At 71.4% G+C, this 113566-nt stretch carries 109 protein-coding genes, 1 tRNA gene and 1 pseudogene (2 of these 111 only partly in view); 55 read left to right on the top strand and 56 right to left on the bottom strand.

All coding sequences use genetic code 11. The features are described from left to right. A protein-coding gene (locus tag QCZ28_RS19425; protein WP_279517988.1) for an aminotransferase class I/II-fold pyridoxal phosphate-dependent enzyme crosses the window boundary here: on the top strand, nt 1-845 show its 3' portion. It extends 334 nt beyond the left edge of the window; 845 of the gene's 1179 nt are visible here — the last part of the coding sequence; its start codon lies off the left edge, out of view; the stop codon is at nt 843-845. A gap of 4 nt (nt 846-849) precedes the next feature. Here QCZ28_RS19425 and QCZ28_RS19430 read toward each other — a convergent pair whose 3' ends face one another. The 3 genes from QCZ28_RS19430 to QCZ28_RS19440 all read right to left on the bottom strand — a co-directional run bounded on the left by QCZ28_RS19430 (nt 850) and on the right by QCZ28_RS19440 (nt 1976). Beyond that, the gene (locus tag QCZ28_RS19430) at nt 850-1074 is read right to left on the bottom strand and encodes a hypothetical protein (protein ID WP_279517989.1); all 225 of its coding nucleotides are present in this window, start codon (nt 1072-1074) and stop codon (nt 850-852) included. Nucleotides 1075-1115: 41 nt separating this feature from the next. Continuing rightward, nucleotides 1116-1865, bottom strand: coding sequence for a transcriptional regulator (locus QCZ28_RS19435; protein ID WP_279517990.1), 750 nt, complete (start codon nt 1863-1865; stop codon nt 1116-1118). A 34-nt stretch (nt 1866-1899) separates the two neighbouring features. Further along, nucleotides 1900-1976, bottom strand: a tRNA-Leu gene (locus tag QCZ28_RS19440). Nucleotides 1977-2081: 105 nt separating this feature from the next. On the opposite strand from QCZ28_RS19440, the gene QCZ28_RS19445 reads away from it, so the two are divergent. The 8 genes from QCZ28_RS19445 (at nt 2082) to polA (ending at nt 12144) form a co-directional block, all read left to right on the top strand. After that, nucleotides 2082-2705 carry a response regulator gene (locus QCZ28_RS19445; protein WP_238680276.1) on the top strand — a complete coding sequence of 208 codons (624 nt, stop codon included), beginning with the start codon at nt 2082-2084 and terminating at the stop codon, nt 2703-2705. A gap of 66 nt (nt 2706-2771) precedes the next feature. Then, nucleotides 2772-3959 (top strand): hypothetical protein, encoded by a 1188-nt coding sequence (locus QCZ28_RS19450; RefSeq protein WP_279517991.1) that lies wholly within the window; start codon nt 2772-2774, stop codon nt 3957-3959. Nucleotides 3960-4325: 366 nt separating this feature from the next. After that, the gene (locus QCZ28_RS19455; protein WP_279517992.1) at nt 4326-5477 is read left to right on the top strand and encodes a branched-chain amino acid ABC transporter substrate-binding protein; all 1152 of its coding nucleotides are present in this window, start codon (nt 4326-4328) and stop codon (nt 5475-5477) included. A gap of 67 nt (nt 5478-5544) precedes the next feature. Continuing rightward, nucleotides 5545-6528, top strand: a complete 984-nt coding sequence (locus QCZ28_RS19460; RefSeq protein ID WP_279517993.1) for a branched-chain amino acid ABC transporter permease — start codon at nt 5545-5547, stop codon at nt 6526-6528. Beyond that, nucleotides 6525-7682 (top strand): branched-chain amino acid ABC transporter permease, encoded by a 1158-nt coding sequence (locus QCZ28_RS19465; RefSeq protein ID WP_279517994.1) that lies wholly within the window; start codon nt 6525-6527, stop codon nt 7680-7682. The genes QCZ28_RS19460 and QCZ28_RS19465 overlap by 4 nt, the downstream gene beginning before the upstream one ends. Next, nucleotides 7675-8616 carry an ABC transporter ATP-binding protein gene (locus tag QCZ28_RS19470; protein ID WP_279517995.1) on the top strand — a complete coding sequence of 314 codons (942 nt, stop codon included), beginning with the start codon at nt 7675-7677 and terminating at the stop codon, nt 8614-8616. Before QCZ28_RS19465 ends, QCZ28_RS19470 begins: the two co-directional genes overlap by 8 nt. Next, nucleotides 8603-9316, top strand: a complete 714-nt coding sequence (locus QCZ28_RS19475; RefSeq protein ID WP_030334337.1) for an ABC transporter ATP-binding protein — start codon at nt 8603-8605, stop codon at nt 9314-9316. The genes QCZ28_RS19470 and QCZ28_RS19475 overlap by 14 nt, the downstream gene beginning before the upstream one ends. Before the next feature lie 128 nt (nt 9317-9444). Further along, nucleotides 9445-12144, top strand: coding sequence for a DNA polymerase I (gene polA / locus QCZ28_RS19480; protein ID WP_279517996.1), 2700 nt, complete (start codon nt 9445-9447; stop codon nt 12142-12144). Nucleotides 12145-12395: 251 nt separating this feature from the next. Here the strand turns inward: polA and QCZ28_RS19485 are convergent. From QCZ28_RS19485 to QCZ28_RS19500, 4 genes and pseudogenes are all read right to left on the bottom strand, one after another. Continuing rightward, nucleotides 12396-12740: pseudogene (locus tag QCZ28_RS19485) on the bottom strand (DUF3140 domain-containing protein); the annotation flags it as partial. Next, entirely contained in the window at nt 12727-12945 is a 219-nt protein-coding gene (locus QCZ28_RS19490) for a DUF2945 domain-containing protein (protein WP_210857899.1), read from the bottom strand. The pseudogene QCZ28_RS19485 and the gene QCZ28_RS19490, both read right to left, overlap by 14 nt. Before the next feature lie 36 nt (nt 12946-12981). Continuing rightward, complete coding sequence (locus QCZ28_RS19495) at nt 12982-13584, bottom strand: Uma2 family endonuclease (RefSeq protein ID WP_279517997.1); 603 nt, start codon at nt 13582-13584, stop codon at nt 12982-12984. Between the two features lie 57 nt (nt 13585-13641). After that, on the bottom strand, nt 13642-14448 hold the full coding sequence (locus QCZ28_RS19500) for a class I SAM-dependent methyltransferase (protein ID WP_279517998.1): 807 nt from the start codon (nt 14446-14448) through the stop codon (nt 13642-13644). Nucleotides 14449-14887: 439 nt separating this feature from the next. Between QCZ28_RS19500 and rpsA the strand changes: the two genes are divergently transcribed. After that, entirely contained in the window at nt 14888-16399 is a 1512-nt protein-coding gene (rpsA, locus tag QCZ28_RS19505) for a 30S ribosomal protein S1 (RefSeq protein ID WP_279517999.1), read from the top strand. Nucleotides 16400-16554: 155 nt separating this feature from the next. Beyond that, entirely contained in the window at nt 16555-17736 is a 1182-nt protein-coding gene (gene coaE / locus QCZ28_RS19510) for a dephospho-CoA kinase (RefSeq protein ID WP_279518000.1), read from the top strand. A 9-nt stretch (nt 17737-17745) separates the two neighbouring features. Here coaE and QCZ28_RS19515 read toward each other — a convergent pair whose 3' ends face one another. Then, on the bottom strand, nt 17746-19515 hold the full coding sequence (locus tag QCZ28_RS19515) for a hypothetical protein (protein WP_279518001.1): 1770 nt from the start codon (nt 19513-19515) through the stop codon (nt 17746-17748). 299 nt (nt 19516-19814) lie between these two features. On the opposite strand from QCZ28_RS19515, the gene uvrB reads away from it, so the two are divergent. The 4 genes from uvrB to QCZ28_RS19535 all read left to right on the top strand — a co-directional run bounded on the left by uvrB (nt 19815) and on the right by QCZ28_RS19535 (nt 24324). After that, nucleotides 19815-21920: an excinuclease ABC subunit UvrB gene (gene uvrB / locus QCZ28_RS19520; RefSeq protein WP_279518002.1), complete on the top strand. Its 2106-nt coding sequence runs from the start codon at nt 19815-19817 to the stop codon at nt 21918-21920. Between the two features lie 84 nt (nt 21921-22004). Next, a complete protein-coding gene (locus QCZ28_RS19525; RefSeq protein ID WP_279518003.1) occupies nt 22005-22814 on the top strand; it encodes an AraC family transcriptional regulator in 810 nt (269 codons plus the stop codon). A gap of 92 nt (nt 22815-22906) precedes the next feature. After that, entirely contained in the window at nt 22907-23275 is a 369-nt protein-coding gene (locus QCZ28_RS19530; protein WP_279518004.1) for a VOC family protein, read from the top strand. 191 nt (nt 23276-23466) lie between these two features. Then, entirely contained in the window at nt 23467-24324 is an 858-nt protein-coding gene (locus QCZ28_RS19535; protein ID WP_279518005.1) for a helix-turn-helix transcriptional regulator, read from the top strand. Nucleotides 24325-24436: 112 nt separating this feature from the next. Here QCZ28_RS19535 and QCZ28_RS19540 read toward each other — a convergent pair whose 3' ends face one another. Then, a complete protein-coding gene (locus QCZ28_RS19540; protein WP_124770950.1) occupies nt 24437-24730 on the bottom strand; it encodes an antibiotic biosynthesis monooxygenase family protein in 294 nt (97 codons plus the stop codon). An 82-nt stretch (nt 24731-24812) separates the two neighbouring features. Between QCZ28_RS19540 and pnuC the strand changes: the two genes are divergently transcribed. The 3 genes from pnuC to QCZ28_RS19555 all read left to right on the top strand — a co-directional run bounded on the left by pnuC (nt 24813) and on the right by QCZ28_RS19555 (nt 27900). Beyond that, complete coding sequence (gene pnuC, locus QCZ28_RS19545) at nt 24813-25469, top strand: nicotinamide riboside transporter PnuC (RefSeq protein WP_279518006.1); 657 nt, start codon at nt 24813-24815, stop codon at nt 25467-25469. Continuing rightward, nucleotides 25466-26590: an AAA family ATPase gene (locus QCZ28_RS19550; protein ID WP_279518007.1), complete on the top strand. Its 1125-nt coding sequence runs from the start codon at nt 25466-25468 to the stop codon at nt 26588-26590. The genes pnuC and QCZ28_RS19550 overlap by 4 nt, the downstream gene beginning before the upstream one ends. A gap of 311 nt (nt 26591-26901) precedes the next feature. Then, a complete protein-coding gene (locus QCZ28_RS19555) occupies nt 26902-27900 on the top strand; it encodes a TerC family protein (RefSeq protein ID WP_279518008.1) in 999 nt (332 codons plus the stop codon). Between the two features lie 37 nt (nt 27901-27937). Here the strand turns inward: QCZ28_RS19555 and QCZ28_RS19560 are convergent, their stop codons facing one another. After that, nucleotides 27938-28861, bottom strand: a complete 924-nt coding sequence (locus QCZ28_RS19560; RefSeq protein ID WP_279518009.1) for an NlpC/P60 family protein — start codon at nt 28859-28861, stop codon at nt 27938-27940. Between the two features lie 59 nt (nt 28862-28920). Beyond that, a complete protein-coding gene (locus tag QCZ28_RS19565; RefSeq protein WP_279518010.1) occupies nt 28921-30018 on the bottom strand; it encodes a dipeptide epimerase in 1098 nt (365 codons plus the stop codon). 44 nt (nt 30019-30062) lie between these two features. Between QCZ28_RS19565 and QCZ28_RS19570 the strand changes: the two genes are divergently transcribed. Then, nucleotides 30063-30860 (top strand): tyrosine-protein phosphatase, encoded by a 798-nt coding sequence (locus QCZ28_RS19570; protein WP_279518011.1) that lies wholly within the window; start codon nt 30063-30065, stop codon nt 30858-30860. Here the strand turns inward: QCZ28_RS19570 and QCZ28_RS19575 are convergent. The 3 genes from QCZ28_RS19575 to typA all read right to left on the bottom strand — a co-directional run bounded on the left by QCZ28_RS19575 (nt 30829) and on the right by typA (nt 34440). Beyond that, on the bottom strand, nt 30829-31530 hold the full coding sequence (locus QCZ28_RS19575) for a lysoplasmalogenase (protein ID WP_279518012.1): 702 nt from the start codon (nt 31528-31530) through the stop codon (nt 30829-30831). The genes QCZ28_RS19570 and QCZ28_RS19575 overlap by 32 nt on opposite strands. A gap of 77 nt (nt 31531-31607) precedes the next feature. Continuing rightward, nucleotides 31608-32459, bottom strand: coding sequence for a class A beta-lactamase-related serine hydrolase (locus QCZ28_RS19580; RefSeq protein ID WP_279518013.1), 852 nt, complete (start codon nt 32457-32459; stop codon nt 31608-31610). A 112-nt stretch (nt 32460-32571) separates the two neighbouring features. Further along, nucleotides 32572-34440, bottom strand: coding sequence for a translational GTPase TypA (typA, locus tag QCZ28_RS19585; protein WP_279518014.1), 1869 nt, complete (start codon nt 34438-34440; stop codon nt 32572-32574). A gap of 133 nt (nt 34441-34573) precedes the next feature. Between typA and QCZ28_RS19590 the strand changes: the two genes are divergently transcribed. Together QCZ28_RS19590 and QCZ28_RS19595 are read left to right on the top strand one after the other, a co-directional pair. Continuing rightward, the gene (locus QCZ28_RS19590) at nt 34574-35992 is read left to right on the top strand and encodes a DedA family protein (RefSeq protein ID WP_279518015.1); all 1419 of its coding nucleotides are present in this window, start codon (nt 34574-34576) and stop codon (nt 35990-35992) included. 35 nt (nt 35993-36027) lie between these two features. After that, on the top strand, nt 36028-36900 hold the full coding sequence (locus QCZ28_RS19595) for a lytic transglycosylase domain-containing protein (RefSeq protein ID WP_279518016.1): 873 nt from the start codon (nt 36028-36030) through the stop codon (nt 36898-36900). A gap of 45 nt (nt 36901-36945) precedes the next feature. On the opposite strand, the gene QCZ28_RS19600 is transcribed toward QCZ28_RS19595, so the two are convergent. Continuing rightward, nucleotides 36946-39072 carry an efflux RND transporter permease subunit gene (locus tag QCZ28_RS19600; protein WP_279518017.1) on the bottom strand — a complete coding sequence of 709 codons (2127 nt, stop codon included), beginning with the start codon at nt 39070-39072 and terminating at the stop codon, nt 36946-36948. Nucleotides 39073-39195: 123 nt separating this feature from the next. Between QCZ28_RS19600 and QCZ28_RS19605 the strand changes: the two genes are divergently transcribed. From QCZ28_RS19605 to QCZ28_RS19625, 5 genes are all read left to right on the top strand, one after another. Beyond that, a complete protein-coding gene (locus tag QCZ28_RS19605) occupies nt 39196-39711 on the top strand; it encodes a MarR family transcriptional regulator (RefSeq protein ID WP_279518082.1) in 516 nt (171 codons plus the stop codon). 2 nt (nt 39712-39713) lie between these two features. Beyond that, nucleotides 39714-41393, top strand: coding sequence for a CocE/NonD family hydrolase (locus QCZ28_RS19610; protein WP_279518018.1), 1680 nt, complete (start codon nt 39714-39716; stop codon nt 41391-41393). Nucleotides 41394-41550: 157 nt separating this feature from the next. Beyond that, on the top strand, nt 41551-42423 hold the full coding sequence (locus tag QCZ28_RS19615; protein WP_279518019.1) for a hypothetical protein: 873 nt from the start codon (nt 41551-41553) through the stop codon (nt 42421-42423). A gap of 106 nt (nt 42424-42529) precedes the next feature. After that, nucleotides 42530-43105, top strand: coding sequence for a metalloregulator ArsR/SmtB family transcription factor (locus tag QCZ28_RS19620; RefSeq protein ID WP_279518020.1), 576 nt, complete (start codon nt 42530-42532; stop codon nt 43103-43105). Next, on the top strand, nt 43102-44382 hold the full coding sequence (locus QCZ28_RS19625) for an MFS transporter (RefSeq protein WP_279518021.1): 1281 nt from the start codon (nt 43102-43104) through the stop codon (nt 44380-44382). Before QCZ28_RS19620 ends, QCZ28_RS19625 begins: the two co-directional genes overlap by 4 nt. A 48-nt stretch (nt 44383-44430) precedes the next feature. On the opposite strand, the gene QCZ28_RS19630 is transcribed toward QCZ28_RS19625, so the two are convergent. After that, the gene (locus tag QCZ28_RS19630; RefSeq protein ID WP_007072071.1) at nt 44431-44634 is read right to left on the bottom strand and encodes a cold-shock protein; all 204 of its coding nucleotides are present in this window, start codon (nt 44632-44634) and stop codon (nt 44431-44433) included. A 181-nt stretch (nt 44635-44815) separates the two neighbouring features. Between QCZ28_RS19630 and QCZ28_RS19635 the strand changes: the two genes are divergently transcribed. Together QCZ28_RS19635 and QCZ28_RS19640 are read left to right on the top strand one after the other, a co-directional pair. Then, nucleotides 44816-45511: a 50S ribosomal protein L11 methyltransferase gene (locus QCZ28_RS19635; protein WP_279518083.1), complete on the top strand. Its 696-nt coding sequence runs from the start codon at nt 44816-44818 to the stop codon at nt 45509-45511. A gap of 102 nt (nt 45512-45613) precedes the next feature. Then, nucleotides 45614-46222 carry a VTT domain-containing protein gene (locus QCZ28_RS19640; protein WP_279518022.1) on the top strand — a complete coding sequence of 203 codons (609 nt, stop codon included), beginning with the start codon at nt 45614-45616 and terminating at the stop codon, nt 46220-46222. Nucleotides 46223-46357: 135 nt separating this feature from the next. Here QCZ28_RS19640 and QCZ28_RS19645 read toward each other — a convergent pair whose 3' ends face one another. Continuing rightward, nucleotides 46358-47011 carry an MBL fold metallo-hydrolase gene (locus QCZ28_RS19645; RefSeq protein WP_279518023.1) on the bottom strand — a complete coding sequence of 218 codons (654 nt, stop codon included), beginning with the start codon at nt 47009-47011 and terminating at the stop codon, nt 46358-46360. A gap of 7 nt (nt 47012-47018) precedes the next feature. Then, on the bottom strand, nt 47019-47735 hold the full coding sequence (locus QCZ28_RS19650) for a maleylpyruvate isomerase family mycothiol-dependent enzyme (RefSeq protein WP_279518024.1): 717 nt from the start codon (nt 47733-47735) through the stop codon (nt 47019-47021). A gap of 222 nt (nt 47736-47957) precedes the next feature. Here QCZ28_RS19650 and rsgA point away from each other — a divergent pair, with 222 nt between their 5' ends. From rsgA to QCZ28_RS19680, 6 genes are all read left to right on the top strand, one after another. Continuing rightward, the gene (gene rsgA / locus QCZ28_RS19655) at nt 47958-48944 is read left to right on the top strand and encodes a ribosome small subunit-dependent GTPase A (RefSeq protein ID WP_279518025.1); all 987 of its coding nucleotides are present in this window, start codon (nt 47958-47960) and stop codon (nt 48942-48944) included. Nucleotides 48945-49123: 179 nt separating this feature from the next. After that, the gene (gene uvrA, locus QCZ28_RS19660) at nt 49124-52069 is read left to right on the top strand and encodes an excinuclease ABC subunit UvrA (RefSeq protein ID WP_279518026.1); all 2946 of its coding nucleotides are present in this window, start codon (nt 49124-49126) and stop codon (nt 52067-52069) included. Nucleotides 52070-52230: 161 nt separating this feature from the next. Continuing rightward, nucleotides 52231-52716, top strand: coding sequence for a Rieske (2Fe-2S) protein (locus tag QCZ28_RS19665; RefSeq protein ID WP_279518027.1), 486 nt, complete (start codon nt 52231-52233; stop codon nt 52714-52716). Nucleotides 52717-52920: 204 nt separating this feature from the next. After that, nucleotides 52921-54909 carry an excinuclease ABC subunit UvrC gene (gene uvrC, locus QCZ28_RS19670; RefSeq protein WP_279518028.1) on the top strand — a complete coding sequence of 663 codons (1989 nt, stop codon included), beginning with the start codon at nt 52921-52923 and terminating at the stop codon, nt 54907-54909. Nucleotides 54910-55953: 1044 nt separating this feature from the next. Beyond that, complete coding sequence (locus tag QCZ28_RS19675; protein ID WP_279518029.1) at nt 55954-56616, top strand: C39 family peptidase; 663 nt, start codon at nt 55954-55956, stop codon at nt 56614-56616. Nucleotides 56617-56782: 166 nt separating this feature from the next. Continuing rightward, nucleotides 56783-57898 carry an FUSC family protein gene (locus tag QCZ28_RS19680; RefSeq protein ID WP_279518030.1) on the top strand — a complete coding sequence of 372 codons (1116 nt, stop codon included), beginning with the start codon at nt 56783-56785 and terminating at the stop codon, nt 57896-57898. A 65-nt stretch (nt 57899-57963) separates the two neighbouring features. On the opposite strand, the gene QCZ28_RS19685 is transcribed toward QCZ28_RS19680, so the two are convergent. From QCZ28_RS19685 to QCZ28_RS19700, 4 genes are all read right to left on the bottom strand, one after another. Then, nucleotides 57964-58908 carry a hypothetical protein gene (locus tag QCZ28_RS19685; RefSeq protein WP_279518031.1) on the bottom strand — a complete coding sequence of 315 codons (945 nt, stop codon included), beginning with the start codon at nt 58906-58908 and terminating at the stop codon, nt 57964-57966. Further along, nucleotides 58905-59396 (bottom strand): hypothetical protein, encoded by a 492-nt coding sequence (locus tag QCZ28_RS19690; protein WP_279518032.1) that lies wholly within the window; start codon nt 59394-59396, stop codon nt 58905-58907. Before QCZ28_RS19690 ends, QCZ28_RS19685 begins: the two co-directional genes overlap by 4 nt. 3 nt (nt 59397-59399) lie before the next feature. Beyond that, nucleotides 59400-60620 (bottom strand): macrolide family glycosyltransferase, encoded by a 1221-nt coding sequence (locus QCZ28_RS19695; RefSeq protein ID WP_279518033.1) that lies wholly within the window; start codon nt 60618-60620, stop codon nt 59400-59402. Between the two features lie 210 nt (nt 60621-60830). Further along, entirely contained in the window at nt 60831-61487 is a 657-nt protein-coding gene (locus QCZ28_RS19700) for a DedA family protein (protein ID WP_279518034.1), read from the bottom strand. Nucleotides 61488-61700: 213 nt separating this feature from the next. Between QCZ28_RS19700 and QCZ28_RS19705 the strand changes: the two genes are divergently transcribed. The 3 genes from QCZ28_RS19705 to QCZ28_RS19715 all read left to right on the top strand — a co-directional run bounded on the left by QCZ28_RS19705 (nt 61701) and on the right by QCZ28_RS19715 (nt 65288). Next, nucleotides 61701-64553 (top strand): aconitate hydratase, encoded by a 2853-nt coding sequence (locus tag QCZ28_RS19705; RefSeq protein WP_279518035.1) that lies wholly within the window; start codon nt 61701-61703, stop codon nt 64551-64553. Nucleotides 64554-64659: 106 nt separating this feature from the next. After that, nucleotides 64660-64917: a type II toxin-antitoxin system prevent-host-death family antitoxin gene (locus tag QCZ28_RS19710; RefSeq protein WP_279518036.1), complete on the top strand. Its 258-nt coding sequence runs from the start codon at nt 64660-64662 to the stop codon at nt 64915-64917. Then, nucleotides 64914-65288 carry a type II toxin-antitoxin system VapC family toxin gene (locus QCZ28_RS19715; protein WP_279518037.1) on the top strand — a complete coding sequence of 125 codons (375 nt, stop codon included), beginning with the start codon at nt 64914-64916 and terminating at the stop codon, nt 65286-65288. Before QCZ28_RS19710 ends, QCZ28_RS19715 begins: the two co-directional genes overlap by 4 nt. Nucleotides 65289-65314: 26 nt before the next feature. On the opposite strand, the gene QCZ28_RS19720 is transcribed toward QCZ28_RS19715, so the two are convergent. Continuing rightward, the gene (locus QCZ28_RS19720) at nt 65315-65683 is read right to left on the bottom strand and encodes a hypothetical protein (protein ID WP_279518038.1); all 369 of its coding nucleotides are present in this window, start codon (nt 65681-65683) and stop codon (nt 65315-65317) included. Between the two features lie 34 nt (nt 65684-65717). After that, complete coding sequence (locus QCZ28_RS19725; RefSeq protein WP_279518039.1) at nt 65718-65903, bottom strand: hypothetical protein; 186 nt, start codon at nt 65901-65903, stop codon at nt 65718-65720. A 187-nt stretch (nt 65904-66090) separates the two neighbouring features. On the opposite strand from QCZ28_RS19725, the gene QCZ28_RS19730 reads away from it, so the two are divergent. Both QCZ28_RS19730 and QCZ28_RS19735 read left to right on the top strand, forming a co-directional pair. Then, a complete protein-coding gene (locus QCZ28_RS19730) occupies nt 66091-66315 on the top strand; it encodes a winged helix-turn-helix domain-containing protein (protein ID WP_279518040.1) in 225 nt (74 codons plus the stop codon). 125 nt (nt 66316-66440) lie between these two features. After that, nucleotides 66441-66629, top strand: coding sequence for a DUF397 domain-containing protein (locus QCZ28_RS19735; RefSeq protein WP_279518041.1), 189 nt, complete (start codon nt 66441-66443; stop codon nt 66627-66629). A 176-nt stretch (nt 66630-66805) separates the two neighbouring features. Here QCZ28_RS19735 and QCZ28_RS19740 read toward each other — a convergent pair whose 3' ends face one another. The 10 genes from QCZ28_RS19740 to QCZ28_RS19785 all read right to left on the bottom strand — a co-directional run bounded on the left by QCZ28_RS19740 (nt 66806) and on the right by QCZ28_RS19785 (nt 76963). Beyond that, on the bottom strand, nt 66806-68038 hold the full coding sequence (locus QCZ28_RS19740; RefSeq protein ID WP_279518042.1) for a sigma-70 family RNA polymerase sigma factor: 1233 nt from the start codon (nt 68036-68038) through the stop codon (nt 66806-66808). A 29-nt stretch (nt 68039-68067) separates the two neighbouring features. Beyond that, nucleotides 68068-68394 carry a YciI family protein gene (locus tag QCZ28_RS19745; RefSeq protein WP_279518084.1) on the bottom strand — a complete coding sequence of 109 codons (327 nt, stop codon included), beginning with the start codon at nt 68392-68394 and terminating at the stop codon, nt 68068-68070. A gap of 95 nt (nt 68395-68489) precedes the next feature. Further along, nucleotides 68490-69101 (bottom strand): ATP/GTP-binding protein, encoded by a 612-nt coding sequence (locus QCZ28_RS19750; RefSeq protein WP_030337265.1) that lies wholly within the window; start codon nt 69099-69101, stop codon nt 68490-68492. Then, a complete protein-coding gene (locus QCZ28_RS19755) occupies nt 69082-69468 on the bottom strand; it encodes a DUF742 domain-containing protein (RefSeq protein ID WP_030337267.1) in 387 nt (128 codons plus the stop codon). The genes QCZ28_RS19750 and QCZ28_RS19755 overlap by 20 nt, the downstream gene beginning before the upstream one ends. 5 nt (nt 69469-69473) lie before the next feature. Next, nucleotides 69474-69896, bottom strand: coding sequence for a roadblock/LC7 domain-containing protein (locus QCZ28_RS19760; RefSeq protein WP_091403761.1), 423 nt, complete (start codon nt 69894-69896; stop codon nt 69474-69476). A 90-nt stretch (nt 69897-69986) separates the two neighbouring features. Next, a complete protein-coding gene (locus QCZ28_RS19765) occupies nt 69987-72545 on the bottom strand; it encodes a nitrate- and nitrite sensing domain-containing protein (RefSeq protein WP_279518043.1) in 2559 nt (852 codons plus the stop codon). 124 nt (nt 72546-72669) lie between these two features. Then, nucleotides 72670-74286 carry a prenyltransferase/squalene oxidase repeat-containing protein gene (locus tag QCZ28_RS19770; protein WP_279518044.1) on the bottom strand — a complete coding sequence of 539 codons (1617 nt, stop codon included), beginning with the start codon at nt 74284-74286 and terminating at the stop codon, nt 72670-72672. Beyond that, nucleotides 74279-75196, bottom strand: coding sequence for a terpene synthase family protein (locus QCZ28_RS19775; RefSeq protein WP_279518045.1), 918 nt, complete (start codon nt 75194-75196; stop codon nt 74279-74281). The genes QCZ28_RS19770 and QCZ28_RS19775 overlap by 8 nt, the downstream gene beginning before the upstream one ends. Further along, complete coding sequence (locus QCZ28_RS19780) at nt 75193-76530, bottom strand: cytochrome P450 (protein WP_279518085.1); 1338 nt, start codon at nt 76528-76530, stop codon at nt 75193-75195. The genes QCZ28_RS19775 and QCZ28_RS19780 overlap by 4 nt, the downstream gene beginning before the upstream one ends. A 253-nt stretch (nt 76531-76783) precedes the next feature. Beyond that, a complete protein-coding gene (locus tag QCZ28_RS19785; RefSeq protein WP_279518046.1) occupies nt 76784-76963 on the bottom strand; it encodes a hypothetical protein in 180 nt (59 codons plus the stop codon). On the opposite strand from QCZ28_RS19785, the gene QCZ28_RS19790 reads away from it, so the two are divergent. After that, nucleotides 76962-77210, top strand: coding sequence for a DUF2630 family protein (locus QCZ28_RS19790; RefSeq protein WP_030337278.1), 249 nt, complete (start codon nt 76962-76964; stop codon nt 77208-77210). The genes QCZ28_RS19785 and QCZ28_RS19790 overlap by 2 nt on opposite strands. Nucleotides 77211-77254: 44 nt before the next feature. Here the strand turns inward: QCZ28_RS19790 and QCZ28_RS19795 are convergent, their stop codons facing one another. From QCZ28_RS19795 to QCZ28_RS19805, 3 genes are all read right to left on the bottom strand, one after another. Next, nucleotides 77255-78187 (bottom strand): RIO1 family regulatory kinase/ATPase, encoded by a 933-nt coding sequence (locus QCZ28_RS19795; RefSeq protein WP_279518047.1) that lies wholly within the window; start codon nt 78185-78187, stop codon nt 77255-77257. A gap of 199 nt (nt 78188-78386) precedes the next feature. Beyond that, nucleotides 78387-79031 (bottom strand): HAD family hydrolase, encoded by a 645-nt coding sequence (locus QCZ28_RS19800; RefSeq protein ID WP_279518048.1) that lies wholly within the window; start codon nt 79029-79031, stop codon nt 78387-78389. Between the two features lie 65 nt (nt 79032-79096). Continuing rightward, nucleotides 79097-79957, bottom strand: coding sequence for a carbon-nitrogen hydrolase family protein (locus QCZ28_RS19805; protein ID WP_279518049.1), 861 nt, complete (start codon nt 79955-79957; stop codon nt 79097-79099). A gap of 77 nt (nt 79958-80034) precedes the next feature. On the opposite strand from QCZ28_RS19805, the gene QCZ28_RS19810 reads away from it, so the two are divergent. The 6 genes from QCZ28_RS19810 to mug all read left to right on the top strand — a co-directional run bounded on the left by QCZ28_RS19810 (nt 80035) and on the right by mug (nt 84318). Then, complete coding sequence (locus tag QCZ28_RS19810) at nt 80035-80607, top strand: TetR/AcrR family transcriptional regulator (RefSeq protein WP_030337284.1); 573 nt, start codon at nt 80035-80037, stop codon at nt 80605-80607. An 82-nt stretch (nt 80608-80689) separates the two neighbouring features. After that, a complete protein-coding gene (locus QCZ28_RS19815; RefSeq protein ID WP_279518050.1) occupies nt 80690-81616 on the top strand; it encodes a TIGR04222 domain-containing membrane protein in 927 nt (308 codons plus the stop codon). Then, on the top strand, nt 81613-82431 hold the full coding sequence (locus tag QCZ28_RS19820) for a DUF692 domain-containing protein (protein WP_279518051.1): 819 nt from the start codon (nt 81613-81615) through the stop codon (nt 82429-82431). The genes QCZ28_RS19815 and QCZ28_RS19820 overlap by 4 nt, the downstream gene beginning before the upstream one ends. Further along, nucleotides 82428-82973 carry a hypothetical protein gene (locus QCZ28_RS19825; protein WP_279518052.1) on the top strand — a complete coding sequence of 182 codons (546 nt, stop codon included), beginning with the start codon at nt 82428-82430 and terminating at the stop codon, nt 82971-82973. Before QCZ28_RS19820 ends, QCZ28_RS19825 begins: the two co-directional genes overlap by 4 nt. Continuing rightward, a complete protein-coding gene (locus tag QCZ28_RS19830; protein WP_279518053.1) occupies nt 82958-83719 on the top strand; it encodes an SDR family oxidoreductase in 762 nt (253 codons plus the stop codon). Before QCZ28_RS19825 ends, QCZ28_RS19830 begins: the two co-directional genes overlap by 16 nt. Then, nucleotides 83716-84318: a G/U mismatch-specific DNA glycosylase gene (mug, locus tag QCZ28_RS19835; protein WP_279518054.1), complete on the top strand. Its 603-nt coding sequence runs from the start codon at nt 83716-83718 to the stop codon at nt 84316-84318. The genes QCZ28_RS19830 and mug overlap by 4 nt, the downstream gene beginning before the upstream one ends. Before the next feature lie 87 nt (nt 84319-84405). Here mug and QCZ28_RS19840 read toward each other — a convergent pair whose 3' ends face one another. From QCZ28_RS19840 to QCZ28_RS19850, 3 genes are all read right to left on the bottom strand, one after another. Further along, entirely contained in the window at nt 84406-86382 is a 1977-nt protein-coding gene (locus QCZ28_RS19840) for an ABC transporter ATP-binding protein (RefSeq protein ID WP_279518086.1), read from the bottom strand. Between the two features lie 114 nt (nt 86383-86496). Then, nucleotides 86497-87264: an enoyl-CoA hydratase/isomerase family protein gene (locus QCZ28_RS19845; RefSeq protein WP_279518055.1), complete on the bottom strand. Its 768-nt coding sequence runs from the start codon at nt 87262-87264 to the stop codon at nt 86497-86499. Between the two features lie 46 nt (nt 87265-87310). Beyond that, entirely contained in the window at nt 87311-87538 is a 228-nt protein-coding gene (locus QCZ28_RS19850; RefSeq protein WP_007462679.1) for a helix-turn-helix domain-containing protein, read from the bottom strand. 216 nt (nt 87539-87754) lie between these two features. Between QCZ28_RS19850 and QCZ28_RS19855 the strand changes: the two genes are divergently transcribed. Next, a complete protein-coding gene (locus QCZ28_RS19855) occupies nt 87755-88354 on the top strand; it encodes a cadmium resistance transporter (protein ID WP_279518056.1) in 600 nt (199 codons plus the stop codon). 88 nt (nt 88355-88442) lie between these two features. Here the strand turns inward: QCZ28_RS19855 and QCZ28_RS19860 are convergent, their stop codons facing one another. After that, nucleotides 88443-90047, bottom strand: a complete 1605-nt coding sequence (locus QCZ28_RS19860) for an ABC-F family ATP-binding cassette domain-containing protein (RefSeq protein ID WP_279518057.1) — start codon at nt 90045-90047, stop codon at nt 88443-88445. A 263-nt stretch (nt 90048-90310) separates the two neighbouring features. Between QCZ28_RS19860 and QCZ28_RS19865 the strand changes: the two genes are divergently transcribed. Beyond that, nucleotides 90311-91231: a neutral zinc metallopeptidase gene (locus QCZ28_RS19865; RefSeq protein ID WP_279518058.1), complete on the top strand. Its 921-nt coding sequence runs from the start codon at nt 90311-90313 to the stop codon at nt 91229-91231. An 88-nt stretch (nt 91232-91319) separates the two neighbouring features. On the opposite strand, the gene QCZ28_RS19870 is transcribed toward QCZ28_RS19865, so the two are convergent. The 12 genes from QCZ28_RS19870 to QCZ28_RS19925 all read right to left on the bottom strand — a co-directional run bounded on the left by QCZ28_RS19870 (nt 91320) and on the right by QCZ28_RS19925 (nt 100732). Further along, nucleotides 91320-91679 (bottom strand): nuclear transport factor 2 family protein, encoded by a 360-nt coding sequence (locus tag QCZ28_RS19870; RefSeq protein WP_279518059.1) that lies wholly within the window; start codon nt 91677-91679, stop codon nt 91320-91322. Between the two features lie 77 nt (nt 91680-91756). Then, complete coding sequence (locus tag QCZ28_RS19875) at nt 91757-92056, bottom strand: muconolactone Delta-isomerase family protein (RefSeq protein WP_279518060.1); 300 nt, start codon at nt 92054-92056, stop codon at nt 91757-91759. Between the two features lie 95 nt (nt 92057-92151). After that, nucleotides 92152-92799 carry an acVLRF1 family peptidyl-tRNA hydrolase gene (locus QCZ28_RS19880; protein ID WP_279518061.1) on the bottom strand — a complete coding sequence of 216 codons (648 nt, stop codon included), beginning with the start codon at nt 92797-92799 and terminating at the stop codon, nt 92152-92154. 123 nt (nt 92800-92922) lie between these two features. After that, on the bottom strand, nt 92923-93555 hold the full coding sequence (locus QCZ28_RS19885; RefSeq protein WP_279518062.1) for a LysE family transporter: 633 nt from the start codon (nt 93553-93555) through the stop codon (nt 92923-92925). Nucleotides 93556-93869: 314 nt separating this feature from the next. Beyond that, a complete protein-coding gene (locus QCZ28_RS19890; protein ID WP_279518063.1) occupies nt 93870-94316 on the bottom strand; it encodes a metal-sulfur cluster assembly factor in 447 nt (148 codons plus the stop codon). Nucleotides 94317-94463: 147 nt separating this feature from the next. Continuing rightward, complete coding sequence (gene sufU, locus QCZ28_RS19895) at nt 94464-94937, bottom strand: Fe-S cluster assembly sulfur transfer protein SufU (RefSeq protein ID WP_279518087.1); 474 nt, start codon at nt 94935-94937, stop codon at nt 94464-94466. 2 nt (nt 94938-94939) lie between these two features. After that, nucleotides 94940-96244, bottom strand: coding sequence for a cysteine desulfurase (locus tag QCZ28_RS19900; RefSeq protein WP_279518064.1), 1305 nt, complete (start codon nt 96242-96244; stop codon nt 94940-94942). A 20-nt stretch (nt 96245-96264) separates the two neighbouring features. Continuing rightward, a complete protein-coding gene (sufC, locus tag QCZ28_RS19905; RefSeq protein WP_279518065.1) occupies nt 96265-97038 on the bottom strand; it encodes a Fe-S cluster assembly ATPase SufC in 774 nt (257 codons plus the stop codon). After that, entirely contained in the window at nt 97038-97364 is a 327-nt protein-coding gene (locus QCZ28_RS19910) for a non-heme iron oxygenase ferredoxin subunit (RefSeq protein ID WP_279518066.1), read from the bottom strand. The genes sufC and QCZ28_RS19910 overlap by 1 nt, the downstream gene beginning before the upstream one ends. Next, a complete protein-coding gene (sufD, locus tag QCZ28_RS19915; RefSeq protein ID WP_279518067.1) occupies nt 97364-98509 on the bottom strand; it encodes a Fe-S cluster assembly protein SufD in 1146 nt (381 codons plus the stop codon). The genes QCZ28_RS19910 and sufD overlap by 1 nt, the downstream gene beginning before the upstream one ends. Nucleotides 98510-98567: 58 nt before the next feature. Then, complete coding sequence (gene sufB / locus QCZ28_RS19920; RefSeq protein WP_279518068.1) at nt 98568-99998, bottom strand: Fe-S cluster assembly protein SufB; 1431 nt, start codon at nt 99996-99998, stop codon at nt 98568-98570. Next, complete coding sequence (locus tag QCZ28_RS19925; protein WP_279518088.1) at nt 99995-100732, bottom strand: ArsR family transcriptional regulator; 738 nt, start codon at nt 100730-100732, stop codon at nt 99995-99997. The genes sufB and QCZ28_RS19925 overlap by 4 nt, the downstream gene beginning before the upstream one ends. 161 nt (nt 100733-100893) lie before the next feature. Between QCZ28_RS19925 and QCZ28_RS19930 the strand changes: the two genes are divergently transcribed. After that, nucleotides 100894-101859, top strand: a complete 966-nt coding sequence (locus tag QCZ28_RS19930; RefSeq protein WP_279518069.1) for a COX15/CtaA family protein — start codon at nt 100894-100896, stop codon at nt 101857-101859. 390 nt (nt 101860-102249) lie between these two features. Here the strand turns inward: QCZ28_RS19930 and QCZ28_RS19935 are convergent, their stop codons facing one another. The 3 genes from QCZ28_RS19935 to QCZ28_RS19945 all read right to left on the bottom strand — a co-directional run bounded on the left by QCZ28_RS19935 (nt 102250) and on the right by QCZ28_RS19945 (nt 104762). Continuing rightward, entirely contained in the window at nt 102250-103170 is a 921-nt protein-coding gene (locus QCZ28_RS19935; RefSeq protein ID WP_279518070.1) for a hypothetical protein, read from the bottom strand. A 13-nt stretch (nt 103171-103183) separates the two neighbouring features. After that, nucleotides 103184-103519 carry a hypothetical protein gene (locus QCZ28_RS19940; protein WP_124816405.1) on the bottom strand — a complete coding sequence of 112 codons (336 nt, stop codon included), beginning with the start codon at nt 103517-103519 and terminating at the stop codon, nt 103184-103186. A 289-nt stretch (nt 103520-103808) separates the two neighbouring features. Next, nucleotides 103809-104762 (bottom strand): heme o synthase, encoded by a 954-nt coding sequence (locus tag QCZ28_RS19945; RefSeq protein WP_279518071.1) that lies wholly within the window; start codon nt 104760-104762, stop codon nt 103809-103811. Nucleotides 104763-105028: 266 nt separating this feature from the next. Here QCZ28_RS19945 and tkt point away from each other — a divergent pair, with 266 nt between their 5' ends. The 6 genes from tkt to pgl all read left to right on the top strand — a co-directional run. Next, a complete protein-coding gene (gene tkt, locus QCZ28_RS19950; protein ID WP_279518072.1) occupies nt 105029-107167 on the top strand; it encodes a transketolase in 2139 nt (712 codons plus the stop codon). Nucleotides 107168-107182: 15 nt separating this feature from the next. After that, nucleotides 107183-108358 carry a transaldolase gene (tal, locus tag QCZ28_RS19955; protein ID WP_279518073.1) on the top strand — a complete coding sequence of 392 codons (1176 nt, stop codon included), beginning with the start codon at nt 107183-107185 and terminating at the stop codon, nt 108356-108358. A 147-nt stretch (nt 108359-108505) separates the two neighbouring features. Continuing rightward, nucleotides 108506-110155, top strand: coding sequence for a glucose-6-phosphate isomerase (locus QCZ28_RS19960; RefSeq protein ID WP_279518074.1), 1650 nt, complete (start codon nt 108506-108508; stop codon nt 110153-110155). A 101-nt stretch (nt 110156-110256) separates the two neighbouring features. After that, nucleotides 110257-111771, top strand: a complete 1515-nt coding sequence (gene zwf, locus QCZ28_RS19965) for a glucose-6-phosphate dehydrogenase (protein ID WP_279518089.1) — start codon at nt 110257-110259, stop codon at nt 111769-111771. After that, on the top strand, nt 111768-112784 hold the full coding sequence (locus tag QCZ28_RS19970; RefSeq protein WP_279518075.1) for a glucose-6-phosphate dehydrogenase assembly protein OpcA: 1017 nt from the start codon (nt 111768-111770) through the stop codon (nt 112782-112784). Before zwf ends, QCZ28_RS19970 begins: the two co-directional genes overlap by 4 nt. A gap of 145 nt (nt 112785-112929) precedes the next feature. Continuing rightward, nucleotides 112930-113566 carry the 5' portion of a 6-phosphogluconolactonase gene (gene pgl, locus QCZ28_RS19975; RefSeq protein ID WP_030337340.1) on the top strand. The gene runs 134 nt beyond the window's last position, so only the first 637 of its 771 coding nucleotides appear in the window; the start codon lies at nt 112930-112932; its stop codon lies beyond the right edge, outside the window.

Raw genomic sequence — 113566 nt, forward strand, 5'->3', positions numbered from 1 at the left:
ATTGCCGGCACGTCGTCGCCGTCCGACCCCTCTACGGCGGCACCGACCACGTCCTCGCCACCGGCCTGCTCGGCACCACAGTCACCTGGGCCCACCCCGACGAGGTCGCCGCCGCCATCCGCCCCGACACCGCACTGATCATCGTCGAGACACCCGCCAACCCCACCCTCGACCTGGTCGACATCGCTGCCCTCGCCGCCGCGGCCGGCGACATCCCACTGCTGGTGGACAACACCGTCGCCACGCCCGTCCTGCAACAGCCCGCCCGCCACGGCGCCACCCTCGTCCTGCACAGCGCCACCAAGAGCATCGGCGGGCACGGCGACGTCCTCGCCGGCGTCGTCGCCTGCGACGACACCTGGGCCGTGCGCCTACGCCAGGTCCGCGCGGTCACCGGTGCGATCCTGCACCCCCTCGGCGGCTACCTGCTGCACCGTGGCCTGCAGACCCTGCCGTTGCGGGTCCGCGCCCAACAGGCCACCGCCGAGAAACTCGCCGGCTGGCTCGCCGACCACCCCGCCGTACACCGGGTGCACCACCCCTCGGTGCACGACCCGGCGGCGCTGGTCGGCCGGCAGATGGCCGGACCCGGCAGCCTGCTCGCCTTCGAGGTACGCGGCGGTGCGCCCGCCGCCGCGACCGTCGCCGGTGCCTGCCGGCTCATCACCCACGCGGTCTCGCTCGGCGGTGTCGACACCCTCATCCAGCACCCGGCCTCGCTCACCCACCGGCCGGTCGAGGGCGACGCCAAACCCGCCGCCGCCCTGCTGCGCCTCTCGGTCGGCCTGGAAGACCCCGAGGACCTGCGCGCCGACCTCGCCCACGCCCTCGACGTGATCGCCTGACCGGTCAGCGAAGCTCCCGGTTGCCCAACACGCGCGTCGGCGAACCCTCCCGAACCACCCGCAGCACCGGGAACAGCGGACGCGTCACCGCGTACCCGATCCGGTACGCCCGGGTCCGCGACAGCGCCCCGTAGGTCGGCTGGATGAAACCCGGACGCGCCGCGTAGCCGTTGGGCAGCAACTCCACGATCGCGTTCTCGGTGCGGCCCTTGACCCGTGTTCGGACCAACCGCGATGGCGGGAATCGGCCGCGCCGGCGCGCAGGCGGGATCAGGACTTCGGGCCCACGTGCCGGTCCAGCGCGGCGACAGCGTCTCGCCGCGCCACCGACAGCGAGTTGCGCCGGTTCATCCGCCAGGCGATGCCGAGCAGGTCGAGGCCCCACTGACAGAGCCCCATGATGTCGGCTGACTCGTTGACGAACATGTAACGCGGGTAGACGTACACCTTGCCGCGCACAGTCACCCGGTTGGCGAAGCGGCAGCCGTCGGAGTGGAACAGCCCGCGCAGGAAGCCGCCCGGGTGGGCGGCGACGAGAAGCCGCTGCCAGTCGGCCAGGATGATCGGACGTTCGTGCTTCTTGCCGGGGCCATGCTGGGGGAGCAGACACGGCCAGTGCATGCCGCTGCTCTCGACCGAGACGCACCCAAGTTTGGGGATCCGCTGCACGCGCGATGCGAGCACGGAGAGCATGGCCGTCTCGCACGCGTCGACGAGGTTTGGATAGATAGCCGTGCAGGCGACCCGAAGAACCGGCACTTTCGGTGAGACGGCCAGATGGCCGTCGCCCAGGTAGAGGCCGAGCAGGTAGACGTAGGCGGCGGGGTCTGTCGGACTGTCGACACCGTCGCGACAGCGGAAGCACCGAAGCTGCGTGCCCCGGAGGCGCACCTCCGGGTGATCGTTACACCAGTGCCAGACCGTCCGGTACGGCAATCCGGTCGCCCGGGCGGTGTCGGCAACCGTGCTGCCAGCCAGGAACATCTGCCGTGCTCGTGCGCGAATCTCAGGTGGATGCACGATGCAATTCTCGAACACCCGTACGACATTTTCGTGGTGCCCCCGGTGGGATTCGAACCCACACTGTCGGAGGTTTGAGCTCCGCTTCTCTGCCGGTTGGAATACGGGGACGCTTGGCCGAATGCTCTGGTGGCCTCCCATAGGTTACCTACTACGCTGAGGGCGGCGACACCCGGTCGGGTTGGTGTCGGCTTATGACTGGTGGGGGTAGGGCTGGTGGCTGAGACGCCGACGGATGCCGAGCGCAGGCGCGTACTGATCGCCGAGGACGAGGCGCTGATCCGGCTGGACCTCGCCGAGATGCTGGTCGAAGAGGGTTACGAGGTGGTGGGGGAGGCCGGCGACGGTGAGACAGCCGTTCGCCTCGCCGAGGAGTTGAAGCCCGATCTCGTCATCCTCGACATCAAGATGCCGATCATGGACGGGCTGGCCGCCGCCGAGCGCATCGCCGGCGCCCGGATCGCCCCGGTGATCATTCTGACCGCGTTCAGCCAGCGTGATCTGGTGGAGCGGGCGCGGGCGGCGGGCGCGATGGCGTACCTGGTGAAGCCCTTCCAGAAGAGCGACCTGGTCCCGGCGGTGGAGATCGCGCTGTCGCGCTACTCGGAGGTCGCGGCCCTGGAGGCGGAGGTCGCGAGCCTGACCGACCGCCTGGAGATCCGTAAGTCGGTGGAGCGGGCCAAGGGCGCGCTGATGACCACGTACGGGATGACCGAGCCGCAGGCGTTCAAGTGGATCCAGCGCACGGCCATGGACCACCGGATGACCATGAAAGAGGTCGCCGAGCGGATCCTCGCGGAGACCGCCGGTGGCGAGGTGTCGCAGCAGCCGACCGTCTGAGCGGTCCTAGCGACGCCGGGCCGCGCCGGGGCACCGGGTGCGGGCTCTGCTGGTTAGCATCGACGGGTGTCCGTCCGACGGGTGATCGCGGTGTTCGGCCTCTTCGTGCTGCTGCTCGCCGGGTGCGACGGGCCGGCCGCGCCGAGCGGCGCGGGGTCGACGACGGCCCCGGCGCCGCCGCTGCGGCCGGGTTGGCAGCCGCTGACGTTGCCGGCGCCGCCGGGTGGCGAGGGCCGTCCGCTGGTGCGGGACGCGGCGTCGTGCGCGGGCCGGTGGTTCGTGGCCGGTGGTGTCGTGGACGCCGAGGGTGGCACCCGCCCGGCGGCCTGGACCAGCGTGGACGGTACGACGTGGAGCGTGCTGCCGGTGCGTCCGGATTCCTTCTACGGCCGGCAGAACGTGTTCCTCTCGGTGGCCTGCCGGGACGGGCAGGTGGCGTTGATCGGCGCGAAGGTCGGCGGTGCGCACGGTTACCCGCGGGTGAGCACGTGGCGGCAGGTGGCCGGCGGCGCGCTGGTCGAGGTGCAGGCGCCCTTCGAGACGTACGGTGGGCCGACGGCGGTGAACGTGTCCCGGCTGACGGCCGGCCCGCCGGGTTGGTTGATCGTCGGTAACCGGTCGGCGGGGGCGGCGTCCTGGGTGGCGTCGCCGGCCGCTGCGGAGTTCGCGCTGGTCGAGGGCGCGCCGGAGCTGGCCAGTGACGCGGCGGGGGTGACCTGGGCGTTCGACGCGGTGGCGACGTCGTCGGGGTGGCTGGCGGTGGGTGGCCTGTTGCCGGCCGGCCGGATCGATCGTGACCCCGCGGTGTGGTCGTCGCCGGACGGGCGGTCGTGGCGGCGCACGGTGCTGCCGGGTGGGCCGGAGTACGAGGAGTTGCAGCGGGTGGTGCTGGTCGACGGCGTGCCGGTGGCGGTCGGGCTGCGCGGGGGGACGTTCGGCGCGTGGCGGCAGGAGGCGTCGGGCTGGGTGGCTGGCGGCGCGTTCGGGCGGCGGGGCGGGGCCGGGGTGCCGGCGGTGGGCTCGCTGGTGTCGTCCGGTGGCAGTCTGTTCGCCGCGGTGACGGATGGGGCACGGCACTCGGTGTGGGTGTCGACCGACCGGGGTGGGTCGTGGCGGGAGGCGACGATGCCCCTCGATGTGCCGGCGGGCGTTGACCGGGACGTGACGCTGATGGCGGTGGGTGACCGGTGGTGGTTGGCGGCGGACGACGGCACCCGGGCCGGGCTGTGGTCGGCGACCGGCGTGGGCGCGTGATCGCCGCCGGTGCGGTGACGGTTCGTCCCGGCAGCTGACCCGTGCGGGCGTTTGCGCAGGTCAGTCGGCTTTTCGTCGGGTTCGCGCGGGCCGGGCGGGTGCTGCTGGATGTCGACCGGGGGTGGTTTTAAGGACCGTCCGGCGGATTCACCTGTTACGGACATCGACATGATTGCCCACGTCTTCGTAACGGTTTCGCAGACCCCGCCTTCAGGCCTTCCGGGACGGTATGTCGTGTCGGTACGCTCCGCCATCACGAGCCGTAACGCAGGGGGCGTCCCTGCGGGGTGGGTGGAATTGCGGGTCTGCTGCTGTCGCCGTCGCTTCGGGTCAGCCGCGTCCGCATCTCGAGGAGGTCAGGAAGCCGTGAGGCGAAGCTATGTACGGGCGCTGGGCACCGTAGCGCTCGCCGCGACCCTGGTGGTCGCGGCTGGTTGCCAGGATTCCGGTGGCGGCGACGGTGGGACCGCGTCGGGCGACTGCGGTGGCAAGATCGCGATCTTCGGCGCGTTCACCGGCGACAACGCGGGTCTGGTGATCCCGTCGTTGAACGGCGCGAAGCTGGCCGTGAAGCAGTTCAACGCGGCGAACCCGGACTGCAAGGTCACCATGCAGGAGTTCGACACCCAGGGTGACCCCGCGGTGGCGACCCCGTTCGCGAACCAGATCGCTGGGGACAACTCGTTCCTCGGTGTCATCGGTGGTCACTTCTCCGGTGAGTCGGACGCCACGATGCCGATCTACCAGGCCGCCGGCCTGGCGATGGTCAGCCCGTCGGCGACCCGCACCGACCTGACCCAGAAGGGCAACACGTCCTTCTACCGCGTGGTCGGCAACGACGGCACGCAGGCCGGCGCCGTGGCCAGCTACCTGAAGACCCAGAACGCGCAGAAGGTCTTCATGGTCGATGACGCCAGCGCCTACGGTGCCGGTATCACCGACGAGCTGGGCAAGCAGCTCGGCCCGCTGGTCGTGAACAAGGACAAGATCCAGGAGCGGCAGGCGCAGTTCGACGCCACCATCTCCAAGATCAAGGCCGCTCAGGCCGACTTCGTCTTCTACGGCGGTTACACCCGTGAGGCCGCTCCGCTGGTGAAGCAGATGCGTGCCGCCGGTGTCCAGGCCAAGTTCGTCGGCCCGGACGGTCTCTACGACACCGCGTTCCCGAAGGGTGCCTCCGGCGGTGCCGAGGGCGCGATCATCACCTGCCCGTGCCTCCCGGCCGACAAGGCCGGCGGCACCTTCTCCGCCGACTACCAGAAGGAGTACGGCATCCCGCCGGGCTCCTACGGTGCTGAGGGCTTCGACGGCGCGCAGATCTACCTGGACGCCTTCAAGGCTGGCAAGAAGAGCCGGGCGGACATCCTGGCGTTCGTGAAGTCGTACGACAAGCAGGGTGTGTCGAAGTACATCAAGTTCGACTCGAAGGGTGACGTCGACCCGAGCAAGGTCGTCATCTGGGCCTACCAGATCAAGGGCGAGGCCATCGAAGCGCTGCAGGAGCTCAAGCTCAGCTGACGCCCCACGCAATGGAGTGCGGCCGGGGTGTCTCACCCCGGCCGCACTCGATTCAAGGAGACCCCCGGTGCATTTCGATGAACTGATCGGCCATCTCGGCCAGCACACGGTCGATGGCCTTTCCAAGGGCGCCATCTATGCCCTGATCGCCCTTGGCTACACCCTCGTCTACGGCGTCCTTCGCCTTATCAACTTTGCGCACTCCGAGGTGTTCATGGTCGGTACCTTCGCGGTGCTGATCCTGTGGAACCAGCTCGGTGTGGAAAATAACCCGCCGGTCGGCCAGGCGATTCTGTTCCTGGTGCTCGGTCTGATCGTCGCGGCGGTCGCCTCCGGCGGTACGGCCCTGGCGCTCGAACGGGTCGCGTACCGGCCGCTGCGGCGCAAGAACGCGCCCCCGCTGATCTTCCTGATCACCGCGATCGGTCTGTCACTGGTCTTCGTGGAGCTGTTCGGTCAGGTGCTGCCCGAGTTGCTCGGCGGCGCGTTGCCGGATGTGTTCGGCCGGCCCCGGCAGATCGTCGGTATGCCGACGATCATCCAGCAGGAGACCCTGTTCACCATCGGCAACACCGCGATCACGAACATCCAGCTGATCGTCTTCGTGGCGGCCGTGGCGATGATGGCGGTGCTCGACTGGTTCATCAACCGCACCCGGTACGGCCGGGGTGTGCGTGCGGTGGCCCAGAACCCGGAGACCGCCGCGCTGATGGGCGTCAACCAGGAGCGCGTGATCATGCTGATCTTCGTGCTCGGTGGCATCATGGCCGGCGCCGCCGCCCTGCTGTGGAGCATGCGGTTCGGCTTCACCCAGAACAGCATCGGCTTCGTGCTCGGTCTGAAGGCGTTCACGGCCGCAGTGCTCGGTGGTATCGGCAACCTGCGCGGCGCGCTGCTGGGTGGTCTCTTCCTGGGCATCGTCGAGGTTTACGGCGCGACGCTCTTCGCGTCCAACTGGGAGGACGTCATCGCCTTCGTGGTGCTGATCGTGGTGCTGATGTTCCGGCCCACCGGCCTGTTGGGTGAGTCGCTCGGGAGGGCCCGCGCATGATCGACAAGATTCGCTCCGCAGACCGCCGCCGGGTCGGCATGCTGACCTCCATCGGCGACCGCTGGCGGGCGCTGACGAAGTGGCAGCAGGCCCTCGGGCTCGCCGCCTTCGTGGCGATCCTCTACTACCTGCCCCTGCTCGGCATCCCGGGTCTGACCTGGTTGCGTACCGACTCGATCGAGGGCGGCAACAACTGGGCGGGCGTGCTCTTCGTCTGCGCCATCTACGTGCTGGTCGCGATCGGTCTGAACGTGGTGGTCGGCCTCGCCGGCCTGCTCGACCTGGGCTACATCGGCTTCTTCGCCATCGGGGCGTACAGCGTGGCGCTGTTCGGTTCGGTGAACTCGCCGGTGGTGAAGTGGATCCAGCAGGAGTTCGACCTGCCGCCGACCTGGGCGGTGACCTGGGCGATCTGCCTGTTCATCGCGATCGTGCTGACGATGATCTCCGGGGTGCTGCTGGGCTGGCCGACGCTGCGGCTGCGCGGTGACTACCTGGCCATCGTGACGCTGGGCTTCGGCGAGATCATCCGCATCGTGGCCCGTAACGCCACCGGTCTGACCAACGGCCCGGTCGGCATCTCGGCCATCCCCGGCCCTGAGGGTGCGCCGTCGCCGGACAACAAGGTCTTCGGTCTGATCGACGCGAAGCCCTGGTACTGGTTGGCGATCACGTTCGTGCTGATCATGGTGTTCCTGGTCCGGCGGCTGGAGCACAGCCGGGTCGGCCGGGCGTGGTTGGCGGTGCGGGAGGACGAGGACGCCGCCGCGGTGATGGGCGTCTACCCGTTCAAGTTCAAGCTCTGGGCGTTCGCCATCGGCGCTGCGCTCGGTGGCCTGTCCGGCTTCCTGTTCGGCAGCCGCAACGCGTTCATCGACCCGACCCAGTTCAACGCGAACCTGTCCATCCTGTTCGTGGCGATGGTGGTCGTCGGTGGCTCCGGCAACATGGTCGGCGTCTCGCTCGGCGCGGTGCTGCTGGCGTACCTGCCGGAGCGGTTCCGGGACTTCGCCGACTACCGGTGGCTGGTGTTCGGTCTGGCCATGGTGCTGGTGATGATCCTGCGTCCACAGGGTCTGATCCCGAGCCGGCGGCGTGCCCGCGAGTTGAAGGACCGCGCGGCAGAGGCAGAGGAGGCGCCCGCTCATGTCTGACCAGACCACCAGCACGTCCGCGCCGAAGATCCCGGCTCAGGCCGGACCTCGGTCGGTGCTGCTCGAAGTCGACGACGTCACGCTCCGCTTCGGCGGGGTGGTCGCCCTCGACAAGATCAATTTTCAGATCTACGAGGGCGAGATCCTCGGCCTCATCGGGCCGAACGGGGCTGGCAAGACCACCAGCTTCAACGTGATGACCGGGGTCTACAAGCCGACCTCCGGCGCGGTTCGGTTCCGTGGCCAGAAGGTCACCGGCCGTAAGCCGCACCAGATCAGCCAGCTGGGCATCTCCCGGACGTTCCAGAACATCCGGCTCTTCCCGGAGATGACGGCGCTCGAGAACGTCATGGTCGGGACCGACTCCCGGCACAAGACGAGCGTGCCCGGTGCGCTGTTCCGGCTCTACCGGGTGCGGCCCAAGCCGGAGGAGCTGCCGCAGGTCACCGCCGCGTCCGGGATCGTCCGGGCCTGGCAGCAGCTGCGGCTGTCGGCGGCCAAGGTCTTCGGCCTGTCCCGGCACATCCTGGAGGAGCGGGCGGCCGAGGCCAAGGCGCTGGAGTTGCTGCGCTTCGTCGGCATCGCCGACCGGGCCAACGACGAGGCGCGCAACCTGCCGTACGGCTACCAGCGTCGGTTGGAGATCGCCCGCGCGTTGGCCACCGAGCCGAAGCTGATCTGCCTGGACGAGCCGGCCGCCGGCTTCAACCCGGCGGAGAAGGAGGAGCTCCTCACCCTGATCCGCAACATCCGTGGCATGGGCCTGACCGTCCTGCTCATCGAGCACGACATGCGGCTGGTCATGGGTGTCACCGACCGGATCGTGGTGCTGGAGTTCGGCCGCAAGATCGCCGAGGGTGCGCCCGCGGAGGTCAGCCGCGATCCGAAGGTGATCGCCGCGTACCTGGGGGAGCCCGCCGATGACGCTGCTTGAGCTGGAGAACGTCGCCGTCGCGTACGGCCGGATCGAGGCGCTGCACGGGATCAGCCTCACCGTGAACGAGGGTGAGGTGGTGGCCCTGATCGGCGCGAACGGCGCCGGCAAGACCACCACCATGCGGGCCATCTCCGGGACCCGGTCGCTGGCCGCCGGGAAGATCACGTTCAACGGCGAGGACATCAGCAAGCTCCGGGCCGACCTGCGGGTGGTCCGGGGGCTGTGCCAGTCGCCGGAGGGACGGCAGATCTTCCCGGGTATGACGGTCATGGAGAACCTGGACATGGGGGCGTACACCCGGCGGGACTCCGCCGGCATCGCCGCCGACCTGGACCGGGTGCTGACCCTCTTCCCGCGGCTGGCCGAGCGCCGCAAGCAGGCCGGTGGCACCCTCTCCGGCGGTGAGCAGCAGATGCTCGCTGTCGGCCGGGCGCTGATGAGCCGACCGAAGCTGCTGCTGCTCGACGAGCCGTCGATGGGGCTGGCCCCGCTGGTGATCCGGCAGATCTTCGACATCATCACCGAGATCAACCAGCAGGGCACCACGATCCTGCTGGTGGAGCAGAACGCCCAGCAGGCGCTGTCGCGGGCACACCGCGGTTACGTGCTGGAGACCGGTCGGATCGTGAAGGAGGGGTCCGGTCAGGACCTGCTGCACGACCCGTCGGTCAAGGAGGCGTACCTCGGCGTGGCCTGAGCCACCCGAGCCGGCGGCCGGTCATCCCCTCGCGGGGGTGGCCGGCCGTCGGCGTTCGGGTCGGCAGTCGTCGCGGCACCCCGTGCCGAAGGTCGGGGATGTCGGTGCGACGGACTAGAGTCGCTGCCGTGACAGCTACGACACCGCGCCTGCTTCTCGTCGACGGACATTCCATGGCATACCGGGCCTTCTTCGCCCTGCCCGTGGAAAACTTCTCCACCACGACGGGTCAGCCGACCAACGCGGTGTACGGCTTCACCTCGATGCTGATCAACGTGTTGCGCGACGAGCAGCCCACCCACATCGTGGTGGCCTTCGACGTCTCCCGCCGGTCCTTCCGCACCGACAGGTACGCGGAGTACAAGGCCGGCCGCAGCGAGACCCCGACCGACTTCAAGGGCCAGGTCAGCCTGGTCAAGGAGGTCCTGGCCGCGCTGCAGATCCCGGTGGTCGAGAAGGAGGGCTTCGAGGCCGACGACGTCATCGCCACGCTTGCCTGCCAGGCCCGCGACCAGGGCATGTCGGTGCTCATCAGCAGCGGCGACCGCGACGCGTTCCAACTGGTCGACGATCAGATCACCGTCCTCTACCCGCGCAAGGGCGTCTCCGACCTGGCCCGGATGGACCCGGCCGCGATCGAGGCGAAGTACGGCGTCCCGCCTCAGCAGTACCGGGACCTCGCCGCGCTGGTCGGCGAGACCAGCGACAACCTGCCCGGCATCCCGGGCGTCGGCCCGAAGACCGCCGCCAAGTGGATCACCACGTACGGCGGGGTGGAGGGCGTGATCGCCCGGGCCGACGAGATCAAGGGCAAGGCCGGCGACAGCCTGCGGGAGCGGCTCGCCGACGTGATCCGCAACTACGAGATCAACCGACTCGTCTCCGACCTGGAGCTGCCGCTGCTCCCCGAGGACACCCGCTGGACGGGTTGGGACCGCGAGGCGGTGCACCAGGTCTTCGACACCCTGGAGTTCCGCATCCTGCGCGACCGCCTCTACCAGTACCTGGAGGCGGTCGAGCCGGAGGCCGAGTCCGGCTTCGACCTGGCCGGCGAGGTGCTCACCGAGCCCGGCGCGCTGGCCGGGTGGCTGAGCACGCACGTCCCGACCGGCACCCCGGTCGGGTTGGCGGTCAAACTCGACACCGGCCCCAACCGCCGGCACACCGCCTCGATCACCGGTCTCGCGCTGGCCACCGCCGGTGGCGCGGCGGCCTGGGTCGACCCGGCGCAGCTCGACCCGACCGACGAGGCCGCCCTGGCCGGCTGGTTGGCCGACGCGCAGCGCCCCAAGGTCCTGCACGACAGCAAGCCGGCCGTGCTGGCCTGCGCCGCGCACGGCTGGCAGCTCACCGGCATCGTCCGCGACACCCAGATCGCCGCCTACCTGGCCCGGCCCGACCAGCGCTCCTACGACCTGACCGACCTGGCGCTGCGCTACCTGCACCGGGAGCTGCGGGTGGACGTCCCGGAGTCCGGCCAGCTCACCCTCGACGGCCTCGGTGACGAAGGGGTGGTCGAGCAGAACCTGATGCTGCAGGCCCGGGCCACCCTCGACCTGGCCGACGCGATCGACGCCGAGCTGTCCCGCGACGGCGAGCAGTCCGCCCGGCTCATGGCGGGCGTGGAGCTGCCGTTGATGCGGGTGCTGGCCACCATGGAGAGCACCGGCATCGCCGCCGACACCGACTACCTCTCCGAGTTGGAGGCCCACTTCGCCGCCGAGGTGAAGGCCGCCGCGCAGGGCGCGTACGAGGCGGTGGGCCGGGAGTTCAACCTCGGCTCGCCCAAGCAGCTGCAGGAGATCCTCTTCACCGAGCTGGGCCTGCCCAAGACCAAGAAGATCAAGACGGGTTACACCACCGACGCCGACGCCCTGCAGTGGCTCTACGCGCAGCAGCCGCACCCGGTGCTGGCCCACCTGCTGCGCCACCGGGACGTGGCCAAGCTCAAGTCGACAGTCGACGGTCTGCTCAAGTCGGTCTCCGACGACGGCCGGATCCACACCACCTTCAACCAGACAGTGGCGGCCACCGGCCGGCTCTCCTCCACCGAGCCCAACCTGCAGAACATCCCGATCCGCACCGAGGAGGGCCGCCGCATCCGGCGGGCGTTCGTGGTGGGGGAGGGCTACGAGAGTCTGCTCACCGCCGACTACAGCCAGATCGAGATGCGCATCATGGCGCACCTCAGCTCGGACGACGCCCTGATCGACGCGTTCAACTCCGGCGCCGACTTCCACGCCGCCACCGCCTCGTCGGTCTTCGGGGTGCCGCTCGACGCTGTCACCCCCGACCAGCGCCGCAAGATCAAGGCCATGAACTACGGCCTGGCGTACGGGCTCAGCGCCTTCGGCCTGTCCCAACAGCTCAGCATCAGCACCGAAGAGGCGCGCGGGTTGATGGAGAACTACTTCGCCGGCTTCGGCGGGGTGCGCGACTACCTTCAGCAGGTGGTCGCCCGGGCCCGCCAGGACGGCTACACCTCCACCATCCTGGGCCGGCGCCGCTACCTGCCCGACCTGGTCAGCGACAACCGGCAGCGGCGTGACATCGCCGAGCGGATGGCGCTCAACGCCCCCATCCAGGGCTCCGCCGCCGACATCATCAAGGTGGCGATGCTGCACGTCGACACCGCGATCCGCGAGGCCGGGCTGCGCTCACGGATGCTCCTGCAGGTGCACGACGAGCTGGTCTTCGAAGTCGCGCCGGGTGAGCGGGAGGCGTTGGAGGCACTGGTCCGGCGGGAGATGGGCGAGGCGTACCCGCTGTCGGTGCCGCTGGAGGTGTCGGTCGGCCTGGGCCGGGACTGGAACAGCGCTGATCACTGATCGTCTGGTTGGTTCTTGCGGGCTGCCCCGGAACCCCTGACCAGGTCGCTGTGGTCGCGTCGCTGTCCCGTCGGCTGTCGGCCACCTGGCCGGGCCGTCCGCCGTCGCGTCTGGGTGCCCGCCGCGCAACTTCGGGGAAAGTGCTGGATCGTGCCGTTCTGAGGCAGCAACTTCGCCGATGTTGTGCGGATCTTGAGACGGGTGCCCTGAATCTCGTGATGGCTCGTCCCGTGGGAGGGCTCGGTCCGCTACTTCAGCGGGTCGTGGCCCCAGTTCATGAGAGACCAGCGCCACTTGGTGTCGCGGACGTCGCCGGAGGGGCGCTGCGCCATGTGGCGGCGTACGTAACCGACCACCTTGCGCATGTGCTTGTAGTCGCCGTCGGACAGGTCACCCCGTTTGCGCCGGAGCAGGTTGATGATCTTTCGGCCGGACTCGTGCCCGACGGACTCGCCGCCACCAGCGTGACCGCCCTTGTGCCAGCCGACCTGCTTCGACTCGTCAGTCTCCAGCCACGTGGACAGCTCGCCGGGCTTCATGTTCACCGCCTCGGTGAACTCCCGGTAGGTGTCCCGGCCGTCGTCACTTCTGCTCATGGCGCAGCGCCTCCGGTCGATGGGCCACGTCGCGGCCCGTGCCGTCACTGCGGACCCGGTACTGCGGGTCGTCGGGGGCCGCGTTCACCGCCCGCCCGCGGATCCGCGTCCGCTCGGTGATCGTGCCCTGCACCACGCCGTACGCGCGGCTGCCGTGGGCCGACCAGGAGACACGGTCGCCCTGGTGGAATCTCTGTTCGGCCATGGCCCTCGGCTACCCGACCCGGCCGGGGCGAAACGACTACGGGGTGATCTCGGCGACCGGCAGTTTGATGTCGAACGGCTCGGCCAGCTCGATCACGTCGGCGCCGTCGGCGACCAGCTCGTACTGCCGCTCACCGCCCGGACCCACCCGGTCGCCGATCCGGTACGCGTAGACGTGCAGCGGGTTCTGCTCGATCCGCCAGTAGAACGGGATGCCGGCGGCGGCGTACTCCCCGGGCTTCGCGAACCTGTCGATCCGTCGCGTGCCCGGCGAAACAATCTCCACGGCGAGCACGACGTCCGCCGGCCGCAGTGTGGACCGGTTGGACGGGATCTCCGCACGGCAGAGCAGCACGTCCGGCTGCCGGCTGGTGTTGGGGCTGAGCCCGACGCCGATGGCCTGGCTCACCCGCAGGTGAGCCGGCGCATGCCTGTGGAGCCACAGACGCAGCAGGAATGAGATGTCTTGATGGCCCAGGGTGGGGGAGGGTGTCACCTGGATAACTCCGTCGACGAGTTCGACGCGGGGGGCGTCGTCCGGCAGGGCGAGCAGGTCCTCCAGCGTGTAGTCGGCACGCTGCTGCCGCATCGGATCCGGACACCAGGGGCCAGGTGGTGTCGGGATGGGCTCGGCGCTCATGGAGTCGAGCCTACCGGCGATCGATGGATCCCAGGTCGGACCGCGGGTGCGACGCGCTCACCCGGCCGGCTTCTCGGCGACGAAGATGGCGGTGCCGGGGAAGAGCCGTCCGCGCAGCGGGCTCCACTGCCCCCAGATCTCCTCGTGTCCCTCCGGCCACTCCGGCTCCACCAGGTCGAGCAGCCGGAACCCGGCGCCGACCAGTTCCCGGATCCGGTCGCCGAGGGTGCGGTGCTGCTCGACGTAGGTGGCCACCCCGTTCTCGTCCTGCTCCACATAGGGGGAGCGGTCGAAGTACGAGTGCACCGCCGTCAGCCCGCCCTCGCCGGGGTCGTCGAGGAAGATCCACCGCATCGGGTGGGTCACCGAGAACACCCACCGGCCGCCCGGGCGCAGCACCCGGTGCACCTCGGCGAACAGCGTCGCCGAGTCGTCCACGAACGGGATCGCGCCGAACGCGGTGCAGGCGACGTCGAACGACCGGTCGGCGAACGGCAGGGCGAGCGCGTCGGCCTGCACCAGCGGTACGCGTACCCCGGTGCGGTCGGCGGCCGTGGCGGCGTGCCGCAACATGCCGGCGGACAGGTCGAAGGCGACCGGCCGGGCGCCCTGGGTGGCGAGCCAGCGGGCGGCGGCCGCGGCGCCGGCGCCCACCTCCAGCACCCGTCGCCCCGACACGTCGCCGAGCAGCCGCGCGTCGGCCTCGCGCAGGCCCTCGGGGCACCAGACGAAGTCCACGTCGCCGAGGAACGCGCCGTGTTCGGCCTGGTAGTCGTCGGCGTCGGTGTCCCACCAGCCGCGGTTGGCGCGCCGCGCCTCGGCGTCACCCACCCGGCGCCGGGTGACCCGGCTGTCGTCATCCACGCGCCCACGCTAGGCCCCACCCGCTCGATTGGGTACGACGGCGCGTCGGAGATCTCGGTGACCGGCTCGCCGTCGGCGGCGGGGCGCGTCGGCCCGGCAGTCCCGGGTCGATCAGGCGCGGCGGCGACGAGGCGTACGGGGCTGCTGTGACGCAGGAGACAGCAGGGGTGTTTTCCGGGCGATTGTTCGGCTTTCGCAGGTCATCGTGTGGAGAGAACCCGGGAGGGCTTGCACGCTGTGGTAATGCGCACGGTAGGCTAGACGATGCGCTCGCGGATCGCGTTGCCTCGGCAGGGAGCAGGTGCGCGGTCGACGGAGCCACATCATGATCTCACTAGGCGATCGTTCGGTGTGCCCGGCGACGGATCCGCTGGCGCGAACAGGTCACTGCGACACACCAGCCTGCTGTGACAACCCACCGACCGGAGCAACCGCCCACATGACGAGCAGCATCGAGGCCCCCTCGAGCGCCACCCGGGTCACCCACGACGATCTCGGTTCCGAGGAGGCTTTCCTCGCCGCGATCGACGAGACCATCAAGTACTTCAACGACGGCGACATTGTCGAAGGCACCGTCGTCAAGGTCGATCGGGACGAGGTCCTGCTCGACATCGGCTACAAGACCGAGGGTGTCATCCCCTCTCGGGAGTTGTCGATCAAGCACGACGTGGACCCGGCCGAGGTTGTGACGGTTGGCGACCACATCGAGGCCCTGGTCCTCCAGAAGGAGGACAAGGAGGGTCGTCTGATCCTCTCCAAGAAGCGGGCGCAGTACGAGCGGGCCTGGGGCACGATCGAGAAGATCAAGGACGAGGACGGCGTCGTCCGCGGTTCGGTCATCGAGGTGGTCAAGGGCGGCCTCATCCTCGACATCGGGCTGCGCGGCTTCCTGCCCGCGTCCCTGGTCGAGATGCGTCGCGTGCGCGACCTGCAGCCGTACGTCGGGCGGGAGCTCGAGGCCAAGATCATCGAGCTGGACAAGAACCGCAACAACGTGGTCCTGTCCCGCCGGGCCTGGCTGGAGCAGACGCAGTCCGAGGTGCGCACCGAGTTCCTCAACAAGCTGCAGAAGGGCCAGGTCCGCAAGGGCGTCGTGTCCTCGATCGTCAACTTCGGTGCCTTCGTGGACCTGGGCGGCGTCGACGGCCTGGTGCACGTCTCCGAGCTGTCCTGGAAGCACATCGACCACCCGTCCGAGGTCGTCGAGGTGGGCCAGGAGGTCGAGGTCGAGGTCCTGGACGTCGACCTGGACCGCGAGCGCGTCTCGCTGTCGCTGAAGGCGACCCAGGAGGACCCGTGGCGGCAGTTCGCCCGCACCCACGCGATCCAGCAGATCGTGCCGGGTAAGGTCACCAAGCTGGTTCCGTTCGGTGCGTTCGTCCGCGTGGACGACGGCATCGAGGGTCTGGTCCACATCTCCGAGCTGGCCGAGCGCCACGTGGAGATCCCGGAGCAGGTCGTCCAGGTCGGCTCCGAGGTCATGGTCAAGGTCATCGACATCGACCTGGAGCGTCGTCGGATCTCGCTGTCGCTCAAGCAGGCCAACGAGGGCTTCGTCGAGGGCGAGGAGCACTTCGACCCGACCCTCTACGGCATGGCCGCGACGTACGACACCGAGGGCAACTACATCTACCCGGAGGGCTTCGACCCGGAGACGGGCGAGTGGCTCGAGGGGTACGACAAGCAGCGCGAAACCTGGGAGAACCAGTACGCCGAGGCTCGTCAGCGCTGGGAGGCCCACACCAAGCAGGTGCAGACCTCTCGGGCCGCCGACGCCGAGGCTGCCGCCAACCCGACTCCGGTCGTCCCGGCCGCTGGCGGCGGCGGTGGCGGTGGCACCACCTCTTCGTCCAGCCCGGCCCCGAGCCGGCAGGCCGAGGAGCCGGCCGGCACCCTGGCCACCGACGAGGCGCTCGCCGCACTGCGGGAGAAGCTCGCCGGCGGTAAGTGACCCGCTGAACGACGACGGGCCCCGTCCCCGCGATCTCCGGATCGCTGGGGGCGGGGCCCTCGCCGTACCTGCCGTACGGGAGCTGCGCCGGTCGGCGGGTCGCCGGGTGGTGGGCGGGTTTGGCGGCGGGCTTGTGGATCCGGTTGACTGTTCGGGTGCTGAGGGTGGGGTTGACCGGCGGGATCGGGTCGGGCAAGAGCGCGGTGGCCGCGCGGCTCGTCGAGCGGGGCGCGGTGCTCATTGACGCCGACCAGGTGGCCCGGGAGGTGGTGGCGCCGGGTACGGACGGGCTGGCCGAGATCGTTGCGGCCTTCTCCGACGCGGTGCTGGACACCGACGGCGCGCTGGACCGGGCCGCCCTGGGAGCGGTGGTGTTCGCCGACGAGGCCGCCCGGCGTCGGCTGGAGGCGATCACCCACCCCCGGGTCCGGGCCCGCACCGCGGAGCTGACCGCCGCGGCGGCACCCGACGCGATCGTCGTCAACGACGTGCCGCTGCTGGTCGAGGTGGGTCTCGCGCCGACGTACCACCTGGTGGTCGTGGTGCAGACGGCCGTGCCGACCCGACTGGAGCGGCTGGCGCGCGACCGGGGGATGAGTCGCGCGGAGGCCGAGCGGCGGATCGCCGCCCAGGCCGACGACGCCCGCCGCCGGGCGGTGGCCGACGTGGTGCTGACCAATGACGGCAGTCTGGCGGCGCTGCACGACGCCGTCGACGGGCTCTGGCAGCAACGGCTGGTGCCCTACGACGACAACCTGCGCCAGCGGCGGGTGGTCCCGCCGGACCCGGCGGCGTCGGCCGGAGCCGACGCGAGCTGGTCGGAGCAGTACGAGCGGCTGGCCGCCCGGATCCGGCACGCGCTCGGCTCGGCCGCCCTGCGCATCGACCACATCGGCGCGACGGCGGTGCCCGGCCTCGCCGCGCAGAACGTCATCGACGTGCAGGTGGCGGTCGGGAGTCTCGCCGACGCCGACGGGCCGTTGGCCGAGCGGCTGGCGAGCGCCGGGTTCCCGCGCGTGCCGGGGCAGTGGTGGGACGACCCGCGCCCGGCCGGCAGGGGGCGTTGGGAGAAGCGGCTGCACGGCAGTGCGGACCCGGCCCGCCCGGTTCGTCTGCACGTGCGGGTGGCGGATTCACCGGGCTGGCGGTACGCGTTGCTGATGCGCGACCACCTGCGTGCCGACCCGGATCAGCGGGCCGCGTACCTGCTGCTCAAGCGGGACCTGGTCGCTTCGGCGCCGGAGGCCGGCGATTCCGGCACGGCCCGCAACCCGTGGTTCGACGAGGAGTACCTGCGGGCCGAGCAGTGGGCCACGCAGACCGGCTGGCGGGCCTGAGGTCGCTGGTCAGCGGGTGCCGGGCCGAGGGGCCGAGGGCCGGGGAGCCGCCGGTCGGGGTTTGGCGGGCCGGGGGTTGGCGGCCAGCCGGGGCACGACGGCGGGTTGGAGGTCCAGGTGTGCCCACGCGCCGACGTCGGTCCGCACCTCGAGTCGGCGCAGCGACCCGTCCCCGCGGTCGATCCAGTAGCGCAGCCGCGCGCCGGCCGGACCCGCCTCGATGACGTCCACGGTCCGTCCGGCGGCGACATCGTCGCGTATGCGTACGGCCGCGCCCCGGTGCCCGACCGACCCGGCGGTCACCGCGGCGTCGACAAGCACGCCCAGGTCGTCCCCGCCGGCTCGGGTGACCCGCCAGGTCCCGGCCGGGGGCGGCAGCGGCGGCCGGGCCGGCGCCTCGGCGGTGCCGCCGCCGGCGGCGACCGCCGGCAGGTCCGCCCGGGCCAGACCGGCGGCGTCGCGTCGCAGCAGGGTCCGGCGATCCGGTACGCCAAGGTCGGCGACGGCGAGGTACGCGGTCCGCGCGGTCCAGCTCACCCAACCGGCGCCCCGCAGGTTCGTGTCCGTGCCGACCGGCGCGGTCAGGGTGAGCGTGGCACCGCCCTGGGCGCGGAGCCGGGCGGGCAGCCGGTCGAGCCGGCGCTGTTCGGCGTCGGTCAGCGCGCGGGGCAGACCGGGCCGGCCGCCGAGGGCGTCCACCGGTCGTAGTGTCGGCCGGTCCTCCCGGTTGAACACCACGGTGACCGGGCCGGCGCCGGGCAGCCGGGTCACCAGCTTGTGCAGCCGGGCGTCCTGGTCGAGCCAGTACCGGGTCTGTCCGTCCGGGGCCGGCGTCGCGGCGCCGGGGGTGCCGGGCGCCGCGCTGGCGGCCGGCGTACCGGTGGCCAGTGGCGCCTGTATGACGTCCAGGGGGCCGGCCGGCGCGGTGTCCCGGGCGATCCAGCGCGCCTCGCCGGACGGTACCGTCCGGGCCGGGTCCGGGCGATCGGCGGCGAGATCGAGGAGCAGGTCGAGCACCGGTGCCAGGTGCGCCCCGGGGGTCAGTCGGTGCAGCCGCCACCGATCCGCCGGCGGCATCAGTGGCGGTGCGGCGGGAGTGGGCACCGCCGCCGGATCGGGCCTGATCACCAGCACCGGCCCGCTCTTCTGCAGCAGCCCGCGTTCGGCGCCGGCACCCGGCCCGCCCACGTCGAGGTAGAGCAGCGACCGGGACCAGTCCACCCAACCCACCAGTTCGAGGCGGGCGGCGTCGGTGCCGGCCGTCACGCGTACGCCGGCGCGCAGGTCCCGCAGGTTGGTGACCCGTACGGCGGCCAGTCGCTCGGCCTCCGACACGGTCAGCGGCCGGGCTGGCTCGGGCGGGTCGGGCGCCCAGCTCAACAACCCGAGCACCAGGGCGGTCGCGGACGTCACCGCCGTCAGGCCGAGCAACAGCAGCACGGTACGCCGACGACGGCCGGCCGTGGCCGGGCCGGCGGTGTCGCTGGTGTCTGACGTGTCGGTGAGGTCGTCGGGGCCGGTGGTCGCGTGGTCCTGCGCGAGGGGCCCCGCGGCGGTGGCCCGGCCGCTGGCGCTCTGGCGGCCGGCGGTGCTCTGGCGGCCGCTGGTGGTCCGGCGGCGGGCGGTGGCCCGGCGGGCGCCGCCGGTGGTGCGGCCTGTCGTGGACGCGCCGCTGGCTGAGCCGCCGTCGCCGCCCGGGGCGTTGCCGGTGCTCGGGTCGCCCGGCCGCGACGGGGCAGCGTGGGCGGTGTCGGGCGCCGGGGTCGGGGAGGTGTCCACGGAGATGAAACGGCCGGGGCGGCACCGAGGTGACGAGCAGGGGCGCTCGCGGCGGCCGGTCTGCGCCTCGAGCGCGACCACACGGGTGCGCACGCCGGACGAGCCGGGTGCTGCGACCGCAGTGCCGGGGGCGACCGGCCGTGATGTTGGCCTGGCCACCGGCCCGGTCGGCCGCCGCGAGCGGCCTACAGGAAGAGGGTAGTCCCGGTGACATGGGCCACACAATGGGAATATTGAAGCCGATCACGTACCTGGCGTGACGGCCGTTCCTGTCTTACCTGCGGCGTACCGTTGACGGCATGGCGCTCGACATTCCCCGGCTCGACAGCCGCTTCCAGGTCGTCAGTGAGTTCCAGCCGGCCGGCGACCAGCCGACCGCGATCGACGATCTTGAGCGTCGGGTTCGGCGCGGCGACCGCAACACCGTGCTGCTCGGCGCGACGGGCACCGGCAAGAGTGCCACCACGGCGTGGCTGATCGAGCGGCTGCAACGCCCCACCCTGGTGCTCGCCCCGAACAAGACGCTCTGTGCGCAGTTGGCCAAGGAGTTCAGCGAGCTGCTGCCGCACAACGCCGTCGAATACTTCGTGTCGTACTACGACTACTACCAGCCCGAGGCCTACATCCCGCAGACCGACACCTACATCGAGAAGGACTCCTCGATCAACGAGGAGGTGGAGCGGCTGCGGCACTCGGCGACGATGTCGCTGCTCACCCGCCGCGACGTGATCGTGGTGGCGACCGTCTCGGCGATCTACGGGCTGGGCACCCCGGAGGAATACCTCGACCGGGCGGTGAAGGTGCAGGTCGGCCAGGATCTCGACCGCGACCAGTTGCTGCGCCGGCTGGTCGACATCCAGTACACCCGCAACGACATGGCCTTCCAGCGCGGCACCTTCCGGGTCCGCGGTGACACCCTGGAGATCATCCCGGCGTACGAGGAACTGGCCGTGCGCATCGAGCTCTTCGGTGACGAGGTGGAGAAGCTCTACTACCTCAACCCGTTGACCGGTGACGTGGTCCGCGAGGTCGACCAGTTGGTGATCTTCCCGGCCACGCACTACGCGGCGGGCCCGGAGCGGATGGAGCGGGCGATCCGCGACATCGAGGTCGAGCTGGCCGAGCGGCTCGCCGAGCTGGAGCGGCAGGGCAAGCTGCTGGAGGCGCAGCGGCTGCGGATGCGCACCACCTACGACATCGAGATGATGCGGCAGGTGGGTTTCTGCTCCGGCATCGAGAACTACTCGATGCACATGGACGGGCGGCTGCCCGGTAGCCCGCCGCACTGCCTGCTCGACTACTTCCCCGACGACTTCCTCACCGTGGTCGACGAGTCGCACGTGACCATCCCGCAGATCGGCGGCATGTACGAGGGCGACGCGTCGCGCAAGCGGATGCTCATCGACCATGGCTTCCGGCTGCCCAGCGCGGCCGACAACCGGCCGTTGCGCTTCGACGAGTTCCTGGAGCGGGTCGGGCAGATGGTCTTCCTCTCCGCGACCCCCGGCACCTGGGAGATGGAGCAGGCCCAGGGCGAGTTCGTCGAGCAGGTGATCCGACCCACCGGCCTGGTCGACCCGGAGGTCGTGATCAAGCCGACCAAGGGCCAGATCGACGACCTGATGCACGAGATCAAGCTTCGGACCGACCGGGACGAGCGGGTTCTTGTCACCACGCTGACCAAGAAGATGGCCGAGGACCTGTCCGACTACCTCCTGGAGAACGGCATCCGGGTGCGCTACCTGCACTCGGAGGTGGACACGCTGCGCCGGGTGGAGCTGCTGCGCGAGCTGCGCAAGGGCGACTACGACGTGCTGGTCGGCATCAACCTGCTCCGCGAGGGTCTGGACCTGCCCGAGGTGTCGCTGGTGGCGATCCTCGACGCGGACAAGGAGGGCTTCCTGCGCAGCGGCCGGTCGCTGATCCAGACCATCGGTCGAGCCGCCCGTAACGTCTCCGGTCAGGTGCACATGTACGCCGACAAGATCACCCCGTCGATGGCGGCGGCGATCGACGAGACCGATCGGCGGCGGGCCAAGCAGATCGCGCACAACGAGGCGCACGGCATCAGCCCGGAGCCGCTACGCAAGAAGATCCACGACATCCTGGACGACATCTACCGCGAGGCGGAGGACACCGAGAACTCCCGGGTCGGGGGTGCGGTGCGGCAGCTCTCCCGCGGCAAGGCGCCGGTCAAGGAGACCCGCAGCCGGAGCCGCTCCGCCGCCACCACCTCCCGGGAGGGGATGGCCCGCGCCGACCTCGCCCAGCTCATCCAGGAGCTCAACGACCAGATGCTGGCCGCCGCCCGCGAGCTGCAGTTCGAGTTGGCGGCCCGGATCCGTGACGAGGTCTCCGAGCTGAAGAAGGAGCTGCGCGGCATGGACGCCGCCGGCGTGCGGTGACGGTCTCCCCGGTCGGCCACGCCCGAGCGTTACGCCTGGGCCCGCCGACCGGGGCAACACGAAGGGCGGGCCCAGTTGACGGCGGTGACGCCGGTTGGCGAGATGGTCCTCGGGCTGCCCGAGGCGAGGCTGCGTCCGTTCGTCGACCGCTACCTGGGCTACCGGGAACGCGCTGACGTGCCACTGGTCCGCCGGGAATCGGCGGGCGTCTTCGTGGTGCTGATCCTGGGTTGGGGCGCTCCGCTGGACGTGACCGACCCGCGCAGCACCGAGCGCGGCGTCACCGCTGTCGACTCGTTCGTGGCCGGCACCTTCGACGGTTGGTGCACCACGCGCACGGTGGGCGTGGGGGAGGGTGTCGAGTTGCTGCTCGCCCCGCTGACCGCCCGCCGGCTGCTCGGCCTGCCGCTGGGCGAGCTGACCAACCGGGCCGTCGGCGTGGGGCAGCTCCCGGGCCACTGGCTGGATCGGCTGCGCGACCGACTCGCCGAGGCGCCGGGCTGGCCGCAGCGGTTCGCCCTGCTCGACCGGGTGCTCACCGCCCGGCTGACGGCGTCCCCGCCGGTGGACCCGCGGCTCGCCTGGGCGTGGCGGTGGCTCGTCGCCAGCGGTGGGCGGGGGAGCGTCGGTGCGCTCGCCGACGAGCTGGGCTGGAGTCGGCGGCACCTCGCGTTCCGGTTCCGGCAGGACGTCGGGCTGCCCCCCAAGATGGCCGCCCGGCTGCTGCGTTTCCAGCAGGCGCACGCCGCGTCGACCGAGATCGGGGCGAGCGGGCGGGCCGTCGACTGGGCCGCGGTGGCGGCGGCCTGCGGTTACTACGACCAGTCGCACCTGATCCGGGACTACCACCAGTTCGCGGGGGCGACGCCGGCCGCGCTGCTCGCCGCCCGGTGACGACGCTCGACTGACCCCCCGCTCGCGACGGCGACCCGCCGAGGTCGCATTCGTCCAATCCGGATTAGCGCCGCCGGACGCAGAATCGGGTCATGCGAACCATCTATCCGATCCTCCGTTACCCCGATCCCCGCGCCGCGATCGACTGGCTCGGCGCCGCCTTCGGTTTCCAGGTGCACGCCGTGCACGAGGCACCCGATGGCACTGTCGCGCACGCCGAGCTGATCCTCGACACCGGCATGATCATGCTGGGTGGTCGGGCCGACGCCGCGCCCCGCCCGGCTGACGACGACTGGTCGGTCTACGTGGCGGTGCCGGACGTCGACGCGCACTGCGCGCGGGCCCGGGCGGCCGGCGCCGAGATCATCCGCGAGCCGTTCGACACCGACTACGGCTCCCGTGACTACGCGGCGCGCGACCTGGCCGGCACCGTCTGGTCGTTCGGCACGTACCGGCCCTGAACCCCGCCGAGTCGGTCCACGGTCCGGCGGGAACCGTTCCGCTCGACCGTGAACCGCCGCTGACCTGCGGAAACGATGCGGATGAGTGGATCCGGCCGGGTGGCGGCACCGAATGCTCCGATTGCGGTGTGCGAGCGAACTATTGCACTGGGTGATCGTCCTGCGTAGTCTCCCTCGGTGGGGAGGCCGGGATGCCGCTGCCAACAAGTCCTGTTATTCGACGTGCACGTCTCGGCGCAGAACTGCGCCAGCTTCGTCGGCGCGAGTCGCTGACCCTGGAGCAGGTCTGCGACCGGCTGGGCTGGGCCTCGACGTCCAAGCTGTCCCGCATCGAGCTGGGCCAGAGTCGCCCGGACCTTGCCGACGTGCTCGATCTGCTGGACGTCTACAAGGTGCCGACGCCCGCCCGGGAGGCGCTGATCGTCATCGCCCGGGACGCGGCGACCAGTCGAGGCTGGTGGAAGACGCTGGGCGAGATGAGCGAACGGCAGCGCACCTACGCCGAGCTGGAGGCGGGTGCCGCCGACATCGTCGAGTACCAGCCGTCGGTGGTGCCGGGGCTGCTGCAGACGCCCGCGTACGCCCGGGTGCTGGTCACGGCCAGCGCCCGGCTCACGCCGGAGGTCGATGTGGACGCCGAGGTGCGCGCTCGGGCGCTACGGCAGGAGGTGCTGCGGCGGGCCTATCCGCCGCGCTACACGGCGGTGCTCGCCGAGGCCGTCTGCGACCAGGGTGACCTGCCGGTGGCGGTCTGGCGGGAGCAGTTGCGGCATCTGGTCGCGGTGACCGGGCTGTCCCATGTCACGGTGCGACTGCTGCCGCGCGGGGTCGCCGGTGACGGGCTGCACCCGCTGACACCGTATTCCTGCTATGCCTTTCCCGACCCGGCGGACCCGCGGACGGTGATGCTCGAGGCGCTGACCACCGACGTCCGGCTGGCCACCGCGCTCGATGTCGACCGCTACCAGCGGATGACCGAGGCGTTGCTGGCCTCGGCGCTGTCGCCGGAGGAGACCGTCACCGTGCTGGCCCGCCGCGTCGGCGAGTAACCGCCGACGGTGCGGCGCCGCGCGGCCACCGGGCCCGGCGCCCCCGAGCCCGTCGGGACCGGCGGCCGGCGCGTGCGTCCGGCACGATAACCGCGGGGTACGACAGGCAGGCTCAGGCCGGCACGTCGAGGAAGTGTTCGACCACCGGCGGTCCCGCGAAGTGGGGGCCGATCAGCGCCCGCCACCGCTCGAACCGTTCGGTGGCCCGGAAGTTCTCCTCGTGCGCCTCGACCGAGTCCCATTCGACGAGCAGCACGAAGCGGGTCGGCGACTCGATTCCCCGGGTCATCCGCACGGACCGGCAGCCGGTCGCCCCGGCGAGCACCGGGTGCCCCTCGGCGTACGCGGCGGCGAACGCGTCCTCGTGTCCGGGCAGTACGTCGATCAACGCGACCTCAAGCACCATGTCGGACAGCCTCCCACGGTGGTCGTCGCCGGTGGTGTCGCGGGGTCTGTTCCGGCGTCGGTGACGCCCCTAGGGTGGCCTGGTGATCATTGACTGGCTCACCGGCACCGCCTTTCGGGTGGCCGGTACGGGCACCACCTGGGCGGAGCTGCTGAGGTTCGCGACCGGTGTGCTCAACGTGTGGCTGGTGGCCCGGCAGAAGATCGCCAACTGGCCGATCGGCATCGCCAACGTGCTGCTGCTCATGCTGCTGTTCTGGACCGCCGGCCTGTACGCCGACGCGGGGCTCCAGGTCGTCTACGTCGCGCTCGGCTGTTACGGCTGGTGGCACTGGCTGGTCGGTGGCGAGCGGCGCACCCGGCTCACGGTGAGCCGGACGGGACGACGGGAGTGGTTGGCGCTGGCCGCCGCCGGGGTGCTGCTCACCGGCGTGCTCTGGGTGCTGTTGGACCGGGCCACCGACTCGACGGTGCCGCTGCCGGACGCGTTGACCACGGCGCTGTCCCTGCTGGCCACGTACGGGCAGACCCGCAAGCGGGTGGAGAGTTGGTGGCTCTGGATCGCCGCCGACCTGATCTACATCCCGTTGTACGCGTACAAGGGGCTGCACCTGACCGCCGTCCTCTACCTGGTCTTCCTCGCCCTGTGCGTGCTCGGGTTGCGGGCCTGGCGGGCCGATCTGCGTCGGGTCGACCGGCCGAGCGCGGTCCCGCCCGGCCCGGCCGCGGTCGCCGCGTGAGCGCCGGGACGTCTGGCCGGGCACCGGCGCCACGCTCGCCGGGGCGACCGGACGCCGTGGAGTTCGGGCACGGGATGGTGGTGGGCAAGTTCTATCCACCGCACGCCGGGCACCACGCGCTGATCGCGGCGGCCGCCGCCCGTTGCGCCGAGGTCACCGTCGTGGTGGCGCCCTCGTGTCGGGAGTCCATCCCGTTGCCGCTGCGCCTGGACTGGCTGCGGGAGGTGCATGCCGACACGCCGTGGGTCCGGTTCGTCGGGCGGTACGACGACCACCCGGTGGACTACGCCGATCCGGCCGTCTGGGACGCGCACTGCGCGGTGTTCCGTGAGGCGGTCGGGCCGGGGCCGGTGGACGCGGTCTTCTCCTCCGAGGCGTACGGCGCCGAGTTGGCGCGCCGGTTCGACGCCGTACCCGTGTCGGTGGATCCGGACCGGCGGACCGTGCCGGTGTCCGGGACGGCCGTGCGCGCGGATCCGGCGGGTCACTGGCGGTGGCTGAGCGCGCCGGTGCGGGCGTGGTTCGTCCGGCGGGTGGTGGTGGTCGGGGCCGAGTCGACCGGCACCACGACGATGGCGGAGGCGCTGGCGGGGCACTACGGCACGTCCTGGGTGCCGGAGTACGGCAGGGAGTTGACCGCCCGCAAGCTGGCCCGGTTGCGGGAGCGGACGCCGACGGCGACGGTCTTCGACGTCACGTGGGACCGGGACGACTTTCGCGCCGTGGTCCGCGCGCAGCAGGCGGCCGAGGACGCGGCGGCCCGGACGAGCGGGCCGCTGCTGGTCTGCGACACCGACGCGCGGGCGACGGCGGTGTGGGAGGAGCGTTACCTGGGCAGCGCGTCGGAGCAGGTGCGGGCGGCGGCCCGTCGGCCGGCGCTGTATCTGTTGACTGATCACCGGGGGGTGCCGTTCACCGATGACGGGCTGCGCGACGGCGAGCACCTGCGGGAGTGGATGACCGAGCGGTTCCGGGCCGAGCTGGCGGGGTGCGGGGTGCCGGTGGTGGAGCTGACCGGGTCGCCCGCGGAGCGGTTGGCCCGGGCGGTGCGGGCCTGCGACGACCTGCTCGCCGCGGGTTGGTCCCTCGCCGGCCCGATCGCCGCACCCGACCTGCACTAGCCTCCTAGGAAGCCCTAGGCGGTGTGGCGCCGAACAGGGTGTTCGGAGCCACCGGCTGCCCGGGGTGTGATCACGGGCAGTGGTGGGCAACAATGGTCACCGAGGAGGGGAGTATTCCCCCGCAACGGAGTCGTCAGCACGGTCGAACGCCGGGTTCCACGGTGGCCGACCCGGCCCCGTAGGTCGCCGCCCTTCCCGGGCGGCGGCGGAAGAGACCTCCGACAGTCACCAGAGTGAGCGACAGCGGCACACCGGCCCCCGTGGGGGCGTACGGTGTGCCCGACGCCGCGTGTCTGCCGGAGGAATGAACGTTGGACGTGTCCGGATTGGTGTGGGCGGGGACGCTTGTCGCACTGACTGCGGTCCTGCTCGCCGACCTGTTGATCATCGGTCGGCGCCCGCACGAGCCGAGTGTGCGGGAGTCGAGCCTCTGGGTCGCCTTCTATGTGGGGCTCGCCCTGATCTTCGGCGCGGGTCTCTGGCTGACCTCCGGTGCCAGCGCGGCCGGCCAGTTCTACACCGGTTGGCTCACCGAGTACAGCCTCTCGGTGGACAACCTCTTCGTCTTCGTGATCATCATGGCCCGCTTCGGGGTGCCCCGGCAGTACCAGCAGAAGGTGCTGCTCGTCGGCATCGTGCTGGCGCTGGTGATGCGGGGCGGGTTCATCGCGGCGGGTGCCGCGCTGATCTCGCAGTTCTCCTGGGTCTTCTACATCTTCGGCGCGTTCCTGATCTACACGGCGGTGAACCTGGCCCGGCAGGGTGAGCCGGACGAGGACGAGTTCTCCGAGAACGTGCTGATCCGGTGGAGCCGTAAGGCGCTGCCGATCTCGAAGGACTACGACAGCGCGAAGCTCACCACCCGCGTGGACGGCCGGCGGCTGTTCACCCCGATGCTGATCGTGATGATCGCGATCGGCACCACCGACCTGATCTTCGCACTGGATTCGATCCCGGCGATCTTCGGCATCACCCAGGAGCCGTACCTGGTCTTCACCGCGAACGTCTTCGCGCTGATGGGCCTTCGTCAGCTCTACTTCCTGCTCGGTGGCCTGCTCGACCGGCTGATCTACCTGAGCTACGGCCTGGCCGTGGTGCTCGGCTTCATCGGGGTCAAGCTGGTGCTGGAGGCGTTGGCCGACAACAACCTGCCGTTCATCAACGGTGGTGAGCACGTCGGCTGGGCGCCGCACATCCCGATCTGGTTGTCGCTGCTGGTCATCATCGGCACCCTGGGTGTCGCCACCGCCGCCAGCCTGGTCAAGTCCTCGCGGGACCGGCGTCGCGAGTTGGCCGACGCCCGACGCTGACCGGTCACCGGCCGGGCGCCGAGAGGCGTCCGGCCGGTCAGACCCGGTGCGCGCCCACCAGCGTCGCGGTCCGGTCGGCCGGCAGTGGTTCCTCGATGACCCGCCGCCGCCGGTAGCAGGCGTGCAGCATCCGGCGTTGCCCGCCGTCGCCGGGCGTCGCGGTGACGATGCCGATGTGGTGGATCTTGCGGCCGGGTCGGGCGAAGAAGTAGAGGTCGCCGGGGCGTTCCGCGCCCAGCGGCACCGGGGTGGTGGCGGCGGCCTGGTCGTCGGCGTCGCGGGGCAGCAGCACCCCGAACCGCCGCCAGGCCAGATGCACCAGCCCTGAGCAGTCGATGCCGTGCGCGGACAGGCCGCCCCAGATGTAGACCACGTCCAGCAGTCGCTGTGCCACCGCGAGCGCCTGCTCGGCGGTCGGCGCCGCGGCCGACGCTGGCACCAGGTGCTCGTCGGGAAGCCAGAGCGGCGTGGGCCGGCCGGGGACGTGCACCGGCCGCCAGCCGCCGCGTACGGGGCCGGCCGGGACGAGGCGGGTGCCGACGACGACGCCGGGCAGCGCCACCGGCCCGTTCGGGGCGGTGTGGAGCCCGGTGACGGTGGCGTCCACCACCAGTGGGTCACCGGTGCCGGTGTGGGCCGGGTCGACTGTGGTCAGTTGGTCGGTGGGGAGCCAGCCCGGGTAACCGCGGGGGTCCAGCTTGGCCGCTGGTTGCTCGACGGCGACGACCCGCGCCCAGCCGTCCGGGCGCAGCTCGCTGACGAGGACCCGCTCGCCGAGCAGGAGTTGGCTCAGCACGCAGTCGCCGACCTGCTGGTCGGTGTCGAGTCCGGAGACCCAGGTCAGGATGTCGGCGCCGGCGGTCAGCGCGGGGCGGTCGACCGGGCGGACCGCCTCGGGGGAGGTCCACAGCGTCGCCACGGCGACCCGGACGAGGGCCTCGCGGCCCGGTTGCAGCTGCACGTCAACTCCCAGATCGCGTCGGCTGTCCCGGGAAACCCTATGAAAGAAACCGACCACCATCAACCGTGAGTCTGCACTTTTGCTTCAGTCAGGCCGGAGATGCCCAGGCCAGGGGCGTCCGGCAGCACCACGCTCGCGCCGTCGTAGCGAATGCCGCCCTGCACCGGTGACCAGGCCAGCCACCAGGCGGCGTCCAGGTCGGCAACCGCTGTGGTGCCGTACGCGGCCACCAGGCTGGCCGCCGCCCCGATGCCGACCTGGCTCTCCATCATCGAGCCCACCACCGTGCCGAGGCCGTGCGCGGTGGCCAGTTCGAGCAGGGTGCGCGCCGGGTGCAACCCACCGCACTTGGCCAGCTTGACGTTGACCAGGTCGGCGGCGCGGCGGCGGATCACCTCCACCAGGTCACGGACCCCGAAAACCGCCTCGTCGGCCAGGATCGGCACGGACACCCGGTCACTGACCCAGGCCAGCCCATCCAGGTCCCAGCGGACCACCGGCTGCTCGACCAACTCCACGTCGAGCCCCGCGTCCTCGATCCCGCGGATCACCCGGACCGCCTCCCGGGGCGTCCAGCCCTGGTTGGCGTCCAACCGGATCCGGATGCCGGGGCCGACGGCCGCCCGCACCGCCCGCACCCGGTCCAGATCGCCGGCCGCGTCGGTGCCGACCTTCAGCTTGAGCACGCCGAAGCCGTCGGCCTGCCGCTGCCGTGCCGCGGTCGCCAGGTCCACCGCGTCGCCCGCCGCCAGCGTGACGTCCGTCGGGACCCGCAGCGAGGTGCCCCCGAGCAACCGCACCAGGGGTACGCCCAGTCGCCGCGCGGCGAGGTCGTGCAGGGCGACGTCGACAGCGGCCTTCGCCGCCTCGTTGCCGACCACGGCGCGCTGCACCTCGGCGCAACGGGTCACCAGGTCGTCCGGGTCGCGGCCGATCAGCTGGGGGCCGAGCAACTCGCGGACGCACGCCTGTGCGCCGGCAACCGACGCGCCGGTGACCTGCCAGACCTGGGGGGCCTCGCCGAAGCCGGACCGGCCGTCGCTGTCGACGAGTTCGACGACCAGCGTGTCCACTGTGGTGGTACGGCGCAGGGCGGTGACGAACGGGGTGTGTAAGGGGGCGGAAACCCGGTGGGTGCGTACCGCCGAGATCGTCATGTGGGGCACTCTATATCCAGGTTCACGGCGGGAGGGGAGACCGGATGACCGGGCAGGGCTGGGAGCTGGTGGGTGCGCCGAACGCGCGTGACCTGGGCGGCCTCGTCGGCGCGGACGGGCGGCGGGTCCGGGTCGGCCAGTTGATCCGCACTCCGGCGCTGGGTCGGCTCACCGACGAGGACCTGCCGGTGCTGGCGAAACTGGGGCCGGCGTGCGTGCTGGATCTGCGCGACACCACGGAGATCTCGGTCGCCCCGGCGGACCGGCTCGCCGGTGAGCCACGGGTGGTGCGGCTGCCGGTGCACGATGCGGAGCACCCGGTCTTCACGTACGTCTCGGCGGTGCTGCTCGGCCACGATCTGAACGCGTACGCGGAGCTGGCCCGGCAGGGCACGGCCGGGGCGATGGCGGCGATCTACCGCTGGTTCGTCACGGGTGAGTCGGCGCGGGTCGGTTTCGCCGAGGCGGTGCGCCTGGCGGCGCGACCGGAGAACCTGCCGGTGGTCTACCACTGCTCGGCGGGCAAGGACCGCACCGGTTGGCTCACCGTCATCCTGTTGACGGCGCTCGGGGTGGACGAGGCGGCGATCCGTGCCGACTACCTGCGCAACAACGAGCTGACCGACAGCCTGCGGGCGGTGATCGTCGAGGCGATGCGGCGGCGGAACCCCGAGCTGGACGTGGACGCGGTGCTGCCCGTGTTGGAGGTCCGCGCCGAGTACCTCGACGCCGGTTACGCCGAGGTGCGTCGGGTGCACGGCTCGTTCGACGCGTACCTGCGTGACGGGCTGGGGCTCACCGACTCCGACCTCACCGCGCTGCGGGCGCAGCTGCTGGAGTGACAGCTGAGCCGGGCGGTGTGCCGGCGCGGGCGACCCAACCGGTGACGATCAGCGCCTGGCCGGCGGCGTAGGTCGCCATGATCAGCACCGGCGCGCCGGGTGGCTGGGCCACCTCGGCCACCCCGGCGGCGATCAGCAGGTCGGAGCCGAGGAAGAGCGCGGCGCCGAGACCGACCCGCCAGCCCTGGGTGGTGGCGGTGGTGGCCATGGCGGCCAGCGCGATCGCGTACCCGGCCACCGGTACGGCCAGCCCGACGTCGGTCAGGCCCGCCCACATCCAGGCCAGGGCGACGACGGTCAGCAGCGCGTACACCACTGGGACGGCGAGCAGCGGCGGCCGGCGCAGCGCGGTCGCGGCACCGTGGCGGGTGAAGGCCGCGAGGTAGCAGAGGTGCGTGCCGAGGAAGCAGGCCATGCCGGCGAGGAACCAGCCGGTGCCGTCGATCATGAGGGCGATGTCGCCGCCGGTGGCGAAGGCCAACGCGGCGAGCAGCAGCCGGTCCGGTCGGGCTCCGCGTTCGGCGCTGGCCCGCCACAGGTACGCGACCAGCAGCGGCATCAGCAGCGGCTTGGTGAGCAGGAGGGCGGTGCCGCCGCCGGTGGCGTTGGCCAGCAGGTTCGCGGCGGTCGCGACGAGGAAGGCGATCAGCACGGTGCGGCTGCGGGGCATCGGCGGCTCCGGGGTGGGGGGTGCGAGCAGCCTAGCCGCAGTCGGCGGGTGTCGGTGCCGGCGCGGTGGGTGCCGGGTCAGAGGTGGTGGCGGACGGCCCAGACCTGCGCCGAGATGTGCGCGAGCAGCAGGCAGGCGTCGTCCTCCACCTGGTCGTCGCCGTCGGCCAGGTCGGTGGTGGTGCAGACGGCGATCAGGTACGGCGGTGCGTCGTCGGGCAGGACCACGCCGGCGCCGTGGCGGACGCCGCGTACCCAACCGTTCTTGTGCGCGATGCGGGTGCCCTCGGGCAGGCCGGCGGCGAGGTCCTCGCGGTGTTCCTGGGCGAGCAGCACGTCCAGCATGGTGGCGCACGCGGCCGGGGAGGCGAGTGGGCCGGGGGTGGTGGCCCCGGTGGCCAGCGCGCCGAGCAGGGCGGCCAGGTCGGCGGCGGTGACCGAGTTGGTGATGCCGGCGTCGCGGGCGGCGAAGTCCTCGATGCCGCGTCCGGTGACGCTGGTGCGGGCGCCGGCGAGCGCCCAGACCTCGGCGACGGCGGGCAGCCCGACGTGCCCGAGGACGAGGTTGGTGGCGAGGTTGCTGGAGCGCACGATCATCCGGTCGGCCAGCCAGCGCAGCGACGCGGTGGCGCCGAGGCGGTCCCAGACCGCGTCGTCGTTGTCGTAGGGCTGGGCACAGGCGAAGCGGGGTGCGCCGGGCTGGGCGGAGTCGAAGTCGTTGACGACCGGGACCGGGGCGTCCAGGTCCAGGGTGCCGGCTTCGGCGGCCCGGTGCAGTGCGGCGAGCACCGCCACCTTCATGGTGCTCGCGGCGTAGTGGGCGGCGTTCGCGTGGCGGGTCCAGGTCGGCGGGGCGTCGAGGCGCCCCACGTACGCGGAGACGGTGCCGGGCACCCGGTCCAGGTGGGCGTCGAGATCATCCCAGGTCATGCCGGTGACCGTAGCGGATCACGGGTGGGTGGACTCGCGTACCCGTCGGGGGAAGACGACGGGCGCGCCGGCCGCGAGCGGCCGACGCGCCCGGTGTCGGGTGCGGGTGGGGTCAGCTGGCGTGCTTGCGGCGGGCGGCGGCGCGGCCCCGCTGCTGCTGGTCGAGCACCACCTTGCGGATGCGCACCGCGGTCGGGGTGACCTCGACGCACTCGTCCTCGCGGCAGAACTCCAGGGCCTGCTCCAGGGAGAGCTTGCGCGGCGGGATCAGCTTCTCGGTCTCGTCGGAGGTGGACGCCCGCATGTTGGTGAGCTTCTTCTCCTTGGTGATGTTGACGTCCATGTCGTCGGAGCGGGAGTTCTCCCCGACGATCATGCCCTCGTACACCTCGGTGGTGGGCTCGACGAACAGCTGGCCGCGCTCCTGCAGGTTGATCATCGCGAAGGCGGTGACCACGCCGGACCGGTCGGCGACCAGCGAACCGTTGTTGCGGGTGCGCAGCTCGCCGAACCACGGCTCGTACGACTCGAAGACGTGGTGCAGGATGCCGGTGCCCCGGGTGTCGGTGAGGAACTCGGTGCGGAAGCCGATCAGGCCGCGCGCCGGCACCAGCCACTCCATCCGGATCCAGCCGGTGCCGTGGTTGACCAGTTGCTCCATCCGGCCCTTGCGGGTGGCGAGAAGCTGGGTGATCGCGCCGAGGTACTCCTCGGGGGCGTCGATGGTCAGCCGCTCGACCGGCTCGCAGGTCTTGCCGTCGATCTCCCGGGTGACCACCTGCGGCTTGCCGACGGTCAGCTCGTAGCTCTCCCGGCGCATCTGCTCGACCAGGATGGCCAGCGCCAGCTCGCCGCGGCCCTGCACCTCCCAGGCGTCCGGCCGCTCGGTGGGCAGGACCCGCAGCGACACGTTGCCGATCAGTTCCTTGTCCAGGCGGTCCTTGACCATCCGGGCGGTGACCTTGGAGCCCTTGACCCGGCCGACCAGCGGCGAGGTGTTGGTGCCGATGGTCATCGAGATGGCCGGCTCGTCGACGGTGATCAGCGGCAGCGCCACCGGGTTCTCCACGTCGGCGAGGGTCTCACCGATCATGATCTCCGGGATGCCGGCGACGGCGATGATGTCGCCCGGGCCGGCGGTCTCGGCCGGCTTACGCTCCAGGCCCTCGGTCATCAGCATCTCGGAGATGCGGACCCGCTGGGTGCTGCCGTCGGTGCGGCACCAGGCCACCGTCTGACCCTTGCTGATGGTGCCCTGGCGGACCCGGCACAGCGCCAGCCGGCCCAGGAACGGCGACGCGTCGAGGTTGGTGACGTGCGCCTGCAGCGGGGCGTCGTCCTCGTATGCGGGAGCCGGGATGGTGTCCAGCAGGGTGCGGAACAGTGGCTCCAGGGAGTCGCTGTCGTCGGGCACCGAGCCGTCGGCCGGCTGGGTCAGCGAGGCGATTCCGTCGCGGGCGCATGCGTAGACGATCGGGAAGTCGATCTGCTCCTCGTCGGCGTCCAGGTCGAGGAAGAGCTCGTAGGTGTCGTCCACGACCTCCTTGATCCGCGCGTCCGGACGGTCCACCTTGTTGATCACGAGGATGATCGGCATCCGGGCCCGCAGGGCCTTGCGCAGCACGAAGCGGGTCTGCGGCAGCGGGCCCTCGCTGGCGTCGACGAGCAGCACCACACCGTCGACCATGGTCAGGCCGCGCTCCACCTCGCCGCCGAAGTCGGCGTGGCCGGGGGTGTCGATGATGTTGATGGTGACCGGGTCGGAGCCGTCCGCCGGCAGGTACCGCACGCCGGTGTTCTTGGCCAGGATCGTGATGCCCTTTTCCCGCTCCAGGTCCCCGGAGTCCATCACCCGCTCGGTGTTCTCGCCGCGTGCGCCGTACGCGCCGGCCTGCCGCAACATGGCATCGACCAGGGTGGTCTTGCCGTGGTCGACGTGAGCGATGATGGCGACGTTGCGGAGGTCGGTGCGAAGCTGCATACCCTCTATCCTTCCGCCTGCGCTCGCGCAGGCTGCGTCGGGGTCACCCCCAGGTGCCCCTGATCTATGGTGAAACCGCTGTGCCGGTGGTTCCCCCGGCTGGCATGCTGACTCCCGTGTCCCGGGGGCCTGAGTGCACGACCTGCTGACCTGGGTGCAGGGTCTGCCCACCCTGTGGATCTACCTGGTCGCCGCGCTGATCGTGGCGGGCGAGACCGCGGTGATCTTCGGCCTGCTCGTGCCGGGTGAGGCTACCCTGCTGCTGGTCGGCTTCCTCACCTACAACGGTACCTTGCGGCTCGGGCCGGCGTTGCTCGCGATGATCGCCGCGGCGGTTGTCGGCGATGGGCTGGCCTTTCGCGCCGGGCGGCGGTACGGCCCCCGGCTGCGCGCCGGGCTCGGTCACCGGGTCGGGCCGCAGCGGTGGGCCCGCGCCGACGCCATGCTCGCCCGCCTCGGTGGGCGGGGGGTGTTCGCCGCCCGGTGGGTGGCTTTCGCCCGCACCCTGGTGCCTCGGCTGGCCGGTGCGGCCGGCATGCCGTACCGGCGGTTCGCCCTGTGGAACCTGGCCGGGGTGGTGACCTGGGTGGGTGGCTCCGTGCTGCTCGGTCATCTCGCCGGTGAGTCGTACGACACGGTCTCCCGGCTGCTCGGCCGGGCCACCGGGGTGGCGTTCCTGCTGCTGGCCGGCCTGCTGGGGGTGGTGCTCGTCGGCCGGTGGCTGGGTCGTAACCCCGATCCGGTGCGTGCGCTGCTGTCGCGGGCGGGCGGGTTGCCCCCGGTGCGGTGGCTCACCGCCCGCTACGGGGTGCTGTTCTTCCTGGTGGCGATGCGGATCGGCCCGGCCTGGACGCTGCTGCTCAATCTGGCTGCCGGGCTCCTGCTGCTCTTCGCCGCCGGGCTCGCCATCGCCGGTCTGCTCGCGGTGGCGGTCCGCAACTCCGGGCTTGCCGCACTGGATGGTGCCATCGCCGGGTGGTTCGCCGCCCGACGTACCCCGGACGCCGCCGAGGCCACGCTGGTCGTGGTGTCGGTGGTGCGCGGGTCGGTGCTGATCCTGTTGGTGGCGCTGGTGGCGGCGGGACTGGCGTGGCGCAACCGGCCCTGGCGGGCGGATCTGCTCAGCGTGGTCGGCACTGTCGGCGCGTTCGTACCGCTGGTGGTGCTGGCCGTGGTGGCCGAGCTGACCGGCCCGGACGGGGGCGCCCCGGGCAGCGGCGAGGTCGCCCCGCTGTCGACCCAGAGCGCCGTGGTCGCGGCGAGCTTCTGCACCCTGGCCTGGCTGGTGTCACGCAGCGCCCGCTGGCCGGTTGCCGTGGCCGCCTGGACGGCCGCCGCGGCCGGGGTGCTGGGGATCGGCGGCGCGCGGCTCTACCTCGGCCTGGACACGGCGAGCGGGGCCGCGGCGGCGGTGCTGCTCGGGGTGCTGTGGACGGTGGTGTTCGTGGTCGCCTGGGCGACCCGGGACCGGGCGGTGGGGGAGCGAACGCCGCCGGTGGACCAGCCCCGGTCGCCGTCGCAGGGGCACCGCCGCCCGGTCGAGCCTTGTTAGGGTGCGGCGACGGTCACAGCGGGGGAGGCAGCGGGATGGTTCGACAGACACACCGGCTGGTCGGCGCGGCGCTCGCCGGGCTGTTGCTGACCGGGTTGGTGGGCTGTGCCGGCAACGGGCAGAGCCCCGAGTCCCTTGCCGCGCCGGTCGCCGTCAGCGACGAGCCGACCGATGCCCCGTCCGACGAGGTCAGCGCGGAGCCGAGCCCGTCGGTGAGCGCGGTGGAGTCGATGGGCGCCGCGCCGAGTCGCAGCGCGACCCCGACGCCGAAGCCGTCGAAGAAGCCGACCCGTACGGCGCCGAAGCCGCGTCCGGTGGCGAAGCCGCCCACCGAGACCGAGGTGCCGCCGGCGCCACCGAAGCCGGCACCGACGTCCTGCAAGCCGACCTACAAGGGCACCCAGGCGTCGCGGTCCGAGGTGAAGGCGGCGCTGACCGACGCGGCCAACCGCACCTACTGGCCGGTCTCCGCGCCGGACATCAAGATCCCGCTCACCCTGCTCAAGGCCACCGCGTGGCAGGAGAGCGGCTGGCAGTCCAACATCTACGCCTGCGACGGTGGGGTCGGGCTGATGCAGGTGATGCCGGACACCGCGGGCTGGATGAACCAGCGGTTCGAGAAGAGCTACAAGATCGACGCCTACCGGGACAACGCCTACCTCGGCGCCACCTATCTGGCCTGGGCGACGAAGTACATCGGCGACATGTACTTCGAGTCCGACTTCCGCCTCGACCCGGCGCTGTGCACCAGCGAGCTGAATTCCTGCCTGCTCAACGCGGTCATCGCCGCCTACAACTTCGGGCACGGCGCGGTGGCGCAGGAGGGCAAGCCACTGGCCATCCCCAACCCGTCGTACGTGCGCAACGTGCGGGCGTTGATGAACGAGTGCGTCTGCCTGGATTACTGACGACGTCGGGGCCGTGCCTGATCCGGCACGGCCCCGACGCTTCGGTCAGTCGTGTGCGGCGACCGGCTCGGGCGACGGCACGGTGCCCTGCGCCTGGTCCTTCGTGATCCGGCCGGGCCACCAGAAGCGGTCACCGAGCAGGAACGCCAGCGCCGGCACCAGGACCGTGCGGACCAGCAGGGTGTCGAGCAGGACGCCGATGCAGACGATGATGCCGATCTGGGTCAGGGTGATCAGCGGCAGCACGCCGAGCACGGCGAAGACCGCGGCGAGCAGCACTCCGGCGCTGGTGATCACACCGCCGGTGACCCGCAGGGCGGAGAGCATCCCGGCGCGGGTGCCGGCGCTGCGGGCGTCCTCCCGGGCCCTGGTGACCAGGAAGATGTTGTAGTCCACCCCGAGCGCCACCAGGAACACGAAGGCGAGCAGCAGCACCCCGCTGTCCAGGGCGGGGAAGCCCAGCACATGGTCGAAGAGCAGCCAGGCCGCGCCGAGGCTGGCGAAGAACGACGCGATCACGGTGAGCACCAGCAGCAGCGGTGCGAGCAGGCCGCGCAGCAGGAGCACGAGCACACCGCCGACCAGCAGCAGGATGATCGGCAGGATGAGTCGCAGATCCCGGTCGTTGGCCTCGTCGGAGTCGTAGGTGGCGGCCACGGAGCCACCGACGATCGCCCCGGACGGGGTGTCGCCGCCGACGCTGGCCGGCGGCGCGGAGCCGGGAACGGCGGCGACGGCCTCGCGCAGCGCCTCGATCGCCCGGTCCGAGGCGGTGGTGCCGGGTTCGGCGTCGAGGACCACGTCGACCTGGGCGACAGCGTCGCCCGCGTCGCCGGGGCGTGCCGAGGCGACACCGGGTACCGCGCTGGCGGCGTCGGTGACCGCCCGCACCGCCGCCGGGGTGGTGATCACGGCGACGGGTTGGGTGCTTCCGGCGGGGAAGGCCCTCGCCAGGGTCTGCGCCCCGGTCACCGCCTCCGGTTCGGCCCGGAACTGTTCGGTCTCGGACAGGCCGGTACGGATGCCGAGCCCACCCAGCGCCAACGCGCCGAGCAGCACGGTGGCCAGGGTCGCGACCACCACCGGACGACGCTCCACGGCCGCGCCGAGCCGACCCCAGAGCCGACCCTCGCGCGCCGGGCCGCCGACGCGGGGGACGAACGGCCAGAACAGCCCGCGACCGAAGAGCACCAGCACGGCGGGGAGCACGAACAGGGCCGAGAGCATGGCGAAGACCACACCGGTGGCGCAGGCCACGGCCAGTGCCCGGTTGGTCTCCTGTTCGCTGAGCAGCAGGGTGAGGACGCCGAGCACGACGGTGCCGCCGCTGGCGAGGATGGGCTCCGCGGTGCGGCGCAGCGCGGCGCGCATCGCCCTGAACCGGTCCTCCTCGCGGCGCAACTCCTCCCGGTAGCGGGCGATGAGCAGCAGCGCGTAGTCGGTGGCGGCGCCGAAGACCAGCACGCTGGCGATGCCGGTGACCTGACCCTGCTGGAGGTTGATGCCGACACCCGGCACGATGACGTCCACCGCGCGCAGGGTGAGCTGCTCGGTCGCGGCGACCACGACCAGCGGCACGATCCACAGGAACGGGCTGCGGTAGGTGATCAGCAGCAGCACCGCGACCACTGCTGCGGTCACCGCGAGCAGGGTGATGTCGGCGCCGTCGAACACCGAGGACAGGTCGGCGGTGAACGCCGGTGAACCGGTCACGTCGACGGTCAGCCCGTCGGGCAGGTCCGCCAGCGCGGCGCGTACCTGGTCGACCTGTCCGACGACCTCGTCCTGGCCGCCGGCGATGCTGAGCGGCACGGCGACCAGCGCCACGGTGCCGTCCGGGGAGACCTGCGGTGGGCTGACCCGCCCGCCCACCGCCAGGCGGCTCAGGTCGCCGGAGCGCGCGGTGACGGCGCCCCGGTCGGCCTCGGTCAGCGCGCCCCCGTCGTCGCGGCTGACCACCGCGATGGCCGGCTGGACCTCGCTGGACGGGAGTTGGTCCTGCAGGCGTTCCACCTGGGTCGACTGCCACCGCGCGGAGAGGCCACTGGCGGAGACCGGCGCCGGGTTGTCCGGCTGGGGGAGCCCGAAGACGGCCGCGCCGACGACGATCGCGGCGGCCACGGTGAGCCAGGCGGCCAACCGGCCGCGGGCGACTCTGGTGAAGACGGACATCAGCTGACCCCAAATTATTTCGAGTGCCAAGTATCTTGACTATCGAGATTATCGGCGGCTGTTCTATGCTGCAACCCGAGGGACGACGACGGGGAGAAGCGGCACGCGGTGGCGACTCACGGCATGTACCGGCGGCGCGAGACGCGCCGCGAAAAGCTGGTCGCGGAGATCACCAACAACCTGCGGCGGTACGCGGTGGACGCCCAGCAGGTGAGTCACGCGTTCGCCAACCTGCACGGCCTCAACCCGACCGACCTGAACGCCCTGCTCGCGGTGATGGACGCGGAGCTGCTGGGCGACCCGATCACACCCGGCCGCCTCGGTGAACAGCTCAACCTCTCCTCCGGCTCGGTGACCGCCCTGATCGACCGGCTGGAGCGGGCCGGCCACATCCGCCGGGACCGCGACACCGTCGACCGGCGCAAGGTCCTGCTGCACTACGCCCACCAGGGCATGACCCTGGCCAGGGAGTTCTTCCGGCCGCTGGGCGAGCGCACCGACACGGTGATGGACCGCTTCAGCGAGGACGAGCTGGCGGTGGTGCACCGGTTCATGGCGGAGATGAGCGAGTCGCTGCGGTCACACCGCGACGCGGTGCGCGCCGCCCGGCCCGAGTCGCCCCGCCGCCCGACGGGGTGACCGTGCCGGACCGGCTCGTCACCCGCCTCGCCAGCGCCGCGCTGCGGCTGCCACCGACCCGCCCCGGCCCGGTGCGGGTCACCCGTGACCTTCCGGTGCGCACCCGCGACGGCGTGGTGCTGCGCACCGACCACTACGCCCCGGGCCACCACGGCGCGCCGACCGTGCTGATCCGCACCCCCTACGGGCGGGGCGGACCGCTGCGGTTGCTCGGTCGGCTGCTCGCCGCACGGGGCCGACACGCGGTGATCCAGTCGTGCCGGGGCACCGGCGGGTCCGGTGGGACGTTCGCCCCGCTGGTGCACGAGCGCGACGACGGCGCGGACACCCTGCACTGGCTGCGCCGCCAACCCTGGTGGTCCGGTCAACTCGGCATGTTCGGGGTCAGCTACCAGGGCTTCGCGCAGTGGGCGCTGGCCGCCGACGCCGGCGAGGAACTGCGCGCGATGGTCGCGGTGGTGACCGCCTCGGCCACCCGGGACTCGACGTACGCGGGGGAGTCCTTCGCCCTGGACAGCGTACTGACCTGGGCGGAGCTGCTGCACGCGCAGACCGTGCCGTGGCTGGCCCGGCAGTGGGAGCTCAAACGCGGGCAGCCCCGGCTGGCCGCCGCGCTGGCGCACCTCCCCCTGGCCGACGCCGACCGGGTGGCCACCGGGGTGAGAATCCCGTTCTTCCAGGAGTGGCTGCGCCACCACACCCCGCAGGCCGCGTACTGGCGGACCCGGGTCTTCGCCGACCAGGTCGCGAAGGTGCGGGCGCCGGTCGTGATGGTCACCGGCTGGCACGACATCTTCCTGCCCGCCCAGCTCGACGACCACGCCGTGCTGCGCGCCGCCGGCACACCGTCGCGCCTGGTGATCGGCCCGTGGACGCACGGCAGCCCCGGACTGTTCGTGGCCGCGCTGCGCGAGGGGTTGGCGTGGCTCGACGAACACCTGCCGCAAACGCCTCGACCGGGCGGACGGGCGCGGCCCGAGGTGGCGCCCGTGCGGCTGTACGTCAGCGGCGCCGGTGGCGGGTGGCGGGACCTGCCGGACTGGCCACCACCGGCGGTCGAGACCGCCTGGCACCTGCAACCCGGTGGCGAGCTGGCGGCGCGCCCACCGGTCGCGTCGACACCGGACCGGTTCCGCTACGACCCCGCCGACCCCACCCCGTCGCTGGGCGGGCCACTGCTCGTCGCCCAGCGGTCCGGCCCGGTGGACAACCGGCCCGTCGAGGCCCGCCCCGACGTGCTGACCTACACCAGCGCCCCGCTGACCGGCCCGGTCGAGGTGATCGGCCCGGTCCGCGCCGAGATCCACGTCCGCAGCGACCTGCCCTACCTGGACGTCTTCGTTCGGCTGTGCGACGTGGACCGCAAGGGTCGTTCGTGGAACGTGTGCGACGGCCTGGTGCGGGTCACCCCCGAGCGCTTCCCGCCCGATCCCACCGGGGCGCTGCGGGTTCCGGTGCCGCTGTGGCCGACCGCGTACCGGTTCGCCGCCGGGCACCGACTGCGGGTGCAGGTCTCCGGTGGCGCCCATCCACGGTGGGCCCGCAACCCCGGAACCGGGGAACCCCTCGGCACGGCGGTGACGCTGCGTGCCGGCTGGCGGCAGATTCTGCACGACCCGGTTCACCCCTCGGCGGTGGTGCTGCCGATCGTCCACTCTGCTCCACCGCAATCTCCAATCTGAACAGACCCCCTCTGAGCTGGTCGTTTGCCGAAAACGCGGGCTATGGTGGAGTCAACGCCCGGCGCCGTGCACCAGTAGGCCGGGCTCGCTCGAAGCCCAGCACCGCGTACGCGGTGTGACGTCGTGCCCGGTCCTCGCCTCTCGAAAGGGGGACCTCATGACTCGGGCCCCGGCTAACCTTCTGGCCGTCCGAAGCCTGCTCCTCACTCACCTCGACAACGCCCCCGGCCCAGACGATCTGGATCCGGGTGAGGTCGGCATCGTCGGCGACTCGGCCCACCGGGGCGGCTACCACTGCGGATCGGACCGGGTGGTCGTCAACGACTACTCGGTGGTCGAGTCACCCCGTGACCGGGCCGGGCTGACCCTCGACGCGGCGGCGCTGGACGTCGGCCAGTTCGACGTCCGCTCCGGCGGTCGCACGAACACCCTGGCCAGCTTCTCGGTCTGGTGCGTCGCGCAGTGCGCCGCGAACGCCGCCGACACCCGGGACATCCGGGAGATCATCTACAGCCCGGATGGCAGCACGGTGAAGCGGTGGGACCGCCTCGGCAAGCGCACCAGCGGCGACAGCTCGCACCGCTGGCACACCCACTTCAGCTTCTTCCGCGACGCCATCAAGGCGGGCCGCGACCAGCGGCCCCTGTTCCGCCGCTACCTCAGCTCCATCGGACTCCTGGAGGACGACATGACCCCCGAAGAACACAACTGGCTGGCCACCGTCCACAAGAACCTCACTGTGCTGGATGGCCGCAACCCGGTCGGGCAGATCTACACCCGGATGGCGATGGGTGAGGATGCCACGGTTCCGAACTTCACCTCGGCGCACCCCACGCTGCGGTCGATCGGTGCCCAGCTCAGCGCGTTGCAGACGGCGCTGACCGCGCTGTCGAACCGGGACTTCACCGACGAGCCGGCGATCGTGGCGGGCGTGCTGGCCTCGCTGACGCCGGAGAAGATCGCCGCGGCCATCCCGCCGAACATGGCCAAGCAGGTCGCCGACGAGCTGGCCCGCCGGCTGGTCGCCTGAGCGAGGGGTGGCCCGGGACGCCGGGCCGCACCTCCGGCAGAATTCAGCAACGAACATTGAGCAATAGTCATTGCGCAACAGATGTTGCGGATGTGACGATGGCGTCATGGAACGCTCCGACGTACGCCAGGTCACCGACTCCCGGGTGCTGGCCGCCATGTCCCACCCGCTGCGCCGCCGGTTGATGGACGTGCTCAAGGTCCACGGGCCCTCCACCGTCGGCCTGCTCGCCGAGCGCACCGACCAGGCCCCCGCCAACGTCAGCCACCACCTCAAGGTCCTCGCCGCCGCGGACCTGGTCACCGAGGCGCCCGAGTTGGCCCGCGACCGGCGCGAACGATGGTGGCGCCTGGTCACCCGAGGGCTGCGCTGGTCCAACACCGACTTCGACACCGACCCGGCCTCCCGCGCGGTCGCCGACGCCGCCACCTCCCTCAACCTGGACCGGCACGTCGCCCTGGCCCGGGCCTGGCACGCCGCCGACGAGACCACCCAGGCCAGCTGGAACGACGCGCCGTTCTCCACCGACCACTGGCTGCGCCTCACTCCCGAGGAACTGGCCGAGCTGAGCCGCGAGATGATCGGCGTCCTCGCCCGCTGGGCCGACCGGGACCTACCCGACGACGACGCCGACCGGCGGCCGGTCTTCGTGTTCGTCCACGGCGTACCGGCCCGACCGTGACCACCGCCACCCGCGGCGACCGCACCGACGTGCGGCCGACCGGAGGGCTGCTGCGGCACCGCGACTTCCGGCTGCTCTGGGCCGGGCAGGCGGTCAGCAGCGTCGGCAGCAACGTCACCACTGTCGCGTTGCCCCTGGTCGCGGTCGCCGTCCTCGACGCCGGCACCTTCCAGGTGGCGGTGCTCACCGCCGCGGCCTGGCTGCCCTGGCTGCTGATCGGCCTGCCGGCCGGCGCGTGGGTCGACCGGCTGCCCCGCCGACCGGTCATGGTGGTCTGCGACCTGCTCTGCGCGGCGGCCTTCCTCAGCGTGCCGCTGGCCGCCCTGCTGGACCGGCTCACCGTCGGGCAACTGCTGGTGGTCGCCCTCGGCGCGGGCGCCGCGCGGGTCTTCTTCGAAACCGCCGACCAGGTCTACCTGCCGGTGCTGCTCCGACCCGAGCAACTGCCGGAGGGCAACGCCAAGCTCCAGGCGACCCAGACCGTGAGCTACGTCGTCGGCCCCGGCCTCGCCGGCCTGATCGCCCAACTCATCGGTGCCGTCGCGGCGCTGGTGCTGGACGCGCTCACGTTCCTGCTGTCCGCGGTGTTCCTGCTCCGCATCCGCACCCGTGAACCCCGGGTCCGCCGCGCGCAGCGATCCCGCTCGCTGCGCCGCGACATCACCGAGGGGCTGCGCTTCGTCATCCGCGACCCGTACCTGCGGGTGCTCACCGTCTTCGGCGCGGCCAGCAACATCGGGCTGACCGGCTACCAGGCTGTCCTGGTGGTCTTCCTGGTCCGCGAACTGCGACTCGAGCCCGGCCTGGTGGGCGGGCTCGTCGGGGTGATGAGCGCCGGTGGGATCATCGGCGCGCTGTTCGCCACCACGGTGGCCCGCCGCTGCGGCACCGCGCGGGCGCTGCTGGTCGCGGCGGCGCTCACCGGCCCACCCGCGCTGCTCATCCCGCTCGCCGCACCCGGCATCGGACTGGCCTGGCCGGCGCTCGGCGGCCTGCTGATCGGCCTCGGGGTGGCCATCGGCAACGTGGTCAAGGGCGCCTTCCGGCAGACCTACACGCCGCACCACCTGCTGGGCCGGGTGACGGTGAGCATGCACCTGCTCAACTACGGCACGATCCCGCTGGCGGCCGTGCTGGCCGGTGCGATCGGCGCACGTTACGGCGTCCAGACGGCAATTGTCGGAATGACCGCCTGGTTGGCGCTCACCCCGTTGATTCTGTTGGTGGGACCGATCCGGAGGCGGCGGGACCTGCCCGCCGCCCCGGCGTCGTCTTGAGTGCGCTGCGACGGCGGCCGGAGACCGGCCGCCGTCACCGGCACGGAGCTACATCGGGCGGACGTTGTCCGCCTGCGGACCCTTCTGCCCCTGGGTCACCTCGAACTCGACCTTCTGGCCCTCGTTGAGCTCCCGGTAGCCGCTCGTCGCGATGGCGGAGTAGTGGACGAACACGTCCGGCCCTCCACCGTCCTGCTCGATGAAGCCGAAGCCCTTTTCCGAGTTGAACCACTTAACCGTGCCGGTTGCCATGCATCTCTCCCTGTTCAAAGCGGCTGACCCTCGGCCTCTGGCCGATGATCGCCCGTACCTGTTCGACAGTAACGGGCAAAACCCCGATCCGCTGGCCGAAGTGCCGTAGGTCTTCGAGCGAACTCGGGTGAACTCTGCGCGGCGGACCGCGAAAGTCGCCCCGACCAACCGCCGCTGGGGCATGCTTGCGCCGATGAGGGGTGCCGAAGCCGACGCGCTGACCGAGCTGGAACGCGAGGTCGGCACGCCCGGTTCCGGTCTGGACAGACTCCGGTTGATGCCCACCCCGTTCGTCCCCGAGGTGCGGCTGCACCTGGCCGAGGACGCGATCGTCTGGTGGGCCCGGATGGAGGCCACCGCCGGGCACGCGCTGCCGGCGCCGTACTGGGCGTCCGCCTGGGCCGGCGGGCAGGCCCTGGCCCGCCACCTCCTGGACCACCCCGATCTGGTCGCCGGTCGCCGGGTGCTCGACCTCGCCGCCGGGTCCGGGCTGGTGGCCATCGCCGCCGCGCTGGCCGGCGCCGCGGAGGTCATCGCCAACGACATCGACCCGTACGCCGTCGCCGCCGTCACCCTCAATGCGCGGGCCAACCACGTCGCTGTCGACGCCACCGGGGACGACCTGCTCGACAGCACCGAGCCGAAGGCCGACCTGGTGGTCGCCGGGGACGTCTTCTACGACCGCGCGATGGCCGACCGGATGCTGCCCTTCCTGCAACGGACCGCCGCCGCCGGCGCCGACGTGCTGGTCGGCGACCCCGGCCGCGGACACCTACCGGCGGACCGTCTGGCCGTGCTGGCCGACTACCCGGTGCCCACCACCGAACCCTCCGTCGACTCGTCGCTGCGTCACGTGCAGGTGCTGCGCCCCGCCTGAGGCGGAACCACCGACTCAGGGACGACCCCGAGTCGGATACCAGGGGTCACTGGGGGCTACGACCCGATGTCCGAAGTGGCGCGGCGGCCATAGCGTCGACGCATGACGCAATGGGTGGCCCAGATCGGAGAACTACCGGTTCTGCTGCTGATGGGCGCGCTCGGGCTCGTCATGCTCTTCGACGCCGTACCCCTGCTGGGTGTCCTCATCCCTGGCGACGTCGCGATCCTCGCCGCCGTCGGGGTCGGCCGCCCGAGCACCGGGCTGGCCACCTTCGCCGCGGTGCTGGTCGGCTGCCTGGCCGGCTGGTCGCTGAGCTTCCTGATCGGCCGTCGCTACTCCGACCGGCTGCGCCGCAGCCGCGTCGGCGGCTGGATCGGCGAGCCCCGCTGGGCCGCGGCGGAAGGCATCCTGCGCCGCGGCGGCGGTCGGATGATGGTCGTCGCGCCGTTCCTGCCCGTCTTCAACGCGCTGCTGCCACTGGCCGCCGGCGGGCTGCGGATGTCGTACCGTCGATTTCTCGGCTGCGCGACGCTCGGCGCGGCCGCCTGGGCCGGTCTCTACCTGGCCCTGGGCACCGTGGCGCGGTCGGTGGTCGGGCTGCTGCCGGGCAGCCCCAGTCCGCTGCTGCTCACCATGGGGGTCGGGCTGGTGCTGGCCTCCGTCGCGTTGCTGGGGGCGCGGCGGCGGTTGTTCTCCGTCGTTGGCTGAGCGCTTGCTTCTCTGGGGGGAGTGGGGCTCGGGGCCGGGTTGCGGTGGGTGGGGGCGGGGGTGCCGCCTACGACGGTGGGGTGTTGATCTTGTTGGTTCTCGGTCGGCGGTTGGTGATCCCTTTTGAGGGTGGGGTTACCAGCCTCGGGCTTTCCACTGGGGGAGGGCGGGGCGTTCGGCGCCCAACGTGCTGTCCTTGCCGTGGCCCGGGTAGAACCAGGTGTCGTCCGGCAGCTTGTCGAACAGCTTCCGCTCGACGTCGCCGATCAGCGCCGCGAACCGTTCCGGGTCCTTGTCGGTGTTGCCGACGCCACCGGGGAAGAGACTGTCGCCGGTGAACAGGTGCGGGGTGCCGGCCGGGTCGCGGTAGAGCAGCGCGATCGAACCCGGGGTGTGCCCCTCGATGTGGATGACCTCTAGCGCGCAGTTGCCGACCGCCACGGTGTCGCCGTCGGCCAGCCGCTCCGCCTCGATCGGCAGGCCCGCCGCGTCGTCGCCGTGCACCAGCGCCCGGGCGCCGGTCTTGGCGACGACCTCCTCCAGTGCCACCCAGTGATCCATGTGCTGATGGGTCGTCACCACGGCGGCGAGCCCACCGTCGCCGATCAGGTCGAGCAGCCGGGGCGCCTCGTTGGCGGCGTCGATCAGCACCTGGTCACCGGTGGCCGTGCAGCGCAGCAGGTAGGCGTTGTTGTCCATCGGGCCCACCGACAGCTTGCTGATGGTCAGCCCGGCCAACTCCCGAACCGCGGGTGCGCCGCCGTTCGTGACGTCTCCGTTGTATGTCATGACGTTTCTATATCCATTCCGGTGGAGTAGGCAGGGGACCGTCGGGGGTGACGGAGAGCGGGGCGCCGTCGGCACGGCCGATCAGCCAGGCGGCGAGGTCGGGGGCCGGACCGGCGACGACCGGGGCGCCGACCCGCTCCCCGATCACCACCTCGTGCTCGCTGCCGTCGAGGCGGAGCACCATCGACGGGGGCGTCGGACCGGTGCCGTGATGGCTGGCCGCCTCGCGCAGCAGTCGGTGGGCGAACGCCTCCGACCAGTCCGTGGCCCGGTAGTCGGCGGCCAGGTCGAGGTGGTGCACCTCGATCTCCCGGAGCCGACCCCAGACCAGCAGCGCGGCCGGCCACGGGCCCTTACGCGCCTGCACCGTCGCCGCCCACGCCTCGGCGGGCATCGCCGCGACCGCCTCGGCGAACAGGTCCGCGGTGCGGCGCAGGTCGTCCAGGTGCGCGGCCGGTGGTCGGCCCGAACCGGCTTCGATGTCCGCCGTGCGGGCCTCCAACGAGGCGTACATCGGCAGGGCCTGCCCGGTGCGGGCCGCGGTGAGCAGGTTGACGAAGCCGTCGGCGTTGCGCGCCACGTGCGCCAGCACGTGGCCGCGCGTCCAGCCCGGCAGCAGCGACGCGGCAGCCAGGTCCGCGGCGTCGAAGGACGCGGCGGTACGGAGTAGTCGGCTGGTGGCCGCGTCCACCTCGCCCATCAGCAGCAGCGGATCCGTGGTCACCCGTCGACCCTAGCGGTCCGCCGTCGCGGCGTCGCCGGGGAAATCGCTTTCGGCGCGTCGGCGCACGACCTACCGTCAGCGGCAGACGCGGCACCGGGACATCGGACGGAGGTGGTTGATCATGCCGGACGTGGCACGCGTGTTCCGCCATCACCAGCTTCGACACCGATGAGGATGCTATGACGATCGATCTGACCGCCCTCGGCGTCCCAGCCGGGCCGGGTGGCCCGGGTGGACCGTGGGGTCTGCACGGTGCTCACCACCGTCGGCCCGGTCCGGGCCAGCCTGGGCGGGGCGGTGCTGACCGTCGCCGCGCGGGACCCGTCCGCGCTGCCCTGCGCCGGGGACTGGGTGCTGCTCACCCACTGGCCGGACCGCCGGGTCACCGTGGAGGCGGTACTGCCCCGGCGGGGCGCGCTGATCCGGCGTACCGCCGGCAAGGACGCCAGCGGTCAGGTGCTGGCCGCCAACCTCGACGCCGCCGCCGTGGTGGAGCCGGTGCACCCCGAGCCGGACGTGGGTCGGATCGAGCGGCTGCTCTCCCTGGCCCACGAGTCCGGCGCCCGGCCCCTGGTCGTACTGACCAAGGCGGACCTCGCGGCCGACCCGGGCGCGCTGGCCCGCCAGCTGGCCGCTGTCGCCCCCGGGGTGCCGGTGCTGCCGGTCAGCGCCGAACGTGGCCTCGGGCTGGACCCGCTGCGCGCCGAGGTGGCCCCCGGTCGCACGCTCGGCCTGCTCGGCCCGTCCGGTGCCGGCAAGTCGAGCCTGGTCAACGCCCTCGTCGGGGCGGTGATGATGCCCACCCAGGCGATCCGGCGGGTGGACGGCAAGGGCCGGCACACCACCACCTGGCGGGCTCTCGTGCCCGTCCCCGGCGGGGGTGCGGTGATCGACACGCCCGGCGTGCGGGCGGTCGGTCTGCTGGATGGCGCGGCCGGGCTCGACCGGGCGTTCGCCGACATCGCCGGGCTGGCCGAGGGCTGCCGGTACGCCGACTGCGGCCACGACGGCGAGCCGGCCTGCGCGGTCCGGGAGGCGCTGCACACCGGTGAGCTCTCCACCCGTCGGTGGGAGAGTTGGCGGCGGCTGCAGGGTGAGGTGGCCCACGAGAGTCGACGGCGGGAGGCGCGGGTGGCGGCGGAGCGGCGTGGCGGGTGGCGTTCGGCCCGACGCCGAGCCAGTCGCCCGCCGCTGCCCGGGGGCTACTGACCGGGGTCCGTCGGCGGGCGGCCGACCGGGCTGAGCTGGGGGAATGTGCGGGCGAGGGAAACTGTCGTACCTCGGGGCTAAAGTTGCCGAGGCGTGTTTTCCGCGCCCGCACGACCGCTCAAGAGCACCCAGAGCGGGACACATCCTTCGCTTCATCTTCTCCCGGGAGTACACGCACTGTGGCCGACCGACTGATCATCCGTGGCGCGCGCGAGCACAACCTGCGTGACGTCAGTCTCGACCTGCCCCGGGACGCACTCATCGTGTTCACCGGGCTGTCCGGGTCGGGCAAGTCGAGCCTGGCCTTCGATACGATCTTCGCCGAGGGGCAGCGCCGCTACGTCGAGTCGCTCTCCTCGTACGCCCGGCAGTTCCTCGGCCAGATGGACAAGCCGGACGTCGACTTCATCGAGGGCCTGAGCCCGGCCGTCTCGATCGACCAGAAGTCCACCTCGCGTAACCCGCGTTCGACGGTTGGCACCATCACCGAGGTCTACGACTACCTCCGCCTGCTCTACGCCCGCATCGGTGAGCCGCACTGCCCGGTCTGCGGCGAGCGCATCTCCCGGCAGAGCCCGCAGCAGATCGTCGACCGGGTCCTCGCCATGGCCGAGGGCACCAAGTTCATGGTGCTCGCCCCGGTGATCCGTGGCCGCAAGGGTGAATACGTCGACCTCTTCGCCGAGCTGCAGGCCAAGGGCTACGCCCGGGCCCGGGTCGACGGCGTGGTGCACCCGCTGACCGAGCCGCCGAAGCTCAAGAAGCAGGAGAAGCACACCATCGAGGTGGTGATCGACCGGCTCACCGTCAAGCCGAGCGCCAAGCAGCGGCTGACCGATTCGGTCGAGGCCGCGCTGGGGCTGTCCAGTGGCCTGGTCCTGCTCGACTTCGTCGACCTGCCGGAAGACGACCCGGACCGCGAGCGCCGCTACTCCGAGCACCTGGCCTGCCCCAACGACCACCCGCTGGCCATCGAGGATCTCGAGCCCCGGGTCTTCTCCTTCAACGCGCCGTACGGCGCCTGCCCGGAGTGCACCGGCCTGGGCACCAAGAAGGAGGTCGACCCGGAGCTGCTGGTCCCCGACCCGGAGCGCAGCCTCCGCGAGGGCGCCATCCAGCCCTGGTCCACCGGGCACAACCTGGAATACTTCCTGCGCCTGCTGGAGGCGCTCGGCGAGGCTCAGCACTTCGACATCGACACCCCGTGGCGGGCGTTGCCGGCGCGGGCGCAGAAGACGATCCTGCACGGCTCCGACGACCAGGTGCACGTGCGGTACCGCAACAAGTACGGCCGTGAGCGCTCCTACTACACCGGCTTCGAGGGCGTGGTGCAGTGGATCGAGCGCCGGCACTCCGACACCGAGTCCGAGTGGTCCCGCGACAAGTACGAGGGCTACATGCGCGACGTGCCGTGCGCGGCGTGCGGCGGTGCCCGACTCAAGCCCGAGGTGCTCGCTGTCACGCTGGCCGGCAAGAGCATCGCCGAGGTCTGCAACCTGTCCGTGGGGGAGTGCGCCGACCTGCTCGCCGGCATCGAGCTGACCGACCGGCAGAAGATGATCGCCGAGCGGGTCCTCAAGGAGATCAACGCCCGGCTGCGGTTCCTGCTGGACGTCGGCCTGGACTACCTCTCCCTGGACCGCCCGGCCGGCACGCTCTCCGGCGGTGAGGCACAGCGCATCCGGCTGGCCACCCAGATCGGCTCCGGCCTGGTGGGCGTGCTCTACGTGCTCGACGAGCCGTCGATCGGGCTGCACCAGCGCGACAACCACCGGCTGATCGAGACCCTGATCCGGTTGCGCGGGCTGGGCAACACGCTGATCGTGGTCGAGCACGACGAGGACACCATCCGCGTCGCCGACTGGATCGTCGACATCGGGCCCGGCGCCGGTGAGCACGGCGGCAAGATCGTGCACAGCGGCTCGGTGCCCGCGCTGCTGAAGAACAAAGAGTCGATCACCGGGGCGTACCTGTCCGGTCGTCGGTCGATCCCGACGCCGACGGGCCGCCGCCCGCAGGATCCGGCCCGTGAGCTGGTGGTGCACGGCGCACGGGAGCACAACCTGCGTAACCTGACCGTCTCGTTCCCACTGGGTCAGCTGATCGCCGTCACCGGGGTCAGCGGCTCGGGCAAGTCGACGCTGGTCAACGACATCCTGTACGCGGTTCTCGCCAACCAGATCAACGGCGCCCGGCTGGTGCCCGGCCGGCACACCCGGGTCTCCGGCCTGGAGCACGTCGACAAGGTCGTCGGCGTGGACCAGTCGCCCATCGGCCGTACGCCGCGCTCCAACCCGGCCACCTACACCGGGGTCTGGGACCACGTCCGCAAGCTCTTCGCCGAGACCACCGAGGCCAAGGTACGCGGGTACGGCCCGGGGCGGTTCTCCTTCAACGTCAAGGGCGGGCGCTGCGAGGCGTGCTCGGGTGACGGCACCATCAAGATCGAGATGAACTTCCTCCCCGACGTGTACGTCCCCTGCGAGGTCTGCAAGGGCGCCCGGTACAACCGGGAGACCCTGGAGGTGCACTACAAGGGCAAGACCGTCTCGGACGTGCTGGAGATGCCGATCGAGGAGGCCGCCGAGTTCTTCTCCGCCATCCCGGCCATCCACCGGCACCTGAAGACGCTCGTCGACGTCGGCCTGGGCTACGTCCGCCTCGGCCAGCCCGCGCCGACCCTCTCCGGTGGTGAGGCGCAGCGGGTCAAGCTCGCCTCCGAGCTGCAGAAGCGCTCCACCGGGCGGACGGTCTACGTGCTCGACGAGCCGACCACCGGTCTGCACTTCGAGGACATCCGCAAGCTGCTGATGGTGCTGGAAGGGCTGGTCGACAAGGGCAACACGGTGATCACCATCGAGCACAACCTCGACGTGATCAAGACCGCCGACTGGCTGATCGACATGGGTCCCGAGGGCGGCCACCGGGGCGGCACCGTGCTCGCCACCGGCACCCCCGAGGAGGTCGCCGAGGTGGCGGAGAGCCACACCGGCCAGTTCCTGCGCCAGGTGCTCAAGCTCGACGGTGCGGCCAAGGGTGCGGCTGCCGCCACCACCCGGGCCGCCAAGGCCAACGGCGCGACCAAGACGCGGGCCAGCCGTAAGGTGCCGGCCGGCGCGCGCTGATCTCTGTACGTGTTCGTCGGGCGGGGCGGGTCGGATGACGACCCGCCCCGCCCCATTTGCCGGGTCGGCCGGATGCCGCCATGAACCATCCGGCACAGTTGCGCGTGTGGAGAAGTGTGGCCGGCTTCCGACCGGCGCAGCGGGCTAGAGAGAGGCGAGGCATGAGTGACGATCAGGCGCTGACCGGTTCGGGTACCCAGACACGCCGTAACCTGCTCACCGGCGTCGGGGCGGTCGGCGCGGCCGTCGTCCTGGCTGCCTGCGGCAGCGACGACGGCGGCAGCGGCAGTGACGCACCCACCAGTGCGGGCCCCGCGGTGCCCAGCACCGGCGACGCCGGCGGCGGCGACCGGCAGAACGCCCAGTCGCTGGCCACGACCGCCGACATCCCGGTCGGTGGCGGCAAGATCCTCGCCGCCGAGGGAGTGGTCATCACCCAGCCCACGGCCGGCCAGTTCAAGGGCTTCAGCCCGATCTGTACGCACCAGAACTGCCCGGTGTCGAACATCGACGGCGGCACCATCAACTGCACCTGCCACGGCAGCAAGTTCTCGATCGAGGACGGCTCGGTGAAGGCCGGACCGGCCACGAAGCCCCTGCCGCCGAAGAACATCAAGGTCACCGGCGACCAGATCTCGCTGGCCTGACGGCGCCCGGGCCGGCCTGATCGTCGGGCTGGTCTGACGGCTGGGCCGCCGGGCTGGTCTGACGGCTGGGCCGGCGCCGCTTGATCGACTCGCCTTTCGGGAAGTCGGGGTGTCCGTGGCGTGCCGACACCCCGACCTCCCGGGACGCCGAGTGGATCACGCGCCTGCCGTGGGCTGTCGGTGCCGCGGACTAGGCTTGCTGGCGTGGCTGACCCCTCTACCTACCGCCCCGCACCCGGCACCATCCCGGAGCTACCGGGGGTCTACCGCTTCCGCGACGGCACCGGCCGGGTGATCTACGTCGGCAAGGCGCGCAATCTGCGCAGCCGGCTCAACTCCTACTTCGGCGACGTCTGGAACCTGCACGAGCGCACCCGTCAGATGGTCACCACCGCCGAGTCGGTGGACTGGATCACCGTCGGCACCGAGGTCGAGGCGCTCCAGCAGGAGTTCACCTGGATCAAGCAGTACGACCCGCGGTTCAACGTCCGCTACCGCGACGACAAGTCGTACCCCTATCTCGCCGTCACCCTCGACGAGGAGTACCCACGGCTGCAGGTGATGCGCGGCGCCAAGCGCAAGGGCGTGCGTTACTTCGGTCCGTATTCGCACGCCTGGGCGATCCGGGAGACCCTCGACCTGCTGCTGCGGGTGTTCCCCGCCCGGACCTGCTCTGCCGGCGTCTTCAAGCGGGCCGGTCAGGTCGGTCGTCCCTGCCTGCTCGGCTACATCGGCAAGTGCTCGGCCCCGTGCGTCGGCACCGTCTCCGCCGACGAACACCGGGCCATCGTCGACGGGTTCTGCGACTTCATGGCCGGGCGCACCGACACCATGGTCCGCAAGATCGAACGCGAGATGACCGAGGCGAGCGAGCAGCTCGAGTTCGAGCGGGCCGCCCGGCTGCGCGACGACGTGGCCGCGCTGCGCCGGGCCATGGAGAAGCAGACAGTGGTGCTGGGCGACGGCACCGACGCGGACGTGGTCGCGTTCGCCGACGACCCGCTCGAGGCGGCCGTGCAGGTCTTCCACGTCCGCGACGGCCGGGTCCGCGGCCAGCGCGGCTGGGTGGTGGAGAAGACCGAGGACCTGACCACCGGGGACCTGGTGCACCACTTCTGCACCCAGGTGTACGGCGGCGAGCACGGCGAAGCCGACGTGCCCCGCGAGCTGCTCGTGCCCGAGCTGCCAGCGGACGCCGACGCGCTCGCCGACTGGCTCTCCAGCCACCGGGGCAGTCGGGTGTCACTACGGGTGCCGCAGCGTGGCGACAAGCGCTCCCTGATGGAGACGGTGGAGCGCAACGCCAAGGACGCGCTGGCCCGGCACAAGCTGAAGCGCTCCGGTGACCTGACCACCCGGGGCAAGGCACTGGACGAGATCAGCGAGGCGCTGAGCATGAGCACGTCGCCGCTGCGCATCGAGTGTTTCGACATCTCGCAGATCCAGGGCACCGACGTGGTCGCCAGCATGGTGGTCTTCGAGGACGGGTTGCCCCGCAAGAGCGAATACCGGCGGTTCATCGTCCGGGGCGCCACCGACGACCTCTCCGCGATGTCCGAGGTGCTGCGCCGCCGCTTCGCCCGCTACCTGGACGCCAGGGCCGAGACGGGCGAGGTGGGCGTGGAGTCGGCCGACGACCCGGCCGCCCCACGAGACGCGGTCGAGCCGCAGGTCGGCGTCCTGATCGATCCGACCACCGGGCGGCCGCGCAAATTCGCGTACCCGCCGCAGCTGGTGGTCGTCGACGGCGGTGCCCCACAGGTCGCAGCCGCCGCGCAGGCACTGGCCGACCTGGGCATCGACGACGTGGCACTGTGCGGGCTGGCCAAGCGGCTGGAGGAGGTGTGGCTGCCGGACGACGAGTTCCCGGTCATCCTTCCGCGCACCTCGGAAGGGCTCTACCTGCTGCAACGGGTGCGTGACGAGGCCCACCGGTTCGCCATCACCTTCCACCGGCAACGCCGCTCGAAGCGGATGACCGAGTCGGCACTCGACCACGTGCCCGGCCTGGGGGAGGTCCGGCGCAAGGCGCTGTTGCGGCACTTCGGCTCGCTCAAGCGACTCTCGGCCGCAACTGTCGAAGAGATCACGGAGGTGCCGGGGGTCGGTCGGCGCACCGCCGAGGCGATCCTGGCCGCCCTCGACAAGGACACGAAGGCCGTCGACGGCGCGGAGGCGAAACCGAGCACCTGAGCACCATGGGCCGACCGGCCACGGCGCCCGAATGGCCCAGACCGGCTTGATCCACTCGGGTTTCATGATGTCGCGGTGTCCCCGGCACCGGGACACCGCAGTTTCATGAAACCCGAGTCGATCACGTGGTTCGTCCGCCGTGTGGGGGCTCAGCAGGCGGGCGGTTGTCCGGTTTGGGAGCCGATGTGGGCTGGTTGGGGCCACCCCGGATGGCCGCGCTGGTCCGGATGGCCGCGCTGGTCCGGATGGCCGCGCTGGTCTGGATGGCCGCGCTGGTCTGGATGGCCGCGCTGGTCTGGATGGCCGCGCTGGCCCGGATGGCCGCGCTGGCCCGGATGGCCGCGCTGGTCTGGATGGCCGCGCTGGTCTGGATGGCCGCGCTGGTCTGGATGGCCGCGCTGGTCCGGATGGCCGCGCGGCCAAGCGCCGGGCCGACAGCCCGGCGGCATAACCCGAGGGCGGGACCCGGGTTGGGGCCGATCCGGGCCGATTCGCCCTGGCCGCTCGTCGGCCCGGCCCCGGTCGGCGCGAACGGCGCAGATGGGCGTGATCCACTCGGGTTTCATGAAGTCGGGGCATCCCTGGCTCCGGGACACCGCGGTTTTCAGGAACCCGAGTCGATCACGCCGCGTTGGCCGTCGTGTCGGTTTGGCCGGTGGGCGGGGTGTCCGGTTTGGGTGGGGGTGTCGGGTGGTCGGGGCCACCGCGCGGGTGGAATCGGGGGCCGGGCCGGGTCGTTATACCTGGCAGATCACCGCGCCCCCGGCCGGCCGGTGGAGCAGCCGCCGGGAACACCCGCCGGGCCGCCCCGGTTACACCCCCTCGCACGGCCGAGCACCACCGGCCACCCCGGGTGGGCCGACCCCGCCAGGCCCAGGCACCACCACAGGGCCGGCGGAATGATCCGCCACCGCGAGCCGTTACACCCTGTCCCGACGCCGACCCCAGCGGGTCGCCGGGCCCCCCGCGAACGTCCCCGCACGGCCACACCCCCGCGTATTGAGTGCCCGTGCGGTTTCCCCCGATGCAGAGGAGCACGCCATCATGCGTACCGATCTGATCCGTAAGACCGCCCTGACCGCCGCCGGCCTCGCCTTCACCGGCGGCGCCATCGCCGGACCCGTCACCACCGCGTACGCCGCCCCGAACACCAGCAAGCCGGCGTCGCAGACCCAGACCGACCGCAAGGGCCACGGCGAGCGTCAACTCGGCGTGCGCTACGAAGCCCAGCCGAACTTCTACTACTGCGGCCCCGCCGCCACCCGCAACGCCCTCTCCGTCCAGGGCAAGGACATCAGCGTCGACGCCATGGCCAAGGAAATGGGCACCACCGAGGCCGGCACCAACTCCATCAACGACATCACCCCCGTCCTGAACAAGGAAACCGGTAAGAACGACGCCTACCGGTCGGTCGAAATCAGCACCCCGGCAGCCGACGCCAAGCAGACCGACACCCTGCGCGCCGACATCGTCCGCACCGTCGACGACGGCCGCGCCGTAGTCGCCAACATCGCCGGCACCACCACCGACACCGACGGCAACACCCACTCCTTCGAGGGCGGGCACTACATCAGCGTCGTCGGCTACCGCGACAACGGGAACGTGGTCACGATCGCCGACTCCGCCAACCCGGACACCGCCTCCTACGAAACCACCGTCGAGCACCTCGCCGACTGGATCGCCACCCGCGGCTACGCCACCAGCTGACCCCCAACACCAACACACAGCCGAAGGGCCGGACCCGAAAGGGTCCGGCCCTTCAGCGTCCAGTCTCAGCGCCACCGACACCGCATCAGATTGGGCATCTCTCGCACCCGACGCTCAGCGGCGTACGACGATCGTCAGAGAGCCCGTCGATGGTGGGAGGTGGGCGGTGCGCAGCAGACGTCGGGGGGCCCGGCCGGCCGAGACCGCGCTGCGGGAAAGCCGGGATGCCTACGAGCGTCTTCGCACATACCTCATCCTCGCGGTGCAGGCAGGTCTGGCCGCCGGTACGGCCTGGTTCATTGCGAGCGACGTGCTGCACAATCCGCAGCCACTGTTCGCACCCGCCGCCGCGGTCGGCACGATCGCAGCGGCCATGGGTCATCGAGCCAGGCGAACGGTGGAGCTTCTCGCCGGGGTAATACTGGGCGCACTCGTCGGAAATGGGATCATAGGGATCATCGGGGCAGGACCGATACAGACCGGCGTGGTCGTGGCGCTGGCCATCTCGACGGCGGCCGTGTTCCGCGGCACCGGCGCCGTCATGGTGCAGGCAGGAAGTACCGCCGTCCTGCTGGGAACGGTGTCTCCAGACCGGCCAGATCTGGGCGTGCCGCGGACGGCGAATGCGCTGGTAGGTGTCCTGGTGGCCATCGTCGTAGCCCTGCTGATCCTGCCACTCAATCCGGTGCGGATCGTGCACCGGGCCGCCGGCCCGACCGTCGATGCCATAGCCCGTGAATTGACCGCTACCGCCAACGCGTTGGCTCGACGCGATGTCAGGCAGGCCGAGGATGCGCTGCAACGGCTGCGGGTGGCGGAGGCGCAAAGGCGCAACATCACCGAGGTGATCGCCGCAGCATGTGAGGTCGCGCGTCTGTCTCCGTGGCGGAGACGGCGGCTGGGTATCGTGCGCCGCTACGCGCACTCGGCCGAGCACCTTGAACTCGCCTACGCCAGCAGCCGCGAGATGTCGCAGTGGGCCGTCTCGGCCATACGAGCCCGGGAGCCACTGCCGGTCGGCCTCTCACGAGCGATCGAGCACTTCGGCCAGGCGTTCAGGCTCGTGCATCGTGACTTCCTCGCCGGACGCGAGCCGGATGGTGCGCGGGAACGGGCCTTACGAGCGATCAACGACATCGACGAGGCGTCCGCCGAGGGAGTCGAGTCCTCCGGGGCCGTCGTCGTCTCGCAACTGCGCGTTGTCGTCAGTCAACTGCTCCAGATCTCCGGACTCCCTCAGAAAGTGGCGAATCAGCGTGCGGGCTTGAACGCCGACGTCTGACGAACACACCGACGGTTGGACTGCCACCGCCGCCCGCTCACCCGGAGGGCGTCATGGTCAAGCGCTCACGGCAGCGGGCCGTCGATTTCCGCAGGCATGTTGAGGTGGCCCCGGATGAGTGCGATCACGGTGTCGGTGGTGCGGTCGAGGTAACTACGGCCATCGGGTAGCCGGGTCTTCGGGGAGATGTAGCTGCGCGAACCGAAGTGGGTGGCGGGGTCGAGCCCGTGCACGGTGATCTTCCCTGCGCGGGCGGCCCGGTTCCATCCACTCCAGCGGAACAGCCGCCACCGCTGCGGGAAGATCCAGGTGCCAACTCGTTCAATCCAGTCACCGGCACTGGTGAGCTGGTAGAGGTGCTGGGCGTGGCTGATGTCGTTGGCACCGCTGTGGAAGCCACCGAGTGTGATCAACCTGATCGGGGCACGCAGCTGGGACCACAGTTCGTCCACCGCGCCGGTGCTGACCTGGGCGCCACCGCTGTAGCTGAGCAGTACCACGGGCATACCGCTGTCCGGCCGATAGCCGGCGGTCCGGAGTTCGGTGGCGATCTGCGAGCCGACGGCACGGTTGTACAGGGGACGGTACCGTCGGTCGGCGGCGACGAAGATCTGCATCACGTTGTGCAGGAACAGCAGCAGCCCGATGTGGCGGCGTACCCACACCCACACCGGCCGGTCGGCGAGCGGAACGGCCAGCGGCGAGTAGGGCTGCACCTGACCCAGCACCCTCAGCTCCGGTGCGCCCTTGATCAGAGCTTTGACCAGCTGACCACCGTCGCGGGTGTCGTGGTAGCGGCGTTTCCCGATGCCATCGAGGTAGACCAGGTAGGCGGCCGGAGGTCGGTGCGGGTCCGCCCCCCGGGCGTAGGGCCGGCCCGAAGGGGGTGCGATGGTGTGAGACCGCCAGCCTGCGGCATAGACCAGCACCTCGTAGCGGGCGAGCAGAGCTTCGGCGATCAGCACCAGCCCCAGCCCGCCGAGCAGCAGCAGGAGCGCAAACCCGATCACCTGGTCGGGTCCGGCACTCGGGTCGTACTGAGCCGCACGACCAGGCGGCGGACGGCCTCGACGGAGGCGCCGAGGCCGACTCCCGCGACCGCTACGCAACCGGCGGCATCCCACCAGCCGACCCCGGTCGCCGTGGCGAGCAAGCCGGTGAGGCCGGCTCCCACTCCGACCACGAGCGACAGGTGCAGCAGCGGACCGAGCAGTGGAAACGCGAGGACCGCGGCAAGCAGCAGCGGGGCAACCAGGCCTGGTGTCCAGACCAGCGCGACCTCGTCGGACGGAGATGTGGGCAGCACCAGGCCGGCGAGGGCCGCCGCGGACAGCGGCCAGAGCGCGAATACCGCGCCGTCCACGACGGCGCCTGCGAGCATCAACCCGACCACCTTCAGAGGCGACACACCGGACAGCCGTGCCACCACGGGCAGGAGACGCCCGGCGGCCTCGGACAGGCCGGCGAACAGCAGCAGGACGGCGACGAGCGGGGACATCGGTCAGCCCTGCGGTGGCAGCTCGGCCGAGCCCGGCTGAGTGACCGAGCCCGCCTGCCGCACATAGGTCTCGAGGACGTCGGCGGCACGCGAATAGCCGCCTGCCTGACGCTGGGCGACCTGCAGGGTGCTCGCGGTGGCCCGGAATCGGGGCTCGTCGAGCAGACGCTGGGCGAGGGCGCGTACGACCTCCACCGAGACGTCCTCGGTACGGATCGACAGGCCGGCACCGAGTTCGGCGATGCGGGACGCCACCAGCAGCTGGTCAGCGCCCTGGGGCACCACCAGCATCGGGGTTCCGGTGTACAGAGCCTCGTTGACGCTGTTCACCCCGCCGTGGGTGATGAACAGCGCCGCGCGGGCCAGCACCTCCAGCTGCGGCACGGAACGGTGGGCGATCACGTTGGTCGGCAGCGGGCCGAGCGCCACGGGGTCGGTGTGTCCGGTCGAGACGATCACGGTGCCACCGAGCGGGGCGAGCGCGTCGGCGAAGCAGCGCAGCAGCCGAGGAGCGTCGAACACCGTGCCGAGGGAGGCGTACATCACCGGGTCCCGCAGTTTGTCGACCGGCAACGACGAGTCTGCTGGACGGGCACCGATGCTCGGCCCGACGAACTGGTACGACTGGTCGAAACTGTCGGCCTCGGGATGGAACGCCCGCGAGGTGTAGACCAGGTTGAGTGGCTGTCGGATGTTCGCCAGGTCGACCAGGGGCACCGCACGCGTGTCGTACCGGCGGCGCAGCTCCCACCGAGACCTCAGGTACCCCCCGACGGGGCGGGGCAGCGACGCCGCGGCGGCGAGCAGCTCCCAGGAACCGCGGGTGGGGCTGGGCACATGCCGGTTGAACGCGAACGTGGTGAACGATGATGCTGCCGGCACGTCGAGTTCCCGGGCGGCCACCGGCCCCCACGGGCACAGGGAGTCGTGCACGATCAGGTCAGGCCGGGTGCCACGCAGGTCAGTGAGGACGGCGGGCAGCACACGTATGGCGGTGCGCACGAGCTGCTCCATCAGCGTGACCGGCGTCGGCGGGCCGGAGAGGGGTATGTCGTCCCCGGCGTAGAGGAGCACTTGCGCGCCGGTGGCCTCGATCTCCTCGGCGTAGGCGGGCGTCGTGTGGTAGGTGACGGAGTGACCACGACGAAGAAGCTCGGCCACGACCGGCAGCGTCGGGTTGATGTGCCCGTGCAGGGCGATGTTCAGGAATGCCACTGCGCTCATCGGCCAGCCCTGGGACGAGAAGGAGCGAGCGCCCGGCGCCAGGAAGCGACCATGCTCCACCCCCTTTCCGGTCACAGCCTAGACGTTGCCTGGTGGCGGCCCCTCGTGGACCAGGTACTGGAGCGCCACCCGCGGCTACTACGTCAGCTGACCCACACCCAACAGCAAACGGCCGGACCCCGATGGGTCCGGCCGTTCGGCATGCCGGGGTCAGTGATCGCTGCCCGCGCGGGCCGGCTCGACGCCGGGGGCGACCTCGGCCGCCTCGACGCGGCGGGCGCGGCGGCGTAGCCACCAGGTGCTGCCGAGCCCGGCGAGCACCGCGAGGACCAGGCCGGCCCAGGAGATGTCCTTCAGCCAGTGTTCGGCCGCGCGACCCACCGAGTAGAGCAGGTACGTCGTGCCGAAGGCCCAGACCAACCCGCCGGCGGCGTTGGCCACCAGGAAGCGGCGGTACGGCACGTGCAGCGCCCCGGCGAGCGGCCCGGCCAGGATCCTCAGCAGGGCCACGAACCGACCGAAGAAGACCGCCCAGACGCCGTGCCGCGCGAAGCTCTGTTCGGCGCGGGCGAGTTGCGCCGGGCCCAGGTGTTTGGGGAAGCGTCTGCCCAGCCGGACGAGCAGCGGACGGCCGCCGCGTCGGCCGATGGCGTACCCGATGGAGTCGCCGACGATGGCGCCGAACGCCGCCGCGGTGGCCACCCACTCCGGTTCCACCACGCCGGTGGCGGCGAGCAGTGCGGAGCTGACCAGGACGATTTCGCCGGGCAGGGGGACGCCCATGCTCTCCACGCCGATCACTGCGGCGACGAGCAGGTAGACCACGCCTGGAGGCAGCGCCGAGAGCCAGTGCTGAACGTCGATCACTCGGCACCCCTTCCGATCGGTCCCCGACCCTACCCCGCCGGTCTGTCGGCGCGGTGCGGTCGCGGGCCCGCCGGCTCGTGACGCCGGGTTGCACATATAGCAAGACGGACGTACGGTTTTGTTGAAAGCGGAATCGGGCGGTAAGTGTCACCTAACCTCGGCGGCACCCCGACCGGTGCGACAGACTGCTCAGGACTACTCACGGTCGCTGGTGTGAAGGAGTACGACGTGGCGAGCCTCGACACCTTCGGTGCGAAGACCCAGCTACGCGTCGGAGACGCGAGCTACGAGATTTTCAAGATCGACAAGGTGGACGGCCACGCCCGGTTGCCGTACAGCCTGAAGATCCTGCTGGAGAACCTGCTGCGGACCGAGGACGGCGCGAACATCACCGCCGACCACATCCGCCAGCTCGGCGGGTGGGACCCCACCGCCGCCCCGAGCGTGGAGATCCAGTTCACCCCGGCACGGGTGCTGATGCAGGACTTCACCGGCGTGCCCTGCGTGGTCGACCTGGCCACCATGCGCGAGGCCGTCCGCGAGCTGGGCGGCGACGCCAGCAAGGTCAACCCCCTCGCCCCCGCCGAGCTGGTCATCGACCACTCCGTCATCGCCGACCTGTTCGGCCGCGAGGACGCGTTCGCCCGCAACGTGGAGCTGGAGTACGAGCGCAACAAGGAGCGCTACCAGTTCCTGCGCTGGGGTCAGACCGCGTTCAACGAGTTCAAGGTCGTCCCGCCGGGCACCGGCATCGTGCACCAGGTCAACATCGAGTACCTGGCCCGCACGATCATGGAGCGGGGCGGCCAGGCGTACCCGGACACGGTTGTCGGCACCGACTCGCACACCACCATGGTCAACGGCCTGGGCGTGCTGGGCTGGGGCGTCGGCGGCATCGAGGCCGAGGCCGCGATGCTCGGCCAGCCGGTCAGCATGCTGATCCCCCGGGTGGTGGGCTTCAAGCTCTCCGGCGAGATGCCGGCCGGCACCACCGCCACCGACCTGGTGCTGACCATCACCGAGATGCTGCGCAAGCACGGTGTGGTCGGCAAGTTCGTCGAGTTCTACGGCCCGGGCGTGAGCGCCGTGCCGCTGGCCAACCGGGCCACCATCGGCAACATGTCCCCGGAGTACGGCTCCACCGTGGCGATCTTCCCGATCGACGGTGAGACCATCCGCTACCTGGAGCTGACCGGCCGCGACGCCGCGCAGGTCGCGCTCGTCGAGGCGTACGCCAAGGAGCAGGGCCTCTGGCACGACCCGGACGCCGAGCCGGAGTACTCCGAGCGCCTGGAGCTGGATCTCAGCACCATCGAGCCGTCGCTCGCCGGCCCGAAGCGCCCGCAGGACCGGGTGCCGCTGGGCAGCGCCAAGACGCTGTTCCGCTCGGCGTTGACCGACTACGTGGCCGACGACTCCACCAACGAGCGCGACCTCAAGCCGAGCGTCGCCCGTGAGGAGCTGCCGCGCGGCGCGAACGGCCCGGCCGACGAGGCCAGCGCCGAGTCCTTCCCGGCCAGCGACCCGCCGGCCAACGAGTTCAGCGACCCGGCCGACGAGCCGCGCGACCTGGAGACGGCCGCCGCCGGGGCCGGTGGCCGGGCCACCAACCCGATCCGGGTCACCGGCAGCGACGGCGTCGAGTACGAGCTGGACCACGGCGCCGTGGTGATCGCCGCGATCACGTCCTGCACCAACACGTCCAACCCGCAGGTGATGATCGGTGCCGCGCTGCTGGCCCGCAACGCCGTGGAGAAGGGCCTGACCCGCAAGCCGTGGGTGAAGACCACCCTGGCCCCGGGCTCGAAGGTCGTCATGGACTACTACGAGCGGGCCGGCCTCACGCCGTACCTGGACAAGCTCGGCTTCAACCTGGTCGGCTACGGCTGCACCACCTGCATCGGCAACTCGGGCCCGCTGCCCGAGGAGGTGTCCGCCGCGGTCAACGAGCACGACCTGTCGGTGGTCTCGGTGCTCTCCGGCAACCGGAACTTCGAGGGCCGGATCAACCCGGACGTCAAGATGAACTACCTGGCGTCACCGCCGCTGGTGGTCGCGTACGCCCTGGCCGGCACGATGGACATCGACCTGGCCAACGAGCCGATCGGTGAGGACTCCGAGGGCAACCCGGTGTACCTGCGGGAGATCTGGCCGAACAGCGCCGAGATCCAGGACGTCATCGCCCAGGCCATCGGCGCGACCGGGTTCAGCGCCGCGTACTCGGACGTCTTCGCCGGTGACGAGCGCTGGCAGTCGCTGCCCACCCCGACCGGCGACACGTTCGCCTGGGCGGACGACTCCACCTACGTGCGTAAGCCCCCGTACTTCGAGGGCATGCAGCAGGAGCCGAGCCCGGTCGTGGACATCTCCGCCGCCCGGGTGCTGGCCAAGCTGGGTGACTCGGTGACCACCGACCACATCTCGCCGGCCGGTGCGATCAAGGCGGACTCCCCGGCCGGCACGTACCTGGCCGAGCACGGCGTCCCGCGCCACGAGTTCAACTCGTACGGTTCCCGCCGGGGTAACCACGAGGTGATGATCCGGGGCACCTTCGCCAACATCCGGCTGCGCAACCAGTTGGTTCCGGGGGTGGAGGGCGGCTTCACCGTCAACCACCTCACCGGCGAGCAGACCTCGATCTACGACGCCTCGATGGCCTACCAGGAGGCCGGCATCCCGCTGGTCATCCTGGCCGGCAAGGAGTACGGCTCGGGTTCGTCGCGGGACTGGGCGGCCAAGGGCACGATGCTGCTGGGCGTCCGGGCGGTCATCGCCGAGTCGTACGAGCGGATCCACCGCTCCAACCTGATCGGCATGGGCGTGCTGCCGCTGCAGTTCCCGGTGGACGTCACCGCCGAGTCGCTCGGCCTGACCGGCACCGAGACGTTCACCATCACCGGGGTGACCGCGCTCAACGACGGCGAGACCCCGCGCACGGTGACTGTCACCACCGACACCGGCGTGGAGTTCGAGGCCGTGGTGCGGATCGACACCCCGGGCGAGGCGGACTACTACCGACACGGCGGCATCCTGCAGTTCGTGCTGCGCCGCATGATCGCCAACTGACGTACCGATGTCACCAGGCTCCCTCCCGCCCTTCGGCGGGAGGGAGCCTGCGTCGTTCCCGTGCCGACCCCCCGCCCCGGGCTAACCTCTTAGCTAAGGAGGTGTCATGGTGGCCGGTGAAGCTGCGGCACAGTTCAACATCCACGATGCGAAGACGAACCTGTCACGCATCATCGAACGGGTCGAGCACGGCGAGGAAATCGTGATCAGTCGGGCTGGTAACCCGGTCGCCAAAGTCGTTCCTCTTCGTCGTACGACACGCACTGGTCGCGGGTCTCTGCGCGGTGCGCTGGACCTCACCGGAGACTGGGATTCCGACGAGGTCAACGACGAGGTTGCTCGCGACTTCGGGCTGTCCGGATGAGGCTCTTGCTCGACACGCACGTGGTGCTCTGGTGGCTGACCGACGACCCGGGCCTCGCCACGGACGTCAAGGACCGCATCGACGCCGAACCCGATGTGTACCTGAGCCCGGTCACGCTGTGGGAGGTCGCGATCAAACAGTCGCTGGGCAAGTTGGCCGGCCCTGCCGACCTCGCCGAGCGGATTCGTGACGCCGAACTGCGGGAACTCCCGATCCTCCACGATCACGCCATCGCGGCTGGTCGGCTGCCGACGATCCACCGGGACCCCTTCGACCGGATGCTTGTCGCGCAGGCCCTGCACGAGGGGCTGACCCTGGTCACCCGGGACGACCGCATTCAGAAGTACGACGTACCGATCTTGGTGGTGTGACTCGATCCGCTCGCCGGGGTGAACGCTCAGCGCAGCCGTAGTGCGACCGCGCGCGCCTCCTCGTCGGTGAGGGGTAGGAACCAGAGGAAACGGCGGACGATGGCGACCGGATCGGGGCCGCCCGGCTGACCGCGCAGGTCACGGATCGCCCGGCGGGTGATCCGGGAGAACTCGGGGATCAGGGTCGCGCGGCGGGTGGCGTCCGTCGGGGTAGCTCGCAGCGTCGGGCAGGGCCAGTCGCGACCGCAGGCGTCGCACGTCCACAGCGGGCCGTCGGCGGTGTGCGAGACCGCCGGGCCGCACCGGGACCGCCAGCGTGATTCGGGTACGACGTTCGGCGGCGCGGCCGGGAGCACGATACGACGGCTGCCGCGGCCCGTCGGGTCGGCTGTCATCGAACAGGGTCTGGGCGGCCGGCCGCTTAACTCTTCAGAGGAAGACACGACAGCGCGACGCGTGCGCACTGAGGCTCTCGGCCAGCTCAGACAGCGCCGTGAACCGCTCAACCGGCAGCACCTCGCCGCATTCTCCACACTCGATTCGCTCGGTCCGGATGGGCCACCGCCACGCATCGACGTTGACGGGCACCCGCATCGGCTTCTCCTCGGACAGCACCGGCACCACCTCCATACGACGGGCGGGCGCCCGCCTCCTCTGGAGGCGGCACGCCCCTTTGCGGCAGCGACCCGTGCCGACTCGATGTCCACCACGGGCCGCGCCTTACCTCAAAGTAGTGCCAATAGTGCCAGAAGGGCAAGCAGTGCCACAGGTGCAAGCAGGACCTCAGCGGGTAGGAAGGACCATGACGTCCGTGCCCATCCCGTACACGGCCCGAGAGATCGAGGACGACCTAACTCGACGCATCGCCGCCGGGGAGTTCCGGCCGGGCTCACGCCTTCCGACGTATGACGCGCTGGCGGAGGAGTACGGGTCAGCCCGACGGACCGTCGCCCGTGCCGTCGACGCTCTCAAGTCGCGCGGACTGGTGGTTGGCGTACCGGGCTCAGGAACCTTCGTCGCCGAGTAGTGCGCTAGCGCAGTTCATCGACAAGACCGCCGACCTCGCTACGCTCGACCCACGTGGAAGCGCATTCGCGATGGCGTCCTGTCTCGGGCGCAGTCCCTCAAACTCATCAGAGAAGCGGCAGCATCATGGACCTGACCGGCGCTCGGTGGCGCAAGAGCAGCAAGAGTGGCAACAACGGCGGCAACTGCGTCGAGTTGGCCGACAACCTCCCCGGCGTCATCGGCGTACGCGACTCCAAGGACCCGGCCGGTCCGGCGCTCGCCTTCGACCCGGCGGCCTGGGCCCGATTCCTGGTGTTGGCCAAGCGCGGCTGAACCTCCGCGAGGTCCCGGCACGACCCAGCCGCGTCACCCCCGAAAGCTGAGATCTTGGACAGTTTCCGTTACGTGGTAACGGAAACTGTCCAAGATCTACCCGGCCCGCTCTTTCCTGCCCCGACCGGCGTCGCCGGCACGGCCGGACCATGACGCACGACAGCCAACCCGAACGTCTAGGGTGCGAGTTCCTCGGCCCGGCCGAGCAGCGCACGGCGCTCGGCGGTCGAGCCGACCGCTGCCGCCGCCTCCCGGAACAGGCTGGCCGCGCGCAACCGGTCACCCTGCCGGGCCACCAGGTCGGCCTCCACCGCCACGGCGAGCGGGTAGCCGTCCAGCCCACCCCCGGCGCGGGCCGCGTCGAGAAGGACCAACCCGGCGGCTGGCCCGTACGCGTACCCGTGCGCTACCGCGCGGTTGAGCGCGATCACCGGCGAGGGACGGAGGTCGGCCAGCGCGTCGTAGGCCCGCGCGATCGTCGGCCAGTCGGTGTCGTCGACCGACGCGGCGGTGGCGTGGCAGGCGGCGATCCGGGCCTGCCACGCGTACGGCCCGTCGTGGCGTACCCGATCGAGGGTGGCCAGGCCCTCGGCGATGGCGGCGCGGTCCCACCGGTCGCGGTCCTGCCGGTGCAGGGTGAGCAGGGTGCCGGCGGCGTCGCGGCGGGCGTCCCGACGGGAGTGGTGGAGCAGGAACAGCGCCAGCAGCGCGGCGACCTCGGACTGCTCGGGCATCAGCCGGTCGAGCAGCCGGGCCAGCCGGACCGCCTCGTCGGCGAACGCCGGTTCGCCGTCGGCGACGTAGCCCCGGGTGAACAGCAGGTACAGCACGGCGAGGACGCCGGGTAGCCGCTCGGTCAGCGCCGGCCCGCTCGGCACCCGGTACGGGATGCCCGCCTGGGCGATGCGGGTGCGGGCCCGGGTCAACCGGCGGGTCATCGTCGACTCGCTGACCAGCAGGATGCGGGCGATGTCGGCGGTTGGCACGCCGCAGACCGTTCGCAACGTCAACGCCACCCGGGCCTCGATGGCGAGCGCCGGGTGGCAGCAGGTGAAGATGAGCCGCAGCCGGTCGTCCACCACGTCTTGGCCCACCTCCGGCTCCGGCGACGCCTCGTCCGGCGTGAGCAACGCCAGGTCGTGCAGCTTGCGTCGTTCCACGGTGGCGCGGCGCAGCACGTCGATCGCCCAGTTACGCGCCACCGTCATCAGCCAGCCGCCCGGGTTGGCGGGCACACCGTCGGCGGGCCAGCGCTCCAGCGCGGCGGTCAACGACTCCTGGGCACAGTCCTCGGCCAACGCCCAGTCCCCGGTCACCCGGATCAGGGTCGCGACGATCCGCGGGTACGCCTCGACGCTGGCGGCCGCGACGGCCGCCGCCGCCGCGCCGGCCGGTGCCTGGGTAGGCATCGGACGGCGCTGCGGGGTGAACATCGTCGTCAGTCGGGCAGGTCCGCGAACGGGCGCAGTTCCAGCCGCCCCTCGCGGGCCATCGGGTGCGTGCGGGCCACCTCGATCGCCTCGTCCAGGTCGGCGCAGTCGAGCAGGTCGAAGCCCACGATCACCTCGGCGGTCTCCGCGAACGGGCCCTCGGAGACGAGCAGTTCACCGTCGCGAACCCGGACGGTGGTGGCCGCTCTGGTCGGGGCCAGCGCGTCGCCGGTCAGGCGGCGACCCCGTGAGTCGTTCTCCGCCACCCACTTGTCGATGTCGGGCAACTCGGTGGGGTCGGTGTCCGGCTCGGCGTCGCTGCACACGAACATCATGAACTTCATCTGGTCGCTCCCTGGTTTCTCGGGGTGTCACCAGCATGACGATCGGCCGACAGCGTTCCGGACACCGTCCCCCGACAAACCTCGGGTCAGTCTCCGCTGGCGGCGCGGCGGCGGGCCTCGCGGGTCTTCATGGCGTGCTCCATCAGCGTGACGAGCACCTCCTTGCTGGACTCCCGCTGCCGGGCGTCGCAGAGCAGCACCGGCACGCCCGGGTCCAGGTTCAGCGCGGCCTGCACCTCGTCGAGCCGGTACGTCCGCGCGCCCTGGAAGCAGTTCACCGCCACCACGAAGGGCGTGCCCCGACCCTCGAAGTAGTCGATCGAGGGGAAGCAGTCGGCGAGCCGGCGGGTGTCGGCCAGCACCACGGCGCCGATCGCCCCCAACGCCAACTCGTCCCAGACGAACCAGAACCGGTCCTGCCCCGGGGTGCCGAACAGGTACAGCACCAGGTCGTCGCTGATGGTGATCCGGCCGAAGTCCATGGCCACGGTGGTGGTGGTCTTGCCTTCCACACCGGAGAGGTCGTCGATGCCGACCCCCGACTCCGTCAGCACCTCCTCGGTCCGCAACGGCCGGGTTTCGCTGACCGCGCCAACCATGGTCGTCTTGCCCACGCCGAAGCCGCCCGCGACCAGAATCTTGATCGCGGTGGGCAGTGGCGTCGCTCCCGCCGGCCGGTCAGAGTGCCCGTAGTCCATTGATTACCGCCTCGAAGATGCTGTTGTCGGGAAGACCGGCCGTGGTCTGCGGCTCGCGGACCTGCACCAGGCTGCGGGCTGCCAGATCACCGAGGAGCACCCGGATGGTGCCCACCGGCAGGTCGAGATGGGCGGCGATCTCGGCGACGGACTGTATGCGTTGGCACAGCCCGACGATCGCCAAATGCTCGGGGCCGAGACCCACCTCGGGCGTGACCTCGGCTCGGGTCGCCGTGACCAGGGAGATCAGGTCGAATGTGCCGGTGACCGGGCGGGCCCGACCGCGCGTCACCGCGTACGGGCGCACCACCGGACCCGCATGGTCATCCACCCACTGATGGTCTGCGGACTCCCCCTGGACCGTCATCGCCGTTACCTCTCGCCGACCTGCTGATCAGTGCCACGCGATGGTGATGCGACGTACTTGCCGACGCGGGTGACCAGCATCGCCATCTCGTAGGCGATCAGACCGACGTCGGCGTCCTCGCTGGCCAGCACCGCCAGGCAGGCATTGCGGCCGGCCGCGGTGACGAACAGGAACGACGACTGCATCTCGATGATGGTCTGCTGCACCTGCCCGCCACCGAAACGCTTGCCGGCGCCTCGGGCGAGGCTCTGGATGCCGGCCGCCATCGCCGCCAGGTGCTCGCCGTCGTCTCGGCTCAACCCCTGGGAGGAGGCCATCAGGAGGCCGTCGGTGGAGAGCGCGACCGCGTGTTCGGCCTGCTTCACCCGGCCCACCAGGTCATCCAGCAACCACGTCAGGTCGGCGCTCGAAGCCGTCTTCTGGGTCACTTCGTCGTCCTCTTCTCGCCCGGCTGTGCGCCGTGTTCGTTTGGGGCTTGACCGTCACACCGCGCGGGAACCCGCGTCATCGGTGCTCGGTCAGGTCGCTTGTGGATCCTCGTCGGTCGGCTCGGACGGCGTCGCCGCCGGGGCGCCGGAGGCGCCGCCGAGCAGCCGAGCCGCGTCGGTTCGCCCACGCCGGGTGCCGGTCTGGTAGGAACTCATCATCCGGCGGACCTGCTCCGGTGGGCGCACCACATCCTCGTCGTCGGTCTCCGACATCGCCGGGTCGTCTCGCAACTCGGGAACGATGTTCGCCTGTCGGACCCGGACGGGCAGGCCGGCGTCGGTCCGCTCCGCGTCGGCGCGGGCGGGCACCGGGCCACCGTCACCGGCCGCGACCGGCTCCGCGTCGCGGGTCTCCGGGCGGGCGCGCTCGACGGCGGGCAGGCCGGTGGGCACGGTCGGGGCTTCCAGGGCTGGCTGACCTGGGCCGCGCCGGGCGCGGGTGGGCAGGTCGGGTGTGCCGGTCGTCGGGGTGGTCCGCTGTCGGGTGGGGAGAACGGTGTCCGCCTCGGCCTCCTCGTCCGACGTCGGGGTGGTGGTGTCGGTTGGCGTCGGCGCCGCCGACGTCGCGGCCACGTCCGGCGCGGTGGTCGTCGGCGCGGCGAGCGCGACCGGTGCGAGGGACATCGGGCTGCCGCTCTCCGGGGCCGGCGTCGACGGCATCGGGATGGCCGAACCGGCCCGGAACGAGCCCGAGTCCTCCGGGGAGGCGTCGGCCTCGGTGACCAGCTCCAGCGGGATCAGCACGACCGCCGTGGTGCCCCCGTACGCGGACTCCTTGAGCCGGACCCGCACGCCGTGCCGTTCGGTCAGCCGGCTCACCACGTAGAGCCCGAGGCGGGCGGCGTTGGCGAGGTTCAGCTCGGACTGGTCGACGATCCGGTGGTTCGCCGCGGCCAGGTCCTCCTCGCTCATGCCGAGGCCCCGGTCCTCGATCTCGAGGGCGAACCCGTTGGAGACCAACTGGCCGCGGACCTCGACGGTCGTGTGTGGCGGGGAGAACGACAGGCCGTTCTCGATCAGCTCGGCCAGCAGGTGGATGACGTCGCCGACCGCGCGGCCGGCGAGCGAGACCGGCCCGAGCGGCAGCACGTTGACCCGGGTGTAGTCCTCCACCTCGGCCACGGCGCCGCGCACCACGTCGACCATCGGGACGTTGCGCCGCCAGGCCCGACCGGGGGTGGAGCCGGAGAGCACGATCAGGTTCTCCGCGTTGCGCCGCATCCGGGTGGCCAGGTGGTCGACCCGGAACAGGTCCTCCAGCTCCTCCGCGTCGTGTTCGCGGCGCTCCATCGCGTCGAGCAGGGTGAGCTGACGGTGTACGAGTGCCTGCGTGCGTCGGGCCAGGCTGAGGAAGACCTCGCGGACGTTGCGACGCAGGTCGGCCTGCTCGACGGCGGTCCGCAACGCGGTCTCCTGAACGGCGTTGAACGCCTTACCGACCTGCCCGATCTCGTCGGTGCCGAATTCCAGCGGGGGCGCCTCGGTGGCCACGTCGACCTCCTCGCCGCGCCCGAGCCGCTCCACCACCCGGGGCAGCCGTTCGTCGGCGAGCTGCCAGGCGGCCTCCCGCAGCCGGTCCAGCTGGCGCAGCAGGTTCCGCGCGGTGGTGATCGAGATGACGACGGAGGCGATGACGGCGAGCAGGCCCAGACCGGTGGCGAGCACCAGTCGGACGACGACCATCACGGCCACGCCGGTGGCTCGATCGACGATGCCCTCACCGCCGGCGGTGACGGCGTCGTTCACCTCGGTCAGCGCCGGCTCGACGGTGCCCCGCCACTGCTCGGCGCCGATCGGTAGCTGGGTCGACGGCCGGCCCTCACGGATGATGCTGTCCTGCACGGCGCGCAGTCGGGTGAACGCCTCCCCGCTGACGAGCTGCCGGAAGCGGCGCTCGTCAGCGTCGGCGAGGCGGGTCCGGACCTCGTCGCCGAGGAACCGCTCGGCGGCGACCAGGCTGACGTAGCGGGCGTACTCCGGCCCGCTCATCCGGCCGTTGCCGAAGAGCCCGCTGAGCAGCGCGTCCTCCTGGGAGATCAGCTCCTTCATCCGGTTGAGCTGGATCAGGGCTGCCGCCTCGCCGGCGATCTGCTTGTCGTCCAGGCTGCCGGTCACGTCGTAGATCTGGAAGATCGACTCGATCGCGGTGGTGTACGCCTCGGCGGCGGCGACCCGGTCGATCTTGCGGTCCAGCACCTCGGCGCGGGTCTGGTCCAACGCGTTGACCTGAGCGATCGTCAGACCGAGCTGAGTGTCCAGTGCGGAACTTCCGGCGATGTCGACCTGCCAGTCACGCACCGAGTCGGCGAAGTCGGCGGCCAGCCCCGCGCTCTTGCGCTGCTCGGCTTCGAGCGCCGTCCGCTGCGCGGCCTCGGGGTTGCTCAGGTACGCCTGGGTCAACCGCCGCTCCAACTGGAGCTCCTGCAACAACGGCTCGGTCGGCGCGTAGACCTTGCTGTTGATCACCTGGACACCGAGCAGGTTGAAGCCGTCGCGCAGGGTCACCCAGGCCGCGAACATCCACAGCGCGACCAGGGAGAGCAGCAGGGCGACAACCTTGGTGCGGATACTCGTACCGCGAGAACGCATTGAACCGTCCCAGGCCGGGCGTTGACTCAGCTCATCAACGAATGATCAGAGGGGGCGACGTCCCACCACGGTGGGGCATCCGGGGCTGAGGCTCTGCGTACGCTAGCAGTGTCCACACAACCCCTCAAGTTGTTGTTTTTGTAGCCTGGTAACCGCAATCCACCACCGATCGGTCCACGCCGGAGGCCCGATCCGTGGCCAACCGGCAGGCCGCGAGCACCGCGGCGCGAACGATCACTGTCGGACAGTACAGCTCCTTGCCGTACCACAGTGGACGGTGGTCCCGGGTGGCGGATTCGTGCAGGTAGGCGTGCCCACGGGCCACCGCGTTGTCGACCCGGGGCACCGTCGTCGGCACCGCCAACAGCACCTGCAGGGCGTACGCGGTCTCCTCGGCGGTGCCGCCCCACCGCCCCCACGAGCCGTCCAAGCGCTGACTGTTCAGCACCCAGCCAGCCGCCCGGTCCACCGCCTCGGCGGCGGCCGCACCCCTCCCGAACTCGGCGAGCGCCAGCACACAACAGGCAGTGGCGTAGTACGGCGAGGCGTGCCACCGGTCCTGCCAGGCGCCGTCCGCGCGCTGATGCCCGGCCAGCACCCCGCTCAGCCGGTCGACGGCCCGGCGGTAGCGCGCGTCCGCGCCCGGGTGCCGGGTCAGGTGCTGCCCGAAGGCGTCCAGCACGTGGGCGTTGGTGGTGACCGAGAAGCCGTCCTCCCCCGGCCAGGTGCAGAAACCGTCAGCCGTCTCGTACGCCCACAGGCTGGCCGGGTCCGCCGGATGGCCGAGCCGGGCCAACGCGTCGAGGGACACCGACGTGGTGTCGGCGTCGGTCGGCAGGCCGTCACCGGTGGCGATGCCCTGGCCGGCGGTGGCGGCGGTCAGGCTCTCCAGCACGGAGGCCGGCGGGTTGATGGCGATCCCGGCGCGGCGCAGGCCGCTCAGCACCCAGGCTCGCTCGAAGACGGTGATCGGTGCCGGGCAGGGCACCGGGCCGCCCCCGTCACGGATCAACGTCCGCAGGAAGGCATGCGCGGCGGGGCCGGCGGCCGGACCGACAGCGGTCAGCCAGGCCGCGGTCGCCGCGGGTGAGGCGCCGACCGCGGTGAGGGTGGGGCCGGCGTCGGCCGGTACCGCGTCCAGCAGCTCGTAGAAGTGGGCCACCTTCGGTGGCAGCGTCGCTCCGGCGGCCACCGCGGACCGCACCGCGCGCAGCCGGTCCCGGTGCAACCCGGCGGGCAGCGGCAACGGCGGGCGGGGCAGCCGGTCGGCGACGGCCCGCTCCAGCCCGGCGAGCCGGTCGTTGATCGTGTCGACCAGTGCCGGCACGATGAGGTCCAACGCGGGAGTGTCCGGCAGCGTCCGGGCGTCGGCGCGGAGCAGCATGTCGGCGAGCGCGCCGAGCCCACCGGCCACCGGGGCGAGCAGCTCCGTCCCGGTCCGGCCGTCGGCCAGCGCGGCGAGCAGCGCGTCGGTGGCGCTCAGCGTCGGCGCCAGCGCGTACCCCTCGGGTGGGCCCCACGCCCCGTCCGGGCGTTGGCTGCGCACCAGGAACGCGATCCGCTCGTGGTGCCCGGTCAGCCAGGGAGCGACGGCGACCAGCCGGCCCGTCTCGTACACCGAGGCGGCGACCTGCCCCCACGGCCGCAGGCCGAGCCCGGCGATCAGCTCGCGGGCGGCGTCGGCGACCGGGTCGGCCGCGGTCGCCGCGTCGACGAACACCCGGGTGGCGCCGTCACTCATCGCGCACCCCCCAGAAGTCCGACACCTGGTAGAAGCCGCCGGTGAAGGAGATCTGCCGGTTGAGGTAGTCCGCCTGGCGGGGGCACCGCTCGGCGAGGGCGGCCAGGTCCCCCCGGGACCGGGCGGTCAGCTCGGTCAGTCGGTCGTGCACCTGCGCCGGGTCGTCGACCAGCGAGAGGGCGTTCAGGTCACCCCACTCGGCGTCGCGCCCCTGGGTGGCGAGGTCGTTGACCAGCCGCAGCACCCGCTGCACGCCGCGTCCGGCGTCCAGCAGGTCGGTCAACTGGGCGAGGGTCTTCTCGTCACCGGTGGCGATCCAGTGGGTGACGTTGACGAAGGAGCTGCCGGAGTTGTCGGCGTTGTCCAGGTAGCGGTCCAGGTCCGGCAGGCGTCGCCCGGTGGTCGGGTCGGTCGGCAGGTTCTTCCAGTCCCACTCCCGGGCCATGGCGGCGAGCATCCGGGCCAGCTCGTCGCGCCAGATCGGGCGCAGCCGGGCGAACGCCGGCACGGTGGCCAGCTCGTCGCGCAGGTCGGCCAGCAGCCGGGCCAGGTGCCGCCCGGGTGCCGGCGTGGCGCCGTCGGCCACCGCGAGGCAGTCGGTCACCACCTTCCGGATGTCGTCGACGGACCGGGCGAGGTAGTCGACCTGCCAGTCGGTGGCGAAGACCCAGAGCACGGTACGGGTGGTGATGCGCAGTTCGGCGGCGGTGTGCCAGGGCGCGATGAAGGCGACGGTGGTGGCCACCGAGCTGAGCAGCGCCGGGTCGAACGGCGCGGCGTCGAACAGCTCGGGATGGTCGGCGGTGACCTCCTGCAGGTCGCGTACGCCCCGCACGGCGAGCGCGCACACCCGACCCTGCTCGGCGATCGCGTCATGAGCTGCCGGTGCCGGTCGCGGGGTCTCGGTCACGATGCGGCCGGGCGCTCGACCGCGGTGAGGATGACCTCGGCACGCTGCTTGGGTTGCAGGGAGGCACCCATCCGAGGGGTGAGGCCCACCGGTTCGCGCAGCCGGAAGCGGTAGCGGCTCAGCACGGTGCTGACGATGAGTTGGGCCTCAAGCAGGAACAGGTACTGCCCGAGGCACTGATGCGGGCCCCCGCCGAACGGGAAGTAGGAGTACCGGTAGCGCCGCCGGGGCAGCTCCGGCGCGAACCGCTCCGGGTCGAAGAGCGACGGGTTGTCCCAGAACGTCGGCATCCGCTGGGTCACGTACGGGCTGACCAGCACGGTACCGCCGGCCTTGATCCGCACCCCGCCGAGCATGTCGTCGCCGACCGCCGTGCGCGGGATCATCCAGCCCGCCGGGTAGAGCCGCAGCATCTCGTCGAGCACCATCCGGCCGTAGCGCAGCTGGGGCAGGTGCTCGCGGCCGACCCGTTCGGCGCCGACCACCTGCTCGATCTCGTCGGTCATCCGCTCGGCCACGTCGGGGCGGGACGCCAGCACCGGCCACAGCCAGGAGAGCAGGGCGATGGTGGTCTCGGTGGCGGTGGAGAACATCGCGACCACGTCGCCGCGGATCGCGTACTCGTCGGGTTCGCTGCCGTCGGCGCGCGGCCGGCAGAGGGTGGAGATGATGTCGTCGCCGTCGGTGGGGTGGGCCCGGACCTGCCGGATGATCGGCAGCACCACCTCGTCGATGGTGCGCACCGCCTCGCGGAACTGCCGGTCGCGGGGCATCGGCACCGCGTACGGCACGGCGGGCATCAGCAGTCGCGGGAGCATCGCGGTGGTGAGGGTGTCCAGCGCGGCGCTGATCCGCAGCGCGTCGGGGACCGAGATCCGGTCGGCGAAGAGCACCCGCATGGTGGTACGCAGGACGATCCGGGTCAGTTCGGCGCCGCCGTCGATCGGGCGACCGGTGCGGGCCGGTTCGAGCCACTCGTCGACGGCCTCGTTGATCGCCTCGGCCATCTTGTCGACGAGCGTCTCGGCCCGCTTGGCGGTGAACAACGGCTGCAGCGCGCCTCGGCTGGACTCCCAGACCGCACCCTCGGCGACCAGGATGGCGTCACCGACGATCCGGCGGACGGGTCGCCAGAGCAGCCCGTCGCCGTCCCGGATGTAGTTGGCAACGTTGTCGCGCAGGACGCGTTGCAGGTGCTCAGGATGGCTGACCAGGTAGGGGCGGAACGAGCCGAGGTTGAGCCGGACGACCTCGCCTTCGGCGGCATCCGCGAAGTCGACGAGCGCGCCCAGCGGATCACGGACCAGCGCGGGCAGCGCGCGTCGTGCCGGGATCGTCCGGGGCTCGGTGCTGACGGTGGCGGAGCGCGCCTCGGACACCTGCGACATCGAACCACGTCTCCTCGTCGTCCCGTCGACCGCAGCGATCCACTTCGGTCGGACAGGCTGATGAAACTTTCACCTTCTGGGCCGACGGGAAGCATCTCACCAAACGGGGGGCACCTCCAGACTTGCGGACAGCGCAATTTCCGTCTACACAAACCTACCGGCGTCGATATTTTCGTTTTGGTGAATCCTGAGTGGACACTCAGTCGGACGACGAAGCCGGTACGCCGGGCGCCACGACCCGCGCCCCGCCGACCGGGCCCTGCGGCACCGGCACCAGCCCGGCGAGGCCGGCCCGGTCGGTGCCGGCCAGTGACCCGGGACGCACCGGTACCCCCGAATCCGGGCGACGCCCGGCACCCTGTGCCAGGCTCTGGGGCATGGACGACAAGACCATCCTGAACCGGATCTCCGAGTTGGTCGACGAGGAGCACAAGCTGCGGGCCGAGGCCCAGGCCCACGAGTCGGGCACCGAGGGCGAGGCCAGCGAGCGCCTGCGCGCCCTGGAGGAGTCCCTCGACCAGTGCTGGGACCTGCTGCGCCGTCGGCGGGCCGCCCGGGACACCCACGGCGACCCGGACGCCCAGGGCGAACGCCCCAAGCCCGAGGTGGAGCGCTACCTGCAATAGCCGGCGCGGCGGGTCGGGCGACACGGTCGCCCGACCCGCTCCGGTCAGCGCAGGCCCGCCTCCCGCAGCAGCTCTCCGGTCAACCGGCCGCTGTCGGCCTGCTCACCCGGGAGGCCCCGGGCCGCGAACCAGGCGGCGACCACCCGAACGTCGCGGGCCAGGAACTCCGGCCCCTGCGGGTTCGCCACCACGTCGACCACCTGCGGCAGGTCGATCACGACCAGCCGCCCCTGGTGCACGAGCAGGTTGTACGGCGACAGGTCGCCGTGCGCGTAGCCGGCCCGAGCCAGCACCCGCAGCGCCTCCACCAGCTGGGCCCACAGGTCACGCAGCTCGGCCGGGCCGGGACGCAGTTGGGCCAGTCGCGGCGCCGCCTCCCCCGACTCGGCGTCACCGACGAACTCCAGCATCAACTCGGTGCCCCGCAACTGCACCGGGTACGGCACGGCGATCCGGTCGTGGCCGGCGCCGATCTCCCAGAGCCGGCTCAGCGCGGCGAACTCGGCCGCCGCCCACTGCCCGGCGATCATCTGCCGGCCGAACGCCGTCCGACCGGCCATCGCCCGATTCTCCCGGGACCGGCGCACCCGACGGCCCTCCAGGTAACCGGCATCCCGGTGGAACAGCCGGTGCTCGGGATCGCGGTAGCGCTTCACCGCCAGCAGACAGGACCGGTCGGTGTCGGGCACCGCCCGGCGGACCAGGTGGACGTCCGACTCCTTGCCGGTCTTCAGCACACCCAGCTCGGTGTCCTTGGCGGCCAGTTCGGTGACCAGCCAGGCCGGGTGCGGCTGCGGCCCGTGGACGGCGTCGTCCCAGGACGACCAGCGCTCGCCGGTGTCCGGGTCAGGCTCGCTGTCCGGGTCCGCGGGCGGCTCGGTGGGCCGCCCGCGCTTCAGAAACTGCGGTTCGTCGTCGTCGAAGCGGCTCTTGCCGCGGGTCCGGCGCTCAAGCGCCGGAAGATCATGATCGCGCACTGTGGTGAGGTTCCCTTGGTCGAGGCTGAGATAGGCAGCTGGAAGCGACCTGCGAAGACGGCCATGACCGACCCCCTCTCCTCGACCGGGCACACACCCGGGACGCACTATGCGCGGGACAATGCTCGTACCAGCACGGCGACCGGTCAACCGAATTACGCGGCCAGCACCGCCGAGGCGACAGCCGGCGCGGGAACCCTCAGCGGGCGAGGACGGTGGCGACCGCGGCGATCAACCCGTCCACGGTGCGGCTCGGCGCGAACCGGACGTCCGACCAGGTGCGCCCCCGGTGCAGCCAGACGCTGGGCAGCCCGACGGCCGCGGCGCCGCCGATGTCCGCCTCCGGGCTGTCGCCGATCACCCACGACCCCCGCAGCGGCATCCGCACCCGCTGGGCGGCGAGCGCGAAGATTCTCGGGTTGGGCTTGCTGACGCCGGCCTCCTCGGAGATCACCCAGTCCGCGACGTACTGGTCCAGCCCGGTCCGGCGAATCTTGGCGTCCTCGACGCGTACGGTGCCGTTGCAGACCACCACCGGCACCCAGCCGGCGTCGTCGGCGATCCGCAGCGCGCAGGCGGTCAGCGGGTCGAGCCGGGTCTGCGCCACCACCCCGTCGTGCAGCTCCTCCACCAGGTCGATCGAAGGAATGCGCAGCTCGTAGCGGTCCCGGATGGCGTCGGCGAGGTCCCAGCGGTCGGTCAGGCCGTCGGCGTCGATCGAGACCAGCCAGTCGATGTCGGTGGGGGGCGCGCCGATGCTGTCCAGGAAGCGCTCACCCCAGCGGCGGAACGGCCCGGCCCGATCCAGCAGGGTGTTGTCCAGGTCCAGCAGGAGCAGTGGCACTCGGGCACCCTACGGGACCGACGTGTCCGCCAACAGATGCGGCGGGTATCGACCTGACGACGGGCTCAGCCAGGCATCGACACCCGCGCGCCACCCTGCTCCGGCAGCCGATCGACGAGCATCGAGTGGGCCGCCCGGGTGGCCGCGAGCACGGCCGGATCCAGCGTCGCCACGAGCACCGCCGTGCCGTCGTCGGCCCCGCGAGCCAGCACCCGCCCCTCGGGGTCGTAGATGGCCGCGCCACCGTTGAACCGCCACGGGTCGACGCCGCCGACCGCGTTGGCGAAGACCACGAACATCGTGTTGTCCAGGGCCCGCGCGGCGTAGTAGAGATCCCGGCGGTGCTCGGAGCCGGCCAGGTATCCGCTCGGGCACAGGTAGGCGTGTGCGCCGTCGAGGGCGGCGGCCCGGCCGTGCTCCGGGAAACAGCCGTCGTAACAGATGCCCAGCCCGAGCCGCCAGTCGTCGACGAGCAGCGTGGCACCGCGATCGCCGGGGGTGAACAGCTCCCGTTCGTCACCCCACAACTGCTGCTTGTCGTAGCCGACCCGCACCTCGCCGTTCCGGTCGGTCACCAGCGCCGCGATGGTCCGCCGGCCGTCCGGGTGCCGCACGGCCGCGCCGACCAGCGCGGTGACGCCGGCCTCGCGCGCCGCGACGCGCAGCGGGTCGAGCCGGGGATCCGCGACCATCCCGGCCTGATCGGCGGCGACGTCCGTGCCGGCCGGGTCGGCGGCGAGGACCGGCGGGTGGTACGCGCAGAGGAACAACTCCGGCAGGACCGCCACCCGGGCGCCCCGTTCGCCGGCCTGACGGACCAGGTCGGCGGCGACGAGCGCGTTGCCGGCGACGTCGCCCGGCGTGGGGGTGGCCTGGACGGTGGCCACCGTCAGCGGGGAGCTGGGCACGGTGTGGGGCTGGGTCACCGGGCGATGGTAGACGGCACCATCCCAAGCCGTACGTACGGTTTGCGTGGCTCGGGTTGACCTGCGACGATCGACGTGTGCCCAGAGTAAGTCAGGACCAGCTCGACGCGCGCCGGCAGGAGATCCTCGCCGCCGCCCGGGCGTGTTTCGCCCGGCTCGGCTACGAGGGGGCGACCGTACGCCGCCTCGAGGAGGCCACCGGCCTGTCCCGCGGCGCGATCTTCCACCACTTCCGCGACAAGGACTCGCTCTTCCTGGCCGTCGCCGAGGACGACGCCGCGGCCATGGTCGAGACGGTGGCCCGCAACGGTCTGGTGCAGGTGATGCGCGATCTGCTGGCCCGCGCCGTCTCCCCCGACACCACGGGCTGGTTGGGCAGCCAACTGGAGGTCTCCCGGCGGCTGCGCACCGACCCCGCGTTCGCCAAACGGTGGGCCGAGCGGTCCGCCGCGATCGCGGAGGCGACCCGGGACCGGCTGGCCCGCCAGCGCGACGCCGGGGTGCTGCGTGAGGACGTACCGATCGACGTGCTGGCCCAGTTCCTGGAGCTGGCCTACGACGGTCTGGTGCTGCACCTGGCGATGGGCCGACCGGCCGGTGACCTGGGCCCGGTGCTCGACCTGGTCGAGGAGGCGGTCCGCCGGCACTGACCGCGCGGGCACCGGTCGGTCGACCGTGGCGAGGCTGCTCCACAATGGGGCCGCCGATCCCCTCCGGTGACAGGAGCAGTCGATGACCGTCCACGCCGCGTCCGGTGACACCTGGGGCATCTCCGGCCCGACCTTCCTCCGGTACTACCTCGCCGTGGCCATCGTGGTGGTGGTGATCGCGGCGTACCACCGGATCCGGCTCGCCGCCGGATCGACCGGCGCCCTGACCGCCGACCCCGTCGGGCCCCAGCAGGTCGCGTACCTCAACGGGGGGCCTCGGCTGGCCGTACACGCCGCGCTCGGCGGGCTGCGCGCCAGCGGAGCGATCGGCGTACGACCGGACCGCCGGCTGACCACCGTCGGGTCCACGCCGACCGGGCTCACCCCGCTGGATCAGGCCATCCACTGGGCGGCCCACCAGCACGCCCGGGTCGGTGACCTCCCGCAGGACGAGCGGGTACGCACCGCGCTGCACCAGATCCGCAACGGCCTGGAGCAGCGCGGACTGCTCACCGACGACGCGCAGCGCGCCCGCGCCCGCTTCTGGGCCACGATCCTGATCGCCCTGCTGGGCCTCGGTGTGCTCCGGTTGGTCTCCGGCCTGTTCAACGGTCACCCGGTCGGTTACCTGCTGCTGACACTGGTTCCGCTGCTGATCATCACGCTGGTGCTGCGCCGGGCGCCCATGCTCACCCGGGCCGGTCGATCGGCACTGCGTTCGGTCCGCCGCGAGCACACCCATCTCGCGCCCGCCTCCGCACCCGCCTACGCCACCTACGGGGCGGCCGGCGCGGCGATGGGCGTCGCCCTGTACGGCACCGCCTCGCTCTGGGCACTCGACCCGGGCTTCGCCGAACAGGCCGAGATTCAGCGCCAGGCCGCCTCCGGCAGCGGCTGGACGGGCGGGTCCGACGGGTCCTCCGGCGGCGGGGACAGCTCCGGTGGAGACGGTGGCAGCTCCTGCGGCGGTGGCGGCGGGTGCGGCGGCGGCGGGGGGTGTGGCGGATGACCGGCCCGGCCGGGGTCGGCATCGGCTGGCGTCCGGAGATCGCCGGCTTCGTGGCCGACCTGCCCGGCCTGCGCTTCGTCGAAGTGGTGGCCGAGGGGGTGCCCGCGTCCGGGCCGCTCCCGCCCGGCCTGACACAGCTGCGGGAACGCGCGGTGACAGTCGTACCGCACGGGGTGCGGCTCTCCCTCGGCGGCGCCGAGCCGGTCGACCCGGCCCGGGTCGCCCACCTGGCCGCGGTGGCGCAACGCCTGGACGCGCCGCTGGTCAGCGAACACATCGCGTTCGTCAGGGCCGGCGGTCTGGAGGCCGGGCACCTGCTGCCGCTGCCGCGCAGCCGGGAAGCCGTCGACGCGGTCTGCGCCAACGTGGCGCGGGCCCAGGCCGACCTGCCGGTGCCCATCGCGCTGGAACCGATCGCCGCGTTGGTCGACTGGCCCGACGACGAGCTGGACGAGGCGGACTTCCTCACCGAGATCCTCGACCGGACCGGGGCCCTGCTGCTGCTGGACGTGGCGAACGTGCACGCCAACGCCCGCAACCGGGGCGCCGACCCGCTGGCGTTGCTGGACCGTCTGCCGCTGGAGCGGATCTCGTACGCCCATGTGGCCGGCGGCGCGGAGCACGGCGGTTTCTACCACGACACCCACACCGACCCGGTTCCGCCAGCGGTGCTGGAGTTGGTCGGCGCGCTCTGCGCCCGGCAGCGGCCACCGGCGCTGCTGCTGGAACGCGACGGCCACTACCCGCCGGCCGCTGCACTCCGCGCCGAACTGGACGCCCTGGCCGCCGCCGCGGGCTTCCCGGCCGTCACATGACCGGCGCGCCCCACGGCGACCCGGCAGCCACGCCCCGCGCCGGGCTCGCCGAACGGCAGGCCCAACTGGTCGCCGCGCTCGTCGCCGGAGGGCCACCCCCGCCGGGGTTCGCGCCCGGCCCGCTGGCCGCCACCCGCGCGGCGCTGCTGCGCAAGCGGGCCGGTGCCGTCGCCCGGCACTGGCCGTTGCTCGCCGCCAGCCTCGGCGCCAGCTGGACGACGACCTTCGCCGGCTGGGCCGACCGGCGACCCACCGCCGGGTCGCTGCGCGACGGTTGGGACCTGGCCCGCGCGCTGCACGCCGAACGTGCGCTGCCGCCGCCGGCCGCCGAGGAGCTGGCCGCCCGGGAGGCACTCCTGCGCTACGACGGGCTGCGGGCGCCACGTCCGCGCCGGTTGCCGGCGGTGGGCCGCGCCGGCGGGGCCGTCGCGGTGCAGGTCGCCGGCCGGGTACGCCTGCTGCGCCCCGCCCCACGGGTACCCACCCGTGCTGGCGACGGCGTGTCGGATGCGGCAGGATCGGCGTTATGGATCTCGGACTGACCGACCGCGTGTACGTCCTCACCGGCGCCTCCCGCGGCCTGGGTTTCGCGACAGCGCAGTGCCTGGTCGCCGACGGTGCACGGGTGGTCCTCTCGGCCCGGGACGCGGACGCCGTGGCCGCCGCCGCGCAGCAGCTGGGTGGCCCGGAGCACGCCGTCGGGCTGACCGGCGACCTGGCCGACCCGGAAACCCCGGGGCAGCTCGTCGCCGCCGCCCAGCAGCACTTCGGCCGGCTCGACGGCGCGCTGATCTCGGTCGGTGGACCACCGCCCGGCAACGCCGCAGCGGTCACCGACGAGCAGTGGCGGCTCTCCTTCGAGACGGTCTTCCTGGGCACCATCCGCGCCGTACGCACTGTCGCCGACGCCCTGCCCGAGGGCGGCGCGATCGGGCTGGTGCTCTCCACCTCGGCGCGTGGCCCGGTGCCCGGTCTCGGCATCTCCAACGGTCTGCGGCCCGGCCTGGTCGGGGCCGCCAAGGACATCGCCGACGACTACGGCCCGCGGGGCGTCCGCGTGGTCGGCCTGTTGCCCGGCCGGATCATGACCGATCGCAACCGGGAGCTGTTCGGAGCGACCGGCGACCCGGAGCGGGCCCGCGCCGAGGCGGAGGCCGGCATCCCGCTGCGCCGCATCGGCGACCCGGCCGAGTTCGGTCGGGTGGCCGCGTTCGCGCTCTCCCCCGCCGCGAGCTACCTCACCGGGATCACACTGCCGGTCGACGGCGGCGCGCTACGCGGGCTGTGACCCCCGACGAGGCCCGGCCCACCCGGGCCGTGACACCGCCCGGGACAGCCGGGCCGACCCGGGCGGAGTTGGCGGCGGCCGCTGACCGGACCATCCCCGATGTTCTCGCGCCGGGGCTGGCGGTTCTCTTCGTCGGCATCAACCCCGGCCTCTGGTCGGCTGCCACCGGCTGGCACTTCGCCCGGCCCGGCAACCGGTTCTGGCCCGCCCTGCACCGGGGCGGGTTCACTCCCCGGCTGCTGCACCCCAGCGAACAGGACGAGCTGCCCGCGCTCGGGCTCGGCATCACCAACATGGCCGCCCGGGCCAGCGCCCGCGCCGACGAGCTGAGCACCGAGGAACTCCTCGACGGCGCGGCGATCCTCACCGACAAGGTGGCCCGGTACCGGCCGCGTTGGGTGGCGGTGGTGGGGGTGACCGCGTACCGGATCGGTTTTCAACGGCCCAAGGCCACCTTCGGGCCGCAACCGGAGTCGTTGGCCGGGGCGCGGCTGTGGGTGCTGCCCAACCCGAGCGGCCTGAACGCCCACTTCACCCCGGTCACCCTGGGCCTGGCGTTCGCCGAGTTGCGGGAGGCCACCGAGCTGCCCGCCCCTTGATCGACTCGGTTTTCAGGAAGTCGGGCGGTCACCGCGACCAGGACAGCCCGACTTCTAGGAACCCGTGTCGATCAAGGCCAGCAGGCCTCAGTTGGCGGCGGCGGGCGGCAGGGCCTCGTCGGCCACGTACGTGCCCAGTGGCATGACCACCGGCTCGGGGCCGGTCGCGTCGACGAACGGGGCGGGCGAGTCGGCGACAGCGAACTGGGTCCGGTACAGCTCGGCGTAGAGCCCGCCGACGGCCACCAGTTCGTCGTGTCGCCCGCGCTCGACGATCCGCCCGCCGTCGAGAACGAGGATCTGGTCGGCGTCGCGCACTGTGGACAGCCGGTGCGCGATCACCAGGGCGGTCCGCCCGGTCAGCGCCACCGCCAGCGCACGCTGCACCGCCGCCTCGCTCTCCGAATCCAGGTGTGCGGTCGCCTCGTCGAGGATCACGATCGACGGGGCCTTGAGCAGCAGGCGGGCGATGGCGATGCGCTGCTTCTCGCCGCCGGAGAAGCGGTAGCCGCGCTCCCCCACGGTCGTGTCCAGCCCGTCCGGCAGCGACCGGACCAGGTCGGCGACCTGCGCTCCGGCCAGCGCGGCCCAGATCTCGTCGTCGGTGGCGTCCGGCTTGGCGTAGCGCAGGTTCTCGGCGATCGTCTCGTGGAACAGGTGCGAATCCTGGGTGACCACACCGATCTCGTCACGCAGGGAGGCAAGCGTCGCGTCGCGCACGTCCACCCCGCCGACCAGCACCTGCCCGTCGCTGACGTCGTAGATCCGGGAGATGAGCATCGACAGCGTCGACTTGCCCGCCCCGGACGGGCCGACCAGCGCGACCATCTGCCCCGGCTCGACGCTGAACGAGACGCCCTTGAGCACCGGTTCGTTGATCGTCCGGTCGAGGGTGGCGACCTCCTCCAGCGAGGCGAGGGAGATCTCGGCGGCGCTCGGGTAGCGGAACCGCACGTCGCGGAAGTCGACCCGGCCGCTGCCGCGCGGCACCGCCACGGCGTCGGGCTTCTCCACGATGCCCGGCTTGAGGTCGAGCACCTCGAAGACCCGGTCGAAGGAGACCAGCGCGCTCATCACGTCCACCCGGACGTTGGAGAGCGCGGTGAGCGGACCGTACAGGCGGGTGAGCAACAGCGCGAGCTTCACCACGGTGCCCGCACTGACCGCGCCGGCGACCGCCAGCCAGCCGCCGAGGCCGTAGGTGAGCGCCTGCGCCAGTGAGGCGACCAGCAACATCGCCACGAAGAACGTCCGGGAGTACATGGCGGACTGGATGCCGATGTCACGGACCCGCTCGGCCCGGTCGGCAAACCGGCGGGCCTCGATCTCGGGCTGGCCGAAGAGCTTCACCAGCAACGCACCGGCGACTCCGAACCGTTCGGTCATGGTCGCGTTCATCTTGGCGTCGAGGTTGTACGACTCCCGGGTGATCTCGGCCAGTCGCTTGCCGACACGACGGGCCGGGATGATGAACACCGGCAGCAGGATCAGCGACAGCACCGTGATCTGCCAGGACAGGATCAACATCGCGCCGGCGGTGAGCACCAGTTGAATGACGTTGCTGACCACCCCGGAGAGGGTGGAGGTGAACGCCCGCTGAGCGCCGAGCACGTCGTTGTTGAGCCGGCTGACCAGAGCCCCGGTCTGGGTACGGGTGAAGAACTGCAACGGCATCCGCTGCACGTGGTCGTAGACCCGGGTGCGCAGGTCGAGGATGATGCCCTCACCGATGCGCGCGGAGTACCAGCGCTGGGCGAGGGAGAAGAGCGCGTCGGCGACAGCCAGCGCGGCGATCACCAGGGCGAGCTTGACCACGGTGGAGCCGGCCTGCGGGCCCCGATCGGCGATGGCGTCGATGACCTCACCCGCCAGCAGCGGAGTCGCCACGCCGATCACCGCGGCGATCACCACAGTGATCAGGAAGATGACGATGTCACGCCGGTACGGTCCGGCGAAGGCGATGATCCGCTTGGCGGTGCCGCGCTTGAGCTGGTGGGCGGAGACCTCGTCGCTGTTGCGCATCGACCGGAGCATGCTCCACCCGGCCATGCCACCGCCGGACATCGGGTTGGACATCGCTCACCTCCGGGTTGCCGGGCAGACCGCACCGTCAGGTCAATTCTCCCGACGAGTGTGACAACCCCAGCCGTAACCCGGATCTTCCCGTGCGGTCCTTACCTATTCTCCCCTGCCGGCGAGGTCGCGCAGCCGACGGGTCTGTGCCTCCCGCTCGGCGCGCTGCTGGTCGGCGTGCGACCGCCCGGCCGCGCCGGCGAGCAACGCCTTGATCTCCACCACCGCGTCGCGGGCCCCGGAGAGCAGGCCGGCGGTCAGGTCCCGCACCGCGCCGTCCAGCTCAGCCGGCGGCACGACCAGGGTGGCCAGGCCGATCCGGTCCGCCTCGGCGGCGTCCAGCCGGCGACCGGTCGCACAGATCTCCAACGCCCGCGCGTAGCCGACCAGCTCGACGAGGCGCTTCGTGCCGGCCAGGTCGGGCACCAGACCAAGGGTCACCTCGGCCATCGACAGCTTCGCGTCAGCGGAGAGCACCCGCAGGTCACACGCGAGCGCCAGCTGGAAGCCGGCGCCGATGGCGTGCCCCTGCACGGCCGCGACGGAGATCACGTCCGGCCGGTGCAGCCAGGTGAAACCGGCCTGGAACTCCGCGATGCGCTCGGCGCACTCCTGCTCGGACAGCGCGGCCAACTCGGCGAACGACCCCGGACCGGAGGCACCCGCCACCGCGAGATCGAGGCCGGCCGAGAACGCCCGACCCTCACCCCGGACCACCACCACCCGGACATCGCCGGGCAGGTCACGGGAGAAGTCGCTCATCGCTTGCCACATCGCGGGCGTCTGGGCGTTGAGCACGTCGGGCCGGCACAACGTCACCGTGGCAACCGGCCCGTCGCAGGTCAGCCGAACCCCGGTCGCCTCGGCGGTCACCGGACGTCCCGGGGCGCGGCGCTGATGGACGACGCTGGGGGGCGGGTCACGCCTTCTTGCGGCGCCGGGCACCACCGCGCTGACGCAGCTGCACGCCGGACTCGGTGAGCACTCGGTGGATGAACCCGTAGGAACGGCCGGTCGAGGCCGCCAACGCGCGGATGCTCTCCCCCGAGGTGTACCGCTTTACCAGGTCCTTGGCGAGCGTCTGACGCTCGGCTCCGACGATCCGGCGACCCTTCTCAGTGCTGGTGGCTGTGCCAGTGGCTGCCATGCTGTGTCCTCACGTCCCAGACTGTGCGGTTCGGATACGGTCCCACCTATTAGACCGCCTCGGACGATCATGCGCCAGATATCAACTCTTCGCCAACCGACACGCTATGCAATGTCAGCTTCCCGATAGAGTGATCCTGGCGATCCGGCCCGCCGCGCCGTCCGGGCGTACCACCGCTGGGCGCTGGCGGCTGCCGACGACCCGTAGCCTTCGGTCGTGATCGACCTGTTGAGCACCGCGGGCGCAGCGGCCGTCGTCTTCGCCGCCACCGACATCGACGACATCGTCATCCTGACGCTGTTCTTCGTCGCGGCCCGCACCACCGGCCGACCCCGCACCTGGCAGATCGTCGCCGGGCAATACCTCGGCATCGGTGCGCTCGCGCTGGCCAGCGCGGTGATCGCCGGTGGGCTCCTGGTGGTGCCCGACCCGTGGACGGGTCTGCTGGGCCTGCTGCCGATCGCGCTCGGCGTCCGCGCACTGCGGGGTTCGGGCGACGACGAGCCACCCGCGGTCGTCACCGGAGCACTCGGCGTGGCCGGGGTGACGATCGCGAACGGTGCCGACAACGTCGCGGTCTACGTACCCGTCTTCCGGGCCCTCGGGGTGGCCGACAGCGCGATGTTCCTGCTGGTCTTCGTGCTGCTGATCGCCCTGTGGTGCGTGGCCGGGGCCTGGCTGGGCGGGCATCGGAGGGTGGTCCGGCTGGTCGAACGCGCCGGTGCCTGGCTGGTGCCGACGATCTTCATCGCCATCGGGCTGGTGATCCTGGTCAGCTCCGGCGTGCTCGGCCGGCTGGCCGACCTGCTCGGCTGAGCGCAGGCCGAGGCCGAGCGCAGGCTGACGTCGAGAGCACGTCGGGCCTGGACGCACGTCGAGGTCGAGCGCAGGCCGACTGCCTCGATCAGGCCAGCTCGACCAGTTCGAGCAGGTCGTCGCTCCAGGCGTCCTCGTCGCCGTCGGGCAACAGGATGGCCCGGTCGGGCTTGAGCGCCAGCACCGCACCCGGGTCGTGGGTGACCAGGACGATCGCGCCGGGGTAGTTGGCGATGGCGTCGAGCACCTGCTCCCGGCTGACCGGGTCGAGGTTGTTCGTCGGCTCGTCGAGCAGCAGCACGTTGGCGCCGGAACAGACCAGGGTGGACAGCGCCAGCCGGGTCTTCTCGCCACCGGAGAGCACACCGGCCGGCTTGTTCACGTCGTCACCGGAGAAGAGGAACGCACCAAGGATCTTGCGCAGGTCGGTGTCGGACTGCTCGACGGCGGCGGCGCGCATGTTCTCCAGCACCGTCCGCTCCACGTCCAGCGTCTCGTGCTCCTGGGCGTAGTAGCCCAACCGCAGGCCGTGCCCCGCGTGCACCTCGCCGGTGTCCGGGGTGAGCAGCCCGCCGAGCATCCGCAGCAGGGTCGTCTTGCCGGCACCGTTGAGCCCGAGGATGGCCACCCGGGAGCCCCGGTCCACCGCCACGTTGACGTCGGTGAAGATCTCCAGCGACCCGTACGACTTGGACAGGCCGGTCGCGGTGAGTGGGGTCTTGCCGCACGGCGCGGGGCTGGGGAAACGCACCTTGGCCACCCGGTCGGCGACCCGCACCTCCTCCAGGCCGGAGATCAGCTTCTCGGCACGGCGGGCCATGTTCTGCGCGGCCACGGTCTTGGTGGCCTTGGCCCGCATCTTGTCGGCCTGCGCCATCAGAGCGCCGGCCTTCTTCTCCGCGTTGGCCCGCTCCCGACGCCGCCGCCGCTCGTCGGTCTCGCGGGCCTCCAGGTACGCCTTCCAGCCCAGGTTGTACACGTCGATGACCGACCGGGTGGCGTCGAGGAACCAGACCTTGTTGACCACCGACTCCAGCAGCGCGCCGTCGTGGGAGATCACGATCAGGCCACCCTTGTGGTTGGCGAGGAAGCCCCGCAACCAGGTGATCGAGTCGGCGTCGAGGTGGTTGGTGGGCTCGTCGAGCAGCAGGATGCCGCCGCCGTTCTCGCCCGCGTCGCGGAACAGGATCCGGGCCAGCTCGATGCGCCGACGCTGACCGCCGGAGAGGGTGCCGATGGTCTGCGCGAGCGCCCGGTCCGGCAGGCCGAGGTTGGCGCAGATCCGCGCGGCCTCAGCCTCGGCGGCGTACCCGCCCAGGGCGGCGAACTGGTCTTCCAGCGCGCCGTACCGGCGGACCAGCTTCTCGTCGGCGTCCTCGGCGAGCTGCTCCTCGATCTCCTTCATCTGCGCCATCAGCACGTCCAGGCCACGGGCGGAGAGCACCCGGTCGCGGCCGGTGACCTCCAGGTCGCCGGTGCGCGGGTCCTGCGGCAGGTAGCCGATGGCGCTGCGCTGGTCGATCTGGCCGCCGTACGGCTGCCCCTCACCGGCGAGCACCTTCAGCGTGGTGGTCTTGCCGGCGCCGTTACGACCGACCAGGCCGATCCGGTCACCGGGCTGCACGCGCAGGGTGGTGTCGGACAGCAGGATCCGGGAACCGGCGCGCAGTTCCAGGCCGGTGGCAGTGATCATGTTCGCGGGCTCGCTCTCGGGGTTCGGAAGGCTGACTCGGGGCACGCGAAACGGCCGGCGGGCTCAAGGGGCCCGACGGCGCGGGGCGGTTCAGCCTTCGCAGCGCAGCACCCGACAAGTGTACCGGGCGCCGCCGGGCGGCCGGCCCGGATTACCGATCAAGATCATCGGGTACGGGAACGCCTGTCCGGACCCCGTCCGGCACTTGATAGACGAAACGACACACAAAAGACACTCACCGGCATACGGCGATCGGGGTCACCATGGAACTCAACGAGCGGGCCGAAATCGACACCTCCCAGGTCAACGACGTCGGCCGGGGTGGCGGATCCGGCGGCGGCTTCGGCATCCCGATCCCCGGCGGCGGCGGTCGAGGCGGCATCATCGGCATCGTGGTGGCAGTGCTCGTCGCGCTGCTCGGCGGTGGCTTCGGCCTCAACGCCATGACCAACGGCGACGAGGGCGGTCAGGCCGGCGGCACCGACCTGGAGCAGCTCTGCTCGCGCGACAACCCGCAGCGCCTCGACGACGCGCGCTGCCGCAACGCCCTCTACGTCAACAGCATCCAGGCCTACTGGCAGAAGGCGTACCCGGAGGTGGGCAACGGGAAGTACGAGCCGACCGACACCAACTTCTTCCAGGCCGCCGTCAACACCGGCTGCGGGCAGGCCGACTCGGGCGTCGGCCCGTTCTACTGCCCCGCCGACAAGCAGGTGTACATCGACCTGAGCTTCTACGACGAGCTGGCCTCCCGGTTCGGCGCCAAGGGCGAGTTCGCCCAGCCCTACGTGCTCGCCCACGAGTACGGACACCACATCCAGAACCTGCTCGGCACCAACGCGAAGGCCGGGCAGGGTGACCAGAGCGGCCCCCGCTCCGCCTCCGTACGGCTGGAGCTGCAGGCCGACTGCTACGCCGGCGCCTGGGCCAAGCACGCCACCGAGAGCAAGGACAAGACCGGCCAGGAGCCGCTGTTCACGTCCATCACCCAGTCCGACATCAGCGAGGCGGTGCAGGCCGCCGAGGCGATCGGCGACGACAGCATCCAGGAACGCTCCGGCGGGCGGGTCAACCCCGACCAGTTCACCCACGGCACGTCCGAGCAGCGCAAGCGCTGGTTCACCCAGGGCTACGAGCGCGGCGACCCGAAGAGCTGTGACACCTTCGGCACCGACCAGCTCTGACCAGTCCCGAGATCGTGGCAGGCCCCTCCGGCGGGCCTGCCACGATCTGTTTCAGGCACGAGACGCTGTCGCCGAGGGCGCTTCCCGGTCAGGTGAGCCGCGACACCTGGTAGTGGCCGATGAGCCAGTCGTCGCCCACCCGCCGCAGCAGCACACCGAGGTTGACGGTCAGGGCCGGCCGGTCGGTGAACCCGAACTCCACCTCCAGGTAGCCGAGGACCACGTCGTCGGCGAGACGGCGGATCTCCCGGACGTCGTACGCGGCGGTCAGGCCGAGCGGCTGGCCGGCGTAGTACGCGGCGACACCGGCACGACCGACCGAGTACGGCTGCAACCCCTGGAAGATCGCGTCGTCGGTGAAGCACGCCGCGACCCGATCGGGCTCGTGGGCGTCGACAGCCGATTTCCACCGGTCGAGGACGGTACGCAGAATCTGGGCGTCAGACATGATGATCTCCCTGTTGGCGACGTGCCCCGTAACGTTCCTGCCGTTCTCACCCACCCCCGGGGCGAGCCCCGCCAGGCTCAGCGCGGCGGTTGACCCGGGTCGTTCGGGTGCGGCGTCAAAGGCGTCACGGTCTCGCGCCGCCAGGCACGCAGCGGCATCGACGCGAGCACCGCCTCCAACTCGTCGGCGTCGTCGGCCCGGAACAGCCCCCACGTACGCCACTCCCCCGGCGCCAACGGTGGCCGCCACAGCCGCAGAAGACTGCCCTGCGCCGTCAGCTCGGCCGAGCGCGCCGCCTCACGCGCGCGCATCTCAGCGACCCCGTCCTCCGACGTTCCGGGCGGCACCGTCGTCACCATGTCAACCAGAAACTCCACGCGCCCATCCTCCGGCCGCCAGCCGGGCAGCACGCCGGGAACCCCGTTTTGCGTGGCGGTCGTCTCCCCGGCGACCTGGTCGGCGGAGGGCGAGGTCACTCGGGGTCGCGCAACCGGATCCGGACGGCGCGGGCCGCAACCACCGCCGCGAGCAGCACCGCGTGCCGGGGCTCCGGCACGTCGAGCAACCGCTCCGCCCGCAACGGCACGAGCGGGGCCAACCGCCGGTCGGCGAGCACCCCGTCCACGGCCCTGCGGTCACCACCGCAGACCAGCGCGGTGAGCGTCGCCGCCGCCGGCAACAGCAGCCGTACGGCCAGATCGGCCGCCTCGCCCAGCGCGGCCTTCGCCTGGTTGTCGCGCCGGCGGGCGAACCGGTGCTGTGACCATCCCCCCGCGGCGGTGCGCCCCTGCACGTACCGGGTGTCCACCTTGGAGCTGACGAGGTCTGCGCCCTCGGCCACCCCGATCGCCACCGCACCCTTGCGGGCCAGCAACAGACCGATCCGGCGCGGCGTCACGACGGAGGCCACGAACCCAGCCACATCCGCGGCGGTCGGCGCGCCCGGTGGGGCGTACAGCTCGGCGGTCGCGCCGTCCGGGGCGGCGAGCAGCAGGCCGTACTCCTGTGTGCTGGTGATGGGCGGGCCGTGCCGGTCGGCGAAGCCCTCGATCCAGCGGCCGACGCGGGCCGGATCGATCTCGACCCACCGGCCTCCGCCGGCTGCGGGTCGACTGGTCACCGCCCGACCGTACGGCACCGCGAGCCCGCCCGGACCCCCGGGCAGGCTCCCGGCCCGACAGCGCGGCACGGCACGACCCGGCACGGCAGGGCCCGGCACGGCAGGGCCGGGCCGGGTGACCGTTCAGCCGGGCAGTAGCGCGGCCACCGCCAGGGCGGCGATGAGCGCGCTGGAGACCAGGCCGGTGATCAACCGACCACGCGATCCGGTCAGCGCCCGGCCGACCACCGTGCCGCCGCCGGCGATGACCAGTTGCCAGCTCGCCGACGCCAGGAACACACCGGCCACGAAGAGCGCCATGGGGACCACGCCCGATTCGGCCGTGTCCCGGCGACCGAGCACCAGCGCGGTGAAGTAGAGCACCGTCATCGGGTTCAGCAGGGTCAGGCCGAGCAGCGCCGCGTAGGCCCGCCCCGGAGTACCCATGCCCCGCCCGGCGCGTTCCGCCGGTGGCCGCCGCGAGCGGTGCGTGGACCACGTCCGCCAGAGGCCGTGCCCGGCGAGCCCCAACAGAACCACGGCGGCGACCACCCGCAGCGGCCCGGAGACCGGCGCGATGACATCGGCCAGCCCGGCACCGCCGAGCACGGCGACGGCCGCGTAGAGCCCGTCGGCCGTCGCCACGGCGAGCGCCGCGGCCGCACCGACCCGGAACGAGGTACGGGCACTGAGCCCCAGGATGAGAATCGCGATCGCACCGACCGGGATGGCGACGCCGTAACCGGCGACCAGACCGGCGAGGAACGCCCCGGTCACCGCAGTAGGTGGCAGGTCGAGGCTCGTCCCCGGAGCGGCCGCTGTCGACGCACGGCAGTGGCCGCACGGACAGGAACCTGCATCGGGTACGCCTCAATCACGAGCGCATCCTGCGCGCCGAACCCGCGCCCCCGCCACCGAATTTCCCCGCGCCCCGCCCCGCCCCGCCCCGCCCCCCCAAGATCGTGCTCGAACCAGGATGTAGTGGCCTCGGCAACGCAGCGAGGCCACTACATCAATGATCGAGCGCGATCTTGAGCTAATGATCGAGCGCGGCACCCGGACGGGTGCCGCGCTCGACGAAGTGGTTCGGGTCAGACGTTGAAGCCGAGGGAACGGAGCTGGTCCCGACCCTCGTCAGTGATCTTGTCCGGGCCCCACGGCGGGAGCCACACCCAGTTGATCCGGATGTCGTTGACCAGGCCGCCGCCGGGGCCGGTGGTCAACGCCTGCCGGGTCTGGTCCTCGATGACGTCGGTCAGCGGGCAGGCCGCCGAGGTGAGCGTCATGTCCAGGGTGGCGACGTTCTCGTCGTCGACGTGTACGCCGTACACCAGGCCCAGGTCGACCACGTTGATGCCGAGCTCCGGGTCGACGACATCCTTCATCGCCTCCTCGATGTCGGCGAGCATGGCCTTGCTGACGCCGCCCGCAGGGGCAGCGGCGTCAGCGCCGCCATCGATCGTCGCGGCGTCGGTCTGCGGCACCACGCTGGTGTCACCGGCCTCCGGCGTCGCCTCGGTAGCGGTGTTCTCGCTCATGCCGTCTCTCCGCTTCGCTCCGTGACGCCATGAGGCACCAACGCGCTGAACCACTGATTCACTCGCTGACGCTCGCTCATGCCGTCCCTCCGCATCGCTTCGTGATGCCACCCGGCACCACTGTGTCATTCGCTCGCTGACGCACGGTCACGCCTTCACCTCCGGGCTCACGCCCACACCGGCGCGGGCCGCGGCGTCCTTGAACGCCATCCACGGCAGTAGCGCGCACTTGACCCGGGCCGGGTAGCGGGCCACGCCCGCGAAAGCCACCCCGTCACCGAGCACATCCTCGTCCGGCGTGACCTGGCCACGTCCGGACATCAACTCCACGAACGCCTCGTGCACCTCGAAAGCTTCCCCGGTGCCCCGACCGCGCAACAACTCGTGCAGCACGCTCGCCGACGCCTGGCTGATCGAGCAGCCCATCCCGTCGTACGAGATGTCGTGCAGCACGGTGCCGTCGGTGGCAACCCGGACGGTCACCTCGTCGCCGCAGGTCGGGTTGACGTGGTGCGCCTCGGCGACCTGGTCGGCCGGGTCGTCGGCGTCCCGCAGGCCCCGCCCGTGCGGGTGCTTGTAGTGGTCCAGGATGATCTCCTGGTAGAGCTGGTCGAGCTGCACCATCAGTCGAACACCTTCCGTACCTGCTCCAGGCCACCCACCAGGGCGTCGATCTCCTCGGTGGTGGTGTAGAGGTAGAACGACGCCCGGGTCATCGCCGGGACGCCGAACCGGCTGCACACCGGCTTCGCGCAGTGGTGACCCACCCGCACCTGCACGCCGAGCGAGTCGAGCACCTGACCCACGTCGTGCGGGTGCACGTCACCCAGCGCGAACGAGATCGTGCCGCCCCGGCCCACCGGCACGGTCGGGCCGAAGATCCGCAGGTCCGGCACCGAGCCGAGCGCGTCCAGCGCGTACGCCGTCAGCTCCTTCTCGTGCCACTGGATGGCCCGCATCCCGATGCCGGTCAGGTAGTCGACCGCCGCACCGAGGGCGACCGCCTCGGCGATCGGCGGGGTGCCCGCCTCGAAGCGGGCCGGCGGCGCGGCGAACGTCGAGCGGGCCATGGTGACCGTCTCGATCATCGAGCCGCCGCCCATCACCGGCGGCATGGCCGCCAGCAGCTCGCCGCGCCCCCAGAGCACGCCGATCCCGGTCGGGCCGCACATCTTGTGCCCGGTGAAGACGATGTAGTCGGCGTCCAGGTCGACCACGTCGATGGGCAGGTGCGGCACCGACTGCGAGCAGTCCAGCAGCAGCAGCGCACCCACCTCACGGACCCGCGCGGTGATCCGGGAGGTGGCGTTGACGGTGCCGAGGATGTTGGACGTGTGCACCAGCGAGACGATCTTCGTCCGTTCGGTGACCAGGTCCTCCAGGCCCGACTCGTCCAGCCGCCCCTGGTCGGTGACTCCGAACCAGCGCAGGGTCGCGCCGGTCCGCTCGCAGAGCAGCTGCCACGGGACGATGTTCGAATGGTGCTCCATTTCGGAGATCACCACCTCGTCGCCCGGACCGAGCCGGAACCGGGGGTCGGCGTCGGGACGCAGCGAGGCGTTCGAGAACGCGTACGCCACGATGTTGATCGCCTCGGTGGAGTTCTTGGTGAACACCACCTCGTCGACGCTCGGCGCGTTGATGAACGCGGCGACCTTCGCCCGTGCCCCCTCGTACGCCTCGGTGGCCTCGGTGCCCAGGGTGTGCACCGAGCGCGACACGTTGGCGTTGTGCAGCGCGTAGTGCTCCCCGAGCACGTCGAGCACCTGCCGGGGTTTGTGCGAGGTGTTGGCGCTGTCGAGATAGACCAGCGGATGCCCGTTGATCTCCCGGTCCAGGATCGGGAAGTCGGCGCGCACCCGGGCCACGTCGAAACGCGGCGCGTCGTCGTACTGCGGCATCCCCGACGGGATCGCGATGCTGGTCATCTCGGCAGCGCCTCTCCCGCTCAGGCCTTGGCCGTGCCGGCCCCGGCGGCGTACCGCTCGTAGCCCTCGGCCTCAAGCTTCTCGGCAAGCTCCGGGCCGCCCTGCTCGACGATCCGGCCGGCCACGAAGACGTGCACGAAGTCCGGCTTGATGTAGCGCAGGATCCGGGTGTAGTGGGTGATCAGCAGCACGCCGGTGTCACCGGTGTCGCGGACCCGGTTGACGCCCTCGCTGACCACGCGCAGCGCGTCCACGTCGAGACCGGAGTCGGTCTCGTCGAGGATCGCGATCTTCGGCTTGAGCAGCTCCAGCTGGACGATCTCGTGCCGCTTCTTCTCACCACCGGAGAAGCCCTCGTTGACGTTGCGCTGGGCGAACGCCGGGTCCATCTGGAGGCGCTCCATCGCGCCACGCAGCTCGCCGCCCCAGGTGCGCAGCTTCGGCGCCTCGCCGTCGATGGCGGTCTTCGCGGTCCGCAGGAAGTTCGCCACCGAGACGCCGGGCACCTCGACCGGGTACTGCATGGCCAGGAAGAGGCCGGCGCGGGCGCGCTCGTCGACCGTCATGGCCAGCACGTCCTCGCCGTCGAGGGTCACCGTGCCGCCGGTGATCTCGTACTTGGGGTGACCGGCGATCGAGTACGCCAGGGTGGACTTGCCGGAGCCGTTCGGGCCCATGATCGCGTGGGTCTCGCCCGACCTCACGGTCAGGTCGACGCCGGCCAGGATCGGCTTGAGCTCACCCTCGGGCAGCTTGACCGACACCTTCAGGTCGCGGATCTCCAGGGTGCTCATTATCGGGTCACTCCATTACTCGGCGTCAGGCTGAGGTAGATGTCTCCGTCGCGAACTTCGACGGGATAGACGGGGACGGGTTCGGTGGCGGGCAGGCCGGTCGGCTCGCCGGTGCGCAGGTCGAAACGGGAGCCGTGCAGCCAGCACTCCAGCGTGCAGCCGTCGACCTCGCCCTCGGAGAGGGCGACCGCGGCGTGCGAGCACTCGTCGTACGCGGCGTAGAACTCGCCGTCCTCGCCGTGCACCAGCGCGATGGGCGTGCCGTCGACGTCCGCGCTGATCGCGGTGCCCTTCGGCACGTCCTCGGTCGAACAGATCCGGATCATCAGGCGCCGGCCTTGGTGAGCCGGGCCTCGATCGCGTCGCCGAGCTGCTCGCGCAGCGACTCCACCGGAATCTTGTTGATCAGCTCGGCGAAGAAGCCACGGACCACCAGCCGGCGGGCCTCACTCTCCGGAATCCCCCGGGCCATCAGGTAGAACAGCTGCTCGTCGTCGAAGCGGCCGGTCGCGCTGGCGTGGCCGGCGCCAGCGATCTCGCCGGTCTCGATCTCCAGATTGGGTACGGAGTCCGCCCGCGCGCCGTCGGTGAGCAGCAGGTTCCGGTTGATCTCGTACGTGTCGGTGCCGGTCGCCTCGGCCTGGATGAGCACATCGCCCACCCAGACGGTGTGCGCGCTCTCGCCCTGCAGGGCGCCCCGGTAGCCGACGTAGCTGCGGCAGTCCGGCACGTTGTGGTCGACCAGCTGCCGGTGCTCCAGGTGCTGGCCGGCGTCGGCGAAGTAGACCCCGTACAGCTCGGCCTCGCCGCCCCGCCCGGTGTACTCCACGCTGGTGAACTGCCGGACCAGGTCGCCGCCCAGGGTGACCTGGATGTGGATGACCTTGGCGTCCCGACCCAGCTTGATCTTCAGGTGCTGGGCCTGGACCGCGTCGTCGGCCCAGTCGGCGACAGTGACCAGGGTCAGCTTCGCCCCGTCGGCCACGGCGACCTCGACGTTGTCGGCCAGGGTGGCCGACCCGACGTGCTCCAGCACCACCGTCGCCTCGGCGAACCGGCCCACCTCGACGAAGGTGTGACCGAACACCGGCTGCTCGACACCCTCGCCGACCACCCGCAGCCGCACCGCCTCACCGAGCACCACGTCGGAGGCCACCCGCAGCAGCAGGGCGTCGGCGGCGGCACCGTAGGCCAACGCGCTGACCCGGTCGACCGGGGTCAGCACACTGCCGACCCGCTCGTCGTCCCGGCCGATCCGGGTGATGGCGACGCCCTCGGGCAGGTCGCCGTACTCGTGTCGGAGCACGCCGGTCGTGGCCGGCACCTCACTCGTCAGGCCGCGGAGGCGCTTGAGTGGGGTGAAGCGCCACTCCTCCTCCAAGCCGGTGAGGGCCGGGAAGTCGGCGACATCGTACGAGCGCAGCGCCTGCGACTTGGTGCTGGGCGGCGGCGCGGAAGCCTGGGTAGTCATTTCTTCCTTGGTCTGTTCTACGACGACGGTGGCAGGGTGCTCGGTACGGCGGGTGGCGTCAGCCGACCGCGCCCTCCATCTGAAGCTCGATCAGACGGTTGAGCTCCAGGGCGTACTCCATCGGGAGCTCCTTGGCGATCGGCTCGATGAAGCCGCGCACGATCATGGCCATCGCCTCGTCCTCGCTCAGGCCCCGGCTCATCAGGTAGAAGAGCTGGTCGTCGCTGATCTTGGAGACGGTCGCCTCGTGCCCCATCGACACGTCGTCCTCGCGGATGTCGACGTACGGGTAGGTGTCCGAACGGGAGATGGTGTCGACCAGCAACGCGTCGCACTTGACGGTGCTCCGGCTGTGGTGCGAACCCTCCAGCACCTGCACCAGACCCCGGTACGAGGTGCGGCCGCCGCCCCGGGCGATCGACTTCGACACGATGGTGCTGCTCGTGTGGGGGGCCGCGTGCACCATCTTGGCGCCGGCGTCCTGGTGCTGACCCTCGCCGGCCATCGCCACCGAGAGCACCTCGCCCTTGGCGTGCTCACCGGTCATGTAGACCGCCGGGTACTTCATGGTCACCTTGGAGCCGATGTTGCCGTCGACCCACTCCATGGTCGCGCCCTCGTGGCAGACGGCGCGCTTGGTGACCAGGTTGTAGACGTTGTTCGACCAGTTCTGGATGGTCGTGTAGCGGCAGCGCGCGTTCTTCTTGACGATGATCTCCACGACCGCGCTGTGCAGCGAGTCGGAGGAGTACAGCGGCGCGGTGCAGCCCTCGACGTAGTGCACGTACGCACCCTCGTCGACGATGATCAGCGTCCGCTCGAACTGGCCCATGTTCTCCGTGTTGATCCGGAAGTAGGCCTGCAGCGGGATCTCCACGTGCACGCCCTTCGGCACGTAGATGAACGAGCCACCGGACCACACGGAGGTGTTCAGCGCGGCGAACTTGTTGTCGCCGACCGGGATCACCGTGCCGAAGTACTCCTTGAAGATGTCCTCGTGCTCCTTGAGCGCGGTGTCGGTGTCCAGGAAGACGACGCCCTGCTCCTCGAGGTCCTCACGGATCTTGTGGTAGACGACCTCGGACTCGTACTGCGCCGCGACACCGGCGACCAGGCGCTGCTTCTCCGCCTCCGGGATGCCCAGCCGGTCGTAGGTGTTCTTGATGTCCTCGGGCAGGTCCTCCCAGCTGGTGGCCTGCTTCTCGGTGGACCGCACGAAGTACTTGATGTTGTCGAAGTCGATCCCGGTGAGGTCCGCGCCCCACGCCGGCATCGGCTTGCGGCCGAACAGCCGCAGGCCCTTGAGCCGCAGGTCGAGCATCCACTCCGGCTCGTTCTTCTTCGCCGAGATGTCCCGCACCACCGCCTCGTTGATGCCGCGCTGGGCGACCGCGCCGGCGGCGTCCGGGTCGGACCAGCCGTACTCGTACCGGCCCAGGGCGGCGAGCTGCTCTTCCTGGGTCAGGGGCTGGACGATCTGCTCGGTCATCTATCTGTCCTCACAGTGGTGACGGGATTACCGGATTGAGCGCGGCCCGGCTGAGCCGGGATGTGCGTGGTGCACACCCCGTCGCCGTGCGCGATGGTGGCCAGACGCTGCACGTGGGTGCCGACCAGACGGGAGATGACCGCGGTCTCGGCCTCGCACAGCTGAGGAAACTCGGCGGCCACGTGCGCCACCGGGCAGTGGTGCTGACAGAGCTGGCCGCCGGAGGCGATCGTGGTCGCGTTGGCAGCGTAACCCTCGGCCGTGAGCGCTGCGGCGAGTGCCTCGGCTCGAGCGAGAGGGTCGTCGCCGGCGTCCTCCATGGCCGTCCGACAACGGGACTCGAGAGCGGAGACCTGCTCGGTGGCGAACGCCTCGACCGCGTCCGAGCCGCCGCTGCGGGCGATCCACCGCAGCGCGGCGGTGGCCATGTTGTCGTAGTGGTGTGTGCCACAGCGGACCCGAGCGGCCTCGGTCAGCAGGAACACCTTGGCCGGGCGCCCCCGACCACGGCTGCCCTGCACGGTCTGCTCGCGGGCGTAGACGTCACCGTCCAGGAGCATCGCGTCCAGGTGCCGGCGGATCGCCGCCGGGCTGAGCCCGAGCGCCGCGCCAAGCTGCGCGGCGGTGGCGGCACCCTGTTCCAGCAGCAGTCGGGTGACCCGATCCCGGGTGGAGATCTCGGCCACCGCCGGGCCGGCGAGGCCGGCCGACGTGCCCACGGCGGGCGCGGACACGGGCGCACCGGCGGCCGCTACGGCCGTCGGTTGGTGCCCGGAGAGCGCCGCCGCGTTTTTCACAACGCCAACGTTACGTAATTGCCCGGAGGGCCGCAAACCCGGGCCCCGGTGATCCCAACCACCGAGCTGCCGGAGTCGGACGGACCTCGATCACTACGGTGCGTAGGATTTGCGCCGTGAACCGAATCGTCCGTCCGGTCTCCGGCATCCTGCTGCGCCGCCTCGCGCTCGCCTCGATCATCGCGAACGTGGGCATCGTCGTCACCGGCGGGGCCGTCCGGTTGACCGCCTCGGGCCTCGGCTGCCCCACCTGGCCGCGGTGCACCGACGATTCGTACGTCACCACCCCGGAGATGGGCATCTACGGGGTGATCGAGTTCGGCAACCGGCTGCTGACCTTCGCGGTGGGCCTCATCGCGCTGGCCACCGTGCTGGCGGTGCTGGTCCACCGGCCGCGCCGGCCCGGGCTCCTCGCGCTGGCCGTCGCCGTCTTCCTCGGCATTCCCGCGCAGGCGGTGATCGGTGGCATCACCGTGCTGACCAACCTCAACCCGTGGGTGGTCGGGCTGCACTTCCTCGCCTCGATGGCGGTGATCGCCGCCGCGTACGCGCTCTGGCGGCGCATCGTCGACCCCGACGGCCCGGTCGTGGCGGTGGTGCCCACCCCGCTGCGCACCCTCGCTCGAATCACCACCGGCGTCAGCGTCGCGGTGCTGGTCATCGGCACCTGGGTCACCGGCAGCGGCCCGCACGCCGGCGACCACGGCGCCGCCCGCAACGGCCTGGACCCGGAGTCGATCTCCCAGGTGCACGCCGACGCGGTCTTCCTGCTCATCGGCCTCACGGTGGCGCTCATCTTCGCGTTCCGCGCCGTCGGTGCACAGCGGGCCACCCGCGCCGCGGTCATCCTGCTGGTTGTGGAGCTGAGTCAGGGCCTGATCGGTTTCGTGCAGTACTTCACCCACGTGCCGGCACTCCTGGTCGGCGCACACATGCTCGGCTCGTGCCTGGTGCTGCTGGCCACCCTGGCGGTGCAGTGGTCCACCCGGGAACGCCAGCCGGTCACCCCGGCGCCCCGGGCCACCCCGGCCGACGAGGCCACCCCGGTCCCGACCCCCGCCTGACAACCCCGCGCCCCGGCACGCAACCGCCCGACGGGCCGGTAACCGCCGCGCCCCGCGCCCCGCGCCCCGCGCCCCGCGCCCAAGATCCTCACAACATCGGGGATGTTGCTGCCTCAGACACGCAGGAGACACCAACATCCCTGATATTGCGCGGATCTTGACGACGAACACCACCGCCCGCCGACCGGAAGCGGGTCTGGAACGCCAGCAGCCTTCAAGGTCGCGCTCGAGACAGGATGTAGTGGCCTCGGCGACGCCGCGACACCACTACATCAATGATCGAGCACGATCTTGGGGTGGAGTCCCCCACCACCGCGCCCCACGCCCGAGCGGCAGCACACCGGCGGCAGCGTCCGGGAAGAGCTTCGGGCCCGACTCCCGCACGCTGGGTCAGCTGGGGCGGGTCAGGTGGGTGGTGATCGCGTCGGCGAGCCGGTCGGGGGCGCCGTCGGCGTACCCGATGAAGAGCGACGGTTCGGTCAGCTCCAGCTCGACCAGGACCGGCTTGCCGTCCGGGCCGGGGATCAGGTCGACCCGCGCGTAGAGCAGCTGCCGGGTGCCACCGGGCACCGCCGCGAGGGTCTGCTCGGCCACCGCCAGCTGGTCTGCTCGGGCGGTGCGGGCGGTGATCTCCTCGGCCTTGTAGAGCCCGTCCGGGCCGAGGTCCGGCCCGGTCAGCATCGGACCCTTGCGGATCGCGTGGCTGAACGCGAGCCCCTCCGGACCGGCCAGGAAGAGCAGTGCCGTCTCGCCCTCGGTGTCGACGGCCCGCAGGTACGGCTCGACCATGGTCACCCGGCCGGCGTCGGAGAGCCGGCGAACATGCGCGGCGGCCAACTCCCGGTGTTCCGGGTCGGCCAGGTCGTAGCGGCCGGTGTCCTGGCTGCCGGCGCTGACGGCGGGCTTGAGCACGTACTCGCCGGTCTCGGCGGGTGGTTGCCAGCTCTCCCCCGGCTCGATCCAGGTCGTCGGCACTGTCGGCACCCCGGCGGCGCTCAGCTCGCCGAGGTAGCGCTTGTCGGTGTTCCAGCGGACCACGGCGGCCGGGTTGACCAGCGCCGGGACGCCCGCCGCCCAGGACACGAACTCGTCGCGGCGCAACGCGTAGTCCCAGGGTGAGCGGAGCACGACCAGGTCGTAGGACGACCAGTCGACGTCGGGGTCGTCCCAGACCACCGGTTGGGCGGCGACGCCGCGGGCGGCGAGCGGGACAAGGACCAGCCGGTCGTCCGGGTCGAGGTCGGCCAGCTCGGAGCAGGTGACGAGAGCGACCCGGGGTTCCCCCCGGGCCGACTGGTGATATGTGGTCAATTCAACTGTCTATTCAGCGGGACATCGTGCGGCGGGCCATCGACCGCCAGAGGTCGTTGCTCGGACGCATCTGGTCCATCAGCTCACGCTCCCAGGCGTTCTCGACGGTGACTCCCGCCTTGGCGCACGCCTCCCGGGCGGTGACGGTGTCGTCGGCGAACTGGTCGCCCCACTCACCGTCGGAACCCACCAGGACGATCCGCGCGCCGCGCTTGCCGACGTACTCGATGACCGCCTTCGCGCCGCCGTGCCCGGCGGCGAACGCCTTGAGGCCCGCGACCAGGCCGTGGGGCGCCTGCTCGCCGGCGGTCTGCTCGGCCGTCAGCGTCGTATCGGAACCATCTGCCATGACGCGAAGCCTAAGCAGAGTTGCACCCGGTCGCGCGAGAACCATGAACCTTTTGTGATGCCAATTACCTACAGGTTTAAGGACGACCACAGGTTTGCTGTCCGTTTATATCAGGACTTTTGCGCTCAAACCGCCTGGGCAAAACGCCCCTGAACCACCCTGAGTTGAGCCGACCTGGCTCATGCTGAAAGTTACTCTGATGTGACGTTAAAAGCGGACAACTCATCCACGTTCATGATTAGTCAGTGGATCATCGCCGTCAGGTGCCGACCGGGCGGGGTACCGACAGTCAGATCAGCGCGTCGAGCGCGACGGCCACGAAGACGATCGTCAGGTACGTCGTCGACCAGTGGAACAGCCGCATCGGCTTGACCGCATCGCCGCGCGTCGCACGCCGGCAGAGCTTGTGCGCCTCGACCACGAAGATGGCACCCACCACCAGGGTCGGCACCCCGTAGATCGCGCTGAGCCCCAGCGGCCAGACGGCCAGGGAGGTGAGCACGGTGAGCCACGCGAAGATCAGGATCTCGGCGTTCACCCGGCGGACCGAGGCCACCACCGGCAGCATCGGGATGCCGGCCCGGGCGTAGTCGTCCTTGTACTTCATGGCGAGGGGGTAGAAGTGCGGCATCTGCCAGAAGAAGACCACAGCGAACAGCCCCCACGCGGCCGGCGCCAACGAGCCCGTCACCGCCGCCCACCCGATCAGCACCGGGGCCGCCCCGCAGGCGCCGCCCCAGAAGGTGTTCGCCGGGGTGGAGCGCTTGAGCCACAGGGTGTAGACGAGGTCGTAGTAGGCGATCGCGGCGAGGGTCAGCGCGGCGGCCAGCAGATTGGTGAACGCCGCCATCAGGGCGACCGACACCGCCGCCAACACCAGACCGAAGATCAACGCGCTGCGCGGCGAGACGGTGTGCGCCGGCAGCGGCCGACGCTTGGTACGCCGCATCAACTGGTCGATGTCCCGGTCGATGTAGCAGTTGAGCACGCTGGCCGCGCCCGCGGCGAGCGAGCCGCCGATCAGGACGACGGCCATCAGCCACAGCGACGGCAGCCCGCCCTCGGCGAGCATCATCGCCGGGATGGTGGTGACCAGCAGCAACTCGACGATCCGAGGCTTGGTGAGCGTCACGTACGCCGAGATGACCGCGCGTACGTCCCGCCGGGCCACCGTGCCCTCGGCCGCCCGCGCCGGATGTTGCCCGGCCGGGTTGCTCGCGGGGCGCTCGGTGATCATGCTCACGGATTGCCACCTTCCGGCATCGGGCACGGGGAGATCGGATCGGCCGGGACCGGGAGGGTCCGCATACCGACCCACACACTACGCGTCGTCGTTTTGGCTGCCCGGCCGACCCGACAACGGTGCGGGCCGTCACACCACCGGGTTGAACCGAGCATCCGGATGGTCACGTAGCGCACACCATGCGCAGATCCCCGGGCGCACGTTTAGGGACGCTCGATAAGGTCATCGGTGAGGGTTCCGCCCATCTGCCGAGGAGCACAACCATCGTGGCTGTTAAACGACCCGAGCACTCCGCACTGAACTGGTCCGACCTCGATCGCCGGGCCGTCGATACCGTCCGCGTGCTGGCCATGGACGCCGTAGAGAAATCCGGCAACGGTCACCCGGGCACCGCGATGAGCCTCGCGCCCGCCGCGTACCTCCTCTTCAACCGCGTCATGCGGCACAACCCGGCCGACCCGAACTGGCCCGGCCGCGACCGGTTCGTCCTCTCCGCCGGGCACTCCAGCCTGACGCTCTACATCCAGCTGTTCCTCTCCGGTTACCCGCTGAGCCTGGACGACCTGAAGTCGCTGCGGCAGTGGGGCTCGCAGACGCCGGGGCACCCCGAGCACGGGCACACGCCCGGCGTGGAGACCACCACCGGCCCGCTCGGGCAGGGTCTGGGCAACGCGGTCGGCATGGCCATGGCGGCCCGCCGCGAGCGCGGCCTGTTCGACCCCGAGGCCGAGCTCGGCGCGTCCGTCTTCGACCACGACATCTGGTGCATCGTCTCCGACGGTGACATCGAGGAGGGCATCAGCCACGAGGCCAGCGCGCTCGCCGGGCACCAGCAGCTGGGCAACCTCACGGTGATCTACGACGACAACGAGATCTCCATCGAGGACGACACCCGGATCGCCAAGAGCGAGGACGTGGCCGCCCGCTACGAGGCGTACGGCTGGCACGTGCAGACCGTCGACTGGCGCAGCGGCGACGCCGACCAGGGCGACTACCACGAGGACGCCGAGGCGCTCTACGCGGCGCTGGTGGCCGCCAAGGCGGAGACCGGCCGCCCCTCCTTCATCGCGCTGCGCACCATCATCGGCTGGCCCGCCCCCAACAAGCAGAACACCGGCAAGATCCACGGTTCGGCGCTCGGCGCCGACGAGGTGAAGGCCACCAAGCGGATCCTCGACTTCGACCCGGAGCAGAGCTTCCAGGTCGACGAGGAGGTGCTCAGCCACGCCCGCACGGTGATGGGCCGCGGCTCGGACGCCCAGCAGGAGTGGACCACCGCGTTCGACGCCTGGAAGAAGGCCAACCCGGAGCGCACCGCGCTCTACGAGCGGTTGGCGGGGCGGGTCCTCCCCGACGGCTGGACCGACGCGCTGCCGGTCTTCCCCGCGGACGCCAAGGGGTTGGCCACCCGGGCCGCCTCCGGCAAGGTGCTGGAGGCGCTCGCCCCGGTGCTCCCGGAGCTGTGGGGCGGCTCGGCCGACCTGGCCGAGAGCAACAACACCACCATGAAGGGCGAGCCGTCGTTCATCCCGGCCGCGCACGCCACCAAGGACTTCCCCGGTCACGAGTACGGCCGCACGCTGCACTTCGGCATCCGTGAGCACGCCATGGGCGCGATCCTCAACGGCATCGCCCTGCACGGCGGCACCCGCCCGTACGGCGGCACGTTCCTGGTCTTCAGCGACTACATGCGTCCGTCGGTGCGGCTGGCCGCGTTGATGAAGCTGCCGGTGACCTACGTCTGGACGCACGACTCGATCGGCCTCGGCGAGGACGGCCCGACCCACCAGCCGGTGGAGCACCTGACCGCGCTGCGCGCCATCCCGGGCCTGGACGTGGTCCGCCCGGCGGACGCCAACGAGACCGCCTGGGCCTGGCGGCAGGCGCTGGAGCACACCGACCGGCCCACCGCGCTGGCGCTGAGCCGTCAGCCGCTGCCGACCTTGGACCGCGACGTCCTGGGCAGCGCGGACGGCGTGGCCAACGGTGGCTACGTGCTGGCCGAGGCGTCCAACGGCAAGCCGCAGGTGATCATCGTCGGCACCGGTTCCGAGGTGCAGCTCTGCCTGACCGCCCGGGAGCGGCTGGAGGCCGACGGCACCCCGACCCGGGTCGTCTCGATGCCCTGCCAGGAATGGTTCTTCGAGCAGGACGAGGCGTACCGGGAGTCGGTGCTCCCGCGCGGGGTAAAGGCACGGGTGAGCGTGGAAGCGGGTATCGCGATGTCCTGGCGCGGCATCGTCGGTGACCTGGGCGAGAGCGTCAGCCTGGAGCACTACGGAGCGAGCGCCCCGCACACCGTGCTCTTCGAGCAGTTCGGGTTCACCCCCGACCGGATCGTGGCGGCAGCACACGCCTCGCTGGCCCGGGTGGGCGACATCACCGGTTTCACGACCGGCAACTGAGGGAGCGTGGATGGCATGACGGACAAGCTGAATGAGCTCACCGCCGCGGGCGTGGCGGTCTGGCTCGACGATCTTTCCCGGGTGCGGTTGAGCTCCGGCGGGCTGGACCAGCTGCGCCGCGAGAAGCACGTGGCCGGCGTCACCACCAACCCGACGATCTTCGCCAAGGCGCTGAGCGACGCCGACGAGTACAACTGGCAGCTGCGCGACCTGGCCATCCGTGGCGTGGACGTGGAAGAGGCCGTCCGGATGCTCACCACGTACGACGTACGGTGGGCCTGCGACGTGATGCGCCCGTCGTACGACGGCAGCGCCGGTGTCGACGGCCGGGTCTCGATCGAGGTGGACCCGCGCAGCGCGCACGACGCGGACAAGACCGTCGCCGAGGCCAAGGCGCTGTGGTGGCTGGTGGACCGGCCCAACCTCTTCATCAAGATCCCGGCCACCGAGGAGGGCCTGTCGGCGATCACCGACACCCTCGCCGAGGGCATCAGCGTCAACGTGACGCTGATCTTCGGTCTGGACCGCTACTCGGCGGTCATGGAGGCGTTCCTGGCCGGTCTGGAGCAGGCCAAGGCGAACGGTCACGACCTTTCGAAGATCGGCTCCGTGGCGTCGTTCTTCGTCTCCCGGGTCGACTCCGAGGTCGACAAGAGGCTCGAGAAGATCGGCTCGGACCAGGCCAAGGCGCTGCGCGGCAAGGCCGCCGTGGCCAACGCCCAGCTGGCGTACGAGCGCTACACCGAGGTGTTCTCCTCCGACCGCTGGAAGGCGCTCGAGGCGGCCGGCGCGCACCCGCAGCGGCCTCTGTGGGCGTCCACCTCGACGAAGAACCCGGACTACCGGGACGTCATCTACGTCGAGGAACTGATCGCCGCCGGCACCGTCAACACCATGCCGGAGTCGGTCATCCACGCGTACGCCGATCACGGCGAGACCCGCGGCGACACCGTCACCGGGGCCTACGACGCGGCCCGGAAGGTCTTCGCGGACCTGGAGTCGGTCGGGGTGGACATGTCCGACGTGATCGCCACCCTGGAGCGCGAGGGTGTGGAGAAGTTCGAGGCGAGCTGGCAGGAGCTGCTCGACGGTGTCAGCAAGTCGCTGACGGCGGCGGGCACCGGCAAGGGCTCGCCGAACAAGGCGGCCAAGGGCAACGCCAAGGCCGCCGAGAAGGCCGGTGGCGCATGAGCGAGCGAATCAGCAAGCTCAGTGCAACGGTGCCTCATGACGGCACGCAGCGAAGCGGAGTGACGGCATGAGCGAGCGCAGCGAGCGAATCAGCAAGCTCAGTGCAACGGTGCCTCATGACGGCACGCAGCGAAGCGGAGTGACGGCATGAGCGACCTGCCTGCTGGGGCGGTGGAGGGAGCCGCCGGGCTCTCCGTGTACGGCGCGGACGCGGTCGACAAGGCCGCGCCCGCCTCGACCCGGGACGCGCTGGTCAAGGCCGGCGTCCCGGGCAAGCTGGCAGGCAAGGACGCGAGCCTGTGGGGTCCGGACGCCGAGGCCGAGGCGAAGATTCGCCTGGGCTGGGTGGACACCCACCGGCGCAGCCGCGAGCTGCTCGTGCAGTTGGCCGAGCTGACCGCGGAGCTGGCCGACCTGGATCACGTGGTGCTCGCCGGCATGGGTGGTTCGTCGCTCGCGCCCGAGGTGATCACCCAGACGCTGGGTCGTCCGCTGACGGTGCTGGACACCACCGACCCGGGCCAGGTCCGGGCGGCGCTCGGTGACCGGCTGGAGCGCACCGTCGTGGTGGTGGCCAGCAAGTCCGGGTCGACGGTGGAGACCGACAGCCACCGGCGCGCCTACTGGCAGGCGTTCCTGGACGCCGGGATGACCGAGGCGGAGGCCGGCCGGCACTTCGTCATCGTCACCGACCCGGGTTCGCCGCTGGAGGCCACCGCGACCGAGATGGGCGCGTTCACAGTGCTCGCGGACCCGAACGTCGGCGGCCGGTACTCGGCGCTCACCGCGTTCGGTCTGGTGCCGTCGGCGCTGGCCGGCGTGGAGGTCGCGGAACTGCTCGACCAGGCCGACGCGCTGGCCACCTCGCTCGGCGCGGACCAGAACAACCCGGCGTTGGCCCTGGGCGCCGCCCTGGGCGCCGCGGCCACTGTGGCCCGGGACAAGGTCGCCCTCGTCTCCGACGGCACCGGCATCGACGGGCTCGGCGACTGGGCCGAGCAGTTGATCGCCGAGTCGACCGGCAAGGCCGGGGTGGGCATCCTCCCGGTGGTCGTGGAGTCCCCGCAGAGCCCCGGTGCCACCGGCGCGGACGTGCTGACCGTCAGCTACGGCGGCGCGCTGGCCGCCGGTGACGTGCCGGGCGGCGGCGCCACCCCGGACGTGGCCGTCAACGGCCCGCTGGGCGCGCAGTTCCTGGCCTGGGAGTACGCCACCGCGGTGGCCGGTGTGGTGCTCGGGATCGACCCGTTCAACCAGCCGAACGTCACGGAGTCCAAGGAGAACACCAACAAGATCCTGGCCTCGGGCCTGCCGGCGGAGACGCCGTCGTTCACCGAGGGCGCGATCGAGGTGTACGCCCCGCAGGGCGCCCCGGGTGACCTGGCCGGCGTGCTGCGCTGGCTGCTCGACGGGTTGGGCGACGACGGTTACCTCGCGGTGATGGCGTACCTCGACCGGTTCGCCGACGCCGACACGGCCCGGCTGCGGCCGCTGCTGGCGCAGGCGAGCGGACGGCCGGTCACCTTCGGCTGGGGGCCGCGGTTCCTGCACTCGACCGGCCAGTACCACAAGGGCGGTCCGCAGGTGGGTAGCTACCTCCAGGTGACCGGCGCGGTGGCCGAGGACCTGGCGGTGCCGGGCAAGCCGTACACCTTCGGTGAGCTGCAGGCGGCGCAGGCCGCCGGGGACCGGCAGGCGCTCGCCGGTCGGAACCGGCCGGTCCTGCGGTTGCACCTGACCGACCGGGCCGCCGGTGTCGCCCAACTACTGGACGCGGCCGGTGATCTGCGGGCGTGAGGATGGACGACGTGACTGAGGCGGAGCGAGGAGGCGGTTCCGTGAGCGCGAGGAGTGAGCCGGGGTTGCGAGCCCCGGAGTCGCGAACCGAAGGCGGCTCGGTGAACCCGCTGCGCGACCCGCAGGACCGCCGGTTGCCCCGGATCCCCGAGCCGTGCGCTCTGGTGATCTTCGGGGTGACCGGCGACCTGGCCCGCAAGAAGCTGCTTCCCGCGGTCTACGACCTGGCCAACCGGGGGTTGTTGCCGCCGGGCTTCGTGGTGCTCGGCTTCGCGCGTCGCGACTGGGGCGACGGTGACTTCGAGACCCTGGCCTGCGAGGCGGCGAAGAAGCACGCCCGTACGCCGTGGCGGGACGAGGTGTGGGCGCGGCTGGCCGGCAACATCAAGTTCGTGGGTGGCTCGTTCGACGACGACGCCGCCTTCGACCACCTCGCCTCGACCCTGGACGACCTGCGCCAGACCCACGGCATCGCCGGTAACGCGGCGTTCTACTTCTCCATCCCGCCGGCCGCCTTCCCGGTGGTGCTCAAGCAGCTGGCGCGGACCGGAATGGCCGACAACGCCAAGTCCGGCGGTTGGCGGCGGGTCGTGGTGGAGAAGCCCTTCGGCAACGACCTGCCGTCGGCGAAGGCGCTCAACGACCTCGTCGACGACGTGTTCACCCGGCAGGACGTCTTCCGGATCGACCACTACCTGGGCAAGGAGACGGTTCAGAACATCCTCGCCCTGCGGTTCGCCAACAACCTGTTCGAGCCTCTGTGGAACTCCAAGTACGTCGACTCGGTGCAGATCACCATGGCGGAGGACGTCGGCATCGGCACCCGCGCCGGCTTCTACGACACCGTCGGCACCGCCCGTGACGTGCTGCAGAACCACCTCCTGCAACTCCTCGCCCTGGTGGCGATGGAGGAGCCGACCAGCTTCGACGCCGACGAGATCCGGGCCGAGAAGCTGAAGGTGCTCAAGGCCATCACCCTGCCCAAGGACGTCACCCGCGACACCGTCCGCGGCCAGTACCTGCCCGGCTGGGTGGGCGGCGAACGCGCTGTCGGTTACCGGGACGAGCAGGACGTCCCCGCCGACTCCACCACGGAGACGTACGTGGCGGTGCGGCTGGGCATCCAGAACCGCCGCTGGGCGGAGGTGCCGTTCTACATCCGGGCCGGCAAGCGGCTGCCCCGGCGGGTCACCGAGGTCGCCATCATGTTCAAGAAGGCGCCGCACCTGCCGTTCAACGACGCCGACATGGAGTCGTTGGGCAACAACCAGCTGGTCATCCGGGTGCAGCCGGACGAGGGCGTGGTGCTCAAGTTCGGCTCGAAGGTGCCGGGCACCACCATGGAGGTCCGCGACATCGCGATGGACTTCCAGTACGGCGAGGCGTTCACCGAGTCCAGCCCCGAGGCGTACGAGCGGCTGGTGCTGGACGTGCTGATCGGTGACCGCACCCTGTTCCCGGACGCGGCCGAGGTCGAACAGAGCTGGCAGGTGATCGATCCCCTGGAGCACGCCTGGGCGGGCAGCACCCCGGAGCCGTACCGGGCCGGTGAGTGGGGCCCACGGGCCTCCGACGAGATGCTGGCCCGCGAGGGCCGCGCCTGGAGACGAGCATGATCGGGCTGTGGGACACCACCGGCAACGAGGTGGTCAAGGCGCTCGCCGCCGAGCGGCGCAGCGCCGGTGGGGTGGCCAGCGGCATGGCACTCACCCTCATCGTGGTCGTGGACGAGAAGCGGGTCCGGGAGGCGGAGGCGGCGGCGACGATCGCCGCCGCCGCCCACCCGTGCCGGCTCCTGGTGGTGGTGCGCTCGGAGATCGAGCGGGACCGCAACCGACTGGACGCGGAGATCGTGGTCGGTGGCCGGCTCGGCCCGTGCGAGGCGGTGGTCACCCGGATGTACGGCCGGCTGTCGCTGCACGCCGAGTCGGTCGTGATGCCGCTGCTCGTGCCCGACGTGCCGGTGGTCACCTGGTGGCACGGCGAGCCGCCGGCGGAGATCGCCACCGACTTCCTCGGGGTGGTGGCCGACCGGAGGATCACCGACTGCGCGCAGGCCGCCGACCCGGTGGAGGCGCTGCGGCAGCGTGCCCGGGACTACGCACCGGGCGACACCGACCTGGCGTGGACCCGCATCACCCCGTGGCGCACCCTGGTCGCCGGGGCGTTCGACACGACCAGCGCCCAGGTCACCGAGGCGACAATCGTCGCGCCGCCCACCGATCCGACGGCGGCGCTGATGGCCGGTTGGCTGTCCAGCCGGCTCGGCATCACCCCGCACCGGGTGGACAGCAACGAGTTCCCCCGCATGCGGGAGGTGCAGCTCAGCTGCGCCAACGGCGACCAGCTGACGCTGACCCGCGAGGACAGCATGGCCGTGTTCCGGCGCACGGGTCAGGAGGACCGGGCTCTGCCGCTGGTCCGCCGCCCGCTCGGCGACGAACTGGCCGAGGAGCTGCGCCGGCTGGACGCCGATCAGGTGTACGCGGAGGCGCTGGGCGCGACGGCCGGCCTGCGCGGGCTGGAGCAGCGCCCGCCGCAGCGGGTCCACGTCTGGAAGGATCCGGCCACCGCGCAGCGCGCCGAGGCCGGGGTCACCGCGCACGCCGGCACCAGCGGCGAGGGCTGAGCCCAGCCGGGGTACGACGTCGGGCAGGGCCGGTACCCACCGGCCCTGCCCCGCAACCTCTGGGGTTTTACGCCCCAACCACCTCGGGCGGACCGTCCCGGGCACGACAGCGACCGCCGCGCGGTCGGGAAACGAAGGCGCAACCATGAGTGAGGCGAGTGTCGCCGTCCACGCCGACGCCGACCTGTTGGCGCAGGCCGTGGCGGCCCGGTTGCTGGTGAAGCTGCTCGACGCCCAGGCCGACCGGGGCGAAGCCTCGGTGGTGCTCACCGGCGGTCGGGTCGCCGCCGCCGTGTACCGGGCGGTGGCGGCGCTGCCGGCCCGCGACGCGGTGGACTGGTCCCGGGTCGACGTGTGGTGGGGCGACGAACGGTTCCTGCCCGCCGGTGATCCGGACCGCAACGAGACCCAGGCTCGCGCCGCCCTGCTGGACGTGGTGCCGCTGGACCCGGCCCGGGTGCACGCGATGCCGGCCTCGGACGGCCCTGCCGGCAACGACCCCGAGGCGGCGGCTGCCGGGTACGCGGAAGAGCTGGCCCGCGCCGCCCGGCCCGGGCACGCCACCCTGCCGCACTTCGACGTGCTGATGCTGGGCGTCGGCGAGGACGGCCACGTGGCGTCGGTCTTTCCCGAGCACCCGGTCGGCTACGAGACGCGGCCGGTCAGCGCGGTGCGGGGCAGCCCCAAGCCGCCGCCGACGCGGACCACCCTCACCCTGCCGGCGATCAACACCGCCGAGGAGGTCTGGCTGGTGGCCGCCGGCGCCGACAAGGCTCGCGCGG

The organism is Micromonospora sp. DH14, assembly GCF_029809455.1.
Classification (GTDB): Bacteria; Actinomycetota; Actinomycetes; order Mycobacteriales; family Micromonosporaceae; genus Micromonospora; species Micromonospora parva.

Excerpts from the sequence above, each read along its gene's own strand:
- QCZ28_RS19830 (WP_279518053.1), top strand. The coding sequence starts at position 82,958 with ATGGATCTCGGACTGACCGACCGCGTGTACGTCCTCACCGGCGCCTCC.
- QCZ28_RS19470 (WP_279517995.1), top strand. The coding sequence starts at position 7,675 with ATGTCTGACCAGACCACCAGCACGTCCGCGCCGAAGATCCCGGCTCAG.
- QCZ28_RS19690 (WP_279518032.1), bottom strand. The coding sequence starts at position 59,396 with ATGTCCCCGCTCGTCGCCGTCCTGCTGCTGTTCGCCGGCCTGTCCGAG.
- uvrB (WP_279518002.1), top strand. The coding sequence starts at position 19,815 with ATGGCGCTCGACATTCCCCGGCTCGACAGCCGCTTCCAGGTCGTCAGT.
- QCZ28_RS19940 (WP_124816405.1), bottom strand. The coding sequence starts at position 103,519 with ATGGCAGATGGTTCCGATACGACGCTGACGGCCGAGCAGACCGCCGGC.
- sufC (WP_279518065.1), bottom strand. The coding sequence starts at position 97,038 with ATGAGCACCCTGGAGATCCGCGACCTGAAGGTGTCGGTCAAGCTGCCC.
- QCZ28_RS19565 (WP_279518010.1), bottom strand. The coding sequence starts at position 30,018 with ATGACGATCTCGGCGGTACGCACCCACCGGGTTTCCGCCCCCTTACAC.
- QCZ28_RS19630 (WP_007072071.1), bottom strand. The coding sequence starts at position 44,634 with ATGGCAACCGGCACGGTTAAGTGGTTCAACTCGGAAAAGGGCTTCGGC.
- QCZ28_RS19640 (WP_279518022.1), top strand. The coding sequence starts at position 45,614 with ATGACGCAATGGGTGGCCCAGATCGGAGAACTACCGGTTCTGCTGCTG.
- QCZ28_RS19755 (WP_030337267.1), bottom strand. The coding sequence starts at position 69,468 with ATGACGGTCCAGGGGGAGTCCGCAGACCATCAGTGGGTGGATGACCAT.
- QCZ28_RS19535 (WP_279518005.1), top strand. The coding sequence starts at position 23,467 with ATGCCGCTGCCAACAAGTCCTGTTATTCGACGTGCACGTCTCGGCGCA.
- QCZ28_RS19750 (WP_030337265.1), bottom strand. The coding sequence starts at position 69,101 with ATGGACTACGGGCACTCTGACCGGCCGGCGGGAGCGACGCCACTGCCC.
- typA (WP_279518014.1), bottom strand. The coding sequence starts at position 34,440 with ATGCAGCTTCGCACCGACCTCCGCAACGTCGCCATCATCGCTCACGTC.
- QCZ28_RS19785 (WP_279518046.1), bottom strand. The coding sequence starts at position 76,963 with ATGCCCCAGAGCCTGGCACAGGGTGCCGGGCGTCGCCCGGATTCGGGG.
- QCZ28_RS19570 (WP_279518011.1), top strand. The coding sequence starts at position 30,063 with ATGACCGGGCAGGGCTGGGAGCTGGTGGGTGCGCCGAACGCGCGTGAC.
- QCZ28_RS19615 (WP_279518019.1), top strand. The coding sequence starts at position 41,551 with ATGACTCGGGCCCCGGCTAACCTTCTGGCCGTCCGAAGCCTGCTCCTC.
- QCZ28_RS19735 (WP_279518041.1), top strand. The coding sequence starts at position 66,441 with ATGGACCTGACCGGCGCTCGGTGGCGCAAGAGCAGCAAGAGTGGCAAC.
- QCZ28_RS19850 (WP_007462679.1), bottom strand. The coding sequence starts at position 87,538 with ATGGCAGCCACTGGCACAGCCACCAGCACTGAGAAGGGTCGCCGGATC.
- QCZ28_RS19765 (WP_279518043.1), bottom strand. The coding sequence starts at position 72,545 with ATGCGTTCTCGCGGTACGAGTATCCGCACCAAGGTTGTCGCCCTGCTG.
- sufD (WP_279518067.1), bottom strand. The coding sequence starts at position 98,509 with ATGACTACCCAGGCTTCCGCGCCGCCGCCCAGCACCAAGTCGCAGGCG.
- QCZ28_RS19730 (WP_279518040.1), top strand. The coding sequence starts at position 66,091 with ATGACGTCCGTGCCCATCCCGTACACGGCCCGAGAGATCGAGGACGAC.
- QCZ28_RS19870 (WP_279518059.1), bottom strand. The coding sequence starts at position 91,679 with ATGTCTGACGCCCAGATTCTGCGTACCGTCCTCGACCGGTGGAAATCG.
- QCZ28_RS19910 (WP_279518066.1), bottom strand. The coding sequence starts at position 97,364 with ATGATCCGGATCTGTTCGACCGAGGACGTGCCGAAGGGCACCGCGATC.
- QCZ28_RS19675 (WP_279518029.1), top strand. The coding sequence starts at position 55,954 with ATGCGTACCGATCTGATCCGTAAGACCGCCCTGACCGCCGCCGGCCTC.
- QCZ28_RS19890 (WP_279518063.1), bottom strand. The coding sequence starts at position 94,316 with ATGAGCGAGAACACCGCTACCGAGGCGACGCCGGAGGCCGGTGACACC.
- QCZ28_RS19495 (WP_279517997.1), bottom strand. The coding sequence starts at position 13,584 with ATGAGCGCCGAGCCCATCCCGACACCACCTGGCCCCTGGTGTCCGGAT.
- QCZ28_RS19665 (WP_279518027.1), top strand. The coding sequence starts at position 52,231 with ATGAGTGACGATCAGGCGCTGACCGGTTCGGGTACCCAGACACGCCGT.
- QCZ28_RS19745 (WP_279518084.1), bottom strand. The coding sequence starts at position 68,394 with ATGATGTTCGTGTGCAGCGACGCCGAGCCGGACACCGACCCCACCGAG.
- QCZ28_RS19970 (WP_279518075.1), top strand. The coding sequence starts at position 111,768 with ATGATCGGGCTGTGGGACACCACCGGCAACGAGGTGGTCAAGGCGCTC.
- QCZ28_RS19635 (WP_279518083.1), top strand. The coding sequence starts at position 44,816 with ATGCTTGCGCCGATGAGGGGTGCCGAAGCCGACGCGCTGACCGAGCTG.
- QCZ28_RS19820 (WP_279518051.1), top strand. The coding sequence starts at position 81,613 with ATGACCGGCCCGGCCGGGGTCGGCATCGGCTGGCGTCCGGAGATCGCC.
- QCZ28_RS19465 (WP_279517994.1), top strand. The coding sequence starts at position 6,525 with ATGATCGACAAGATTCGCTCCGCAGACCGCCGCCGGGTCGGCATGCTG.
- QCZ28_RS19770 (WP_279518044.1), bottom strand. The coding sequence starts at position 74,286 with ATGAGTGACGGCGCCACCCGGGTGTTCGTCGACGCGGCGACCGCGGCC.
- QCZ28_RS19815 (WP_279518050.1), top strand. The coding sequence starts at position 80,690 with ATGACCGTCCACGCCGCGTCCGGTGACACCTGGGGCATCTCCGGCCCG.
- QCZ28_RS19840 (WP_279518086.1), bottom strand. The coding sequence starts at position 86,382 with ATGTCCGGCGGTGGCATGGCCGGGTGGAGCATGCTCCGGTCGATGCGC.
- QCZ28_RS19720 (WP_279518038.1), bottom strand. The coding sequence starts at position 65,683 with ATGACAGCCGACCCGACGGGCCGCGGCAGCCGTCGTATCGTGCTCCCG.
- QCZ28_RS19540 (WP_124770950.1), bottom strand. The coding sequence starts at position 24,730 with ATGGTGCTTGAGGTCGCGTTGATCGACGTACTGCCCGGACACGAGGAC.
- QCZ28_RS19860 (WP_279518057.1), bottom strand. The coding sequence starts at position 90,047 with ATGATCACTGCCACCGGCCTGGAACTGCGCGCCGGTTCCCGGATCCTG.
- QCZ28_RS19715 (WP_279518037.1), top strand. The coding sequence starts at position 64,914 with ATGAGGCTCTTGCTCGACACGCACGTGGTGCTCTGGTGGCTGACCGAC.
- sufB (WP_279518068.1), bottom strand. The coding sequence starts at position 99,998 with ATGACCGAGCAGATCGTCCAGCCCCTGACCCAGGAAGAGCAGCTCGCC.
- QCZ28_RS19695 (WP_279518033.1), bottom strand. The coding sequence starts at position 60,620 with ATGAGCGCAGTGGCATTCCTGAACATCGCCCTGCACGGGCACATCAAC.
- QCZ28_RS19530 (WP_279518004.1), top strand. The coding sequence starts at position 22,907 with ATGCGAACCATCTATCCGATCCTCCGTTACCCCGATCCCCGCGCCGCG.
- QCZ28_RS19620 (WP_279518020.1), top strand. The coding sequence starts at position 42,530 with ATGGAACGCTCCGACGTACGCCAGGTCACCGACTCCCGGGTGCTGGCC.
- QCZ28_RS19900 (WP_279518064.1), bottom strand. The coding sequence starts at position 96,244 with ATGACCAGCATCGCGATCCCGTCGGGGATGCCGCAGTACGACGACGCG.
- QCZ28_RS19710 (WP_279518036.1), top strand. The coding sequence starts at position 64,660 with ATGGTGGCCGGTGAAGCTGCGGCACAGTTCAACATCCACGATGCGAAG.
- QCZ28_RS19605 (WP_279518082.1), top strand. The coding sequence starts at position 39,196 with ATGTACCGGCGGCGCGAGACGCGCCGCGAAAAGCTGGTCGCGGAGATC.
- QCZ28_RS19475 (WP_030334337.1), top strand. The coding sequence starts at position 8,603 with ATGACGCTGCTTGAGCTGGAGAACGTCGCCGTCGCGTACGGCCGGATC.
- QCZ28_RS19600 (WP_279518017.1), bottom strand. The coding sequence starts at position 39,072 with ATGTCCGTCTTCACCAGAGTCGCCCGCGGCCGGTTGGCCGCCTGGCTC.
- QCZ28_RS19575 (WP_279518012.1), bottom strand. The coding sequence starts at position 31,530 with ATGCCCCGCAGCCGCACCGTGCTGATCGCCTTCCTCGTCGCGACCGCC.
- QCZ28_RS19790 (WP_030337278.1), top strand. The coding sequence starts at position 76,962 with ATGGACGACAAGACCATCCTGAACCGGATCTCCGAGTTGGTCGACGAG.
- QCZ28_RS19645 (WP_279518023.1), bottom strand. The coding sequence starts at position 47,011 with ATGACATACAACGGAGACGTCACGAACGGCGGCGCACCCGCGGTTCGG.
- tal (WP_279518073.1), top strand. The coding sequence starts at position 107,183 with ATGACGGACAAGCTGAATGAGCTCACCGCCGCGGGCGTGGCGGTCTGG.
- QCZ28_RS19740 (WP_279518042.1), bottom strand. The coding sequence starts at position 68,038 with ATGCCTACCCAGGCACCGGCCGGCGCGGCGGCGGCGGCCGTCGCGGCC.
- rpsA (WP_279517999.1), top strand. The coding sequence starts at position 14,888 with ATGACGAGCAGCATCGAGGCCCCCTCGAGCGCCACCCGGGTCACCCAC.
- QCZ28_RS19960 (WP_279518074.1), top strand. The coding sequence starts at position 108,506 with ATGAGCGACCTGCCTGCTGGGGCGGTGGAGGGAGCCGCCGGGCTCTCC.
- QCZ28_RS19490 (WP_210857899.1), bottom strand. The coding sequence starts at position 12,945 with ATGGCCGAACAGAGATTCCACCAGGGCGACCGTGTCTCCTGGTCGGCC.
- QCZ28_RS19580 (WP_279518013.1), bottom strand. The coding sequence starts at position 32,459 with ATGACCTGGGATGATCTCGACGCCCACCTGGACCGGGTGCCCGGCACC.
- QCZ28_RS19865 (WP_279518058.1), top strand. The coding sequence starts at position 90,311 with ATGGAACTCAACGAGCGGGCCGAAATCGACACCTCCCAGGTCAACGAC.
- QCZ28_RS19825 (WP_279518052.1), top strand. The coding sequence starts at position 82,428 with ATGACCGGCGCGCCCCACGGCGACCCGGCAGCCACGCCCCGCGCCGGG.
- QCZ28_RS19595 (WP_279518016.1), top strand. The coding sequence starts at position 36,028 with ATGGTTCGACAGACACACCGGCTGGTCGGCGCGGCGCTCGCCGGGCTG.